Source organism: Janibacter sp. DB-40 (assembly GCF_029510815.1).
Lineage (GTDB): Bacteria > Actinomycetota > Actinomycetes > Actinomycetales > Dermatophilaceae > Janibacter.
Genome location: NZ_CP120360.1, coordinates 675,805 through 789,574, shown reverse-complemented (window position 1 = coordinate 789,574; position 113,770 = coordinate 675,805). Strand labels below are relative to the sequence as shown.

Annotated in this window: 102 protein-coding genes, 1 tRNA gene, 2 pseudogenes and 1 riboswitch (2 of these 106 running past the window's edge); of the genes and pseudogenes, 40 read left to right on the top strand and 65 right to left on the bottom strand. The window is 71.7% G+C overall.

The features are described from left to right. A protein-coding gene (locus PVE36_RS03870) for a choice-of-anchor B family protein (protein WP_277454696.1) crosses the window boundary here: on the top strand, positions 1-191 show its 3' end. Its footprint begins 1,159 nt before the window's first position; 191 of the gene's 1,350 nt are visible here — the last part of the coding sequence; its start codon lies beyond the left edge, outside the window; the stop codon is at positions 189-191. A 153-nt stretch (positions 192-344) separates the two neighbouring features. Here PVE36_RS03870 and PVE36_RS03865 read toward each other — a convergent pair whose 3' ends face one another. The 8 genes from PVE36_RS03865 to PVE36_RS03830 form a co-directional block, all read right to left on the bottom strand. Next, the gene (locus tag PVE36_RS03865; RefSeq protein WP_277454694.1) at positions 345-1,139 is read right to left on the bottom strand and encodes a hypothetical protein; all 795 of its coding nucleotides are present in this window, start codon (positions 1,137-1,139) and stop codon (positions 345-347) included. Positions 1,140-1,375: 236 nt separating this feature from the next. Continuing rightward, a complete protein-coding gene (locus tag PVE36_RS03860) occupies positions 1,376-2,731 on the bottom strand; it encodes a pitrilysin family protein (protein WP_277454692.1) in 1,356 nt (451 codons plus the stop codon). After that, positions 2,728-4,023 carry a pitrilysin family protein gene (locus PVE36_RS03855; protein WP_277454690.1) on the bottom strand — a complete coding sequence of 432 codons (1,296 nt, stop codon included), beginning with the start codon at positions 4,021-4,023 and terminating at the stop codon, positions 2,728-2,730. The genes PVE36_RS03860 and PVE36_RS03855 overlap by 4 nt, the downstream gene beginning before the upstream one ends. A 10-nt stretch (positions 4,024-4,033) precedes the next feature. Then, on the bottom strand, positions 4,034-5,416 hold the full coding sequence (locus PVE36_RS03850; RefSeq protein ID WP_277454688.1) for an NAD(P)/FAD-dependent oxidoreductase: 1,383 nt from the start codon (positions 5,414-5,416) through the stop codon (positions 4,034-4,036). 206 nt (positions 5,417-5,622) lie between these two features. Then, positions 5,623-7,110 (bottom strand): hypothetical protein, encoded by a 1,488-nt coding sequence (locus tag PVE36_RS03845; RefSeq protein ID WP_277454687.1) that lies wholly within the window; start codon positions 7,108-7,110, stop codon positions 5,623-5,625. A gap of 75 nt (positions 7,111-7,185) precedes the next feature. Beyond that, entirely contained in the window at positions 7,186-7,917 is a 732-nt protein-coding gene (locus tag PVE36_RS03840) for a haloacid dehalogenase type II (protein ID WP_277454686.1), read from the bottom strand. 109 nt (positions 7,918-8,026) lie between these two features. Next, positions 8,027-8,103 (bottom strand) — tRNA-Met (locus PVE36_RS03835). 44 nt (positions 8,104-8,147) lie between these two features. Further along, a complete protein-coding gene (locus PVE36_RS03830) occupies positions 8,148-11,156 on the bottom strand; it encodes a UPF0182 family protein (RefSeq protein ID WP_277454684.1) in 3,009 nt (1,002 codons plus the stop codon). Between the two features lie 45 nt (positions 11,157-11,201). Between PVE36_RS03830 and PVE36_RS03825 the strand changes: the two genes are divergently transcribed. After that, the gene (locus PVE36_RS03825; protein ID WP_277455753.1) at positions 11,202-11,753 is read left to right on the top strand and encodes a PPA1309 family protein; all 552 of its coding nucleotides are present in this window, start codon (positions 11,202-11,204) and stop codon (positions 11,751-11,753) included. Between the two features lie 90 nt (positions 11,754-11,843). On the opposite strand, the pseudogene PVE36_RS03820 reads toward PVE36_RS03825, so the two are convergent. After that, a pseudogene (locus tag PVE36_RS03820) lies at positions 11,844-12,461 on the bottom strand (PDZ domain-containing protein); the annotation flags it as partial. A 636-nt stretch (positions 12,462-13,097) separates the two neighbouring features. On the opposite strand from PVE36_RS03820, the pseudogene PVE36_RS03815 reads away from it, so the two are divergent. The 4 genes and pseudogenes from PVE36_RS03815 to PVE36_RS03800 all read left to right on the top strand — a co-directional run bounded on the left by PVE36_RS03815 (position 13,098) and on the right by PVE36_RS03800 (position 17,356). Continuing rightward, a pseudogene (locus PVE36_RS03815) lies at positions 13,098-14,377 on the top strand (zinc-dependent metalloprotease). After that, a complete protein-coding gene (locus PVE36_RS03810) occupies positions 14,374-14,925 on the top strand; it encodes an NUDIX domain-containing protein (protein ID WP_277454683.1) in 552 nt (183 codons plus the stop codon). Before PVE36_RS03815 ends, PVE36_RS03810 begins: the two are co-directional and overlap by 4 nt. A gap of 230 nt (positions 14,926-15,155) precedes the next feature. Continuing rightward, entirely contained in the window at positions 15,156-16,049 is an 894-nt protein-coding gene (locus PVE36_RS03805; protein WP_277454682.1) for a hypothetical protein, read from the top strand. Beyond that, positions 16,046-17,356 carry an AarF/ABC1/UbiB kinase family protein gene (locus PVE36_RS03800; RefSeq protein ID WP_277454681.1) on the top strand — a complete coding sequence of 437 codons (1,311 nt, stop codon included), beginning with the start codon at positions 16,046-16,048 and terminating at the stop codon, positions 17,354-17,356. Before PVE36_RS03805 ends, PVE36_RS03800 begins: the two co-directional genes overlap by 4 nt. Before the next feature lie 89 nt (positions 17,357-17,445). Here PVE36_RS03800 and PVE36_RS03795 read toward each other — a convergent pair whose 3' ends face one another. Continuing rightward, positions 17,446-18,033, bottom strand: a complete 588-nt coding sequence (locus tag PVE36_RS03795) for an HhH-GPD-type base excision DNA repair protein (RefSeq protein WP_277454680.1) — start codon at positions 18,031-18,033, stop codon at positions 17,446-17,448. 156 nt (positions 18,034-18,189) lie between these two features. Further along, positions 18,190-18,876: a GntR family transcriptional regulator gene (locus PVE36_RS03790; RefSeq protein WP_277454679.1), complete on the bottom strand. Its 687-nt coding sequence runs from the start codon at positions 18,874-18,876 to the stop codon at positions 18,190-18,192. Between the two features lie 155 nt (positions 18,877-19,031). Between PVE36_RS03790 and PVE36_RS03785 the strand changes: the two genes are divergently transcribed. The 5 genes from PVE36_RS03785 to PVE36_RS03765 are packed head-to-tail and all read left to right on the top strand — an operon-like array spanning position 19,032 to position 23,325. Beyond that, a complete protein-coding gene (locus PVE36_RS03785; protein ID WP_277454678.1) occupies positions 19,032-20,276 on the top strand; it encodes an NRAMP family divalent metal transporter in 1,245 nt (414 codons plus the stop codon). A 10-nt stretch (positions 20,277-20,286) separates the two neighbouring features. Beyond that, positions 20,287-21,066, top strand: a complete 780-nt coding sequence (locus PVE36_RS03780) for a 5-oxoprolinase subunit PxpA (RefSeq protein WP_277454677.1) — start codon at positions 20,287-20,289, stop codon at positions 21,064-21,066. After that, on the top strand, positions 21,063-21,674 hold the full coding sequence (locus tag PVE36_RS03775) for an allophanate hydrolase subunit 1 (RefSeq protein ID WP_277454675.1): 612 nt from the start codon (positions 21,063-21,065) through the stop codon (positions 21,672-21,674). Before PVE36_RS03780 ends, PVE36_RS03775 begins: the two co-directional genes overlap by 4 nt. Next, positions 21,671-22,543, top strand: coding sequence for a biotin-dependent carboxyltransferase family protein (locus PVE36_RS03770; protein ID WP_277454672.1), 873 nt, complete (start codon positions 21,671-21,673; stop codon positions 22,541-22,543). The genes PVE36_RS03775 and PVE36_RS03770 overlap by 4 nt, the downstream gene beginning before the upstream one ends. Next, the gene (locus PVE36_RS03765) at positions 22,540-23,325 is read left to right on the top strand and encodes a putative hydro-lyase (RefSeq protein ID WP_277454671.1); all 786 of its coding nucleotides are present in this window, start codon (positions 22,540-22,542) and stop codon (positions 23,323-23,325) included. The genes PVE36_RS03770 and PVE36_RS03765 overlap by 4 nt, the downstream gene beginning before the upstream one ends. Positions 23,326-23,392: 67 nt before the next feature. On the opposite strand, the gene PVE36_RS03760 is transcribed toward PVE36_RS03765, so the two are convergent. The 5 genes from PVE36_RS03760 to nudC all read right to left on the bottom strand — a co-directional run bounded on the left by PVE36_RS03760 (position 23,393) and on the right by nudC (position 27,445). Then, positions 23,393-23,521: a hypothetical protein gene (locus tag PVE36_RS03760; RefSeq protein WP_277454670.1), complete on the bottom strand. Its 129-nt coding sequence runs from the start codon at positions 23,519-23,521 to the stop codon at positions 23,393-23,395. 26 nt (positions 23,522-23,547) lie between these two features. Next, complete coding sequence (locus PVE36_RS03755) at positions 23,548-23,802, bottom strand: WhiB family transcriptional regulator (protein ID WP_277454669.1); 255 nt, start codon at positions 23,800-23,802, stop codon at positions 23,548-23,550. Between the two features lie 129 nt (positions 23,803-23,931). Further along, a complete protein-coding gene (locus PVE36_RS03750; RefSeq protein ID WP_277454667.1) occupies positions 23,932-24,102 on the bottom strand; it encodes a hypothetical protein in 171 nt (56 codons plus the stop codon). Between the two features lie 191 nt (positions 24,103-24,293). Continuing rightward, entirely contained in the window at positions 24,294-26,438 is a 2,145-nt protein-coding gene (locus PVE36_RS03745) for an ATP-dependent DNA helicase UvrD2 (protein ID WP_277455752.1), read from the bottom strand. A 77-nt stretch (positions 26,439-26,515) separates the two neighbouring features. Next, positions 26,516-27,445 carry an NAD(+) diphosphatase gene (gene nudC / locus PVE36_RS03740; protein ID WP_277454666.1) on the bottom strand — a complete coding sequence of 310 codons (930 nt, stop codon included), beginning with the start codon at positions 27,443-27,445 and terminating at the stop codon, positions 26,516-26,518. An 87-nt stretch (positions 27,446-27,532) separates the two neighbouring features. On the opposite strand from nudC, the gene PVE36_RS03735 reads away from it, so the two are divergent. Next, complete coding sequence (locus PVE36_RS03735) at positions 27,533-29,194, top strand: phosphotransferase (RefSeq protein ID WP_277454665.1); 1,662 nt, start codon at positions 27,533-27,535, stop codon at positions 29,192-29,194. Positions 29,195-29,262: 68 nt separating this feature from the next. Here the strand turns inward: PVE36_RS03735 and PVE36_RS03730 are convergent, their stop codons facing one another. From PVE36_RS03730 to PVE36_RS03720, 3 genes are all read right to left on the bottom strand, one after another. Continuing rightward, positions 29,263-30,942 carry a 3'-5' exonuclease gene (locus tag PVE36_RS03730; RefSeq protein ID WP_277454664.1) on the bottom strand — a complete coding sequence of 560 codons (1,680 nt, stop codon included), beginning with the start codon at positions 30,940-30,942 and terminating at the stop codon, positions 29,263-29,265. Positions 30,943-31,008: 66 nt separating this feature from the next. Continuing rightward, positions 31,009-32,535, bottom strand: coding sequence for an ATP-dependent helicase (locus PVE36_RS03725; protein ID WP_277454663.1), 1,527 nt, complete (start codon positions 32,533-32,535; stop codon positions 31,009-31,011). Beyond that, positions 32,532-35,687: an ATP-dependent DNA helicase gene (locus PVE36_RS03720; protein ID WP_277454661.1), complete on the bottom strand. Its 3,156-nt coding sequence runs from the start codon at positions 35,685-35,687 to the stop codon at positions 32,532-32,534. The genes PVE36_RS03725 and PVE36_RS03720 overlap by 4 nt, the downstream gene beginning before the upstream one ends. Positions 35,688-35,846: 159 nt before the next feature. Between PVE36_RS03720 and PVE36_RS03715 the strand changes: the two genes are divergently transcribed. From PVE36_RS03715 to PVE36_RS03705, 3 genes are all read left to right on the top strand, one after another. Further along, positions 35,847-36,503, top strand: a complete 657-nt coding sequence (locus PVE36_RS03715) for a TetR/AcrR family transcriptional regulator (protein WP_277454660.1) — start codon at positions 35,847-35,849, stop codon at positions 36,501-36,503. Positions 36,504-36,546: 43 nt separating this feature from the next. Further along, complete coding sequence (locus PVE36_RS03710) at positions 36,547-36,765, top strand: DUF3107 domain-containing protein (protein ID WP_277239619.1); 219 nt, start codon at positions 36,547-36,549, stop codon at positions 36,763-36,765. A gap of 158 nt (positions 36,766-36,923) precedes the next feature. Beyond that, on the top strand, positions 36,924-37,190 hold the full coding sequence (locus tag PVE36_RS03705; protein WP_277454657.1) for a GlsB/YeaQ/YmgE family stress response membrane protein: 267 nt from the start codon (positions 36,924-36,926) through the stop codon (positions 37,188-37,190). 191 nt (positions 37,191-37,381) lie between these two features. On the opposite strand, the gene PVE36_RS03700 is transcribed toward PVE36_RS03705, so the two are convergent. Continuing rightward, positions 37,382-38,083: a ferritin-like fold-containing protein gene (locus tag PVE36_RS03700; protein ID WP_277454655.1), complete on the bottom strand. Its 702-nt coding sequence runs from the start codon at positions 38,081-38,083 to the stop codon at positions 37,382-37,384. A gap of 212 nt (positions 38,084-38,295) precedes the next feature. Here PVE36_RS03700 and PVE36_RS03695 point away from each other — a divergent pair, with 212 nt between their 5' ends. Further along, positions 38,296-39,846 (top strand): DEAD/DEAH box helicase, encoded by a 1,551-nt coding sequence (locus tag PVE36_RS03695; protein ID WP_277454654.1) that lies wholly within the window; start codon positions 38,296-38,298, stop codon positions 39,844-39,846. A gap of 241 nt (positions 39,847-40,087) precedes the next feature. Here the strand turns inward: PVE36_RS03695 and PVE36_RS03690 are convergent, their stop codons facing one another. The 3 genes from PVE36_RS03690 to PVE36_RS03680 form a co-directional block, all read right to left on the bottom strand. Beyond that, positions 40,088-40,861 (bottom strand): ParA family protein, encoded by a 774-nt coding sequence (locus tag PVE36_RS03690; protein WP_277454652.1) that lies wholly within the window; start codon positions 40,859-40,861, stop codon positions 40,088-40,090. A gap of 94 nt (positions 40,862-40,955) precedes the next feature. Continuing rightward, positions 40,956-42,269, bottom strand: a complete 1,314-nt coding sequence (locus tag PVE36_RS03685; protein ID WP_277454651.1) for a DUF2252 domain-containing protein — start codon at positions 42,267-42,269, stop codon at positions 40,956-40,958. Between the two features lie 37 nt (positions 42,270-42,306). After that, positions 42,307-43,155, bottom strand: a complete 849-nt coding sequence (locus PVE36_RS03680; protein WP_277454650.1) for a PHP domain-containing protein — start codon at positions 43,153-43,155, stop codon at positions 42,307-42,309. 508 nt (positions 43,156-43,663) lie between these two features. Between PVE36_RS03680 and PVE36_RS03675 the strand changes: the two genes are divergently transcribed. Then, complete coding sequence (locus PVE36_RS03675; RefSeq protein WP_277454648.1) at positions 43,664-45,166, top strand: aminopeptidase P family protein; 1,503 nt, start codon at positions 43,664-43,666, stop codon at positions 45,164-45,166. A 196-nt stretch (positions 45,167-45,362) separates the two neighbouring features. Then, positions 45,363-46,418 (top strand): MaoC family dehydratase, encoded by a 1,056-nt coding sequence (locus PVE36_RS03670; protein ID WP_277454647.1) that lies wholly within the window; start codon positions 45,363-45,365, stop codon positions 46,416-46,418. Between the two features lie 115 nt (positions 46,419-46,533). On the opposite strand, the gene PVE36_RS03665 is transcribed toward PVE36_RS03670, so the two are convergent. The 7 genes from PVE36_RS03665 to PVE36_RS03635 all read right to left on the bottom strand — a co-directional run bounded on the left by PVE36_RS03665 (position 46,534) and on the right by PVE36_RS03635 (position 53,591). Then, positions 46,534-47,460 carry a type IV toxin-antitoxin system AbiEi family antitoxin domain-containing protein gene (locus tag PVE36_RS03665; RefSeq protein WP_277454646.1) on the bottom strand — a complete coding sequence of 309 codons (927 nt, stop codon included), beginning with the start codon at positions 47,458-47,460 and terminating at the stop codon, positions 46,534-46,536. A 149-nt stretch (positions 47,461-47,609) separates the two neighbouring features. Then, a complete protein-coding gene (locus PVE36_RS03660) occupies positions 47,610-48,350 on the bottom strand; it encodes a PIG-L deacetylase family protein (RefSeq protein ID WP_277454644.1) in 741 nt (246 codons plus the stop codon). An 88-nt stretch (positions 48,351-48,438) separates the two neighbouring features. Next, positions 48,439-49,023, bottom strand: a complete 585-nt coding sequence (locus PVE36_RS03655) for a general stress protein (protein ID WP_277454642.1) — start codon at positions 49,021-49,023, stop codon at positions 48,439-48,441. A gap of 79 nt (positions 49,024-49,102) precedes the next feature. Then, positions 49,103-50,302: an acyl-CoA dehydrogenase family protein gene (locus PVE36_RS03650; protein ID WP_277454641.1), complete on the bottom strand. Its 1,200-nt coding sequence runs from the start codon at positions 50,300-50,302 to the stop codon at positions 49,103-49,105. 158 nt (positions 50,303-50,460) lie between these two features. Further along, positions 50,461-51,348 (bottom strand): peptidoglycan-binding protein, encoded by an 888-nt coding sequence (locus tag PVE36_RS03645; protein WP_277454640.1) that lies wholly within the window; start codon positions 51,346-51,348, stop codon positions 50,461-50,463. A gap of 291 nt (positions 51,349-51,639) precedes the next feature. Further along, complete coding sequence (locus PVE36_RS03640) at positions 51,640-52,506, bottom strand: CoA ester lyase (RefSeq protein WP_277454638.1); 867 nt, start codon at positions 52,504-52,506, stop codon at positions 51,640-51,642. A gap of 2 nt (positions 52,507-52,508) precedes the next feature. Further along, the gene (locus tag PVE36_RS03635) at positions 52,509-53,591 is read right to left on the bottom strand and encodes a CoA ester lyase (RefSeq protein ID WP_277454637.1); all 1,083 of its coding nucleotides are present in this window, start codon (positions 53,589-53,591) and stop codon (positions 52,509-52,511) included. 133 nt (positions 53,592-53,724) lie between these two features. On the opposite strand from PVE36_RS03635, the gene PVE36_RS03630 reads away from it, so the two are divergent. From PVE36_RS03630 to PVE36_RS03615, 4 genes are all read left to right on the top strand, one after another. Then, positions 53,725-54,252 (top strand): hypothetical protein, encoded by a 528-nt coding sequence (locus PVE36_RS03630; RefSeq protein WP_277454636.1) that lies wholly within the window; start codon positions 53,725-53,727, stop codon positions 54,250-54,252. A 124-nt stretch (positions 54,253-54,376) separates the two neighbouring features. After that, positions 54,377-55,651: a CBS domain-containing protein gene (locus PVE36_RS03625; RefSeq protein ID WP_277454634.1), complete on the top strand. Its 1,275-nt coding sequence runs from the start codon at positions 54,377-54,379 to the stop codon at positions 55,649-55,651. Then, complete coding sequence (locus PVE36_RS03620) at positions 55,644-56,219, top strand: DUF1003 domain-containing protein (RefSeq protein WP_277454632.1); 576 nt, start codon at positions 55,644-55,646, stop codon at positions 56,217-56,219. The genes PVE36_RS03625 and PVE36_RS03620 overlap by 8 nt, the downstream gene beginning before the upstream one ends. Before the next feature lie 46 nt (positions 56,220-56,265). Continuing rightward, positions 56,266-57,408 (top strand): Mrp/NBP35 family ATP-binding protein, encoded by a 1,143-nt coding sequence (locus PVE36_RS03615; protein ID WP_277239536.1) that lies wholly within the window; start codon positions 56,266-56,268, stop codon positions 57,406-57,408. Between the two features lie 180 nt (positions 57,409-57,588). Here the strand turns inward: PVE36_RS03615 and PVE36_RS03610 are convergent, their stop codons facing one another. Genes PVE36_RS03610 through sigE form a run of 3 tightly spaced genes read right to left on the bottom strand, consistent with a single transcriptional unit; the run spans position 57,589 to position 60,115 of the window. Beyond that, complete coding sequence (locus PVE36_RS03610; protein ID WP_277454628.1) at positions 57,589-57,984, bottom strand: hypothetical protein; 396 nt, start codon at positions 57,982-57,984, stop codon at positions 57,589-57,591. Positions 57,985-57,987: 3 nt separating this feature from the next. Beyond that, the gene (locus PVE36_RS03605) at positions 57,988-59,460 is read right to left on the bottom strand and encodes a trypsin-like peptidase domain-containing protein (protein WP_277454627.1); all 1,473 of its coding nucleotides are present in this window, start codon (positions 59,458-59,460) and stop codon (positions 57,988-57,990) included. A gap of 22 nt (positions 59,461-59,482) precedes the next feature. Then, complete coding sequence (sigE, locus tag PVE36_RS03600) at positions 59,483-60,115, bottom strand: RNA polymerase sigma factor SigE (protein ID WP_277454625.1); 633 nt, start codon at positions 60,113-60,115, stop codon at positions 59,483-59,485. A 90-nt stretch (positions 60,116-60,205) separates the two neighbouring features. On the opposite strand from sigE, the gene PVE36_RS03595 reads away from it, so the two are divergent. Continuing rightward, the gene (locus PVE36_RS03595; RefSeq protein WP_277454623.1) at positions 60,206-60,838 is read left to right on the top strand and encodes an O-methyltransferase; all 633 of its coding nucleotides are present in this window, start codon (positions 60,206-60,208) and stop codon (positions 60,836-60,838) included. A gap of 43 nt (positions 60,839-60,881) precedes the next feature. Here PVE36_RS03595 and PVE36_RS03590 read toward each other — a convergent pair whose 3' ends face one another. The 5 genes from PVE36_RS03590 to dapE all read right to left on the bottom strand — a co-directional run bounded on the left by PVE36_RS03590 (position 60,882) and on the right by dapE (position 63,809). After that, the gene (locus tag PVE36_RS03590; protein ID WP_277454622.1) at positions 60,882-61,238 is read right to left on the bottom strand and encodes a hypothetical protein; all 357 of its coding nucleotides are present in this window, start codon (positions 61,236-61,238) and stop codon (positions 60,882-60,884) included. A 150-nt stretch (positions 61,239-61,388) separates the two neighbouring features. Continuing rightward, positions 61,389-61,565 carry a DUF3117 domain-containing protein gene (locus PVE36_RS03585; protein ID WP_185990436.1) on the bottom strand — a complete coding sequence of 59 codons (177 nt, stop codon included), beginning with the start codon at positions 61,563-61,565 and terminating at the stop codon, positions 61,389-61,391. A gap of 108 nt (positions 61,566-61,673) precedes the next feature. Further along, positions 61,674-61,955, bottom strand: a complete 282-nt coding sequence (locus tag PVE36_RS03580) for a DivIVA domain-containing protein (protein WP_277454621.1) — start codon at positions 61,953-61,955, stop codon at positions 61,674-61,676. Beyond that, positions 61,952-62,671, bottom strand: coding sequence for a TIGR00730 family Rossman fold protein (locus PVE36_RS03575; protein WP_277454619.1), 720 nt, complete (start codon positions 62,669-62,671; stop codon positions 61,952-61,954). Before PVE36_RS03575 ends, PVE36_RS03580 begins: the two co-directional genes overlap by 4 nt. 61 nt (positions 62,672-62,732) lie before the next feature. Next, complete coding sequence (dapE, locus tag PVE36_RS03570) at positions 62,733-63,809, bottom strand: succinyl-diaminopimelate desuccinylase (protein ID WP_277454618.1); 1,077 nt, start codon at positions 63,807-63,809, stop codon at positions 62,733-62,735. A gap of 71 nt (positions 63,810-63,880) precedes the next feature. On the opposite strand from dapE, the gene dapD reads away from it, so the two are divergent. Then, a complete protein-coding gene (gene dapD, locus PVE36_RS03565; RefSeq protein ID WP_277454617.1) occupies positions 63,881-64,813 on the top strand; it encodes a 2,3,4,5-tetrahydropyridine-2,6-dicarboxylate N-succinyltransferase in 933 nt (310 codons plus the stop codon). Between the two features lie 2 nt (positions 64,814-64,815). Continuing rightward, complete coding sequence (locus tag PVE36_RS03560; protein ID WP_277454616.1) at positions 64,816-65,688, top strand: hypothetical protein; 873 nt, start codon at positions 64,816-64,818, stop codon at positions 65,686-65,688. 101 nt (positions 65,689-65,789) lie between these two features. Here the strand turns inward: PVE36_RS03560 and PVE36_RS03555 are convergent, their stop codons facing one another. The 3 genes from PVE36_RS03555 to fdxA all read right to left on the bottom strand — a co-directional run bounded on the left by PVE36_RS03555 (position 65,790) and on the right by fdxA (position 68,778). After that, complete coding sequence (locus tag PVE36_RS03555; protein ID WP_277454615.1) at positions 65,790-67,073, bottom strand: citrate synthase; 1,284 nt, start codon at positions 67,071-67,073, stop codon at positions 65,790-65,792. Between the two features lie 141 nt (positions 67,074-67,214). Next, positions 67,215-68,372, bottom strand: a complete 1,158-nt coding sequence (gene dapC, locus PVE36_RS03550; RefSeq protein ID WP_277454614.1) for a succinyldiaminopimelate transaminase — start codon at positions 68,370-68,372, stop codon at positions 67,215-67,217. A gap of 79 nt (positions 68,373-68,451) precedes the next feature. Next, a complete protein-coding gene (gene fdxA / locus PVE36_RS03545; protein ID WP_277454613.1) occupies positions 68,452-68,778 on the bottom strand; it encodes a ferredoxin in 327 nt (108 codons plus the stop codon). 22 nt (positions 68,779-68,800) lie between these two features. Here fdxA and PVE36_RS03540 point away from each other — a divergent pair, with 22 nt between their 5' ends. Continuing rightward, complete coding sequence (locus PVE36_RS03540; RefSeq protein ID WP_277454612.1) at positions 68,801-69,829, top strand: GNAT family N-acetyltransferase; 1,029 nt, start codon at positions 68,801-68,803, stop codon at positions 69,827-69,829. Between the two features lie 55 nt (positions 69,830-69,884). On the opposite strand, the gene PVE36_RS03535 is transcribed toward PVE36_RS03540, so the two are convergent. Continuing rightward, positions 69,885-70,457, bottom strand: coding sequence for a hypothetical protein (locus PVE36_RS03535; protein WP_277454611.1), 573 nt, complete (start codon positions 70,455-70,457; stop codon positions 69,885-69,887). A 63-nt stretch (positions 70,458-70,520) separates the two neighbouring features. On the opposite strand from PVE36_RS03535, the gene PVE36_RS03530 reads away from it, so the two are divergent. From PVE36_RS03530 to PVE36_RS03515, 4 genes are read left to right on the top strand one after another with little or no spacing between them, the layout of a single operon-like run. After that, positions 70,521-73,121: an AMP-binding protein gene (locus PVE36_RS03530; protein ID WP_277454610.1), complete on the top strand. Its 2,601-nt coding sequence runs from the start codon at positions 70,521-70,523 to the stop codon at positions 73,119-73,121. Further along, the gene (locus PVE36_RS03525) at positions 73,103-74,125 is read left to right on the top strand and encodes an extracellular solute-binding protein (RefSeq protein ID WP_277454609.1); all 1,023 of its coding nucleotides are present in this window, start codon (positions 73,103-73,105) and stop codon (positions 74,123-74,125) included. Before PVE36_RS03530 ends, PVE36_RS03525 begins: the two co-directional genes overlap by 19 nt. After that, a complete protein-coding gene (locus PVE36_RS03520) occupies positions 74,109-75,638 on the top strand; it encodes an ABC transporter permease subunit (RefSeq protein ID WP_277454607.1) in 1,530 nt (509 codons plus the stop codon). Before PVE36_RS03525 ends, PVE36_RS03520 begins: the two co-directional genes overlap by 17 nt. Then, positions 75,635-76,678 (top strand): ABC transporter ATP-binding protein, encoded by a 1,044-nt coding sequence (locus tag PVE36_RS03515; protein WP_277454606.1) that lies wholly within the window; start codon positions 75,635-75,637, stop codon positions 76,676-76,678. The genes PVE36_RS03520 and PVE36_RS03515 overlap by 4 nt, the downstream gene beginning before the upstream one ends. Before the next feature lie 42 nt (positions 76,679-76,720). Here PVE36_RS03515 and PVE36_RS03510 read toward each other — a convergent pair whose 3' ends face one another. The 5 genes from PVE36_RS03510 to typA are packed head-to-tail and all read right to left on the bottom strand — an operon-like array spanning position 76,721 to position 83,474. Beyond that, entirely contained in the window at positions 76,721-78,448 is a 1,728-nt protein-coding gene (locus PVE36_RS03510; RefSeq protein WP_277454605.1) for a VanW family protein, read from the bottom strand. Between the two features lie 4 nt (positions 78,449-78,452). Continuing rightward, positions 78,453-78,941, bottom strand: a complete 489-nt coding sequence (locus PVE36_RS03505; protein WP_277454604.1) for a flavin reductase family protein — start codon at positions 78,939-78,941, stop codon at positions 78,453-78,455. Then, the gene (mshB, locus tag PVE36_RS03500) at positions 78,938-79,810 is read right to left on the bottom strand and encodes an N-acetyl-1-D-myo-inositol-2-amino-2-deoxy-alpha-D-glucopyranoside deacetylase (protein WP_277454602.1); all 873 of its coding nucleotides are present in this window, start codon (positions 79,808-79,810) and stop codon (positions 78,938-78,940) included. The genes PVE36_RS03505 and mshB overlap by 4 nt, the downstream gene beginning before the upstream one ends. Further along, a complete protein-coding gene (locus PVE36_RS03495) occupies positions 79,807-81,564 on the bottom strand; it encodes an ABC transporter substrate-binding protein (RefSeq protein ID WP_277454601.1) in 1,758 nt (585 codons plus the stop codon). The genes mshB and PVE36_RS03495 overlap by 4 nt, the downstream gene beginning before the upstream one ends. 14 nt (positions 81,565-81,578) lie before the next feature. After that, positions 81,579-83,474, bottom strand: coding sequence for a translational GTPase TypA (gene typA, locus PVE36_RS03490; protein ID WP_277454600.1), 1,896 nt, complete (start codon positions 83,472-83,474; stop codon positions 81,579-81,581). A gap of 251 nt (positions 83,475-83,725) precedes the next feature. Between typA and PVE36_RS03485 the strand changes: the two genes are divergently transcribed. From PVE36_RS03485 to PVE36_RS03465, 5 genes are all read left to right on the top strand, one after another. Beyond that, positions 83,726-85,384, top strand: a complete 1,659-nt coding sequence (locus tag PVE36_RS03485; protein WP_277454599.1) for an ABC transporter substrate-binding protein — start codon at positions 83,726-83,728, stop codon at positions 85,382-85,384. 108 nt (positions 85,385-85,492) lie between these two features. Continuing rightward, positions 85,493-86,497: an ABC transporter permease gene (locus PVE36_RS03480; protein ID WP_277454598.1), complete on the top strand. Its 1,005-nt coding sequence runs from the start codon at positions 85,493-85,495 to the stop codon at positions 86,495-86,497. Further along, positions 86,497-87,495 (top strand): ABC transporter permease, encoded by a 999-nt coding sequence (locus tag PVE36_RS03475; RefSeq protein ID WP_277454596.1) that lies wholly within the window; start codon positions 86,497-86,499, stop codon positions 87,493-87,495. The genes PVE36_RS03480 and PVE36_RS03475 overlap by 1 nt, the downstream gene beginning before the upstream one ends. Positions 87,496-87,500: 5 nt before the next feature. Continuing rightward, on the top strand, positions 87,501-88,535 hold the full coding sequence (locus tag PVE36_RS03470; RefSeq protein ID WP_277454594.1) for an ABC transporter ATP-binding protein: 1,035 nt from the start codon (positions 87,501-87,503) through the stop codon (positions 88,533-88,535). Continuing rightward, positions 88,532-89,692, top strand: coding sequence for an ABC transporter ATP-binding protein (locus PVE36_RS03465; protein ID WP_277454593.1), 1,161 nt, complete (start codon positions 88,532-88,534; stop codon positions 89,690-89,692). Before PVE36_RS03470 ends, PVE36_RS03465 begins: the two co-directional genes overlap by 4 nt. A 269-nt stretch (positions 89,693-89,961) precedes the next feature. On the opposite strand, the gene PVE36_RS03460 is transcribed toward PVE36_RS03465, so the two are convergent. The 6 genes from PVE36_RS03460 to malQ form a co-directional block, all read right to left on the bottom strand. Next, complete coding sequence (locus tag PVE36_RS03460) at positions 89,962-91,119, bottom strand: dipeptide ABC transporter ATP-binding protein (RefSeq protein WP_277454592.1); 1,158 nt, start codon at positions 91,117-91,119, stop codon at positions 89,962-89,964. Next, on the bottom strand, positions 91,112-92,113 hold the full coding sequence (locus tag PVE36_RS03455) for an ABC transporter ATP-binding protein (RefSeq protein ID WP_277454591.1): 1,002 nt from the start codon (positions 92,111-92,113) through the stop codon (positions 91,112-91,114). The genes PVE36_RS03460 and PVE36_RS03455 overlap by 8 nt, the downstream gene beginning before the upstream one ends. Before the next feature lie 19 nt (positions 92,114-92,132). Next, the gene (locus PVE36_RS03450; RefSeq protein WP_277454590.1) at positions 92,133-93,146 is read right to left on the bottom strand and encodes an ABC transporter permease; all 1,014 of its coding nucleotides are present in this window, start codon (positions 93,144-93,146) and stop codon (positions 92,133-92,135) included. Then, positions 93,139-94,065: an ABC transporter permease gene (locus tag PVE36_RS03445; RefSeq protein ID WP_277454588.1), complete on the bottom strand. Its 927-nt coding sequence runs from the start codon at positions 94,063-94,065 to the stop codon at positions 93,139-93,141. The genes PVE36_RS03450 and PVE36_RS03445 overlap by 8 nt, the downstream gene beginning before the upstream one ends. A 173-nt stretch (positions 94,066-94,238) precedes the next feature. Continuing rightward, on the bottom strand, positions 94,239-95,888 hold the full coding sequence (locus PVE36_RS03440) for an ABC transporter substrate-binding protein (protein ID WP_277454587.1): 1,650 nt from the start codon (positions 95,886-95,888) through the stop codon (positions 94,239-94,241). Between the two features lie 211 nt (positions 95,889-96,099). After that, a complete protein-coding gene (gene malQ / locus PVE36_RS03435) occupies positions 96,100-98,202 on the bottom strand; it encodes a 4-alpha-glucanotransferase (protein WP_277454584.1) in 2,103 nt (700 codons plus the stop codon). 29 nt (positions 98,203-98,231) lie between these two features. On the opposite strand from malQ, the gene PVE36_RS03430 reads away from it, so the two are divergent. Then, positions 98,232-99,215 carry a pirin family protein gene (locus tag PVE36_RS03430; RefSeq protein WP_346780611.1) on the top strand — a complete coding sequence of 328 codons (984 nt, stop codon included), beginning with the start codon at positions 98,232-98,234 and terminating at the stop codon, positions 99,213-99,215. A gap of 1 nt (position 99,216) precedes the next feature. Then, positions 99,217-99,912, top strand: a complete 696-nt coding sequence (locus tag PVE36_RS03425) for an alpha/beta hydrolase (protein WP_277454583.1) — start codon at positions 99,217-99,219, stop codon at positions 99,910-99,912. A 304-nt stretch (positions 99,913-100,216) separates the two neighbouring features. Here PVE36_RS03425 and PVE36_RS03420 read toward each other — a convergent pair whose 3' ends face one another. After that, positions 100,217-101,128, bottom strand: coding sequence for a universal stress protein (locus PVE36_RS03420; RefSeq protein WP_277454582.1), 912 nt, complete (start codon positions 101,126-101,128; stop codon positions 100,217-100,219). Positions 101,129-101,155: 27 nt separating this feature from the next. Continuing rightward, complete coding sequence (locus PVE36_RS03415; RefSeq protein ID WP_277239461.1) at positions 101,156-101,605, bottom strand: deaminase; 450 nt, start codon at positions 101,603-101,605, stop codon at positions 101,156-101,158. A 72-nt stretch (positions 101,606-101,677) separates the two neighbouring features. Here PVE36_RS03415 and PVE36_RS03410 point away from each other — a divergent pair, with 72 nt between their 5' ends. Then, positions 101,678-102,892 (top strand): MFS transporter, encoded by a 1,215-nt coding sequence (locus PVE36_RS03410; RefSeq protein WP_277454577.1) that lies wholly within the window; start codon positions 101,678-101,680, stop codon positions 102,890-102,892. A gap of 1 nt (position 102,893) precedes the next feature. On the opposite strand, the gene PVE36_RS03405 is transcribed toward PVE36_RS03410, so the two are convergent. From PVE36_RS03405 to thiC, 4 genes are all read right to left on the bottom strand, one after another. Further along, a complete protein-coding gene (locus PVE36_RS03405; RefSeq protein ID WP_277454575.1) occupies positions 102,894-103,544 on the bottom strand; it encodes a thiamine phosphate synthase in 651 nt (216 codons plus the stop codon). Further along, complete coding sequence (locus PVE36_RS03400) at positions 103,535-104,356, bottom strand: hydroxyethylthiazole kinase (RefSeq protein ID WP_277454574.1); 822 nt, start codon at positions 104,354-104,356, stop codon at positions 103,535-103,537. The genes PVE36_RS03405 and PVE36_RS03400 overlap by 10 nt, the downstream gene beginning before the upstream one ends. Further along, positions 104,353-105,714, bottom strand: coding sequence for an MFS transporter (locus PVE36_RS03395; protein ID WP_277454572.1), 1,362 nt, complete (start codon positions 105,712-105,714; stop codon positions 104,353-104,355). Before PVE36_RS03395 ends, PVE36_RS03400 begins: the two co-directional genes overlap by 4 nt. Continuing rightward, positions 105,711-107,471, bottom strand: coding sequence for a phosphomethylpyrimidine synthase ThiC (gene thiC / locus PVE36_RS03390; protein WP_277454571.1), 1,761 nt, complete (start codon positions 107,469-107,471; stop codon positions 105,711-105,713). The genes PVE36_RS03395 and thiC overlap by 4 nt, the downstream gene beginning before the upstream one ends. Continuing rightward, positions 107,466-107,575, bottom strand: a riboswitch (TPP riboswitch). (Overlaps the previous gene by 6 nt.) A 30-nt stretch (positions 107,576-107,605) precedes the next feature. Here thiC and thiD point away from each other — a divergent pair. Continuing rightward, the gene (gene thiD / locus PVE36_RS03385; RefSeq protein ID WP_277454570.1) at positions 107,606-108,451 is read left to right on the top strand and encodes a bifunctional hydroxymethylpyrimidine kinase/phosphomethylpyrimidine kinase; all 846 of its coding nucleotides are present in this window, start codon (positions 107,606-107,608) and stop codon (positions 108,449-108,451) included. Here the strand turns inward: thiD and PVE36_RS03380 are convergent. From PVE36_RS03380 to PVE36_RS03370, 3 genes are read right to left on the bottom strand one after another with little or no spacing between them, the layout of a single operon-like run. Continuing rightward, the gene (locus PVE36_RS03380; RefSeq protein ID WP_277454569.1) at positions 108,441-108,797 is read right to left on the bottom strand and encodes a DUF488 family protein; all 357 of its coding nucleotides are present in this window, start codon (positions 108,795-108,797) and stop codon (positions 108,441-108,443) included. The two genes, thiD and PVE36_RS03380, sit on opposite strands and share 11 nt — an antisense overlap. Then, a complete protein-coding gene (locus PVE36_RS03375; RefSeq protein WP_277454568.1) occupies positions 108,794-109,834 on the bottom strand; it encodes a tellurite resistance/C4-dicarboxylate transporter family protein in 1,041 nt (346 codons plus the stop codon). Before PVE36_RS03375 ends, PVE36_RS03380 begins: the two co-directional genes overlap by 4 nt. Further along, positions 109,834-110,361, bottom strand: a complete 528-nt coding sequence (locus tag PVE36_RS03370) for a DinB family protein (protein ID WP_277454567.1) — start codon at positions 110,359-110,361, stop codon at positions 109,834-109,836. Before PVE36_RS03370 ends, PVE36_RS03375 begins: the two co-directional genes overlap by 1 nt. A gap of 957 nt (positions 110,362-111,318) precedes the next feature. On the opposite strand from PVE36_RS03370, the gene PVE36_RS03365 reads away from it, so the two are divergent. Continuing rightward, entirely contained in the window at positions 111,319-111,753 is a 435-nt protein-coding gene (locus PVE36_RS03365) for a hypothetical protein (protein WP_277454566.1), read from the top strand. A gap of 84 nt (positions 111,754-111,837) precedes the next feature. Here PVE36_RS03365 and PVE36_RS03360 read toward each other — a convergent pair whose 3' ends face one another. From PVE36_RS03360 to PVE36_RS03350, 3 genes are all read right to left on the bottom strand, one after another. Then, entirely contained in the window at positions 111,838-112,290 is a 453-nt protein-coding gene (locus PVE36_RS03360; protein ID WP_277454565.1) for an SRPBCC family protein, read from the bottom strand. A 105-nt stretch (positions 112,291-112,395) separates the two neighbouring features. Then, entirely contained in the window at positions 112,396-113,337 is a 942-nt protein-coding gene (locus PVE36_RS03355; RefSeq protein ID WP_277455750.1) for an NADP-dependent oxidoreductase, read from the bottom strand. 37 nt (positions 113,338-113,374) lie between these two features. Further along, positions 113,375-113,770 carry the 3' portion of a protein-L-isoaspartate O-methyltransferase gene (locus PVE36_RS03350; RefSeq protein WP_277454564.1) on the bottom strand. 177 nt of this gene lie beyond the right edge of the window, so the window shows 396 of its 573 coding nt (coding positions 178-573); its start codon lies off the right edge, out of view; the stop codon is at positions 113,375-113,377.

Below are 113,770 nucleotides of genomic sequence, written 5' to 3'. Positions count from 1 at the left end.
CCGAGCAGGGCCGCCTCACCGAGCGTGGCTTCTTCGACGTCTACCCCAATGACGACGAGACGAAGTTCGCCGGCACGTGGGGCAACTACCCCTACTTCGAGTCCGGGAAGGTCGTCGTCACCGGTGTCGAGGAGGGCCTGTTCGTCCTCGAGCCGCGGGTGAAGTCGTCCGGGGAGTTCGGGAAGAAGTAGATCCCTCGGGTGGGGTGTGCTCTCCGGCGGCGCACCCCACCCGTTCCGCCGGCCATCGAAGGTTGTGTGTTGAACCGTTAGCCGGGGGTGCCGGCACGGCCTCCTGGGCGGTGCCGGCTCCCGGGCCTACCGGTTCAACACACAATCAACCGGCTACAGCGCGTATCTGGCCGGGTCCTCCAGGTGCCGACCCGACCGGATCACCCTGAGCAACGTCTGCGACGCCCTCCCCCACCCACCGAAGGTCATCCAGTGGGTCAGCCGCGTGGTGAAGTACCCGAGCTCGAGCGCGTGCAGGTCCCGAGTGCGGTCCTTGGCGTAGGTGTCCTCCCCCGTGTGGTGCGCCCGGCTGTCACTGAGGATCCAGCGCCGTCCGGCCAGGTTGTCGACCCTACCGAGACCGGGGATCTCGACCTGCGGCGTCACCGTCACGTTGTGCAGCTGCAGGAAGAGCCTGACCTTGCTCTCCGTGCCGGACTCGGCCAGGCCCGAGACCCGGGCCAGCACACGGGCAACGCCCCGCGGGGCCGCACGCGCCAGAGCAGCCACGTCCTCAGCGCTGATGAAGCCCTGGTGCAGCGCGGAGTCGGCCAGGATCCCGACGTCGAGTGGGGCGAGGCAGGCGCCGGCGTGCTCGAGCAGCAGACGTGGTGACGCAACGGCCGCCTCCTCGGGCCAGCTCCCGTGCCACCCGTGTCCGACCCATCCCGGCCCGACCGGCCGCCGGCGACCGTAGACGTGCAGGCCCGAGGCCGGCGGAACCCACAGTCCGTGCTCCCGGGCCGCCATGACGCAGGTCGGTCGCAGCCCGTCGGCCAAGGCATCTCGGACCTCGGGAGACGTGTCGGGCGTAACGTAGTACCTGCCCACGCGCTCGACCTCCCCCTTCGCCACCGCTGCCGACAGCTCACGTGCGGTCCCCTGCCAGTCGCTCCTCGTGTAGATCACGAGACCAGCCCAGCGGGCGCCGTGCCTGCGGCCCCGCCGTCGCCGCCTGCCTGTGGAACACCGGCTCACGCCGACACGGTTGTGTGTTGCAGCCGGCGTGGTTGTGTGTTGAACCGGTAGCCACGGCTGCCGGGGATGCCCCCAGGGCGCTGCCGGCTTCCGGGACTACCAGTTCAACACACAACCATCAGCCCGGGACGACGGCGACCAGCCCTGTCCGGGCCGAGCCGACCGGATCAGTTCGGGACGACGGTCACCGGGCCGAGGCCGAGGTCCTCGACCTGGTCCCGGTACAGCGAGGCGTCACCCACGACGACGACCGTCCACTCGTGGGTGACCTGCTCGCGCCAGGCGCGGCTGAGGTCGTCAGCGGTCAGCCGCCGCATCGCCGCGATGGTGTCGCTGGTGAAGGTCAGCGGCAGCTCGTCGCCCGCGAGGCCCGCGGTCTCGTCGGCGATCGCGTCCGCGGTGTCGTAGCGCCCCGGGGCGGTGAGGCTCATGAAGTCCACCCCCGCGCGGGTCTCCTCCTCGGTGAAGCCGGGGGCGTCGGTGAGGATCCCCTTGAGCAGGCGCAGCGAGTCCACGGTCGAGTCGGCCCGCACGGACCCGGCGACGGTGAAGGCCGAGCCCACCTGGCGTGGCCGGAACCCGGAGCGGATGCCGTAGGTGTAGCCCTTCTCCTCGCGCAGCACCTGGTCGATGCGGGCGTTCGGGGCGCCGCCCATCACGTAGGCCAGCACGGGGAAGGGGGCCCACCCGGACTCGACCCGCCGGTCCGGGCCCGGGGCGCCGATGAGGATCTCCGACTGCACCGATCCGGGCCGGTCGACGAGGACGACGCGGGCGGCGTCGGTGGCACGGGGAGCCGGCTCCCGGTCGACCGGGCGCACACGACCGGACGTCATCCAGGCGCCGAGCGTCGAGCCCAGCAGGCCCTCGACGTCGACCCCGGTCAGGTCACCGGCCACGACGACCGTCGCCCCCTCGGGGTGGACGTGCTCGGCGTGGAAGTCGACGACGTCCTGGCGGGTCACGGCGGCGACCGTCTCGGCGGTGCCACCCCCGGGCCGCGAGGCGCGGATGGCGGGGTCGTAGTACGTCCGCGCCCACTCCTTGAAGGCGCGACGGCCGGCCGAGGCCCGCTCCTGCTCGATCTCGGCCAGGCGGGTGCGCTGGATGCGCGAGACCTCCGACGCGTCGAAGGCCGGCTCGGAGATGCACTCGGTGAGCAGCTCCAGCGCCTCACCGAGGAAGCGCTGCGGCACGTCGAGGTCGACGCCGAGCGCGGCCTCGCTCATGCCGGCACCGATCGCGATGCCCCGCCGCTCGAGCAGCTCGGACAGCTCACGCTGGCTGTGCGTGCGCGTGCCCTCGTCGAGCAGCCGCGCCATGATCCAGGCGACGCCCTCCTTGGCCTCGGGCTCGTGGCGCAGCGCGACTGGCACGGTCAGGCGCACCGAGATGACGTACTGCCCCGGTACGTCGTGCACGAGGGCACCGATGCCGTTGGGCAGGGTGAGCTCCCGCGGCTGGGGGAAGGACCACTCCCCCGGCGCGGCGACGTCCGGACGCGGGACCGTGGGCGTGCTCATGCTGCCTCCTCCTGCTGCTCGGCGGCTCGGTAGACGACGGCGGCGCGGTGCTGCGGGCGCAGCCAGGTGTCGGCGGCGGCGCGCACGTCCTCGGGCGTGATCGCGGCGAGCCGGTCGAGGAAGGTGTTGATGTAGCCGGGGTCGTCGTGCAGGCACGTGTAGTGGCTGATCAGGTCGGCGCGCTCGTCCTTCGCGGCCAGCGACGACAGCCACGCGCGCTCCGCCTGCGCCCGCACCGCCTCCATCTGCTCGGCCGTGGGACCCGCGTCGGCGAAGGCGGTCAGCTCGGCGCAGACCTGCTCCTCCAGCTCGTCGGCGTCGACGCCGTCCGCGACGTCGACGATCACCAGGCCCAGCGAGACCCCGTCGACGAAGCCCATCGCCCCGACGTCGATCGCGTTGGCGCGCTGCTCGTCGCGCACGAGCCGCTGCTCCAGCGGCGAGAAGCTCAGCCCGCCGAGGCAGTCGAGAGCCATCGAGGAGGCGAGGAACTCGTCACCGGTGTCGCCCCCTTCGGCAGGGAGTCGGAAGGCGAGGTGGATGCGGTCGTTGGGCACCTCGTCGACGATCTCCTCACGCGCCGGCTCCGTCAGCGGGCGAAGGGGGGCGACCGGCCCCCTTCGCGGCTCGGCGTGGTGGTCGAGGTGACCGAAGTAGCGCTCGACCAGCTCCAGCCCCCGCTCCGCGGTGACGTCACCGACGATCGTCAGGACGGTGTTGTCCGGTGCGTAGTGGCGGCGGAAGAAGTCGTGCACGTCCTCCACCGTCGCCGCGTCGAGGTCCTCCATCGAGCCGATCGTCGGGTGGTGGTACGGGTGCCCCTCGGGGAAGACGGTCGCGTAGATCCGCGTCATCGCCTGGCCGTAGGGCTGGTTGTCGTAGCGCTGGCGCTTCTCCTCCTTGACGACGTCGCGCTGGTTGTCGAGGTTGTCCTGCGTCACGGCCGCCAGGAGGTTGGCGTGCCGGTCGGCCTCCAGCCACAGCGCGAGCTCGAGGGCGCCGGAGGGGATCGTCTCGAAGTACGTCGTGCGGTCGAACCACGTCGTCGCGTTGAGCCGGCCACCGACGCCCATGAGCGCCTGGAAGTGCTCACCGTTGGCGACGTGCTCGCTGCCCTGGAACATCAGGTGCTCGAAGAGGTGGGCGAAGCCGGTCGCCCCCTGCTCCTCGTGGCGGGAGCCGACGCCCACCCACATGTTGAGCGTGACGGTGGGCGTGGTGGCGTCGGGCTGCACGATGACGCGCAACCCGTTGGCAAGGGTGTGGTCCTCGAAGGGAAAGTCCAGAGGCATGCCCTCGAGCCTACGACGCGTGGTGCTCGAGCTCGTCGTCGCCGTCGGCTCCCGGGTCCGCGAGGTTGGGGTAGGCGCTCGGCCCGAGGTCCTGCATCGCGGTGCGCGCGAAGACCTGCTGGAAGGTCGAGACCCGCTCGTTGCGGCTGTCCCCGACGAAGGTGATGATCCAGTTGAGCAGCGTGGAGATGCGGTTCTTGAAGCCCACCATCGCCATGAGGTGGACGGCCAGCCACGCGAGCCACGCGAGGAAGCCGGTGAAGTTGATCCGGCCGATGCTCGCCACGGCCGAGTACTTCGAGATCGTGGCCATGGAGCCCTTGTCCCGGTAGCGGAAGGGGGCCTGCGGCTCCTTGCCCGCCAGCCGGCCGAGGATCTCCTTGGCCGCGTAGCGGCCGCCCTGGATCGCCAGCTGGGCGACGCCCGGGTAGCCCTTGAGGTTGATCATGTCGCCGACGACGAAGATCTCGGGGTGGCCCGGGACGGTCAGGTTGTCCTCGACGTGCACGCGCCCGGCGCGGTCGACCTCGACATCGGTCTGCTCCGCGAGCATCGCGCCCAGCGGGGAGCCGGCGACGCCGGCCGCCCACACCTTGGTCATCGTCTCGATGGTGCGGTGGCTGCCGTCGCCGTCCTTGACCTCGATGCCGTACTGGTTGACGTCGGTCACCATCGCCTCGAGCTGGACCTCGACGCCCTGCTTCTCCAGGCTGCGGCGGGCCTTGTCGCTGAGCCGGTCGCCGAAGGTGGGCAGGACCTTCGGCGCGCCGTCCAGCAGGACGACCCGCGCCTCACCCGGGTCGATGTGGCGGAACTCGTCGGCCAGCGTGCGCTGGGCCAGCTCGGCGATCTGGCCGGCCATCTCCACGCCGGTCGGCCCGGCGCCGACGACGACGAAGGTCAGCAGGCGGCGGCGCTGCTCGGCGTCGGTGGAGGTCTCGGCCAGCTCGAAGGACCCGAAGATGCGGCCGCGCAGCTCGAGGGCGTCGTCGATGCTCTTCATCCCCGGCGCGAAGCGGGCGAAGTGGTTGTTGCCGAAGTAGGACTGACCCGCGCCGGCAGCGACGATCAGGCTGTCGTAGTGGGTGATCGTGTGCTGGTTGAGCGACTCGGACCGCACGGTCCGGGCCTCGACGTCGATCTGCTTGACGTCACCGAGGATCACCCGCACGTTGCGCTGGTGACCGAGGATGTCGCGGGTCGTCGGGGCGATGTCGCCCTCGGACAGGATGCCCGTGGCCACCTGGTACAGCAGCGGCTGGAAGAGGTGGTGGCTCGTCCTGGAGATCAGGGTGACGTCGACGTCCTCGTTGCCCAGCTCCTTGGCGGCGAAGAGGCCACCGAAGCCGGACCCGATGATGACGACATGGTGCTTGCCGGAGTTAGCGCTCACCCACCCATTGTCGCGCAGGTCCTGACGAAGGGGGAAATCCTCCCGGAGTTCGTCGAGTCACACGACCGACGGCGATGAGTCACCGACGGTCGAGGTGCGGGGCCGCCCGCGAGTCCCGACGGTCGAGGTGCGAGGCCGCCCGCGGCCGAGCCTCGAGACCCCCGCCTCGCGACCGACCCGGGCGACCCCCTTCGCCCCACGGTGAGCTACTGGTACGAGACGAACCACGGCCGGGGCTCGACGCCGTACGTCTGCTCCGGCGTGAACGTCGGGGTGTCCTCGTCGTAGAAGTTCTTCCACCCCATCCACACGTCCTCGGGCAGGTCCTGCTGCAGCCGGCGCCAGGTGCCCATCTTCAGGCCGGGCGAGCCGTGGCCGTCGGCGTGGATGATCGTGGCGAGCTCGTCGTGGGAGGTGTCCAGCTGCTCGCGGTCGGCGATCATGTGCGAGCTGAACTGGTGCAGCATGAAGGTCTTCTGCGGCAGCGAGTGCTCGCGCGTCAGCCGGGCCAGCCAGTCGGCGGTCGTGTTGACCTCGTCGATGGCCACCGATCCGATCTGGTCCATGTGCCGCTGGCCCGGCTCGAGCCGCCACTCCGGGTCGAGCGCGAGGCCGACGTGCGGTTCCTTCAGCAGGTCCTCGTACCGCTTCGCCTGGGTGAGGAAGTCGGTGTGGCCCGGCTGCAGGTCGAGGACGACGTACACCCCGGCGTCGCCGGCGGCCTCGACCCAGGGACGGAGGCTGTCGGGATCGACCTCGCGGGAGTGGTCCCCGTCGGCCCCCGGCTCGGAGTCGGCGACGGTCGCGATGATCTCGAAGGCCGGCAGGACGGGGACCTCGCTGTGGTCGTCGTAGTCCCCTGCGAGGCCCTTCGCCCGCTCGATGCTCGCCTCGATGCCCTGCTCCCCGAGCGGCCCCAGCTCCGAGGTGCCCGGCGTTCCGTACAGGCCCACCAGACGACGCCCGGGGAAGAGGGTCTGGCCGCCTCCGGGCAGCTGGGGCACCGACGTGGCGGTCTCGACCCGGGCGGCGAGCTGCTCGCTGGTCCCGAAGGACCCACCGACGGCCACCCAGGAGGTCTCCTTGGCCGCGGTGGTCGCCCGGACGGTCGCCCGGGTGGCTCGTGGGTCCCCACCCGGCACCTCGATCGCCTGACCGCCCGCGGCCCGGACGTTGGCCGTGACCACGGCGGCCGACCGGTCATGGTCCGCCGTCGGGTCGAGCACGGCCGTCACCGGGGCGTGCGCGTCGTCCGTGTCGAGCGAAGGGAGGGACATCGCCTCGGTCGTCGCGTCCGGGTCGACCTCGATGACGGTGTGGTCGTCGGTGAGGGACTCGGGGGTGTCGCTGCCCTCGGCGACGACGAGGGTGCCGGCCCCCAGACGCTCGATCTCCGCCGCGACGTCGTCGTGGCCGGCCACCAGGAGCGGCAGGCGCGCCTCGCGGCTGTTGTCGGCCAGCTGGTCGACGGTGTCGTCAGTGGCGAGGAAGACGACGTCGGAGGTCGCGAAGGCGGCTCTGCTCGAGGCGACCGAGGCCGCGGCCGCGCCGGCGGCTGTCACGACCGGCTCGGCCACCGCATCGGCGAAGTCCACTGCGGCTTGCTCGCTCGAGCACGCCGTGAGCCCGGCCAGCGCGAGGACGCTCGCCGCGGCCGTCGCGGCCCTCGGCCTCCCTGATCGACGAGATCGCATCCCACGAGTATCAGGGGACGTCGCGGGTGGCGACATCAGGTGCGCTCGGCGTGGCGGATGTGACCTGTGGGTACGTCACGCAAGCTGCTCGGCGAGCTCGGTCAGCGACCGTGCACGCAGGTCCGGGGACCTGAAGTACCCGGGGTAGACGCCACCGTCACGGTTGATCCACGCGGTGGCGAGACCCGCGCGCGCGGCGCCGTCGATGTCCCACGGGTGCACCGCGACCAGCATGGCGTCCATCGGGTCCACCTCGCACCGCTCGAGGGCGTAGGCGTAGGCGCCCCCGTTCGGCTTCCAGGTGCCCGCCTGCTCGACGGACAGGAGGGCGTCGAAATGGGTGCGGATCCGGGCCCGGTCGAACAGCGCCTCGGCGACGGACGCGGACCCGTTGCTCAGCGTCACCAGTCGGATCCCGAGGTCCCTCAGGGCCAGCACGCCGCCCGGGACGTCCGCGTGGACCGGGAGCTCGGTGAACCCGGCCATGACGTGCTCGACCGCATCGTCCGTCCCGCGGTTGAGCCGGAGCCCGTGGAGATGACCGCGCAGTGACTCCGCCGCGATGTGCGCGAAGGGCTCGCTGGCACCGACAGCCGTCAGGGCGAAGCCGTCACGGAGCACTCCCGCAAACCAGACCTTCGCCAGGTGGGCCGGTGCGCCGACGTCCTCGAACTGCTGCCCCATCGACGACATGTCCGACAGCGTCTCGTTGACGTCGAAGATCAGCAGGGCCGGCCGTCGAGGACCGTCCGGGCTCACGGGGTGGTCCGCACTTCCAGGACCGTGGTCGGCGAGGGAGTTCGTCATGGACCACACGGTAGACCCGGCCGAGTCGCCCCCGCTCGACCTGCGGCGTGGAGGCGCTCCCCGCACATGCTTCAGGCCCGGGATTCGCACTGAATCCCGGGCCTGAACCTGGTAGCGGGGGCAGGATTTGAACCTGCGACCTCCGGGTTATGAGCCCGGCGAGCTACCGAACTGCTCCACCCCGCGTCGTTGCAGTGACAACTCTACGTGACCGCACGGGGAGGACCAAATCAGTTGCCCTCCAGGTCCGCCGAGCCCCCTTCGGGCTGTGCGACTGCGGCCTGCTCGAGGTAGCGCTTGAGCTCCTTCTGCGCCTCGTCGTAGGCGGCGAAGTCGCCGTTGCGCAGCGCCTCCTGACCGTCTGCGTACGCCTGCTCCATGCCGGCGATGGCCTCGCGCAGGGCCTCGGGGTCATTCGCTGCGGGAGGTGCCGGCTCGTCACCGCCGCCGTCACCGCCGTCGGTGCCGTCACCCCCTTCGCCGCCGTCGGAGCCCTCCTCGGGATCGGCCGGCGTGGAGTCGCCGCCCTCGACCCCGGCGTCGCCCTCGAAGAGCTGGTCCAGCGCGGAGTCGAGCGTCGGGCCCCAGGCGACCTTGCCGCCGAAGGTCGCCACCACGACCCGCAGCTGCGGGTAGGACGTCCCCGAGGAGGACGAGAGGTAGATCGGCTCGACGTGGAGGAAGCCCTCCCCGACCGGCAGCGCCAGCTGGTTGCCGAAGTGCACCTGCGAGCCACCGCGGTTCGCATTGTTCAGGTAGTCCTGCAGGGTCTGGCTGCCGTCGCCGGAGGTGGCGTTGGAGGAGACGATGTCGTTCTGCACCTGGCCGACACCCGGCACGGTGGTGTTGCGGGGCACCGAGAGCAGACTCAGCTTCCCGTAGCCCTGGGCCGGATCACCGTCGGTCGCACCGGCATCGGCGTCGACGGCCAGGTACCCGGCCATGACGTTGCGCGGACCACGCGGGATGTAGGTCGACGTCAGCTTCCACGAGGGCCGATTCTGCTCGGGCATCGCCAGCGACAGGTAGTACGGCGGCTGCGCCACGCCCTCGTCGCCGCGCGAGGGGTCGTCCGGGACCCGCCAGCGGTCCTGGCCGGCGCGGAAGTCGCTCGCGGAGGTGATGTGGTAGTCGGCGAGGACGGCCCGCTGCATGAGGAAGAGGTCCTCCGGGTAGCGCAGGTGCGTCATGAGCTCGCCGCTGATGTCGTCGCGGTCCTGCATCAGGTCGGGGAAGGCCTTGTCCCAGGCGTCGACGATCGGGTCGTCCTCCTCCCACTTGTAGAGGTCGACGCTGCCGTCGAAGGCATCGACGGTGGCCTTGACCGAGTTGCGCATGTAGTTGACCCGGTCGCCGACCAGCGCGCTCGCCTGCTGCGTCTCCCGGGAGGAGACCTGTCCGGTCTGCACACCGGACATCGAGAAGGCGGTGCTGTACGGGTACTGCCGCGAGGTCGTGTAGGCATCCACGATCCACTTGATGCGGCCGTCGACGATCGCCGGGTAGACGTCGTCGTCGAGGGTGAGCCACGGCGCCACGCGCTCCACACGCTGCCTGGGGGTGCGGTGCTCCATCAGCCGGGAGTTGGGCCCGACCGCATCGGAGAGCATGAACTTCAGGTCGCGGTGGGTCAGCGCGTACGCCGCCTGACGAAGGGGGGACCCGATCTCCACTCCTCCGTCACCCTGGTACGTGTAGCGGGAGTCCTCACCACCGGTGGGGCGGTCGACCTCGCGCGGCTCCTGGTCGTCGTTGCGGCCGACGATCGAGAAGTGGTCCATCTGCTCGCCGAAGTAGATGCGCGGCTCGTACTCGCCGATCGCCGAGGCCGGGTTGATCCACTCGGGGTTGCCGGCCTGCACCTGCGTGCCGCGGGCCATGACGAGGCCGTAGCCGTGCGTGTAGACGGTGTGGTCGTTGACCCAGTCGCGCCGGTCGGCGGGGACGTTGTCGAGCTCGAGCTCACGCGCGCCGACGACGACGTCCGCGGTCTCCCCGTCGATCTCGTAGCGGTCGACGTCCAGCTCGTCCTGGAAGGTGTAGTACTGCTGCTGTGCCTGCAGCTCCTGGTAGGTCTGGCTGACGACCGAGGGGTCCAGCAGCCGGATGCCGGGGATGGACTCCGCGTCCTGACGCAGCTGCCCGGACGTGACGTCAGAGACGGCGTCGTAGGTCGTCTCCTCGGTCTCGGCGACACCGTGCGCCTCCCGCGTGGCGTTGATGTTGCGCTGCAGGTAGGGCTCCTCGAGCGTGTTGCGCGAGGGCGAGACCTGGTAGGTCTCCACCAGGGCCGGGTAGATCGCCCCGACGACGATCGAGAGGACGACGAGGGTGCCGACCGCGATCATCGGCAGCCGCCAGGACCGGGAGCGGACCGAGGCGAGGAAGAGCACGGCGCACAGCACCGCCGCGACCGCGAGGATGTACTTGGTCGGGATGATCGCGTGGTCCGCGGTGTACCCGACTCCGGTGAGCACCTCGCCCTCACGGGTGGTCAGTCCGTGCGCGTCGAGCAGGTAGCTCCAGGCACGCAGCAAGGCGAGGACCGCCGCGATGATGGCGAGGTGGAGGAAGGCCGCACGCGTGGAGCGACCGCGACCGGGCGGGACGATGCCGCCGTAGATGTAGTGCGCGAAGACCGCGCTGAGCAGGCTCGCGAGCATCGCGACGGTGAGGAAGCCCACGAGGAAGCTCCACCACGGCAGCCCGAAGAGGTAGTAGCTGATGTCCCGCCCGAACTGCGGGTCGGTCACGCCGGTCGCCTCGCCGTTGCGCCACAGCAGCCAGACCTGCCACTGCCCCGCGGCGGTGAGACCGCCGAGCAGGCCGAGCACGGTGGGCAGTGCCCACGCGGTCACCTTGCGGAAGGGCTCGATCGCCTGGCGGTACTGCGCCAGCGCCTGCTCCCCCGCGGACATGGGCACGGTCAGCGGACGCGTGCGGTGGGCGAGCCACAGGCTCACGCCGACGGGCACGCCGGTGACCAGGCCCCCGATGATGAAGAGGAGTGCCTGCGTGCTCAGGCGCGACCACCACTCGTCGGAGAAGCCGAGGGCGCTGAACCACAGCGACTCGGTCCACAACCCCGCGACGATGCTGATGATGACGAGCAGCACGGCGATCGCGACGGCCGCCTTCGCCACCCTGCCCGGGCCACGCCTCGGTGGGGTCCCGTCGTGGTCACGGGGCGGCACCGCGCCCCCCTGGTCACCGCCGTGCGGCCAACTCGCGCTGCTCATGGTGCGCCTACCGTACCCAGACGACCTGACAGGACGTAGGGCAGCATGGTCCCCGTGCCCGACTCGTCATCAGACAACATCCCCACGACCGAACCCCTGACCGTCGCCGCGCTCGAGACCGAGCGCCACGTCGCGATCTCCGGATGGGACCAGAACCCCCGGGTCTTCGCGCTCGTCGACACCGCCACCCTCGTCGAGGCCGAGCCCCAGCTCGCCCTCGACGGTGCGGCCGACCGCGCTCCCGGGGCACTCACGGCCATCGAGCAGGAGGACCTGCCGCGGACCTCCTCGCTGGAGTCGCTGCTCGGCCGGATGGCCTGGCCGGAGACCGTGCACGGCGCGGCCCTGGCCGTCGAGCGCGTCGTCCTCCCCCCGGGTGCCGAGCGTGACCTGCCGGAGGACCCGGACGAGGCCGTGGACGCCCTCGCTGACCACCCGCAGCGCCAGGACGTGCGCCTGCTCGTGGCCGTCCACCGGGACGGTCGGGCCGTGTGCCTGCTGCGCCAGCGCGCCAACGACCGCGACGACCGCGTCGCCACCGGCGAGGACATCGCCCCCGGCCTCGTCCACGCGCTGCGCGCGACCTTCGAGGACTGAGCGGGGCGGACTACGCCACGTCCTCGCACGACGGCAGGTCCGCGGTCTCCCCTTCGCGATGCCCTCGACCGCGGTGACCGCGTCGTCGTAGGTGTCCACGGCCACCACGCCCAAGCCGTCGGGGACGTTGCCGACGACGGCGGAGCAGTTGTCCTCCGGCGCGAGGAACCACCGAGCGTCGGCCTGCTGGGCGCCGATCATCTTCTGCCGGATGCCGCCAATCGGCCCGATCCGGCCCGAGTCGTCGATCGTGCCCGTGCCCGCGACGGACTTCCCTCCCGTCATCGCGCCGGGGGTGAGCCGGTCGCGCACGGCGAGCGCGAACATCATCCCGGCGCTCGGGCCGCCCACGTGGCCGGCGTCGATCCGCACCTCGTAGGGGTAGTCGTACTTCGGCTCGAGGACGACGCCGACGCCGGCGCGGTCGTTGCCGATGTCGGCCGTCTCGAGGGTGACGGTCCGCGTGCTGCCGTCGCGCCGGACCACGAGGGTGACCTCCTCGCCGACCTCGCGGTCGGCGATCGCGGTGACGAGCTCCTCGAGGCTCCCGGGGCGCTCGCCGTCGACGGAGACGATGACGTCCTCGAGCTGCAGGGCGCCGTCGGCGGGCTTGTTCTTGGCGATCCGGGCGACGACGTTCTCCTGGCCGACCTCCTCGCCGAGGCTGCGCAGGGCGACGGCGATGGAGGTGTGCTGCGAGCCCTCCATGAGGGCGGCGTTGAGCTCCTCGACCTCCTCGGCGCTGCGGTCCTCGCCGAAGACCGTGTCCTCCGGCACGACCCGCGAGTTGGGGTCGAGGTGCCCTTGGACCCACTCCCAGACGCTGATGTGGCGCTCGGGGCCACCGAGGATGCGCACGGTCGTGAAGTAGAGATCGCCCTCGGTCGGGTAGGTCTTCGCGCCCTCCACGCGGACGAGCCGGGTGCCGTCGTCGAGGTCACCGAGGGTGTCCGTCACCGGCCCGGGGCTCTCCACCGCGTAGCTCACCTTGATGAAGCTGCCGAGGAGCGCGACGATGAGGAAGATCACCGACACGACGAGTATGTAGCGGGCGATCCGCTCACTACGTGGTGGCTGGGCCGGCTCGTCCAGCACATGACCTCCTAGGGTCCGGGAACCATCCGGCGCCGCTCGTGGTTGGGTCTAAAGGACAGCACATCCTCTCAGGAAGAGAGCACACACGTGAGCAACGACCCCAGCACCCCCTCCGGCGACGACGGGCTGCCTGAGGACCTTGCCCGGATCTTCCGCGACCTCACCGGCGGACACGACCTCCCCCCGGAGGTCGTCGACCAGCTCAAGGCCCTCGGCATCACCGATGCCGACCCGGCGCAGGTCGCGGCCATGACCTCGCAGATCAAGGCGATGTTCGCCCCCGGCGCCCAGGCGAAGGGGGTCGACGTCACCGCGGCGACGTCGGCCGCCCGAGAGGCGATCTCCGAGTCGGACCACACCATGGGCGACCGCGAGCTCGGCCTGGTCGAGCAGGCCACCCGCCTCGCGGCGCTCTGGCTCGACCAGGTGACCTCCCTCGAGGCGCCCGCGCTCACCGGTGAGGCCCTCTCCCGCGAGGAGTGGGTCGAGGCGACCATGCCGGTGTGGGCCTCCTCGTCGACCCGATCGCCGACGGCCTCGCCGGCGCGATCCGCGACTCCTTCACCTCGCGGATGAACGACCCGGCAGCTCCCGACCTGCAGTCACTGGGCCTGCCGCCGGGCATGGACATGTCCATGCTCAGCCAGCAGATGGCCCCCTTCGTCGACCGGATGGCCTCCACCCTGATCACGGGGCAGACCGCCCAGGCCGTCGGGGCCCTGGCCTCCGACACCCTCACCGCGACCGAGGCCGGCGTGCCCCTCGTCAGCGACCGGGTGGCGCTGCTGCCGGGCAACGTCGCCGAGTTCGCCGATGGGCTCGACGTCGACCTCGACGAGGTGTGGCTGCACCTGGCGACGCGCGAGTCGGCGCGGATGCGCCTCTTCACGGCCGTGCCGTGGCTGGGCCCGCAGATCCTGGCGGCCGTGCAGGCCTACGCGCGCGGCATCGCCATCGACACCGACGCGATCGACGCCGCGGTGCGCGAGATCGACCCCTCCGACCCGGGCGCGATCCAGGAGGCGCTGACCGGGGGCTTCCTCAACCCGACACCCTCCCCCGCGCAGCGCAGCGCCCTCGCCCAGCTCGAGACGTGGCTGGCCCTGATCGAGGGCTGGGTCGAGCACGTGTCGGTCCAGGCGACGAGGAACCAGCTGCCGGCCACCTCCGCGATGACCGAGACGATCCGGCGGCGCCGGGCCACGGGCGGTCCGGCGGAGAAGACCTTCGCCGGCCTGGTCGGTCTGGAGCTGCGCCCGCGCCGCCTGCGCGACGCGGCCAGCCTGTTCGCCGCGCTCGAGGAGCGCGTCGGGGCCGAGGGCCGCGACGCCGTGTGGGCGCACCCGGACGTCGCGCCGAGCGCCGCCGACCTGGACGACGTGCTCGGCTTCGTCGAGCGCGCCGCAGCCGGGGAGTCCTCCGGGAGCGAGGACCTCGACGCCGCGCTCGAGTCGATCCTCAGCGAGGCGGACGCGGACCGGGACACCGACGCACCCGAGGAGGGCACCGACGGCGAGGACGGCCGATGAGCCACGCGGCGCTCGCCGACGACCTGCGCGGACTGCTGACGACCTGGCCCTCACCGACGGCCGAGCAGGAGGCGCTGCGGCTCGAGTACCTGGCCCACCTCGACGCGCACGAGGCCGCGACCGACAGGTCCGGTCCCCCGGCGCACTTCACCGCCTCCTGCCTCGTCGTCGACCCGGGCGGCGAGCACGTCCTGCTGACCCTGCACCCCAAGGTCGGCCGCTGGCTGCAGTTCGGCGGGCACCTGGAGGAGCACGACACCTCCGTCGCCGCCGGTGCCCTGCGCGAGGCCCTCGAGGAGTCGGGCCTGACGGCGGCGACGCTGCAGTTGCGCCCGGGCCCGGCCCAGCTGGACCGGCACGCGCTCGGCTCGGGCTTCACCCGGTGCACCGAGCACCTCGACCTGCGCTGGATCGCCGTCGCCGCCGAGGGGGCCGAGCCGGTCGCCTCCGACGAGTCCGATGACGTCGCGTGGTGGCCGGTCGACGCGCTGCCGGAGGACATGGACCCCTCGCTGCGCTCGCTCGTGGAGCTCGCCAGCCGGTCCTGATCCGACGCCTACGTTCCTGCTCCACCAGACGGGCAGTGCCCACGAGGTGGAGCAGCGGCGTAGCAGTGGGCGAGGATGCTCCGATGTGGCTCGGGGAGCACGTTCTCGGTGGCGGCGAGAGTGGTTCAACGGCACCTCACCCGGGGCCTGTGGACAACCGGCCGGGCCTCCTCGCGAACTGCGCCACAGTGGTCGTCCACCACCGACCCCGGCCACCGAGCGAGACGACGATGCACCTTCCCGGCCCCGGCACCACGCCGCACCTGCGACCACTGCGCCGACCGGACGGCAGCGTGCAGATCGGGCTGGGTGCGCGCTCGGTCCGGCTCCAGGGACTCACCGACGCCGAGTGCCGCTGGCTCGCCGGCCTCGACCCCTCCCGCGCGCTGACCGAGGCCGTCACCACGGCGGCCCTCGAGGGCCTCGATCCCGCTCGCGCCACGAGCGTCCTCGACCAGCTCGTCACCGGCGGCCTCCTGCACCCGGACGCCACCGGCGAGGAACCGCGGGTCGCCGTCGTCGGGTCCGGGGCGCTGCCGGTGCTGCTCGTCGACGGCCTGCGCCAGAGCGAGCGCGTGCTCACCGCCCGGGTGCGTCCCGGCGGTGAGGACGGTGCCACGGACCTGGCCGTGGTCGTCAGCGCGACACCACCGGCCGCCGAGTCGGTGCGGCCATGGCTGGTGGCGGGCGTCCCGGTGCTGCCGCTGTGGTGCCAGCACGAGCAGGCGAGCATCGGTCCCCTTCTCCGGCCCGGGCACGGTCCCTGCCTGCACTGCCTCGACCTCACCCGGGCCGAGGTCGACCCGGCCTGGCCGTGGCTGAGCGCCCAGCTGGACCGCCCCGGCATCACCGGGCCCGCTCCCGTCGACGGCGTCCCCGCGCTGCGCCTCCTCGCCGCCGGGCTGACGACCTCGCTCGTCCTCGACCACGTCGGCGGGCGCCTGGCCGCACCCGAGTGGTCCTTCGAGGTGGCCACCCCGGGACCGACCCTCGAGCGGCACCTGTGGCCGGTCCACCCGGGGTGCCGCCGGTGCACCGCCGCACCGCTGCGGGTGGTCCCGACACCCGGGGACGAAGGGGGGTCCAGCCCGGACACAGGGAGGGACGACACAATGGCCGGGTGAGCGAGATCCCCCGAGGAGCCGCCGGTCGCGCCGCGCGGCTCGCATCCCTGCCGCTCGGCCATGCCGGGCGCAGTGCCCGAGGGCTGGGCAGACGCCTCAGCGGGACCCCCGCCGAGGTGGTCAACGAGGACATCCAGCGACGCACGGCCGAGCAGCTCTTCGCCGTGCTCGGCTCCCTCAAGGGCGGCGCGATGAAGGTCGGTCAGGCCCTCTCCGTCCTCGAGGCCGCGTTGCCCGAGGAGTACGTCGAGCCCTACCGCGAGATGCTCGTGCGGTTGCAGGACGCGGCGCCGCCGATGTCCACCGCGGAGGTCCACTCCGTCCTCACCCGCGACCTCGGCCCCGACTGGCGCGAGGAGCTGGAGATCGAGGACCAGCCGGTCGCGGCCGCCTCGATCGGCCAGGTGCACCGCGGCGTCACCGCCGACGGCCGGGTCGTCGCCGTGAAGGTCCAGTACCCCGGTGCCGACAGGGCGCTGCGCAGCGACCTGCAGCAGATCGCCCGGCTGGCACGCGTGGCCACGACGTGGATGCCCGCGATGGACATCAAGCCGGTGACCGACGAGCTGCTCGCCGCCGCGGACGAGGAGCTCGACTACGGGCTCGAGGCCGCCAACCAGCGCGCCTTCGCGCAGGCCTACCGCGACGACCCTGACGTCGCCGTCCCCGACGTGGTCCTGCAGAGCCGTCACGTCCTCATCAGCGAGTGGCTCGAGGGCGCGCCGCTGAGCCAGATCATCCGCGAGGCCGACCAGGACGTGCGCGACCGGGTCGGCCAGCTCTACCTGGACTTCCTGCTCTCCGGGCCGGAGCGCGTGGGTCTGCTCCACTCCGACCCGCACCCGGGCAACTTCCGCCTCACCCCCGACGGCCGGCTCGGCGTCATCGACTACGGGGCCGTCACCCGTCTGCCCGAGGGCTTCCCCCCGCTCATCGGCATCCTCGTGCGCAAGGCCCTGGCGGGCGACGCGGAAGGGGTCATCGAGGGGCTGCGCGAGGAGGGCTTCATCCGCCCCGGAATCGAGGTCGACGCGCAGGACGTGCTCGCCTACCTGCTGCCCCTCATCGAGCCGTTGAGCACGCCCACGCACTCCTTCACCCGTGAGTGGCTGCGCTCCGCGACCAAGGGCCTCACCGACCTGCGGACGCCGGAGTTCTCCACCGGGCTGCGGCTGAACCTGCCCCGCGAGTACGCGATGATCCACCGGGTCTTCGTCGGCTCTACCGGCGTGCTCTCCCAGCTCGGCGCGACCATCGCGGCCCGTGGCTCGATGCAGCGCTACCTGCCGGGATTCGCAGGAGCCTAAGCAGTTGCGGGACACGCCGCGCAGGAGCCTAAGCAGTTGCGGGGTTCCTGCAGGAGCCTAAGCAGTTGCGGGACACGCCGCGCAGGAGCCTAGGCAGTTGCGTTCTTCGCGGCCTTGGCCTGGGCCTTCGCGGCCTTCTTGAAGTCCCGGACCTCCTGCAGCGAGCCCTCGTCGGTGACGTCGGCGACCGAGCGGCGTGAGCCGTCCTCGGCGTAGGGGCCGATCGCCTCGCGCCAGCCGTCGGGACGCACGCCGAGCTGCTTGCCGAGCAGGGCGGCGAAGATGCGCGCCTTCTGGTCGCCGAAGCCCGGGAGCGCCTTGAGCCGGGTCAGCAGCTCCTTCGTGTCCGCGGCCGTGGTCCAGATGGCGGCGGTGTCCCCGTCGTACTCGTCGCGCACGACCGTGGCGAGCGCCTGGATGCGCCCGGCCATCGAGCGCCCGTAGCGGTGCACGGCCGGCGGAGTGGCGCACAGGTCCGCGAAGGCCTCGGGCTCGGCCGCGGCGATCTCCGCGGGGTCGAGCGTGCCGAAGCGTTCCTTGACCTTGGCAGGCCCCTGGAAGGCCCGCTCCATGGGGAACTGCTGGTCGAGGAGCATCCCGACGACCAGGGCGAAGGGGTCGGACGACAGCACCTCGTCGGCGGCCTCGTCCTGGGCGATGCGCAGCTGGGGAGACATACCCTCAGCCTGCCACGCCCCCTTCGCTCCCGGAGGATGTATTGGCGCGCCTCCGAGCGCGCGCGAGTACATCGAACGAGCGAAGGGGGCAGCCGAGTCGATGTATCCACGCGCCTCCGAGCGCGCGCGAATACATCGACTCGGGCGAAGGGGGCGTCAGCCACCCATCGCGTCGAGCAGCTGGCGCTCGGCGGCGTCCAGGTACTCCAGGAGAGACTCCTCGGCCTCGGCGAAGCGCCCCTCCTCGAGCAGGGAGAGCAGGTGCTGGTTCCGCGGCAGGTACGGCTGGTGGAAGGCGTGCGGGTCGGCCATGGCGTGGAAGACCAGGCGCAGCTCGGCCAGCAGGTGCGTCATCGTCTCGTCCATGCGAGCGCTGTCGGTCAGCTGCCCCAGCCGCTGGTGGAAGTGGATGTTGGCCGTGCCCACCCCCGACCAGTCGGCCTCGCGGGCCGAGCTCACCCCTTCGTCCACGGCCGCACGCAGCGGCCCGAGATCCACCGGGTCCCGAGCCGCCAGGCGCACCGCCGCGGACTCGAGGATGCGGCGGAAGCGGTAGAGCTCGCGCACGTCCGCGGGCGTGGGTGAGCGGACGAAGACCCCGCGGTTGAAGACGTGCTCGAGCAGGCGCTCGTGGCCGAGCATGCGGAAGGCCTCCCGCAGGGTGTTGCGCGAGACCCCCAGGGCCGCGCAGATCCCCTCCTCGGACAGCCGGGTCCCCGGCACCAGCTCGCCCTCCATGATCCGGTGGCGCAACGCATCGGCCACCCGGGTCGCGGTGCTCTCGCGACCCACGAGATCGCGCTCCGCGGTCAGGCTCTCCAGCCAGCCGTCGGTGGTGGTCATCAGCTCCCCCTTCGTGGATCGAAACCAGCCTAATATGCCGTGCGCTATTGCAGGATTGTTGAACAAAGCGCTACGTTCGTGTGATCGGCGCCACCCGAAGCACGGCCCACGAGGCACACCGACATCCCGCGGCGCCCCGATCAGGAGAGGGACCTATGGCAGATCCCACGCACGAGCCGACACCGACCGCCGCCGACGACGCGAGGCGAGCGAAGGTCAGGAAGGGCGCACTGCTCGGCGCCATGTTCCTCATGGCCACCAGCGCCGTCGGGCCGGGATTCATCACCCAGACCACGGTCTTCACCGCCCAGCTGGGCGCGGCCTTCGCCTTCGCGATCGTCATCTCGGTCCTCGTCGACATCGCCGTGCAGCTCAACGTCTGGCGCGTGATCGGGGTCTCCGGCATGCGCGCGCAGGACCTGGCCAACAGGGTCGTCCCCGGCTTCGGCTACGTGCTCGCGGGCCTCGTCGTCTTCGGCGGCCTCGTCTTCAACATCGGCAACATCGGCGGCACGGGCCTGGGCGCCAACGCGATGCTCGGCGCCGACGCGAAGATCGGTGGCGCCATCTCGGCGCTCATCGCCATCGCGATCTTCATCAGCAAGCGCGCCGGCGTCGCCATGGACCGCATCGTCGTCGTCCTCGGCCTCCTGCTCATCGGCATGGTCGCCTACGCGGCGGTCGCCACGAACCCGCCCTACGGCGAGGCCCTGCGCCAGACCGTGCTGCCGGACGAGATCAACTTCCTGATCATCACCACCCTCATCGGCGGCACCGTCGGCGGGTACATCACCTACGCCGGCGCCCACCGCATCGTCGACTCGGGCATCACCGGCCCCGAGAGCATCAAGCAGATCACCAACGGCTCCGTGATCGGCATCATCGTCACCGGCGTCGTGCGGTGGCTGCTCTTTCTCGCCATCCTCGGCGTCGTCCTCGGCGGTGTGCAGCTCTCCGGCGTCGCGAATCCGCCCGCCACCGCCTTCGAGGCCGCCCTGGGCGAGGTCGGGCTGCGCGTCTTCGGCGTGATCCTGTGGGCCGCCAGCATCACGAGCGTCATCGGCGCCTCGTACACCTCGGTGTCCTTCCTGACCACCTTCCACGACCGGATCCACCAGCACCGCCAGTGGGTCGTCGTCGCGTTCATCATCGTCTCCGGCGCGATCTACGTGTCCCTGGGCCAGCCCCCGGCCACCCTGCTGATCCTCGCCGGCGCGCTCAACGGCCTGATCCTCCCGGTCGGCTTCGGCATCATCATCTGGATCGCGCTGAGGCGTGCCGACCTGCTGGGTGGGTACACCTACCCCAAGTGGCTGGCCTACCTCGGCCTCGCCATCTGGCTCCTGACCCTCTACCTCGGCTGGCAGTCCCTCGGCGGCATCGCCGAGCTGTGGCAGTAAGGAGGACCCCATGACCCTGCAGATCGATCTCAACGCCGACCTCGGCGAGGGCTTCGGCCAGTGGACGCTGGGCGACGACGACGCCCTGCTCGACGTGGTCACCAGCGTCAACGTCGCGTGCGGCTTCCACGCCGGTGACCCCAGCGTCCTGCGCCGCGTCTGCGACATGGCCGCAGAGCGCGGGGTGTCCATCGGCGCCCAGGTCGGCTACCGCGACCTGGCCGGCTTCGGTCGGCGCTTCATCGACATGGACCCCGACGAGCTGACCCAGGACGTGCTCTACCAGATCGGTGCGCTCGAGGCCTTCGCCCGGGTCGCCGGGACGCGCGTGCGCTACATCAAGCCCCACGGCGCGCTGTACAACGCGATCGTCCACCACGAGGAGCAGGCGTCCGCGGTCGTCACCGCGGTCACGCAGTACGACGCGTCCCTGCCCGTCCTCGGGCTCCCTGGCTCGGCGTGGCTGCGGCAGGCCGAGGAGGCGGGTCTGCGCACCGTCAAGGAGGCCTTCGCCGACCGCAACTACACGCCCGAGGGAACGCTGGTCTCCCGCCGCGAGCCCAATGCGGTGCTCCACGACCCGGAGCTCATCGCGCAGCGCTGCGTCGACATCGCCACGACCGGCCGCATCAGGGCCATCGACGGGACCGAGGTGGCCGCCCCCGCGGCGTCGCTGTGCGTCCACGGCGACACCGAGGGCGCGGTCGACGTCGCCCGACGGGTGCGTCTGGCGCTCGACGAGGGCGACATCAGCATCCGGCCCTTCGCCGAGGAGGGGCCGCCACGGTGAGACTCCTCCCCTGCGGCGACGTCGGCCTGCTCGTGGAGCTGGCCGACCTCGACGAGGTGCTCGCAATGTACGCCGAGCTCGACCGGGCCCGACCCGAGGGCGTCGTCGACATGGTCCCGGCGGCCCGCACCCTGCTCCTGACGCTCGACCCCGCCGTCGCCACCCCCGCGGCGGTGGCGGAGGTCGTGCGCGGTGTCACCCCGAGCCCCGGCGCCCGTCCGGACGCGGGGGAGATCGAGGTACCGGTGACCTACGACGGTCCGGACCTGGGCGAGGTCGCCTCGCTCACCGGGATGAGCGAGCGCGAGGTCATCGCCGCCCACACCGACCAGGAGTGGACGGTGGCCTTCTGCGGCTTCGCCCCCGGCTTCGGCTACATGACCCGCTCCGACGAGCGGCTCGCCGTCCCGCGCCGCAGCGACCCGCGCACCAAGGTCCCGCCGGGGTCCGTGGCGCTCGCCGGAGGGTTCAGCAGCGTCTACCCCCGCGAGTCCCCCGGTGGCTGGCAGCTGATCGGCCGCACGGACCTCGTCGCGTGGGACCTCGACCGCGACCCGCCCGCCCTCTTCTCCCCGGGCGTCCGGGTGCGATTCGTGGAGGCCCGATGAGCCGGCTGGAGATCCTCGCCACCGGAGCCCTCGCCACCATCCAGGACGAAGGGAGGCCCGGCCTCGCCGGGCTCGGCGTCGGCGTGAGCGGCGCGGCCGACCTGCGCAGCCTGCGGCTGGCCAACCGACTCCTCGGCAACGAGCCGGGCGCCGCCGCGATCGAGGTGACCTTCGGCGGGCTCGCCCTGCGTGCCCGCGCCGACGTCGACATCGCCCTCACGGGGGCCCCGGCCCCGGTGACGGTCGACGGCGTGCCCGTCGGGCTCAACGCCCCCGTGCACGTCCCGGCCGGCGGCGAGGTGCGGCTGTCGCCCCCTTCGCGCGGCGTGCGGACCTACCTCGCCGTGCGCGGTGGGATCGACGTGCCGGCCGACCTCGGCTCCCGGGCGAGCGACATCATGTCCGGCATCGGCCCGCCCGTCCTCGCGCCCGGCACCGTGCTGGGGGTCGGGTCCCGGGCGCTCGAGTGGCCCGGGGTCGACGTGGCCGCGGTGCGCACGCCGATCGGCGACGACCTCGACCTGCGCGTCGTGCCCGGCCCCCGCCACGAGTGGTTCGTCGACGACGCGCTCGAGATGCTCTGCTCCGCCCCCTACGCGGTCAGCGCCGAGAGCAACCGGGTCGGCATGCGACTGACCGGACCGGTGCTCGAGCGCTCCCGTGAGGAGGAGCTGCCGAGCGAGGGCGTCGTCCGCGGGTCGCTGCAGGTGCCGCCGACCGGTCAACCGACGCTCTTCCTCGCCGACCATCCGGTGACCGGCGGCTACCCCGTCATCGGTTTCCTGCTCTCCGCGGATGTCGACCTCGCCGCGCAGGCCCGACCCGGGCAGCACCTGAGACTTCGACTGACGGAGGTGGGACAGCCATGAGCAGGACCCCCGAGATGCTGATGCCGCACGAGGCACGTGCCCGGTTCCGCGAGGGACTGCGGACCCCCACGTCCGGGTGGAGCGCCGGTTGGACGCAGGCGAACCTCATCGCCGTCCCGCGCGACCTGGCCTACGACGTGCTCCTCTTCGCCCAGCGCAACCCCGCCGCCTGCCCGGTCCTCGACGTCACCGAGCCGGGCGAGGTCTCCTGCGGGATCTTCGACGGGGACCTGCGCACCGACCTGCCCGGGTACCGCGTCTACGAGCACGGCCGGCACCTCGCCGACCGGGCCGACGTCGCGGACGTGTGGCGCGAGGACCTCGTGGCTTTCCTGATCGGGTGCAGCTTCACCTTCGAGGCGGCCCTGGTCGAGGCGGGAGTCCCGTTGCGGCACATGGACAACGGCACCAATGTCGCGATGTACCGGACCAACCGGGAGTGCCGCCCGGCCGGGTCCCTCCACGGGCCGCTCGTGGTGTCGATGCGTCCGGTGCCCGCCTCCCTCGTCGCGACGGCGGTGCGGGTCACCTCCCGGTACCCGGCGGTGCACGGCGCCCCCGTGCACGTGGGCGACCCTGCGGCACTGGGGATCACGGACCTCTCGCGCCCGGACTTCGGCGACCCGGTCGAGGTCCGCGACGGGGAGCTGCCCGTCTTCTGGGCCTGCGGCGTCACCCCGCAGGCGGCGATCATGGCCTCCGCTCCCCCCTTCGCCATCGGCCACGCGCCCGGGATGATGGCGATCACCGATGCCCGCGACTCCGGTCTGGTCATCCCCTGACACAGCAGTAGGCCCCACCCGGCTCGGGGTGGGGCCTACCTGTGGGCGCCCGCTCGGGCGACGGCGCTCATCGGACACCGAGGTGAGCGGGACGGGGGAACTCACGCTCCGCACGCTGCAGGTGGTCCTGCACCGCGGGGTCGTACTCGAGGGGCTGGTCGAGGCGACGCAGCCGGGGCAGCTTCACGAACTTCATTGGTCTTCCTCCTCTCGGGATCTCGCTCAGGCGGGGATCGGGTGCTTGCGGGGACGGCCGCGGGGCCGCTTGCGGGGGATGACCCGGCCGGAGTCGAAGAGCTCGCCACCCCAGACACCCCACGGCTCGCGACGCTCGAGGGCGCCTTCGAGGCACATGGTGCGGAAGGGGCAGTCGCCGCAGAGCTCCTTGGCGTACTCGACGCCGGCGGGCGTCTCGGCGAACCAGAGCTCGGGCTCCTCCGACTGGCACGGGGCCTGTTGTCTCGGTCGTTCGGTCATGGTCGTCACGTCGGGGTCTCCTGGGTGAACGCGTGGCGGTGGTACTGGTCGAGAGGGACACGACAAAGGCCGCGGATCCCGGGTGTGTGGGATGCCGCGGCCTGTGGAGAGGACCGATGGAGTCGTCGTCTAGACGGGAGGTCCAAGGAGGCGCGGATCCGACACGAAGGCAGCCTTCGGCCCGGTGACGCGGATGCGGTCACGGGCGGAGAGGACGCCGGCGAAGCCACCGAAGACGTCATCGGTGGCGCACACGGGGGCAGCGTCGATCGCCGTGGTGATCATCGTGATGCTCTCCATGACTCCTGCCCTCCTCTCGTGCGGTGCGCTCCTCGGGAGCGCTGGGCGCTCGCGACTGACAGAAATCAACTTAGAGCACATCGTGGGGGCGCGCCACCGAATTAATGACGGATCGACAGTTTCTCGCGAAGGTGTCCGGCCGACGGGCCGGATCACCGTGCGCCCGGCGCGAGGCGAAGGGGGCCGCTCCCCTACTCCTCGGGCTCGCCGACGGCGGCCTCGGCGACCTCGTCGGGGTCGGCGCCGCCGATGACGGCCAGCACCTGGTCGGCGTAGAGCGTCAGCTTGCGCGGGCCGACCCCACTGATCGCGGCGAGCTCGCGCTGGCCGGCGGGCGCGGCCTCGGCGATGGCCTCCAGCGTGGCATCGGTGAATACGACGAAGGCGGGCACGGACGCGGCCTTGGCGACGGTCAGGCGCCAGGTGCGCAGCCGCTCGAAGGTCGCCTCGTCGTAGGTCGGCGGGCAGTCCGGGCACCGACCGGAGGCGCGCTCCCTGGCGGTGGACAGCTCGGTGCCGCAGCCCTTGCACACCCGGGGGCGCGAGGGCGTGGGCTTGCGGGACCCGCGCGCGCCGGAGGCGCGCTTGGGCGCCGAGCGGGCCCCCTCACCGAGGATCCCGGACGCCTGGTCGAGGAACCGCGAGACCCGCCGCGTCCCCTTCGCCCCGGGGGTACGCGCCCGGGACCACGACAGGTGCAGCACCTCGCGGGCACGGGTGACGCCGACGTACATCAGGCGCCGCTCCTCCTCGATCTCCTCCGGCCCCTCGGCCATCATGATCGGCAGCAGCCCGTCGGAGCAGCCGGTGAGGAAGACGACATCCCACTCCAGACCCTTCGCCGCGTGCAGCGAGGCCAGGGTGACGCCCTCGACGGCCGGCGCGTGCTGCGCGGCGATCCGCTCGTCGAGGTCGCGCACGAGGTCGGGCAGCCGGGCGTCGGGCGAGGTCGCCTCGAGCCGCGCGGACAGGTCGACGAGCGCCTTGAGCGACTCCCAGCGGGCGCGGACCGCGCCGCTGCTCGCGGGCGCGTCCTCGTGCCAGCCCATGCCGCCGAGCACGTCGGAGACGAGGTGCGGCAGCGGCTTGCTCCCGTCGTCGGTGCGAGCGGCCCCGCGCAGCAGCAGGACCGCCTCGCGCACCTCCTTGCGGGAGAAGAAGCGCTCGCCGCCCTTGACGAGGTAGGGCACGTCGGCGTCGGTGAGCGCGGCCTCGAGCGCCTCCGACTGGCCGTTGGTGCGGAAGAGGACGGCGATCTCGCGCAGCGGGCGGCCGTCGGCGACGAGCTTCTTGATCCGGTCGGCGACCCACCCCGCCTCGGCCGGGTCGTCGTCGAGGACGGTCAGCTCGGGCTGGGGGCCGGCGTCGCGCTGCGCGACGAGCTCGACCGCGCCTCCCCGACGCTGGCCGGAGGGGCCGGTGAGCAGCTTGTTGGCGAGCGCGAGGACCTGCGGCGTCGAGCGGTAGTTGCGCACGAGGCGCACGGTCGCCGCCCCGGGGTGGGTCTCGGTGAAGCGCAGCAGGTGCTGCGGCGTCGCGCCGGTGAAGGAGTAGATCGTCTGGGCGGGGTCGCCGACGACGCAGATGTCGCCCCGGTCACCGAGCCACAGGTCGAGCAGTCGCTGCTGCAGTGCGTTGACGTCCTGGTACTCGTCGACGACGAAGTGCCGGTACTGGTTGCGCACCGTCTGCGCGATGTCGCCACGCTCCTCGAGGATCCCCACGGTCAGCAGGAGCACGTCCTCGAAGTCGATGACCCCCCGCTCGCCCTTGACGTCCTCGTACGCGGAGATCAACCGCGCCATGGCGGTCAGGTCCATGCCCGGGGGCTCGCGCCGGGCCCGGCGGGCCGCGGCCGGGTAGGTCTCGGGGGTGAGCAGCGAGACCTTGGACCACTCGATCTCCGCGGCGACGTCGCGCAGCTCGGAGCGGCCCAGCCGCATCCCGACCCGGCCGGCGGCCTCACCGACAGCGGGCGCCTTGTGGCCGAGGATCTCCGGGGCGGCCCCGCCGATCGCCTGGGGCCAGAAGTAGTGCAGCTGCCGCAGTGCGGCGGAGTGGAAGGTGCGTGCCTGCACGCCGGCGACGCCGAGCTCGCGCAGCCGGGTGCGCATCTCCCCCGCGGCGCGGGCGGTGAAGGTCACCGCGAGCACGCGCTGTGGCTGGTAGGCGCCGGCCCGCACGCCGTAGGCGATGCGGTGGGTGATGGCCCGGGTCTTGCCCGTGCCCGCACCGGCGAGCACGGCCATCGGTCCGCTCGGGTTGACGGCGACCTCGCGCTGCTCGGGGTCGAGCGCGTCGAGGATGTCGTCCGCGGAGTGCAGGACGGGCTGGATGGTCACCGCAGCACTCTCTCAAAAGGCGGCGACATCCCCCAGCCGCCCTCGGGATCCGCCCGGGCCGGCCCCCTTCGTCAGCGGGGGCGCAGCCCGTCGAGCCGCTCACCCAGCCAGCGCTCGACCAGGCGGGCGGCGATGGAGAGGCGACCGGCGGCCTTCACCCGGCCCGCGGCCACCTCCGTGCGGAACTCCTCCCGGGTGAACCACCGGGCCTCGGCGATCTCGTCCGGCTGGCAGACGAGGTCGCTCGTCGTGGCCCGCGCCGTGCACCCGAGCATGAGGGAGGCGGGGAAGGGCCAGGGCTGGTCGGCGACGAACTCGATGTCGTCCACCTCCACCGAGGTCTCCTCGAAGACCTCCCGGGCGACCGCCCCGGCGATGGTCTCCCCCGGCTCGACGAAGCCGGCGAGCACCGAGAACCTCCCCTCCGGCCAGCCGATGTTGCGCGCGAGCAGCAACCGGTCGGAGGCGTCGGTGACGGCCATGATGACCGCGGGGTCGGTGCGCGGGTAGTGCTCGGAGCCGTCGTGGGGGCAGCGGCGCACCCACCCGGCCTCGACGACCTCGGTCTCCTGCCCGCACCGCGGGCAGTACCCGTGGCGGGCGTGCCAGTTGCTCAGGCCGAGCGCGGTGGCGAAGAGCACCGTCTCCTGCGCCGGCAGGTCGGTCGCGACATCGCGCAGGGTGACGAAGGGGGCCGCGTCCAGCCGTTCCTCGCGGTCCACCGGCGGGCCCGGGGTCTGCGGGTGGCACGCCGCGAGGTGGGCCACGCCGTCGAGACGGCCGAGGTAGAGCAGGAGCGAGTCGGCGTCGGCGGGCTCCGGCGGCCGACGCAGCAGGACATCGTCGGGGCGAAGGGAGGCGCGCCCCCCACGCAGCTCGACCACGCTCGTCGCGGGGTCGGCGAGCAGCCGGTCGAGCAGCTCCGGGTCGGCTCGTGACGCGGCGTCGCGGTCGATAGCCGAGTGGGACATCGGCAGGTCGCTCAGGGGGTCGTGGTCCACGTCGCCACCCTACGGAGGTCAGGAGCGGCCCGCCCCGACGGGCGTTGCTCCCGCGATCCGGGGCCCGGGCCTCGTACGGTGGGGAGCGTGACCTCTCGTGGACCGTTGACCCTCGCCGCGCTGGCCAGCGCTGCCGTGCCCGGCCTCGACCCCGACACCGTTCAGGGGGTGGTGGCCTCCGGCCCCGCCGACGCCGTCGAGGTTGCCTTCATCCAGGACCGCGAGCACCGGCGCTGGGTGATCCGCTGCCCGCGCACCCCCGCCGCCTCCGCGCAGCTGGAGCGCTCCGCCGCGCTGCTGGCGGTGCTCGCCCGCCGCCTGACCATGCCGGTGCCGGCGGTCAAGGGCTGGGCCGCACTGCCCGAAGGGGGCCGCGCCGCCGTCCACTCCTACCTCACCGGACGCCCGGTCAGCCTCGAGGGCATCGAGCCGCGGTCCGCGCTGGCCCGGGGTCTGGGTCGGGCCCTGGCGCACCTGCACAACCTCGACGCCCGCATGTACGAGGAGGCCGGGGTCCCGGTCTACGACGCCTCGGGGTACCGCTCGCGCCGGCTGGCCGAGCTGGACCGGGCGGCCGCCACCGGCCGGGTACCCACGGGTCTGCTCGCTCGCTGGGAGCGGGTGCTCGACGACGAGTCGCTCTGGACGTTCACGGCCACCCCGACGCACGGTGACCTCGCCGACGGCACGATCCTCGCGACCCCGGACGACGGCGACGGTCCGGACATCAAGGCCTTCCTGGGTTGGGAGTCCGCCCAGGTGGCCGACCCGGCCGACGACATCGCCCCGTTGCTCGCCGCGATGGACCCGGAGGCCTTCGACACGGTGATGGAGGCCTACGCCCACACCCGCGTCGAGCGGCCCGACCGCAACCTGCACCGCCGCGCCGAGGTCGTCGGCGAGATGCAGCTCGTGCGCACGATGATGTCTCTCGTCGCGGCGGGCGACCACGAGGGCGCCGAGAGGTCCGCCACCCGGCTGCGGCGCCTGGACGAGCGGATCGCCCGGGAGGAGGACGAGGCCGCCCGGTTGCACGGCCCGTCGACGAAGGGGGCCCGCGGCCCCTGGAGCGGGGGCACCGCTGCCAACGGGGACACCGCCACGGACACCGGCCACGGCACATCAGCCGGCACCACCACGAACACCGACCACGGCACATCAGCCGGCACCGACGAGGGCACGGCCACGACCCAGCCGGTTGCCACCGGCGCCAGCGAGGACATGGACAGGACCCAGCCGGTCGCCACCGGCACGAGGGGGACCTCCGCGGAGCCGAGCGGGACCGAGGACGACGATGCCGTGCAGGTCGAGCACCCGGCGAAGGTCACCCCAGTGGCGCGGGACGGGGACGACGCGGCCGACGCCGACGCCGACGACACGGCCGCGGCGGAGACTGCCGGGCCGCGCACGAGTGACCCGGACACCGCGGAGTCGGCGACGGCAGGCGCGCGGCCGGCGACGGCAGGCGCGCGGCCGGGAACGGCAGAGACGACCGGCCGGGAGACAACCAGCCCCGACACCGCTGGTCCTGCCCGGCGCGAGCCGGAGGACACCCCGGATTCCGACGAGCCCGACACCAATCCGGGCCTGCGGGTGGTCCCGGACCCCGAGACCCCGGACCCCGAGACCCCTGCCACCGAGACCCCGGCGCCCGCGACGGGCCGGGCCCGGCGCGACGAGCACCAGACGGCCGAGATCGTCCCGATCAACGACGACGACGACGATGACGTGGTCCCGCCCCGGCGCTGACGCCGGCCCGACGACGGCGTCCCCGCCCGCCGGCTCGCATCCCCACCACCGTGGTGGCGCCGCCTGCCTCAGTCCGGGCTGACCACCGTCCCGAGGAGCCGGACGACCTCGTCCTCGTCGAGCATCGTCGGACGGGTCGTCACCCCCGTCGCCGCGTGGAAGAAGGCCCCGTGCACGCGGCCGGGATCGATCCCGCGCCAGCGGGCGTAGGCGATCCGGTAGGCCGAGAGCTGGACGGCGCGGACGGCCCGCTCCTGCCCCGTGGGGGGCCGGCCCGTCTTCCAGTCGACGACCGTCACGCCCCCGTCCTCGTCGGCGAAGACGGCGTCGACCCGACCGCGGATCGCGTGGCCGCCGATGATCGTCTCGAGGGAGAGCTCGACGTCGAGCGGCACGCGCTCGGCCCACTCGCTGGCGAGGAAGTTCGCCTGCATGTGCGCCAGGTCGGCATCGCCGAGGTCCTCGTCGGCACTGCCGGGCATCTCGAGGATGTCCACCAGCCCCGCCCGGGCGTAGTGCTCCTCGACCCAGGCGTGGAAGGCGGTGCCCCGCCGACCCGCGACCTGCGGCGGCCCGGGCATCGGGCGACGCAGGTCGCGCGCGAAACCCTCGGCGTCCCGGGCGAGAGCGACCAGCTGGGAGGTCGACAGGTGCGCCGGCAGCTCGACCGAGGCACCCGCGCCGCGGGCGGCCCTGCGCTCCGTCCGCTCCGCCAGGAGCATGCGTATAGTCTCGTCGAGCTCGTCGGCGCCGGCCGCTGGCAGGAGCGAGGGGTCAGACCCGTGCTCCATCGCCTGACGGGCGGCCGCGAGTGCCGGGCGATCGACGTGCTCGTCGGTGACGGGCCAGGTGACCTGCCGGGCGACGGCCAGCGCGGGGTTGCCCTCGTCCTTGGTCTCGGGCATCTCGGCCCAGTCGACCCGGTCGGCGACGTCCATCGCCCGCACCTCCTCGAGGAAGCGTGAGGGCAGTCGCGGGGTCTGTCCCGTCGGCCCCCACACCCACGAGCTGAGCAGCAGCCGGCTGCGGGCGCGGGTGCACGCCACGTACGCCAGCCGCCGCTCCTCGAGCAGGCTGTGCTCGCCGTTGCGGGCGACGAAGTCCTTGACCTCCCGCTGCAGCGCGTCCCGCTCCCCGAGGGAGAGATCCAGCTGCGGGAGCCCCTGCGTGTCACCGCGCAGCGGGTAGGGCACCCCGTCCAGCCCGGTGAGCCAGCCGGCGTCGTTGACCTGGCCCAGGCGCCACACGCCGTCCTTGAGGCTCGCCCGGGAGTTGTGCGCCGGGAGGACGCCCTCGCCCAGACCCGGGACGGCGACGATGTCCCACTCCAGGCCCTTGGCTGCGTGGCAGGTGAGCACCTGGACCGCGTCCTTCGTCGGCTCGACGACGGGCGCCTCGAGCCCGCGCTCCTGCTCGACGGCGGCCTCGATCCAGTCGATGAACCCGCCCAGGGTCGGACGGTCCGCACTCGAGGCGAACTGCGCCGCGACATCGGCGAACGCGTCGAGGTGCGCCCGCGCCGCCGCCGGGCTCCACCCCGGTCGGGAGAGCACCTCGATGTCGACACCCAGCTCGCGCTCGGCCTCGGCGACGAGGTCGGGCAGCGGTGAGCCGGTGGCCCGGCGCAGGCGCCGCACCATGTCAGCGATATGGTGCAGCCGGGCCAGGGCCGTCTCGGAGATGCTCTGGCCAGCGCCGCCGCTCCACCCGGGCTCGGGCAGCTGCTCGAGGGCGTCGACGATGGTCACCTCGTCGTCGGGACCGGGTGGGCCACCCCTTCGCCCTCCGCCGCGGCGACGGACTGGCGGCCGAGCTCACGGGCCCACGCCCCGAGCCCGTCCAGGTCGGCCGGGCCGAGCATGCCGGGCGGTCCCGTGAGCAGCCGCATCAGGCGGTCGCCGCGGGCCGGGTCCTGCACGACGGTGAGCAGCGCGACGACGTCGGCGACCTCCGCGGTGAGCAGCAGCCCCCGAGACCGACGACCTCGTAGGGGATGTCGCGCCGGGCCAGCGCCTCGACGACGAGGGCGAACTGGCTGCGCTTGCGGCAGAGCACCGCCGCCGTGTGCCGCCCGTCCTGCCGCCGGTCCGCGATCCAGTCGGCGACGTCCTGGGCCTCCTGCGCGGCGGTCTCCACCCGCAGCAGCTGCACCTGACCGCGCTGGGCGCCGGGACGGGGACGAAGGGGTCGACCGGCACCGCGCTGACCTCCCGGAGGGGGCCGGCCACCCGGTTGGCGACCTCGAGGATCACCTCGTCGTTGCGCCAGCTCGTGGACAGCGGCCGTCGCGGCGCCTCCTGCCCGTCGGTGGCGAAGGAGGTGCGGAACTCCTTCAGCGTCGTCGCGCTGGCCCCGCGCCAGGCGTAGATCGACTGGTTCGGGTCGCCGACCGCCGTGACCGCGGCGGGACGCCGTCCCAGCGGGGCGAAGAGGGCGCGCATGAGTGCCAGCTGGGCCTCGGAGGTGTCCTGGAACTCGTCGAGCAGCACGACCTTGAAGCGGGCGCGCTCGGCAGCACCGATGTCGGGGAACCGCTGTGCCAGCTGGGCGGCGAGCGACATCTGGTCGGCGAAGTCCATGACCGAGCGCTCGTGCTTGACCTGCTGGTACCGCTCGACGATCGGCAGGATGAGCCGCTGCTCGGTCAGGGGGGTGATGACCCTGGAGCGGAACTCCTTGGTGAAGGCCTTGCCGGAGGTCTCGACCGCGTCGAGGTGCCGCAGTGTGCCGGCGGCGAAGTCCTCGACGTCAGCGGGGGTGCGCAGGTGCTCGGCCAGCTCGCCGGAGAGCGAGACGACGGCATTGGTCACGGTCGACTCGACCTTGTCGATGTCCGCCATCGGACCGTCCCAGGCCATGACGACCTCGTGCGCGAGCTGCCAGGTCGCGGCCTCGGAGAGCATCCGCGAGTCCTTCTCGTAGCCGAGACGCAGGGCGCCCTCGCGCACCAGTCGCCCGGCGTAGGCGTGGTAGGTCGAGATCGTCGGGGCACCGCCGAGGCCCTCGGCCTCCTCCGGCTGGGGCGGTGTCCACACGCCGCTGCGCTCGAGGCTGGCCAGGCGGCGGGCGACCCGCTCGGCGAGCTCACCGGCGGCCTTGCGGGTGAAGGTCAGACCCAGGACCTCCTCCGGCGCGACGAGGTCGTTGGCCACGAGCCACACCACGCGGGCGGTCATCGTCTCGGTCTTGCCCGAGCCGGCGCCCGCGACGACGAGCAGCGGCTCGAGCGGCGCCTCGATGATCGCCTCCTGCTCCGGCGTCGGCGGGAACTCCTGGCCGAGCTCCCGAGCGAGGTCGCGGGCGCTGATGGTGGGGGCGCTGATCGTGGGGGCGCTCGTCACAGTCGCCCTCCTTCCTCGTGGGCGGGGCAGGACGAGCGCACGGGGCACACCCGGCACGTGGCGTCCTCGGGCCGGGCGACGAAGCTCGCGGCGGCCATGCCCTCCGCGGTCTCCTCGATGAGCTCGTGCACCCAGCGGGGATCGTCGCCGTGGGCGAGGGGGTCCTGCTGCTGGACGGCCTTGCCCGAGGTGTAGGCCTTGCCGAGCTGGACGAGCGCCGCTCCGGCCGAGCTGCTCCCGTGGTCGGCGAAGCCACCCTCCTCGATCGCGACCTGGTAGGCCCCCAGCTGGGGGTGCCCCTCGACCTCGGGGCCGGTGGGCGCGCTCGAGCCGGTCTTGTAGTCGATGACGCGCAGGCGTCCCTCCTCGTCGGCCTCGAGGCGGTCGACGCTGCCGCGCAGCACCGCCCGCCCGAGGTGGACGCGGAAGTCGGCCTCGGTCGCCACCGGTCGCCAGCCCTCGCTCGCGGCGCGGGCGTGGTAGGCCGCGAGCCAGTGCACCATCTGCTTGGCCCGGGCGAACTTCTGATCGGTGACCCACCCGGGCGGCATGCCCAGACTCGCCCAGCGCTGGTCGAGCTCGGTGAGGAAGGCCTCCTCCCCCGCGTCCCCGAGCTCGTGCGCGATGTCGTGGATGAGGGTGCCGACCTCCATCGACGTGGAGCGCACCCCTTCGCCACCGGCGGAGGTGAGCAGCCAGCGCAGCGCGCAGTCACCGAAGGACTGGACCTTCGACGGGCTCACCGAGACGCTCGCCCCGTCGGCACGGACGGGCCGGTCGTCGCTGAGGTCGCGCAGGGCCCACCACGCGGCGGGATCGGCGCCGGGGACACCGGCGGCCCGCAGCTCGGCCAGCCGCGCGACGGCGTGCGCGACGACCGCGTCGTCCTCGTCGGCCAGGCGCTGGCGCAGCGTCGCCACGACGCCGGTGAGGTCGAGCGGGGCGGGGACGTCGCTCGGCTCGCGCCGGCTCCCGTCGTCGGGCCGCGGGTCGACGAGGTCGAGGTAGACCGAGGGCTGCTCGTCCTCCGCCGCGACGGCGGTGACCAGCACGCGCTGCCGGGCCCGGGTCAGCGCGACGTGGAACAGGCGGGTCTCGTCGTGCCGGACGGTCGCGGCCGCCCCGGCGCCGGTGCCGTCGCGCCCGGTGACGACGTCGACGAGCCGCTCGGACCCCAGCAGCGAGCCGCGCTGGCGCAGGTCCGGCCACACTCCCTCCTGCACGCCGGCGAGGACGACGGTGTGCCACTCCTCGCCGGCGGCCGACTGCGGCGTCATCAGGGCGACCGCGTCCGGGTCGGGGCTCTGCGCGGCGAGCGAGTCGGCGGCGACGGCCTGGCTCGCGACGGCGTCGAGGAAGGAGTCCGGGCCGGAGGCCGGCAGGGCGTCCTGGTGCGCGGCCGCGGCGTCGAAGAGCGCGACCACCGCGTCGAGCGCGGCGTCGGCGCGTGCACCGGCACCCCCGCCGGACAGCGCCGTGGCCTGCCACCGCTCGGCGACGCCCGAGGCCTGCCACATCTCCCAGAGCACCGCCTCGGCGCTGACCCCGGGGGCCCAACCGCTCCCGTCGTCGTCGAGCGGCGCCACGGTGCGACCGGCGGCGAGCACCTGCGCGACCCGGTGCAGCGGGGCCACCTCGTCGCCGACGTGGGCCAGTCGGTCGGGGTCGAGGACGAGCCGGGACAGCAGCTCGTCGCTGCTGCGGGTACCGCCGGCGGCGAGCTCCTCGCGCCGCAGGGCCCGGCGCAGCCGCCGTACGGCGACGGCATCGGCTCCCACGAGCGGGCTGGCGAGCAGGTCGACGACGGTCGTGACGTCGGGCGCCTCCAGCCGGCCACGGGCGAGGTCGACGACGAGGCCCAGCAGCTGCAGGAGCGGGCGGGCCGCCGGCTCCTCGCGCAGCGGGACCCGCCGGGCGTCGGCGTCGACGGGGACACCACGGGCGGCGAGGACCCGGCGCAGGGTCGACTGCCTGGCGGCCCCACGCACGATGACCGCCATGTCACGCCACGGGACGCCGTCCCGCAGGTGGGCGGCCCGCAGCTCGTGGGCGATGAAGGCGGCCTCCTGCGCGCCGGAGTGGAGCACGTGGGCGGCGACGGTCCCCGGCCGGTCGGTCGGGGTGGACCACCGCTGGACTCCGCCCCCGAGGGCAGCGATCTTGGGCGTCACCCGGGCCGCTGCGGCGTGGACCGACTCCGGCAGACGGTGCCCCCGCCCCAGGAGGAGGACCGGGCCCGTGCGCCCGGGCCACTCCCCGACGAGGTGGTGCGGGTCCGCCCCCCGGAAACCCTGGACGGTCGCATCGGGGTCGCCGACGAGGACCAGGTCGACCCCGCCGCCGGTGAGCGTGCGCAGGAGCCGGGCGGCGGGCGCGGTGAGCTCCTGGGCGTCGTCGACGACGACGGTGCGGATGCCGGCGCGCACGCGGTCGCGGGCCTCGCCGTCCACCTCCAGCAGCTCGGCGGCCGCCGTCAGCACCCACGCGGGGTCGAAGGCGCCCGGACGCGACAGCGCGGTCACCTCGTCGTACTCACGGGCCACCTGCGCGGCCGCGACCCACTCGGGCCGCTCGTGGGCGGCGCCGAGCGCGGCAAGCCCGTCAGGGTCCACCCCGTGCTCGATGGCGCGCATGAGCAGGTCACGCAGCTCCTCGCGGAAGCCGCGGGTGCGCAGTGCGAGCTCGAGGTCGCCGGGCCAGTCCGGTCGGGTCCCGCCCTCCTCGTGACCGGCGAGCAGCTCACCGAGGACCACGTCCTGCTCGGCGCCGGAGAGCAGCCGGGGGGCGGGCTGGCCGAGCAGGGCCGCCTGCTGGCGCAGCACCGCGAAACCGAGCGACGGCATCGTGCGGGCCAACGGCTCGGTGGTCGCCCCGGTGAGGCCGGCGGTCACCGCGTCACGGGCCGCTGCGGCACCCAGCCGGGTCGCGGAGACGAGGAGGACCTCCTCGGGGGCGCACTCCCCCTTCGCGATCCGGTCGAGCACCGAGGCGACGGCGACGCTCGTCTTGCCCGTCCCCGGGCCGCCGAGCACACGCACCAGGTCGCCGCGGGCGGCGACGGCCGCTGCCTGGTCCTCGTCGGGGCGCACCACGGTCCCCGCCTCGCCGGTGACGGGAGCACGGAGCTGCACGGTCGGGATCTGCACTGCCACGGGACCATCCCATCACCGGTCACCGACAGCCGTGCGCGGGGAGGGCCGGGGCCCGCCGTCCGCACTGCGAATGCGTGTGCCGCATCGTCCGTACCGCTAGGTAGGATCGTGTGACCCACAGCACCCAGTGGGTCGTCCACGCCCCGGAGGAACCGCATCATGAGCCCGACCGCGCCCGGCGCCCGAGTCCAGCGGATGCCGCGTGCCCAGCGCCGCGCCCAGCTGCTCGACGCTGCACTCAACGTCTTCGTGTCCAAGGGCTACCACTCGGCGGCGATGGAGGACATCGCCGACGAGGCGGGCGTCTCCAAGCCGGTGCTCTACCAGCACTTCCCGGGCAAGCTCGACCTCTACCTCGCGCTGCTCGACACCCAGTGCGACCACCTCGAGGCCCTCGTCCTGGAGGCCCTGGAGTCCAGCAACGAGCACGAGGAGCGGGTCTACGCGACGGTGCGCGCCTTCTTCGCCTTCGTCGCGGACGAGGGCGGCGCCTTCCGCCTGATCTACGAGTCCGACCTGACCAACGACCCCAAGGTGCGTCACCGCCTCGACGCGCTCGAGGCCCAGCTCGGCGACGCGATCGCCCAACGGATCATGCAGGACACGACCCTGCCGCAGGAGCTCGCCGAGATGCTCGGGCTGGCGATGTCCGGCGCCGCGCAGGTGATGGCCCGAACGTGGCTCGCCCACGGCGACCAGTTCTCCCAGGAGGTCGCCGCGCAGGCAGCCGGTCACCTGGCGTGGCGGGGCATCGGCTCCTTCCCGGTCAACCGCATGGGCACCGACCCCGCCCCGGAGACCGAGTCGGGCAAGTGACACGATGGCACGCACAGCCAGCCCCACAACCCAAGGAGTGACCGTGGAGGTCAAGATCGGCGTGCAGAACGTCGCCCGCGAGCTCGTCCTGGACGCGAGCGGCACCGAGGACGAGATCGAGACCGCGGTGAAGAGCGCTCTCGACGGTGGTGCCCTCGTGCTCACCGACGACAAGGGCCGTCGCGTCATGGTCCCGGCCGGTGCGCTCGGCTACGTCGAGGTCGGCGAGCCCAGCCGTGGACGGGTCGGCTTCGGGGCCTGAGTCCCGCACCACGAGCGGCTTGCCGGGCCGTTCGACGCCTTCCTGAACGTCGCAACTTGCGTCACTCCAGCCACTCGGACACTGTTGATCGGGAACGGACCCACACGGGTCCCGAGCGCGTCCACCCATCCGTGGGGGCGCAGAAGGAGTGATCAACTGTGTGGACCATCATCGTCACGATCATCGTCGGCGCCATCATCGGTGCGCTGGCACGCCTAGTCCTTCCCGGCAAGCAGAGCATCTCGACCCTCGTCACGGTGATCCTCGGCATCCTCGGATCCCTCATCGGGTCGTGGGCCTACACCGCGCTCTCCGGTAACGAGACGACGAGCGGGATCGACTGGATCGCCTTCATCCTCGGCGTGCTCGTCGCCGCGGTCCTCATCGTCATCTACGGGATGGTCGTCGGCCGCAAGCAGGTCTGAGCCACCCGCGCACGACGAAGGGCGCCATCCTGAGGAGCTTGCTCTGCAAGCGTCTCGAAGGGCGCTGTCCTGAGGAGCTTGCTCTGCAAGCGTCTCGAAGGGGGCCCGCTGACTCAGCGGGCCCCCTTCCGCATGTCGTGGCGGCGAACCGCACCTCGAGGAGGTGCGCCCGGGGGAACGTGCGGTCGAGATCAGGCGGACAGGCCCAGGCGCCCCATGCGCAGCTGGTGGCGGTCGGTCAGCCGCTGCATCAGCTCGCCGACCTCGTGCAGCGTGGCACCGGGCCGGTCGTGGCTCAGGCCGAGCACCAACTCGCTGAGCGCCTCCCGCTCCGCGGCGACCACCTGCCCCTGGGTGAGCGCCTCGCCGACGAGCCGCCGGCCCCACAGGGCGAGCGGCCCGCCGCGCCGCGGCTCCTCGGCGATGCCGCTCCGCACCGCCGTGACGATCGTCTCGACGTCCCGGTGGCTGGTGCTCGCCTGCTCGATGATCGCGCGCGATTCCTCCTCGACGTACCGCGAGATCTCGAGGAAGAAGTCGGTGGCGATCCCGTCCCCGATGTAGGCCTTGACCAGGCCTTCGAGGAGGTTCCGGGGACGGGTGCGGGCGTGGTAGGCGTCGAAGGCGGGCCGGAAGGGCGCCATCGCGGCGTTGGGGTCACCACCGAGCTCGACGATCCGGTCGGTGAGCAGCTCGTGGTTGTGGAATTCCGAGACCGCCATCCCGGCCAGGGCACGCTTGAGGGCGAGATCATCAGCCATCTCCGAGTCCGCGGCCATCCGGGTGAAGCCCGAGATCGCGCCGTAGGCGATCACGCCGAGCAGCTCGATCGTGCCCTCCCGCTCGCGCTCCCCGAGACCCCCGGCGGACGAAGGAGTTACCTGCTCGCTCATGCCCGCAGCCTAGTGCGCGCCCCGCGCGTGCGACTGGCCCGCCGTTCGGCGGGTAGCATGGTGGTGACCAGCGGTGCCCGGTCGGCATCCTTTCCGGCTGGACGAGACGTCCGGCGCGGTCGCCCCACGCGTGGCAGACCGCTTGACTGACCTCCGATCGGCCCGTGCCACCCACGGCGCACGCAGCGCCGTCCACGCTGATCGAGAGACACATGACCGACACCAGCACGTCCGAATTCACCGAATCCGTCGACGAGGCGGTTCAGGCCACGCCCGACGTCGAGGGCACCGCCCCGCAGGCGACCCAGCAGACCTTCGCGGACTTCGACGTCCGTCCCGAGATCGTCGAAGCGCTGGCCGACGGCGGGATCATCCACCCCTTCCCCATCCAGGCGATGACGCTGCCGGTCGCCCTGGACCGGCACGACATCATCGGCCAGGCCAAGACCGGTACCGGCAAGACGCTCGGCTTCGGTGTCCCGATGCTCAACCGCATCGAGACCGACACCGACGACCCCCGACCGCAGGCCCTCGCCGTCGCCCCCACCCGTGAGCTGGCCGGCCAGGTCGCCGCCGACCTCGAGCGCGCCGGCAAGCGTCTGGGCATCAAGGTGCTCACCGTCTACGGCGGTCGCGCCTACGAGCCACAGATCGACGCGCTCAAGGCGGGCGTGCACGTCGTCGTCGGCACCCCCGGGCGCCTCATCGACCTCGCCCAGCAGAAGCACCTCGACCTGTCCGCCACGAAGACCGTCGTCCTCGACGAGGCCGACGAGATGCTCGACCTGGGCTTCCTGCCCGACGTCGAGAAGATCATGGCGATGACCAACCCGTCGCGGCACACGATGCTCTTCTCCGCGACGATGCCCGGAGCGATCGTCGCCCTGGCCCGTCGATACATGACCCAGCCGACGCACATCCGCGCGATGAGCGAGGACGGCGACGCCAAGGACAGCCACACCGTCAAGGCGACCGAGCAGTTCGTCTACCGCGCCCACGCGATGGACAAGGTCGAGATGATCGCCCGCATCCTGCAGGCCAAGGACCGCGGCCTGACGATCATCTTCTCCCGCACCAAGCGCACCGCCGCCAAGGTCGCCGACGAACTGGCCGACCGGGGCTTCGCCGCGGCGTCGATCCACGGTGACCTCGGCCAGGGTGCGCGCGAGCAGGCGCTGCGGGCCTTCCGCAACGGCAAGGTCGACGTGCTCGTCGCCACCGACGTCGCCGCCCGCGGCATCGACGTCGACAACGTCACGCACGTCATCAACTACCAGTGCCCGGACGACGAGAAGACCTACGTCCACCGCATCGGGCGCACCGGCCGCGCCGGCCACACCGGCATCGCCGTGACCTTCGTCGACTGGGACGACGAGACCAAGTGGTCGATGGTCAACCGCCAGCTCGACCTGGGCATCCCGGAGGCTCTGGAGACCTACTCCAGCAGCCCGCACCTCTTCACCGACCTCAACATCCCCGAGGGCACCAAGGGCCGCCTGCCCCGCTCCCAGCGCACCCGCGCCGGCCTCGACGCCGAGGAGCTCGAGGACGTCGGCGAGACCGGCAAGTCCGGTGGGCGTCGTCAGGGCGGCGGCCGCTCCGGTGGCGGCCGTTCCGGCGGCCGTGACGGTGGTGGTCGTTCCGGCGGCCAGAGCGAGGCGAAGGGTGACTCCGGCAGCTCCGAGGGCCGCCCGCGTCGCCGCCGCAACCGTCGTCGCACCCGCGGCGGCCAGTCGCAGGCGGGCCAGTCCAACAACGGCTGACGCCTCACCCGCCTCCCGAATCTCGGGTCACCCGATGAACCCCGGGTTCGCAAGAGTTCGAAACTCCTGTGAACCCGGGGTTTGTCTTGTCGAGCACGAGCGCCAGGCACTCCCCCTTCGCCCAGGTGGCGTCACCCCGGGGCGACCACGCACCCTCCCAAGCCACCGTCAGGTGGTCAACTGGTGCGCCAAGTGCCATCCGGAGACGCACCACGTGACCACCTGATCACGCGGACCGGGCTCAGATGGTCTCGAGGATCCGCTCGGTGACCTCGCGGTAGGCGGACGCGCCCTTGCTGGAGCGGGCGGTGTCGAGGATGGATCGCCCGGCCGCCGGCGCCTCGGCGAAGCGGACGGTGCGCGGGATGGGCGGCGAGAGCACCGGCAGCTGGTAGCGACCGCCGAGGTCGTCGAGCACCTCGCGGGCGTGGTTGGAGCGACCGTCGTACATGGTCGGCAGGATGCCGATGGTCTTCAGCTTCTTGTTCAGCAGCTTCTTGACGTCGCGCACGGTGTCGAGGAGCTGGCCGACCCCGCGGTGACTGAGCATCTCGGCCTGCATCGGGATGATCAGGCCGGTCGCCGCGGTCAGCGCCGCCAGCGTCAGCACCCCCAGGCTCGGGCTGCAGTCCAGGAGGATGACGTCGTAGTCGGTGCGCACCTCCTCCAGGACCGATTGGAGGACGAACTCTCGCCCGGGCCGCGTCAGCAGCTGCGCCTCGGCCCCGGCGAGGTCGATCGTCGACGGCAGCAGGTCGACACCCTCACTGGCCTCGAGGATCGCGTCGGCGACCTCCGCCTGGCCCAGCAGCACCTCGTGGATGGACACCTCGACGACATCTGGGTCGATCCCGAGGCTGAAGGTCAGGCTCGCCTGGGGGTCGAGGTCGACGAGCAGCACCCGCCGTCCCTCCTCGGCCATCGCCGCACCGATCGATGCCACGGACGTCGTCTTGGCGACACCGCCCTTCTGGTTCGCGACGGCGATGATCGCTGACTTCTTGGCTCGTGCCACCGGTGATACCCCTCCTCGAGGTGCGGGACTGCGAGATCATCCTCGCAGGTCGGGTATGCCTGCACGCGAAGGTCCACCGCGTGACCCAGCACACTCAGACCGAGGCGACCTGCCCGATACGCCCCTCGCGGAAGGCCTCGACGAAGAGCGCGTGGTCCTCCCGCACCCGCTGCGCGTACTCGACCCCGAAGTCGACGATCTCCCGGACGAACTCCTCCTCCCGCCCCTGCAGCACCTCGACGATCGCCTCCTCCGTCTGGAAGTCGACGACCGTGTGGTCGCTGTCGGCGTCGGAGACGCAGTGGATCTTGGCCGTCGCCCGGCCGAGCGCGTCGACGACCGACTCCATGTCGGCCGGCTCGTTCAGGTCGTCCCAGGACAGGTCGAGCTCGTACGGCGAGACCTCGTCGACGAGGTAGCCGACGCCGTCGATCGTCGTGTACCCGAGCAGCGGGTCGGCGTGCACCTGCAGCGCCCGCTGGCTGATGACCGTCCGCTCACCCTCGTGGGTGAACAGCTCCGCCATCGTCGGTACCTCGACGACGCCCTCGAGCGCGGGCCGGTTGGCCTGCTTCATCGACAGGACGATGTCGTTCTCGTGCGCCTCGTTGAACCCCTCGATGAGGATGCTGTACGCGGGCAGACCCGCGCTGCCGATGCCGAAGCCCGAGCGCCCCACGACGTCCTTGACCTGGTAGAAGGTCTCCCGCTCCACCCGCTTCGCCTCGGGGATCGTCTCCAGGTACCGCCGGTAGGCCTCGAGCACCACGTCGCGCTCGGCCTCGTCCAGGCGACGGACCCCCTTCGCATCGGTGAACAGGCGCCCGTCACCCCTGATCTCGGTCATCGAGTCGAGCATCGCCGCCCGGCTCTGCCGCCGGGCGGCCTGCAGGGTCTCGTGCAGCGCCCCCGTCGTGTTGCCCAGCCGCAGCGCGAACTCCTCGTCACCGGCCCCCTCGACGAAGCCGTGGACCCGCTCGAGGTAGGCCCGCAGGTAGCCGGCGGCCAGGTCGCGCACGGTGTGCTCCGGCAGCGCCTTCTGCCACGCCATGACCGCGAAGCCGGCGACGAAACGGCGCAGGTCCCACGAGAAGGGCCCCACGTAGGCCTCGTCGAAGTCGTTGACGTCGAAGACGAGCTCGCCGTGGGAGTTGATGTAGGTCCCGAAGTTCTCCGGGTGCAGGTCGCCGTGGATCCACACCCGGCCGGTGCGCTCGTCGGCCCACGGCTGCTCGGAGGCGGCGAGGTCGCGGTGGAAGAGGCACGCGGTCCCGCGGTAGAAGGCGAAGGGGTTGTCGGCCATCTTGCGGTACTTCACCCGGAAGGCGGCCGGGTCGGCCCGCATCAGGTCGGCGAAGGCGGTCTCGAGCGTCTCGATGACGTACTGCTGGCGGCGGCTGTCGCTCATGGGGCGACGGTAGTCCCCCCGCACGGGGACGGGCGGCTCAGCGCAGGAGCGGTGTGGCACCGGAGGCGATGGCCTCGATGCGTGCGAGCGACTCCGGCGACGTGGTGTTCTCCCCCAACCGGTTGGTCTTGCCGTCCCCGTGGAAGTCGCTGCTGCCGGTGACGACGAGGTCGAGGTCGGCGGCGAGGTCGCGCGCGAGCGTGCGGCCCGCGTCGTCGAGGTCGCGGTGGTCCGCCTCGATGCCCACGAGCCCGGCCTCGGCGAGCATCGCCACGTCGTCGCCGTCGACCGCGCGCTGACGTCGCACGGCGAAGGGGTGGGCGAGGACGGGCACCCCGCCGGCCGCCCTGACCAGGCGCACCGCGTCGGCGGTCGCGGTGGCGTAGTGGGGCTCGTAGAAGGCCGAGCCGTTGTGCAGCCAGCGGGCGAACACCTCGCTGCGGTCGTGCGCGAGTCCCTTCGCGACGAGCGCATCGGCCAGGTGCGGTCGGCCGAGCGAGACCGGCCCCTCGGGCACCTGCGCCAGGACGTCCTCCCAGGTCACGGGGAAGCCGTCGGCGGCCATGTGCTCGACGATCCGCTGCAGCCGCGGCACCCGGTCCTCGCGGGTGCGGCGCATCTCCTCGGCCAGCTCCGCCTCGTCGGGGTCGAAGAGGTAGGCCAGCAGGTGCACCGAGCGCCGGTTGTGGCGCGTGGACAGCTCGGCCCCGCGCACGAGGGTGATGCCGTGGCGCTGCGCCGCGGCGGCGGCCTCGGCCCAGCCCACGGTCGTGTCGTGGTCGGTGAGCGCGATCGTGCTCAACCCGGCCTCGGCGGCCTGGGCGATGAGCTCCGCGGGCGCGTCCGTCCCGTCGCTGCGGGCGGAGTGGGTGTGCAGGTCGATCACATCGCCACCATATGGCCTCCCGGCATGGCCGAGGTGCAGAACGCGATCCATCGCGACGGTCTGCGTTCGAGCCCGGTCGACGTCGAGAGGGTCCGCGAGCGCTACCTCGAGATGGAGTACCGGGTCGCGTGCACCGTCGCCGAGCAGGGGGGCCGCGTCGTCGGCTTCCAGTCGCTGAAGCGGGCGTGGCCCGGCAACCCCTACGACGTGCCCGAGGGGTGGGGGATCATCGGCACGCACATCCACCCCGACGCCGGCCGGAGCGGACTTGGGCCGCCGCCTCTTCGCCGCATCCCTGGCTGCGGCACGCGACGCTGGCGCACATCGATGCAAGCATCGGCGCCGACAATGCGGCCGCCCTGGCGAACTACTCGGCCATGGGATTCACGCCGTACCGGCAGCTGGGCGAGACCATCCCGCACCGGTTCGACGTCGGGTGAGCACGCCCCCTTCGCCCCCGCCCGGTGGTGCCCACGCGACGCGCACCACATGGTGAGACGATGGCGCCATGAGCGAGGAGCAGCAGCAGGCAGACAACCGCAAGCGACCGACGACGGACGAGTTCCGTGCCTTCGTGGCCCAGGACTGGGCGCCGCGGTCGAGCGAGCGTCCCCCGCTGACCGAGGCCGCGAGGCGCGCCGCCGAGCGCCGCGCCACCGTCTCCGCGGCCCACGAGGGCGAGCGCCTGGTCGTCCCGGCGGGTGGGTTGAAGGTGCGCGCCAACGACACCGACTACGTCTTCCGGCCGCACACCGCCTTCGCCCACCTCACCGGCCTGGGCGCCGACCGGGAGCCGGACGCCGTCCTGGTCATGGAGCCGCTCGGCGGCCCCGACGAGCAGGCCGGCCACGAGGCCTCGCTGTACTTCCGCCCCCTGGCGCCGCGCGACTCCGAGGAGTTCTTCGGGGACGCCCGCTACGGGGAGTTCTGGGTCGGCGCCCGCCCGTCGATCGAGGACGTCGAGTCCGAGCTGGGCCTCACGGGCCGCCACGTCGACCAGCTCGAGGACGCCATCGGCAAGGACGCCGGGCAGATCATCGTGCGGATGGTCCGCGACGCCGACCTCGCCCTGACCGCCCGCCTGGACACCGTGCGGGTGCAGGGCGGCGCGAGCGAGGAGAGTCTGGTCGAGGCCGACGAGGCCCTCGCCCACGACCTGTCCCACCTGCGGATGGTCAAGGACGACTGGGAGGTCGAGCAGATGCAGGAGGCCGTCGACGCCACCCGCGTCGGCTTCGAGGCGGTCATCCGCGAGCTGCCGAGCCTGCCCGAGCGCGGCCGCGGTGAGCGCTGGGTCGAGGGGACCTTCGGCCTGCACGCCCGCCACCAGGGCAACGGCGTGGGCTACGACTCGATCTGCGCCTCCGGTGACCACGCCAACACGCTGCACTGGATCAAGAACACCGGCGACATCTCCGAGGGCGACCTCATCCTGCTCGACGCCGGCGTCGAGCTCGACTCGCTCTTCACCGCCGACATCACCCGCACGCTGCCGGTGAGCGGGACCTTCAGCGAGACCCAGCGCGAGATCCACGAGGCGGTCGTCGCCGCGCAGGCCGCCGGGATCGCCGCGGTGCGGCCGGGCGCGAAGTTCTCCGACGTCCACGCCGCCGCCATCCGCGTCATCGCCGAACACCTGCACGCGTGGGGGCTGCTGCCCGATGGCGTCTCCGTCGAGGACACCCTCGACAAGGAGCACGGCCAGTACCACCGCCGCTGGATGGTGCACGGCACGAGCCACCACCTCGGCCTCGACGTCCACGACTGCGCCCTCGCCACGCGCGAGGAGTACATGGACGCCGAGCTCGCACCGGGCATGGTCCTCACCGTCGAGCCGGGCCTGTACTTCAAGGCGGACGACCTGAAGGTCCCCGAGCGCTTCCGTGGCATCGGCGTGCGCCTCGAGGACGACGTCGTCGTCACGCAGGACGGCTGTCGCAACCTCTCCGGCGAGTGGCCGCACTCCGCCGACGAGATCGAGGCGTGGATCGCGCAGGTCCAGGCCCGCTGAGCGTCGTGCCGCGAGGCCCTGAGCTGGCCGGGACACCTGGGGCCGGCCGCGTCACGACCCGGCCACCACCGGCGAGCGCGGCCGGAGCGACGTGTCCCGGCCGTGTGGCCGGGTCAACACGACTCGGCCACACCCCCTTCGCCGACCGTGCGAGAAGATGGCGGGGATCCCCCTTCGCCCGACGAAAGGCCCCCGCATGTCCACCAAGACGGTCCCCGGCAACTACTTCGAGGACTTCTCGATCGGTCAGGAGATCCGGCACGCGACGCCGCGCACGGTGACCGACGGCGACATCGCCCTCTACACCGGCTTGTACGGACCGCGCTTCGCCGCGACGAGCGCCTCGACCTTCGCCGAGGCGATGGGCTTCGCGCGGATGCCCGTCGACAGCCTGCTGGCCTTCCACCTCGTCTTCGGCAAGTCCGTCCCGGACATCTCGCTCAACGCCGTCGCCAACCTCGGGTACGCGGGCGGCCGCTTCGGGGCCCCGCTGCACGTCGGTGACACCGTGACGACGACCTCGACGGTCATCGGTCTGAAGGAGAACTCCAACGGCCGGACCGGCGTCGTCCACGTCAACTCCGTCGGCGTCAACCAGCGCGGCGAGATGGTCGTCGATTACGTCCGCTGGGTCATGGTCCACAAGAAGGACCCGGCCTCCCCCGCCCCCGAGACCGTCGTGCCCGACCTGCCCGGTGCGGTCGCGGCCGAGGACCTGCACGTCCCCTTCGACCTCACCGGTCGCGAGTACGACGTGGACCTGGCCGGCAGCCCCTTCCTCTGGGAGGACTACGAGGTCGGCGAGCGCATCGACCACATCGACGGCATGACCATCGAGGAGTCGGACCACATGCTCGCCACGCGGCTGTACCAGAACACCGCGAAGGTCCACTTCAACCAGCACGCCCAGTCGCAGTCGAGGATCGGCCGCCGGCTCATCTACGGCGGCCACATCATCAGCCTCGCCCGGGCCCTGTCCTTCAACGGCCTGGCGAACGGCCAGATGATCGCCGCGATCAACGCCGGCGCCCACGCCAACCCGACCTTCGCCGGCGACACCGTCTACGCGTGGTCCGAGGTCCTCGAGAGCATCGAGCTGCCCGGCCGCACCGACGTCGGAGCGCTGCGCCTGCGCACGGTCGCGACCAAGGACACCCCGTGCGCGGACTTCCCGTACAAGGGCGAGGACGGCAAGTACCTGCCGGAGGTCGTGCTCGACCTCGACTACACGGTGCTGATGCCGCGCCGCTGAGCCGAGCCCTCCCGGGACGCCTGACCTGGTCGTTCCGGGACGCAGAAATCGAGTCAGGACGTAGGAATTACTACGTCCTGACTCGATTTCTGTGTCTTGAGCGTCCGATTCTTCGTCATGCTCGGCGAGCCACCCTCGCCAGAGCACCGTCGATCCTCGCCCGCACGCGCTCCGGGTGGTCCAGGTCGGCCCAGACGAGCCGGATGACGACACACCCGAGGGCGGTGAGGCGCTCCTCGCGTGCCTTCTCCCGCGCCAGGGCACCACGCCCGTCGGCACCCTCGTACTTGACCATGCCGTCGAACTCCACGACGACCGCTCCCCCCACCATGAAGTCGACCCGGCCGACGAAGCTCCCGTGGTCGTCGCTCACACTCACCTGGCTGCGCACGTCGTAGCCGAGCCCGTGCAGGAGCAGCCGCGTCCGGCTCTCGCCGACGGACTCGCACAAGGGATCCGCCTGCTCCACCAGCGCCGTCACCCGCGCCCGGTCCAGTGGACCGCGTGCCAGCCGCTCACCGGCCGCCTGCACCGTCGGCAGGCGGCACCTGCGCTGGTGCAGGGCGTCGTCCAGTGCCACCACGCCTGCCTCGACACCGTGCCGCAGCGTGACCTGCACGACCGCGGTCGCGATGTCCACCGTCGCGTGACCACCGACGTGGACCGGTTCGGTCGTGGCATCCACGGGATGCGTCCGGACACCGCTGACCGTCCGGGTGCGCGGCACCGGGGCCATCTGGTCGACCACGCGAGTCGGCACGCCCCACAGCGCGATGCCGTGGAGCGCGAGCGCGCTCTGGTGGCTCGCCGTGTGACCCGGTCGGCCCAGCAGGACCGCGCGGACGCGCAGGGCGAGCTGCTCCGCCGGACGCGCCGATCGCCATCGGTCCTCGAGCACGTAGGCGTTGCGCCGCACCCGAACCGCCTCCCCTGCGCGCACGAGCTCCCGCACGTCGTGCTCACCCAGGAGGCAGGAGCGCACGTCCTCCCAGGTGAAGACGTCGCCGTTCTGCTCAGCCCGTCGTCGGAGTCGATCATCCACCGTCCGATCGTGCCGGACCCGCGAGATCGGCCGCCCACGATATCCACAGGACCTCCCCCCTTCGCCTCGGACGCAGAAATCGAGTCAGGACGCAGGAATTACTACGTCCCGACTCGATTTCTGTGCCCAGCGGAGCCCGCGCAGGGGGATCAGCGCGGGTAGTACTCCAGGAGCAGGGCGTGCGTGACCATGGGATCGCGCACCCGCTCGGCCCCCATCCCGAGGATGTTTCCCAGCAGCTCCGCCGGCGACGGGAAGTCCTCCGGGAGCGCGGCGTTGTAGAGCCGGTGCTCCTCGAGGGACTCGATCGCGTCGTCCAGGTGCCCGGTGACGTCGACGTAGTGGCTGGGGTTCGGCGTGGAGACGACACCGAGGGCACTCGCGTTCCACGGCTCGAGCCCCTCGTCGACGAGCTCGGGGAAGATCCACCGGTTGCCGGCGTCCGCGACGGCGTCGAGGGTGGCCAGGCCGACGGCGCGGTGGTCGGCCTGGTTGAGCATGCCCGGGCCCCACGTCAGCGTGTGGTTCTGGGTCAGAACGAGGTCGGGCCTCGCCCGGCGAATGGCCGCGGCGATGTCGCGACGCAGCCGCAGCCCGTACTCGATCGTCCCGTCGGCATGGTCACCGAACTCCACGGACTCGACCCCGACGACCGCGGCGCTGGCCCGCTCCTCGTCGGCCCGGGCGGGCGCGGCATCGACCGGGTCCATCGTGTCGATCCCGGCCTCACCCCGGGTGAGCAGGAAGTAGCGCACGGTCTTGCCCGCGCCGGTCCACGCGGCGACGGCTGCGGACATGCCGTACTCGATGTCGTCTGGATGGGCGACGACGCACAGCACGGAGTCGAAGGATGACTCGTCGATGGCGGCCAGGTCGGACAGGGTGGTCACCCCTCGACGCTATCCAGCCGAGCGCGTTCCGGCCAGCCCTCGAGCCGGCCGATGGCGAAGGGGGGGTCCTCCCCCCTTCGTCAGGTGGTCAGGTGGGCTGCCCGCCCCGGCCACGGTCCATGCGCTCCTGCTCGGCGCGGGCCTGCTCCTGCCGCTGGCGCACCTGCTCCTGGGCGGCGCGCATCGGGTCGAGCTCGGCGAGCAGCTCACGGGCGGTCTGCATGTGCTTGTGCTCGGTGAGCACCTCGTAGCGGGAGGCGACGACCTGGCTGATCGAGGTGAAGTCACGCTGCCCACCGGTGGAGCGGTAACCCAGCCACGCCCACACGAGGCCGAAGACGGCACCGATGAGGACCGTGGACACCAGCCGCTGGACGAGGTTGTCCCCGCCCTCGAACATCGCGAAGACGAGCCCGACGAAGACACCGATCCACAGACCGGACAGCAGGCCGCCGAGCAGCACCTTGCTCGTGGTGAGGCGTCCGCGCACCCGCTCGACCTGCTTGAGATCGGTGCCGACGATCATGACGTCCTCGACCGGGAACTCCTTGTCGGCGAGGAAGTCGACGGCACGCTGCGCCTCGGCATAGGTGTCATAGGTGACCAGGGACATCGGGAAGCGCAGCCCGAGGTGATCTTCCATCCGGGCGGTCATGTGCGGCTGCGTACTCATGGCCCCATTGTCCCACCAAACTCCCGACCCCCAAGCCCGCGGTGATCCGGTGCACACGCGAGGGCGGGAGTGGGGTCGGTCAGCGCTTGGCCGGGTAGTCCTTCAAAATGCTCTTGCCGATGATCATCTTCTGGATCTCGGCGGTGCCCTCACCGATGAGCAGCATCGGGGCCTCGCGGTAGAGGCGCTCGATCTCGTACTCCTTGGTGTAGCCGAAGCCACCGTGGATGCGGAAGGACTGCTCGACGACGTCGGCGCAGTACTCGGCGGCCATGTACTTCGCGATGCCGGCCTCGAGGTCGTTGCGCTCGCCCTTGTCCTTCAGCCGGGCGGCCTTGACCATCAGCTGGTGGCCGGCCTCGACCTTGGCGGCCATGTCGGCGATGCGGAAGAGGATGCCCTGGTGGTCGACGATCTTCTTGCCGAAGGTCTCGCGCTGCTGGGCGTAGTCGATCCCGAGCTCGAAGGCGCGCATCATCAGGCCGCACGCACGCGAGGCGACGTTGACCCGGCCGACCTCGACGCCGTCCATCATCTGGTAGAAGCCCTTGCCCGGCTCGCCACCGAGCAGCTGGGCGGTGCTCGTGCGGTGGTTGTCGAAGATCAGCTCGGTCGTGTCGACGCCCTTGTAGCCCATCTTCTCGATCTTGCCGGGGACGGTGACGCCCTGCGCGGTCTCACCGAAGCCCTCGGTCTTGTCGATGAGGAAGGTCGACATGTTCTTGTGCGCGGTGTCGGCACCGAGGTCGGTGCGGCACAGCACCGCGACGAGGTTGGCGGAGCCGCCGTTGGTCAGCCACATCTTCTGGCCGTTGATGGTCCACTCGTCCCCAGCGCCCTGGACCGCCTTGGTCTTGATGCCGGCGACGTCGGACCCGAGCGCGGGCTCGGACATGGAGAAGGCGCCGCGGATCTCACCGGTTGCCATCTTCGGCAGGTAGCGCTGCTTCTGCTCGTCGGTACCGTGCTTGAGGATCATGTACGCGACGATGAAGTGGGTGTTGATGATGCCCGAGACCGGCATCCAGCCTCGCGCGATCTCCTCGACGCACAGCGCGTAGGTCAGCAGGGACTCGCCGAGACCGCCGAACTCCTCGGGGATCATCAGGCCGAAGATCCCCATCTCCTTCATCTGGTCGACGATCTTCTGCGGGTACTCGTCCGCGTGCTCCAGCTCCTGGGCCACCGGGATGATCTGCTCGTCGACGAACTCCTTCACGAGCCCGAGCAGGTCCTGCTGCTCCTCGGTCAGTCCATCGGTCGTCTGCAGTCGGGACATGCGCGTTCAAACCTCATTGCGGTCGTGGGCAGGGGATCCGCGCCAGTATCCCAGCCGGGCGCCCACTCCGCTACGGCGTCCACGGGTGTCGTGGGCCACTCCGGACAGGGGCGAAGGGGGGCGCCCCCTGCGCGCCCCCCTTCGCCTCGTCCGTGCCGTCAGTACACCCAGACCCGCCGACCGATCGGGGCGAGGCCGGAGCCCCAGACGTAGTTCATCGCGGCGTTCGACACCCGCGTGCAGCCGTGGGAGGCCGGATAGCCCGGGACGGACCCGTAGCCGTGGATCGCGATCCCGCCGTTGAAGTACTTCGGTCGCCACAGCGCGCCGAGCGGGCCGTAGTCCATCCGGTTGACCTGGCGGAAGATCCGGTACCGCCCTCGCGGGGTGCGCCAGCCGGCCTTGCCGGTGCTGGTGTTGAAGACCCATCGGGTGCGCCCCGAGACGACGAAGATGATGACCTGCTTGGCCAGGTCGACCTCCATGACGGTGCCGCTGGTCGTGCGCCCACGCGGTCGGCTGAGGCGGTCGATGACGGCCCAGGTGTTGGGCCCGCAGACACCGTCGCGCGCGAGTCCGTGGACCTTCTGCACGGCCATGACGGCCTGCGCGGTGGTGTGGCCGTAGATGCCGTCGTTGCCCGTGTGCCAGTACCCGTTCGCCCGCATCGTGCGTTGCAGGCGGGTCACGGCCGACCCCCGGCTGCCGCTGCGCAGCAACGGGTGCGAGCCGGACGCCTCGGGCGCGGTCTCCCCACCGCCGCCGCCGGATCCCGCGAGGCGGTCGACGACCGCCCAGGTGTTGGGCCCGCAGATGCCGTCCACGACGAGCCGGTGGTCGCGCTGGAGGGCGATGACCGCCCCCCGCGTGGACGGCCCGTAGATGCCGTCGACGCCCATGTGCTCGTAGCCGGCGTCGAGCAGCTTGCGTTGCAGCTCACGGACGGCGGTCCCCCGACTGCCCAACCGCAGGAGCGGATGGGTGGCGGCGTGGGCGGGTGCGGCGACACCGACGCCTGCGAGGCCGGCTGCCAGCGCGGCAGCCATGCTTCCTCGCATGAGCAGACGCCGGTCGAACGCCCCCGTGGACGTACCGGCCACGTGGCGAGGCTGGTGAGTGTTCATCTGTCTGACCCCCTGTGGTCGAGGACGAGCGTCCCTGCCCGCCCCTCACTGACCCAGACGTCCGGGGCGCCTCGGGCGGTTGCGTGCCAGGAGGTCACAAAACGATGACGTGCGCCGTCCCCCGGGGCACGTGCGAGCAGCACGAAGGGGGGCGACCCGGCCGTGTCGGCCGGGTCGCCCCCTTCGTCTCGCTCCTCGTCAGGAGCCGGTCGATCAGGACCGCGCGAGGATCGCCTCGTGGGTGGAGAGCACCCGGCGGGCGATGTCCACGTGGAGGTTCTCGATCATCTTGCCGTTGTGGGTGACGACGCCGGTGCCGGCGCCCTCCTCCCAGGCGGCGAGGATGCCCTTGGCCTCCTCGACGGCCTCCTCGCTCGGCGCGAAGGTGGTGTTGCACACCTCGACCTGGCCGGGGTGGATGAGGGTCTTGCCGTCGAAGCCCATGTCGCGGCCCTGCTCGCACTCGGCCGTGAAGCCCTCGAGGTCCTTGACCGCGTTGTAGACGCCGTCGAGGACGGCGATGCCCGCCTCGCGTGCCGCGAGCAGCGCCCACGACAGCGAGGTGAGCAGCGGCGCCCGGCCGGGGACGTGGTCGGCCTGCAGCTCCTTGACGAGGTCGTTGGTGCCCATGACGAAGGCGACGAGCCGGTCGGAGGCCTGCGCGATCTCGCGGATGTTGAAGATCGCGGCGGGCGTCTCGATCATCGCCCACAGCTTCGTGTGGTCGGGGGCACCGGCGGCCTCCATCGCCGCGACGAGCGCACGCACCTCGTCGGCGGTGTTGACCTTGGGCACGACGATGCCGGCGGGCCCGGCCGCGGACGCGGCGGCGATGTCCTCCTCGTGCCACTGCGTGCCGATGCCGTTGACGCGGATCGTCAGCTCGCGGTCCCCGTACTCACCGGACTGCACTGCGGCACAGGCGGCCTCGCGGGCGGCGGGCTTGTCGTCCGGGCCGACCGCGTCCTCGAGGTCGAGGATCAGGGCGTCGACGGGCAGGGTCTTCGCCTTCTCCAGCGCGCGGGCGTTGGAGCTGGGCATGTAGAGGACGGAGCGGCGGGGGGTGTAGGTCTCGCTCATGATCAGGCCTCCTTCCCGGCGTCGGCGTACGTCTTCGCCAGCTCGGGGTCGTTCGCGGAGAGGCGCTCGGCGAGCTCGAGGACGACCATGCACTGCTTGTAGGAGGCGTCGTCCTCCATCTTGCCGTCGATCATCACGGCGCCGCGCCCGTCGGGCATGGCCTCCTTGACGCGGCGGGCGTGGGCGACGTCCTCCGCGGTGGGGCTGAAGACCTTCTTGGCGATCTCGATCTGCACCGGGTGCAGGCTCCACGCGCCGACGCAGCCGAGGAGGAAGGCGTTGCGGAACTGGTCCTCGCAGGCGACGGTGTCCTTGATGTCGCCGAAGGGCCCGTAGAACGGGAAGATGCCGTGCATCGCGCAGGCGTCGACCATCCGGGCGATCGTGTAGTGCCACAGGTCCTGCTGGAAGACGGCGCGCTCGCCCGCGTAGTCCGGGACTCCATCGGCGCCCTTCGCCGGGTCCTGGCGCACCAGGTAGCCGGGGTGGCCGCCACCGACGCGCGTGGTCTTCATCCGGCGGTCCGCGGCGAGGTCGGCCGGGCCGAGGGAGATGCCCTGCATGCGCGGGGACGCACCGGCGATCTCCTCGACGTTGGCCACGCCGCGTGCGGTCTCGAGGATCGCGTGGACGAGGATCGGGCGCTGCACGCCCCCCTTCGCCTCGAGCTGGGCGAGGATCCGGTCGATGTAGTGGATGTCCTCCGGGCCCTGGACCTTGGGGACCATGACGACGTCGAGCTTGTCGCCGACCTCGGTGACGAGGCGGGTCAGGTCGTCGAGGACCCACGGGCTGTCGAGGGAGTTGATCCGCGTCCACAGCTGGGTGTGCTCGCCGAAGTCGACCTCCCGGGCGATCCGCACCAGGCCCTCGCGCGCGGCCTCCTTCTTGTCGGCCACGACGGCGTCCTCGAGGTTGCCGAGGAGCACGTCGGAGACACCGACCATGTCCGGGACCTTCTTGGCCATCTTCTCGTTGCTCGGGTCGAAGAAGTGGATCATCCGGCTCGGCCGGGCGGGCACCTCACGAACGGGCGTGGGGGCGCCCACGGCGAGGGGGGCGAAGAAGTCCTTGGCACTGCGCATGGGGTGGCTCGAGTCCTCTCGAAACGGCGAAGGGGTATCGCTGCGAAACCTAGCAGCGGGCCCCGGCCGCGGCTCATGATCCAGAACACACGCACTCCCGATCGCTGCGCGGGCTGCGCCCTACGCTGAGGGCATGAGCGAGGTCAACCTCTCCGCCCTCACCACCGAGGCGCTGAGCAAGTCCACGGTGCTGTGGCTGCGAGCCGGCGGTCGCGACCGCGCCACGTGGTTCGCCACCGGGGACGACGAGCTCGCCGACCACGTCCTCCTCGCCTCGGGCGGACCGGAGGTCGACCTCGGTCCCCTGCCCGACGAGGTCGAGCTGATCCTGCGCAGCAAGGGGCACGGCGGACGCCTGCTCACCCTGCGCGCCGAGGCCCGCGCGATCGACCCCGGCAACCCGCTGTGGGAGTCGGCGGCCCACTCCCTGCTCGGCGAGCGCCTCAACGCCCCGCAGGACCTCCTCGAGCAGTGGCGCACCCGGACGACGCTGTGGTCGCTCGCACCGTACGGCGCGCCGCTGCAGGCCCCGGGCATGCCGGGGCCGGACTCCACCGCCCGGGTGGACGCCCCGATCACCACGGGCGAAGGGGGCACCCGCCCGCGCCGTCCGTGGCACCTGGGCGGCCGGTCCCGCTCTCGCAGATCCGCAGGAGCTTAGGCTCCTGCGGGCGTCCGGTCGCAACTGCTTAGGCAGTTGCGAAGGCGTGCGGATGTCGGCCCGCGCCGGGACTCGCCCGCCGACCTGGTGGCGGCTGGCCGGCAGCCCATTAGTCTGGGGAACCGTGAGCGCTCCCTCCCGGTTCTTCGTCGCCCGTCTGGCGAGCCTCAACGTCTTCGACCCCCTCGGTGACCAGGTGGGGCGGGTGCGTGACGTCGTCATCACCTTCTCCGCCTCCCGCCGCCCACGGGCCATCGGCCTGGTCGTCGAGGTCCCCGGCCGGCGACGCGTCTTCGTCCCGATGACGCGGGTGACCTCTGTCGAGGGCGGTCAGGTCATCACGACCGGCCTGGTCAACATGCGCCGGTTCGAGAAGCGCGCAACGGAGACGCTCGTGCTCGCCGAGCTGCTCGAGCGCCCCGTGACCGTGCGCACCGACGACGGCCCCGTCGAGGCGACGGTCGAGGACGTGGGCGTCGAGCAGCTGCCCAACCGCACGTGGTCGGTGACCAAGGTCTTCGTGCGTGGCGGGCGCAAGTCCCGGCGCGGCCTGCTCGTGCGCCGGCGCGGGGAGACCTTCACCGTGCCCGTCGAGGACGTGACCGGACTGTCGGAGCGGGCCAGCGCAGCCGAGCACTCCGCGGTCAAGCTGCTCGAGTCGGTCGAGGACCTCAAGGTCGCCGACCTCGCCGAGGTCGTCTCCGACCTCGCGCCCGAGCGCCGCGACGCGGTCGTCGCCGCCCTCGGGGACGACCGGCTGGCCGACATCCTCCAGGAGCTCGGCGAGGACGACCAGATCGCGATCATCGGCACCCTCACCCAGACGCGCGCCGCCGACGTCCTCGAGGCCATGGACCCGGACGACGCGGCCGACCTGCTCTCCGTGCTGCCGGCCGAGCGCACCGAGACGCTGCTGCAGCTGATGAAGCCCGACGACGCGGAGCCGCTGCGCCGCCTGCTCAGCTACGACGAGAACACCGCCGGTGGTCTCATGACGACCGACCCGGTGATCCTCGCGCCCGAGGACACCGTCGCCGAGGCCCTCGCCGTCGTGCGCCGCGAGGAGATCACCGCCGGGCTGGCCGCCACCGTCTACGTCTGCCGCCCGCCGCTGGAGACACCGACGGGCAAGTACCTCGGGATGATCCACATCCAGCGGCTGCTGCGCGAGCCCCCGCACGAGAGCATCGGGCGCTACCTCGACAAGGCGATCGACCCCCTTCGCCCGGAGGAGCCCCTCGGCCAGGTGACCCGGACGCTGGCGACCTACAACCTGATCTCCGCCCCCGTCGTCGACGAGCAGGAGCACCTGCTCGGTGCGGTGACCGTCGACGACGTGCTCGACCACATCCTCCCCGAGGACTGGCGCGAGGAGCGGCACGAGGTGAGCGATGAGTGAGCGCGAACGCCGCACGGCCCGCGTCGACACCCCCCAGGAGGTCCGGCGCCAGCTGATCCGGCGCCCGTCCGGCATGTCGAGCGAGACCTTCGGCGTGCTGTCGGAGAAGTTCGCGCGCTTCATGGGCACACCGCGGTTCCTCATCTGGATGACGGTCTTCGTCACCGTGTGGCTCGCGTGGAACACCTTCGCGCCGCAGTCCGCGCAGTTCGACCCGCGGGCGCTGAACTACACGCTGCTCACTCTGATCCTGTCGCTGCAGGCCTCCTACGCCGCCCCGCTGATCCTCCTCGCGCAGAACCGGCAGGACGACCGCGACCGCGTCGGCCTGGAGCAGGACCGCGTGCAGGCCGAGCGCGCGCTCGCCGACACCGAGTACCTCACCCGCGAGGTGGCGGCCCTGCGCATCGCCCTGCGCGACGCGGCCACCCGTGACTTCATCCGCGGCGAGCTGCGCGACCTCCTCGAGGAGATGGAGACCAAGGGCCTCGAGGTGCGCCGGCGCCAGAACGACGCCGCCGCGGACGAGGTGGACGAGACGACCGAGGGCCCCAGCCCGCGCTGGTGAGCGGACCCACGTCGGAGGGCCCGAAATACGGACCTACGATGGATGCATGGCCCCCCACCCCACGATCACCGACGAGCAGCTGCGTGACGCGCTGAGCACCGTCATCGACCCCGAGATCCGCCGGCCCATCACCGAGCTGGGCATGGTTGAGTCCGCGGCCGTCGACGCCGACGGCCTGGCCACGGTCACCATCCTGCTCACCATCTCGGGGTGCCCCCTCAAGGACACCCTGACCAACGACACCACCAACGCGATGAAGTCCATCGAGGGCGTCACCGACGTGAAGGTCACCCTCGGCGTCATGAACGACGAGCAGCGTGCCGAGCTGAAGAACCACCTGCGCGGTGGCCAGGCGGAGAAGGAGATCCCCTTCGCCAAGCCGGGCTCGCTCACCCGCGTCTACGCCATCGCCTCAGGCAAGGGCGGCGTCGGCAAGTCCTCGATCACCGCCAACCTCGCCGCGTCGCTCGCGGCCGAGGGGCTGAAGGTCGGGGTCGTCGACGCCGACATCTACGGCTTCTCCATCCCCCGCATGCTCGGCGTGACCCACGCGCCGACGCAGGTCGACGACATGATCCTGCCGCCGATCGCCTCCGAGGTGAAGGTGATCTCGATCGGCATGTTCGTCCCCGGCAACCAGCCGGTGGTCTGGCGCGGCCCGATGCTCCACCGGGCGCTGCAGCAGTTCCTCGGCGACGTCTTCTGGGGCGACCTCGACGTGCTCCTGCTCGACCTGCCCCCGGGCACCGGTGACATCGCCATCTCCGTCGCCCAGCTGATCCCCAACAGCGAGCTGCTCGTCGTGACCACGCCGCAGCAGGCCGCGGCCGAGGTCGCCGAGCGCGCCGGCTCGATCGCGATGCAGACGCACCAGCGCCTCGTCGGCGTGATCGAGAACATGTCCTGGCTCGAGCTGCCCGACGGCAGCCGGCAGGAGCTCTTCGGCTCCGGCGGTGGCCAGTCCGTCGCCGACTCGCTCACCCGCACCGTCGGTGCCGAGGTCCCGCTGCTCGGCCAGATCCCCCTCGACGTCACGCTGCGTGAGGGCTCCGACCACGGCGAGCCCACCGTCCTGTCCAACCCCGACGGTCCCGCCGCCGTGGCCCTGCGCGGCATCGCCCGCGGCATCGCCTCGCGCTCGCGCGGACTGGCCGGCCGCAGCCTGAGCCTCACCCCCACCGGGAACTGAGGGGCTTCCTCCCTGCGCCCTCCTCCACGCGGCCGGAGCGTGGCCTTGGGCGCCCTCCGCGCGGACGCAGGGGGCGGCCCTTGGCGCCCGGTCCGGCGGCCTCGGTCGTGATCGCACCGTTGCACATGAGCCGGACCGGGGCCTGAGCCGGGCCAACCCCTACGTCCGCGCTGCGTGCGCTCAGGTGGCCTCGGGGTCCCAGTGCGGCCCGGTCCCGGTCCGCGGCGCTGAGCCCGTCGTGTCGGACGAGGCGTCCGAGGAGGCGGCGGTCCGGGGCGCGGGGGTCGTCGTGCTCGGCTTGTCCTCGAGGCTGAAGGCGTCCTCGAGGGGCTCCATGAGCGCCTGCTTGACGATGCGCCGCGGGTCGTACTGGCGCGGGTCGTACTGGCGCCAGTCGAGGTCCTCGTACTCCGGACCCATCTGGTCCTTCAGCTGCGTCTTGGCGTCGTTGGCCATGCGGCGCAGCTGCACGACGAATCGCGCGAGCTTCGCTGCGTACTCCGGCATGCGCTGGGGGCCGAGGATGATGAAGGCCAGGACGATGAGGAGGATGAACTCCCAGCCGTTGACTGGCATCGCCTAGTTCTCCTCCGCCGCTTCGAGCGTCATCGTGAGCTCGCGCTCGTCACCGTCCCGCAGGACCTTGAGGGTGACCTTATCGCCCACGGCCTGGGCGCGGATGCGCACCACGAGCTGGTCGAGATCGGTGACCCGCCGGCCGTCCATCTCGATGATGACGTCGCCGGGCTCGATCCCCGCCTTGTCCGCCGGGCCGCCCGGGACGACCGAGGGCTGGTCCCCCGGCATGTCACCCTCCTCGATGACCTTGGCGCCCTCGCCCTGCCACCGCCGGTCGAGGGAGACACCGATGATCGGGTGCTGCGCCTCACCGCTGCTGATGAGCTGGTCGGCGGTCCGCACGACGACGTCGGAGGGGATGGCGAAGCCGAGGCCGATCGAGCCGGAGGCCGACATCTGACCGGGAAGCTGCGCGATGGCGGTGTTGACGCCGATGACGTTGCCGTCGCTGTTGAGCAGCGGTCCACCGGAGTTGCCGGGATTGATCGCCGTGTCGGTCTGGATCGCGGAGATGTAGGACTCGTCACCGCTCTCGCCGGCGGCCACCGGTCGCTCCAGCGCGGAGACGATGCCGGCGGTGACCGTGGAGCCGAGGCCGAGCGGGGACCCGACGGCGACGACCTCGTCGCCGACGACGACCTCGTCGGAGCTGCCGATCGCGATGGGCTCCAGGCCCTGGGGCTCGACCTTGAGCACGGCCAGGTCGTAGGCGGAGTCCCGGCCCACGACCTCGGCGCTGCGGCGGCTGCCGTCGCTGAGCTCGATGCGCACCCGGCCGGAGCCACCGGCCGCCTCGACCACGTGGTTGTTGGTGACGATGTGGCCCCGGTCGTCGTAGACCCAGCCGGAGCCCGTCCCGGACCCGCCGGAGCCGTTGACGCGGATCGTCACGACGCTCGGGACCGCGTCGGCGGCGATGGCGGCGACCGACCCCTCGGGACGCTCGGCCTGCTCCCCGTCGCGCTGGACGATGGTGGGCCCGCCGCCGCTGCCGTCGTCGCGCAGGTCGGTGACCAACCCGCCACCGATCCCGCCGATGGCACCCGCGATCAGGGCAGCGGCCAGGGCGAGTGCCCCCGCACCGAACCAGCCCGGTCCTCGGCGCCGGGTGGACGAAGGGGGTGTCCCCGGTGAGCCCGGGTACGGGTACCCGGGCGAGGGGCCCTGCTGGGCGTACCCGTGGTACTGGTGTGCGTTGCCGGGGGCATACGGGTCCTGCTGCCCGTAGGGGTCCTGCTGTCCGTAGGACTCGCGGCCTTGGGCCGCGTGGTCGCCCGCGCTCCCACCGGGGAGCTGCTGGGTCTCCTCCCACCACCCCTGCCGGTCACCGGTCGCGCCGCCCTCGCCGTGGGCCTGCGACGCGCCCTGCTCCTGCGAGCCGAGCGAGTCGTAGGGCAGGTACGGGCTCGTCGGTATCGGCCCCGCGCTGTCGTCCCGTGGGGTCGGCTCGTCACCCTGGTGCGGAGAGCTCATGCAGATGATTGTGCCTTGTCGGTCACAGGGTCCCGGTCACCGGGCGCGCGAGGGGGAAGCCCGAACCGCTACGCCGGCGCGACTCCGTGCGCGGCGCGCGGGTCGTGGTCGGTTCGCGGTGGCTGAGGCTCTCGCGGAGCATGGCCCGACCCCGGTGGATGCGCGAGCGGACGGTCCCGAGCTTGATGTCGAGCGTCTCGGCGACCTCCTCGTAGGTCAGGCCCTCGACGTCGCACAGCACGACGGCGGCCCGGAACTGCGGCGGCAGCGCATCCAGCGCGCGCTGGATGTCGGCGTCGAGGTGGTCCCGCAGGACGATCTGCTCGGGGGTGGCGGTGCCGCTGTGCAGCAGGGCGGCGAAGTCATCGGTGAGCGAGTCCAGGCGCAGCCGCTGCTTGCGCCGGGCCCTGTCGAGGAAGAGGTTGGTCGTGATCCGGTGCAGCCACCCCTCGAAGGTCCCCGGCACGAACCCGTCGAGGGAACGGAAGACCCTGATGAAGACGTCGTGCGTGAGGTCCTCGGCCTCGTGCGTGTCGCCCGTGAGGCGGTAGGCGAGGCGGTAGACCCTCTCCCCGTGGTCCTCGACCACCTCGCTCCACGTGGGCTGGACCCACTCGTCCCCAGCGCGATCGGCGGTCTCGGCATCGAAGGTCACCCACCCATCGTCATGGGCGAACCTGACAGAAGCCTGTGATGCGCCTGCGCGGACGGTGGGCCGTGCGCAACCGGACTAGGGTGGACTCCCATGACCGCCGCGCAGCTGACCAGCCTTGCCTACGCCGAGCAGTTCGTCCCCGAGGACGACGTCGTCGAGGCGGCCCGCCATGCCGGCACGGAGCTCGGGGCGCCGCCCATCGGCACCGGAGGCGGCTCCGCCCTGCGCCTGCTCGCCGCCGCCTCCCAGGCGCGGCACGTCGTCGAAATCGGGACCGGAGCCGGGACCTCGGGGCTCTGGCTGCTCGCCGGCATGCCCTCCGACGGCGTGCTCACGACGATCGAGCTCGAGCCGGAGAACGCCGCACGCGCCAAGAAGTCCTTCGCCGCCGCCGGCATCGTCGGCCACCGCACGCGGGTCATCGGCGGCCGCGCCCTGGACGTGCTGCCGCGGATGAACGACAACGCCTACGACCTCGTCCACATCGACGCGGACAAGGAGGGCTACCCCGACTACGTCGAGCACGCCATCCGGCTGCTCCGCCCCGGCGGCGTCATGGCCATCGACAACATGCTCTGGCACGACAAGGTCGCCGACCCCGCGGTCCGCGACCAGACCACGACCCTGCTGCGCAACCTCGGCAAGCAGCTGCGGGAGGACGAGCGACTCGTCGCCAGCCTGCTGCCCGTCGGCGACGGGATGCTCGCCGCCGTGAAGCGCTGAGGAACTCCCCCGACCAGCGCTCGACCCTGCGAAAGCGCGCGCGTCAGGCGGTTCCGGGGCCGGGGCCGCGACGGAACTGGGCGGGCCCCTCGGCGATGGCCACGACCTCGAAGGGCTCGATCTCGATCGGGGCCGAACCGATGATCTTGCTGCCGGCGGAGTCGGCAGCCGTGGTGGCGAAGTCGGCGCAGAACTCGTCCCGGTCCTTCGCGGCCTGGAAGATGTAGGTCCCCTCGAACCACTCACCCTCACGCATGCGCCACGTCTTGAAGGCCAGTCCGTCGAGGAACATGAAGTTGGCCATCGAGGTCCCAACGACGTACTCGCGCAGCTCCTCGGCCACGCCGTGCGGGGCCTCGGTCAGTGACCAGCGGACGGTGAGTCCGTATCCAGCGTTCATCGTTGTCCCCTCGGCTCGGTGAGCCAGCTCAGCAGTATCCGGCCAACGTAGCCAGTCGCGCCGGTGCTGGGCAGCCCCGTGTCATCATCCGAACGACCCCGGGCACGAAAGAACCCCCGGACCAACCGGTCCGAGGGCCCCTTGCAGCAACTACTTCTTCAGGCCGTCACAGTTGTCGATGGCCTCGCCGAGCTCGAGCACCTCGTCGGGCTTCATCTCGACGACGAGGCGACCGCCACCCTCCAAGGGCATGCGCAGGACGATGCCGCGGCCCTCCTTGACGACCTCGAGCGGACCATCCCCGGTACGTGGCTTCATTGCCGCCATGTGTGCGTTCCCTTCGAATTCATACGTGGTCGGCACAACGCCGACCACCCGACGCCCTCGCGTCGAGGCTGGCTCCCATTATCCACCCCGCCGCCGCGGTAGGCCTAATCAGGGTCGACGGGTGTCCCGGCCCTCGTTCTCCAGCTCGGCGATGCGCTGCTGGAGGCGATCGATGACGTCGTCGACCTGGTCCATCCGGTAGCCGCGCAGTGCGGTGTCGAAGGTGACCTCGGCGACGTCGCCGGACCGGACGGTCCCGGCGGGCAGCCCGTGGTGCGGCGTCGACGTGACCGGGTCGGCCATGGGGTCGGGGGTGAACCGCCCGACGACGACCGCGGCGGTCGCGACGACCACGAGCACGGCGACGACGATGAGCAGGACCCAGATCATTCCGGGTTCGTCCGGTCAGGGGCGATCCGACCGGAGCCGTCCTTGAGGTGGCGCACGGCCGCCTCGCAGTCGTCGGTGACGATGAGCCGGTCGATGTCGCCCTCGCTGATCATGCCGCCGCTCTCCACCGAGTGGCGCAGCCAGTCGAGGAGACCAGACCAGTACTCGACGCCGATGAGCACGATGGGAAAACTCGTGACCTTGCCCGTCTGCGCGAGGGTGACCGCCTCGAAGACCTCGTCGAGGGTGCCGTACCCACCCGGCAGCACGAGGAAGCCCTCGCTGTACTTGACGAACATCGTCTTGCGGGCAAAGAAGTAGCGGAAGTTGATGCCGAGGTCGACGTACGGGTTCAGTCCCGCCTCGAAGGGCAGCTCGATGCCCAGACCGACGGACGTGGCGCCGCCCTCGCGGGCGCCGCGGTTGGCCGCCTCCATCGCCCCGGGGCCACCACCGGTGATCACCGAGAACCCTGCCTCCGCTGCGAGACGGCCCAGCTCGACCCCCTTCGCGTACCACGGGGAGTCGACGGGAGTGCGGGCGCTGCCGAAGATGCTCACCGCCGGACCGAGCTCCGCGAGGGCACCGAACCCCTCGACGAACTCCGCCTGGATGCGCAGGACGCGCCACGGGTCGGTGTGCAGCCAGTCGGCACGGCTGCGGTCGTCGAGCAGCCGCTGGTCGGTCGTGGTCCTCGGCACCTGCCGGCCCCGCATGACGACGGGACCTTGGTGGTACCAGCTTTCGCTCCTGCCCTGAGGTGTCACGGGCGCGAGACTACGCGAGCCACCGGAGCACGGCCTCCTCGGACGCGACGATCTGCTCGACCGGGCAGCGCTCCTCGTCGTGGTGCGCGAGGTTGGGGTCACCGGGCCCGAAGTTGACCGCCGGGATGCCCATCGCGGAGAAGCGCGCGACGTCCGTCCAGCCCTCCTTGGGGCCGACGGGCACGTCGAGCGCGGCGACGAAGGACCGTGCCGCGGGCAGGTCCAGCCCGGGGCGGGCGCCCTCGGCCAGGTCGCGCACGTGCAGCTCACGCCCGGGCAGGACCGTCTGGACGTACGCGAGGGCGGCCTCCGCGTCCTTGTCGGGGGCGAAGCGGTAGTTGATGAGGACGCTGCAGCTGTCGGGGATGACGTTGCCGGCGATGCCACCGGTGATCCCCACCGCCTGGAGTGCCTCGTGGTAGTCGAGCCCGTCGACGTGGACGGTCTGCTCCTCGTGCGCGGCGAGGGCGGCGAGGACCTCGTGCGCGTCGTGGATGGCGTTGTGACCGTTCCAGGGTCGGGCGGAGTGGGCCGCGATGCCCTTGAGCTGCACCTCGACGCGCATCGTGCCCTTGCACCCACCCTCGACGGCCGCGTTCGTCGGCTCGAGGAGCACGGCGAAGTCCGCCTCGAGCAGCTCCGGGTCGGACCGGGACAGCAGCGCGAGGCCGTTGTAGACCTCGTCGATCTCCTCGGCCTCGTAGAACAGGAAGGTGATGTCGCGGCTCGGCTCGGGAAGCAGCGCGGCCTTGAGCTGGACGGCGACGCCGCCCTTCATGTCGACGGTGCCGCGCCCCCACAGCACCTCCTGCCCACCGATGTCCTCCCGGCGGACCGGGAGGTTGGCCGGGTCGCTGGTGAGCGGGACGGTGTCGATGTGCCCCGCCAGCACGATCCGCTCGTCGCGACCGAGGTCGGTGCGCGCGACGAGGGTGTTGCCGCGCCGCGTCACGCTCAGGTGCGTCAGCGGGGCGAGAGCCTCCTCGATCGCATCGGCGATGGCCCCCTCGTCGCGGCTGACGGACTCGATGTCGCACAGCTGCTGGGTCAGGGTCACGACGTCCGCGGTGAGGTCCAGGCTCGGCATGCCGCCACCCTAGGCCGTCCTCCGATACGAGGCTTATCGCTGGGCGGAGGTGGGTCTCGTACGATTCAGCCATGACGACGACGCGCGCAGCCTGGGCCCATGGCGTGGCCACCGTGACCACCGACGGAACCGTGCTCGACACCTGGTACCCGGAGCCCGTGCTGGGCGCGGTCCCGGAGGGCGCGACGGCGCCCGAGGAGCTGCTCGCCCTCACCGGCGAGGACACCGCGCGGGGTGTGCGGACCGATGTCGTCACGGTGGGCATCGACCTCGACGCCGCGCCGCAGGGCGCCTCCGACGGGTACCTGCGCCTGCACCTGCTCTCCCACCGTCTGGTCCAGCCCAACTCGATCAACCTCGACGGCCTCTTCGGCCAGCTGGCCAATGTCGTGTGGACGAACCACGGCCCCTGCGCCGTGGAGGGATTCGAGGCGACCCGCGCCCGGCTGCGCGCCCGCGGCCCGGTGCAGGTCACGAGCATCGACAAGTTCCCGCGCCTCACCGACTACGTCACCCCCACGGGTGTGCGCATCGGCGACGCCGACCGCGTGCGCCTCGGCGCCCACCTCGCCTCCGGCACGACCGTGATGCACGAGGGCTTCGTGAACTTCAACGCCGGGACGCTGGGCACCTCCATGGTCGAGGGCCGGATCAGCCAGGGCGTGGTCGTCGGCAACGGCACCGACATCGGTGGCGGCGCCTCGACCATGGGCACCCTCTCCGGAGGCGGGACCGAGCGGGTCTCCATCGGCGAGCGCTGCCTCATCGGCGCCCAGGCCGGCATCGGTATCGCCCTCGGCGACGACTGCATCGTCGAGGCCGGGCTCTACGTCACGGCGGGGACCAAGGTGGCCCTGCCTGACGGGTCGACCGTCAAGGCCGGTGCCCTCTCCGGCCGCAGCTCCCTGCTCTTCCTGCGCAACTCGCTCACGGGCGCCGTCGAGGCACGGGACCGCACCGGCCAGGGCATCGCGCTCAACGACGCGCTGCACGCCAACGACTGACCGTGCCCCGCTCCCGCCCGGCCACCGACGGGAGGCGCGGTCGCCGCTGGGTACCGGCGGTCGCGACCCTGTGCGTCGTCGGCCTCGTGTGCACCGCCGGCGTCTGGTACGCACGCGACCGCATCGGCCTCTTCCTCGGGGAGAAGTGCGAGGCGACGGCGCTCGAGGAGACCGTCAGCTTCGCCCCCGACCAGATGAACCACGCGAGCACGATCGTGCTGCTCGGGGTCGAGCGGGGGCTGCCCGCGCGCGCCGGCTCGATCGCCGTCGCCACGGCCATCCAGGAGTCGAAGCTGCGCAACCTCACCTACGGTGACCGCGACTCCGTCGGCCTCTTCCAGCAGCGCCCGAGCCAGGGCTGGGGCACCGTCGACGAGCTGCAGGACCCGGTCTACGCGACCAACGCCTTCTACGACGAGCTGACCCGGATCGACGGCTGGGAGGGCATGCGCATCACCGAGATCGCCCAGGAGGTGCAGCGCAGCGCCTACCCGGAGGCCTACGCCGACCACGAGCACGAAGGGCGGACCATCGCCTCGGTCCTCACCGGCCACTCCCCGACCGGCTTGGTCTGCCGCCTCGACGAGCCGACCACGGCCGGACGCCCGGACACCTTCGTCGCCGCGGTCACCGAGCAGACCGGTCAGCAGGCCACGGCCGAGGGGTACGTCATCTCGGTCCGGGCGAGCGACGAGCGGCGCGCCTGGGCGGTCGGCGCCTGGGCCGTGGCCCAGGCAAAGGCCCGCAACGTCCGCTCCGTCCAGGTCGGCGACCGCCGGTGGACCCGGGACATGGGCGACTCCGCCATGTCATGGGGCGACGCGGACAGCGCACTACCCGCCTCCGAGGTGCGCGTGACCCTCCACGGGGGCTGAACCCGCTCGACCCCGGGGAGATGCGGCGGTGTCCCCGCGGGCCACGCAGCGGCCCCCTCCACCCGTGAGGGGCGAAGGGGGCCGGTGCGGCTGCGCGTGGGTCAGCGGTTGTCGAGTGCCACGTAGTCGCGCTCGGTGGGGCCGGTGTAGATCTGGCGCGGACGGCCGATCTTGGTGGCCGGGTCCTCGATCATCTCGCGCCACTGGGCGATCCAGCCCGGGAGGCGGCCGATCGCGAAGAGGACGGTGAACATCTTCGGGTGGAAGCCCATGGCCGTGTAGATCAGGCCGGTGTAGAAGTCGACGTTGGGGTAGAGGTTGCGCTCGACGAAGTAGTCGTCGGCGAGGGCGACCTCCTCGAGCTTCATGGCGATCTCGAGCTGCTCGTCGCCGCCCATCTTCTCCAGGATGGTGTGGGCGGTGTCCTTGACGATGGCCGCACGCGGGTCGTAGCTCTTGTAGACCCGGTGACCGAAGCCCATGAGGCGGACGCCGTCCTCCTTGTTCTTCACCCGCTTCATGAAGGTCTCGGCACCGTCGTCGGAGGCCTGGATCTGCTCGAGCATCTCCAGGACCGCCTGGTTGGCACCGCCGTGGAGCGGGCCGGACAGGGCGTGGATGCCCGCGGAGACGGAGTTGAACATGTTGGCGTGCGCGGAGCCGACGAGACGCACCGTGGAGGTGGAGCAGTTCTGCTCGTGGTCGGCGTGGAGGATGAACAGCTGGTCGAGCGCCTTGACGATCTCGGGGTCGAGCTCGTAGGGCTCGGCCGGGAAGCCGAAGGTCATCCGCAGGAAGTTCTCGGTCAGGCTCAGCGAGTTGTCCGGGTACAGGAACGGCTGGCCGACGCTCTTCTTGTGCGCGTAGGCGGCGATCGTCGGCAGCTTCGCCAGGAGGCGGATGGTCGAGATCTCGACCTGCTCCGGGTCGAAGGGGTCGAGGCTGTCCTGGTAGAAGGTACCCAGCGCGGAGACCGCCGAGGAGAGCACCGGCATCGGGTGCGCGTCGCGGGGGAAGCCGTTGAAGAAGGCCTTGAGGTCCTCGTGCAGCATCGTGTGCCGGCTGATGCGCTCCTCGAACTCGCCCAGCTGGGAGGCCGTCGGCAGCTCGCCGTAGATGAGCAGGTAGGCGACCTCGACGAAGGTCGACTGGCCCGCCAGCTGCTCGATCGGGTACCCGCGGTAGCGCAGGATGCCGTTGCCGCCGTCGATGTAGGTGATGTCGGACGTGCAGGCGGCGGTGTTGACGAAGCCCGTGTCCAACGTGACGTTGCCGGTCTCCTTCAGCAGTGTGGAGACGTCGTATCCGTCGTTGCCCTCGCTGGCCTTGACGAGCGGGAAAGTCAGGTCCTTGCCTGCGGCGGAGAAGGTGGCGTCATCGGTCATGAGGTATCAGCCCTTCGTTCGTGCCGTGCCGCGGAGGCGGTGGCCCCGGGCATGCGATTCTTCCCCGAAACTACCTCAGCCGTGGGCCCGGTCACCACGCGGGTACGAGGTGTGGGACGGGGGTGGTGGGAGGCGTCGCCCCTACCGCTGCGCGGACAGGCGTGCGGCCGCGGTGGCGATGTGCTCGTCGGTGGCGGTGAGCGCGATGCGTACGTGCTGCTGGCCCGACGGGCCGTAGAACTCACCCGGCGCGGCGAGGATCCCGCGCTCGGCGAGCCGGTCGAGCGTCACCCGGCAGGGCTCGTCCGCGCTGGCCCACAGGTACAGCCCGGCGTCGGAGTCGTCGATCCGCAGGCCGAAGTCCTCGACGGCCGGACGCAGGACCTCGCGCCGGGCCCGGTACCGCTCCCGCTGGGCCGCGACGTGCTCGTCCTCGGAGACCGCGGCGAGCAGGGCGCGCTGGACCGGCCACGGCACGATCATCCCGACGTGCTTGCGCACCTCGAGCAGGCGCCCCACCAGCGTCGGGTCGCCGGCGACGAAGGCCGCCCGGTACCCGGCGAGGTTGGACTGCTTGGACGTGGAGTAGACGGCGAGCAGCCCCTCGTGGGAGCCGCCGTTGACGCGCGGGTCGAGGATCGACGGTGTCGTCGGCAGCTCGGCGTAGGACTGGCCGCGCTCCTCCTCGGAGCGCCAGTCCAGCTCGGCATAGCACTCGTCGGAGGCGACGACGACGCCCCGCTCGCGTGCCCAGGCGACGACCTTGGCCAGGTGCTCGACGCCCAGGACCTTGCCGGTGGGGTTGCTCGGGCTGTTGAGCCACAGCAGCCTCGGCGCGCTCGACGGCGTCGTCGGGCCGAAGGCGGTGGTGGCGTCCGCGGCGAAGGACGTGGCCCCGGCGACGCGGGCGCCCACGTCGTAGGTCGGGTAGGCCACGGTCGGGAAGCCGACGACGTCACCGGCACCGAGACCGAGCAGGGTCGGCAGCCAGGCCACCAGCTCCTTGGAACCGATCGTCGGCAGGACACCGTCCGGATCGAGATCGGGCACCCCACGGCGTCGGGCGAACCACGCGGCGACGCCCTCGCGCAGGTCGGGCGTCCCCCACGTCTGCGGGTAGCCGGGAGCGTTCGCGGCCGCGACCAGCGCGTCCTGCACGACCTGCGGGGCGGGGTCGACGGGGGTCCCGACCGAGAGGTCGACGATCCCCTCACCCAGGGCGGGGTCGCCGGACGAAAAGGATCTCGCCCGCTCCTTGGCAGGCGCGAGCGAGTCCCAGGGAAAGTCGGGTAGGTCCACTACTGGATCACTCGAGCTGTCGGTCGCGACTCCACGGGCTGCTGCGGGCCTCGTTCCTCGGATCCTCGCAGCCCTGTCGTCACTCCGAGTGCTCCTGCGGGGGGAGGGCGGCGATGATCGGGTGGTCCTTGTCGATCATGCCCATCTTGGCGGCACCGCCGGGGCTGCCGAGGTCGTCGAAGAACTCGACATTGGCCTTGTAGTACTCGGCCCACTCCTCGGGGGTGTCGTCCTCGTAGTAGATCGCCTCCACGGGGCACACCGGCTCGCAGGCGCCGCAGTCGACGCACTCGTCGGGATGGATGTACAGGCTGCGCTTGCCCTCGTAGATGCAGTCGACGGGGCATTCCTCGATGCAGGCCTTGTCCTTGAGGTCCACACAGGGCTGCGCGATCACGTACGTCATGCGACCCATACTATGTGCCCCCATGAGCGAACTGTTCCGGGGTCTCACCACAGGGTCCAGGGCAGTCGTGCGCACCCGGATCGAGCCGCCACCGGCCGACGGACCGCAGCTGACCGACACCGTCGGCGAGATCGCCGCGCTCGACGAGGAGAGCGTGCGGATGACCACCCGCACCGGCGAGGTCACCCTGCGCCGCGACCTCGTCGTCGCCACCCGCGCCATCCCACCGCGGCCGACCCGTCGCGGTGCGCCCCACCGGGCCATCGCGATCGAGGACCTCCACCTCGTGATGACCAAGGGGCAGCCCGGCAGCACCCGGGCCTGGCTCGGCGAGGAGCGCGCAGGCTGGCTGCTGCGCGCCGGCCACGGCTGGACCGGCCGCTCCAACTCCGCCCTCCCCGTCGGCGACCCCGGGCTGCCGCTCCCCGACGCGGTCGACGCCGTCACCGCCTGGTACACCGAGCGCGACCTCACCCCGCTCGTCATGCTCCCCCGCCCCCGTGGCGCCACCACCGGCGACGACCCGCTCGGCCGGCTGCTGCTCGAGCGCGGCTGGACCGAGGGCCAGCCCGTCGACGTCCTCACCGGCCGCACCGACACGCTCCTGACCGGGTCCGCCCCGGCTCCGCAGGGCCTGACCCTGCACTCGGGCGAGCACGTGGACGAGACCTGGCTGGCCGGCTCCCCGCCGCGCGTGCAGCAGCACCTCGACGCCGCCCGCGAGATCCTCGCCCTGCCGCCGCGGCAGGTCTTCCTCACCGCGCAGGACGACGAAGGGGGGACCGCCGGCGTCGTCCGCGTCGCCCTCGCCGATGGCTGGGCGGGGATCTTCGGCCTGCACGTGGCGCCCGGGCACCGCCGCCGCGGCGTCGGGAGGTGGCTCACGCTCGCGGCCGCGCGCTCGGCCCGCGACGCCGGGGCCTCGCTGACCTATCTGCAGGTCGAGCCGTCCAACGAGGCCGCCCAGCAGCTCTACCGGGGCCTGGGCATGCAGCAGCACCACGACTACGTCTACCTCGCCCAACGCGCCTCTCCCTCCGCAAAAGCCTAGGCTCCTGCAACCCACCGGGGCCTCCCCCTTCGCAAGTGCCCGGGCTCCTGCGACGTCAGGGCCACCTGCCCGCGGCGAGCTGCTCGAGGGCCGCGGCGGACTCGGCGACGTCGTGGGTCACGATCACCGGCTGCTCCGGACCGGCGCGGGCGAGTGCCGCGAGGTACCGGGGCAGTGGCGGCTGGACCATCAGGGAGGTCACCGGCGCCTGCGGCTCGGCGCCTGCCTTGGAGACCGCCTCCCGCGTGACCCAGCGCGCCACGTCGTCACCCCGGTCGACGGACTCGACGTCGACCCCGACCGCGACGTCCGCCGTCCCGACGAGGACGAGCGGACCGGCGTGCGCGACGCTCACCCGCGCTCCTGCGACACGGGGCGCGCCGTGGGCTGCACCGCAGTCGGTGCACGTGCGCTCGACCGTGACCGATCGCGGGTCGACCCCCGTGGCCGCCGCGACGGCGACCCGCAGCAGCAGCGCCCCGACGACGAACCGACCGCGGTCCGCCGCACGATCCATCCGCTCCAGGCGCTCGACCTCGAGATCGTCGAGGAGGGGGAACAGCCGCGCGTCCGCAGAGCGCAGGTCGGCCCACCACAGGTCCACGACCTGACCATCTGGCACGGCCATGTTTCCTCCGGGTGGTGGGGCGCGGTACTGTTTCGCCGTCAGAACCAAGGATAGGCAAACCTCATGTCATTGCTCGCGGAGCTGCACGAGATGCCGGTCCCGGCTCCCACGAGCGGCAGCCGGTGGGCGGTTCCCTTCCTGCACCCCACGCGCACCTCGACCGCGCTGATCACGCCCGAGCGCACGCTCGCCCACGACGAGCTGGCCGTGCGCGTCGCCGCCGTGGTCGAGCGACTGCCGGACGTGGCCACCGGCCGCCGGCTGGTCCACCTGCCGCTGACCGAGCACCTGGACGACGTCGTCGGGTACCTTGCCGTCCTCGCGGCCGGCCACGTCGCGCTGGTGACCGGGCCGCAGGCCCTGCAGGCCACGTCCGTCACGGACCGGTTCGGCCCCGACGTGCGCCTCGCCGGCGCCGACGTCGAGGTGCTCTCCCCCGACGCACAGCACCTCCTCCACCCCGACCTGGCGCTGCTGCTGTCCACCTCGGGCAGCACCGGGAGCCCCAAGCTCGTGCGCCTGACCCACGACAACCTCGCCGCCAATGCCCACGGCATCGCGACCGCCCTCGAGCTGGACGCCGACGACCGGGCGATCACCTCCCTTCCCCTGCACTACTGCTACGGCCTGTCGGTGCTCCACAGCGTCCTGCTCGTCGGCGGCAGTGTCGTGCTCACCGACCACTCGGTCACGGACGAGCGCTTCTGGCGGCTGCAGGCCGAGCACCGCGCCACCCTCTTCGCCGGGGTCCCGCACACCTTCGACCTCGTCGGGTCCCGGCTGCGCGGCCACCTGCCGGGCCTGCGGCTCGTCACCCAGGCCGGCGGCGCGATGGACCCCGACCGCGTCACCGAGATCGCCGAGACCGGGCGGGCGAAGGGGTGGCAGCTGGCCGTCATGTACGGGCAGACGGAGGCGACCGCACGGATGGCGGTCCTCCACGGCCGCGACGTCCTCGCCCACCCCGACTCCGTCGGAGCGCCGATCGCGGACTCCTCCTTCCGGATCGACCACGACGTCCCCGGCGGGACCGACGAGGTCGGCGAGCTCGTCTTCACCGGCCCCGGGGTGATGCTCGGCTACGCAGAGCACCCCGACGAGCTCGCGCTCGGCCGGATGGTGACCGAGTTGCGCACCGGCGACCTGGGCCGGATCGGTGACGACGGGCTCGTGCGCATCGTCGGCCGGCGCGACCAGGTCGCGAAGGTCATGGGCCTGCGCATCGACCTCGGGCAGGTCTGCGCGGCGATCACGGCGAGCGGCCACGACGTCGTCGTCACCGCCGATGCCCAGCGACTCCTCGTCACGCTCGTGGCGGACCCCGGCGCACCCGGCACGCGGGAGAGTGCACGCGAGGTGCGGGACCTCGCCGCGGACGCCTCGGGCCTGCAGCCCGGCTCCGTCGTCGTCGCCCCGATCGCCGGGCTGCCGCGGCTGGCCAACGGCAAGACCGACCGGGCCGGCTGCCGTCGCCACGCCCTCGACCACGCCGAGCGGGCGGACGACACGGCCGACGGCGACCGTCTGGGCGCCACCGTCGACATCGTCGCCTCCGCCCTCGGCCGTGACGACATCGACGCGGACCGCTCCTTCACCGAGCTCGGCGGCGACTCCTACAGCCTGGTGCAGACATCGGTCCGGCTGGAGAAGGTCCTCGGGCCACTCCCCGCCGACTGGCACCGGGTACCGCTGACCGAGCTCGCCCGCACCACCAGCGGACGGACCGGTGCCATCAGCTGGCTGGAGACCCCCGTGGTGCTGCGCGCCGCCGCGGTGCTGGCCATCTGCGCCTCGCACATCGGGCTGGTCAGCTGGCCGGGTGGGGCCCACACCCTCCTCGTCGTCGCCGGCTGGGCCATGGCCCGCTTCACCCTCGTCTCGTCCGACCCGGCGGAGCACCGCCGACGAGGAACCCGTGCCGTCGTCGCGCTCGTCGTCCCCTCCGTGCTCGTCGCCCTCGCGGTGCGCCTGGCCGGAGGAGGCTACGACTGGGCCAACGTCTTCCTCGTCAACTGGCTCGTCGGCACCGTCGTCAGCGACGGCCCACGGGTACAGCTGTGGTTCATCGAGGCGCTGCTCGCGTGCATCGTGCTCGTCCTGGCCCTGATGGCGGTGCCCGCGATCAGGCGCACCTACCTGCGCTCCCCGTGGGCCTGGAGCATGGGGCTCGCCGGGCTCGCGCTCGTCCCGCGCTACCTCCTCATCCCCGACCCCACCGGGTCGATCAGCGGCCTTCCCGGCAGCGTCCTGTGGCTCTTCGCCGTCGGCATGGCGCTCGGGGTGGCCAGGACCCGACGACAGCGCCTGGCCGCTCTCGCCCTCACCGCGGTCGGCATGGTCGGCTTCTTCTTCGACCCCACGCGCGGGGCCACCGTGCTCGCCGCGGTCGTCGTGCTCGCCCTCGTCCCGCGGATCCCGATGCCACGGCTGCTGGCACCGCTCACCGGCCTGCTCGCCACCGCGTCGCTGCACATCTACCTCGTCCAGTTCCGGATCTACCCGTACATCGACAACGGCCTCCTCGCGCTCGTGCTGTGCCTCGCCGCCGGCGTGGCGACCTGGGCCCTGCTGCACCCCCCGACGCGCGCCCTGACCGAGGCCATCGCCCCCACCACGCCCCGCAACCGACACCCCGAGGACACCCCATGCGTCGCCGCACCCTGATCACCTCCGCCCTGACCTCGACGGTCCTGGCACTGTCCGCGTGCGGGGGTGCCGGCGAGAGCTACTCGCCAGACCCGGACGCGCTGCAGATCTACTCCAGCCAGCACGACAACCTCACCAAGGCGTGGGCCGAGGGCTTCGAGGAGCAGAGCGGCATCGAGACCCAGATCCGCCCCGGCGAGGACGCCTCGATGGGGCACATGATCGTCGAGGAGGGCGCCGAGTCCCCCGCCGACGTCTTCCTCACCGAGAACAGCCCGGCGATGACCCTCGTCGAGCAGAACGACCTGCTCGCACCCGTCGACGACTCGACGCTGCAGCTCGTCCCGGAGGACCGCCGCCCCTCCAGCGGCGACTGGACCAGCGTCGCGGCACGCTCGACCGTCCTCGTCTACAACCCGGACGAGATCGCCGAGTCGGAGCTGCCCGAGTCGCTGATGGACCTGCAGAAGCCCGAGTACCAGGGCATGTGGGGTGCCGGTGCCACCGGCGCCGACTTCCAGGCCATCGTCGCCGGCATGCTCGCCGACCGGGGCGAGGAGAAGACCGCCGCCTGGCTCGAGGGCCTGGAGGAGAACGCAGAGATCTACAAGCACAACGTCGCCACGATGAACGCCGTGAACGCCGGCGAGGTGCCGATGGGCGTCATCTACCACTACTACTGGTACCGCGACCAGGCCGAGACCCAGGAGGGCTCGGGCAACACCAAGCTGCACTACTTCAAGAACGGCGACCCCGGCGCCTTCGTCAGCCTCTCCGCCGCCGGCGTGCTCAAGAACGCCGAGCACCCCAAGAAGGCGCAGGAGTTCATCGCCTACATCCTCTCGGACGAGGGTCAGAAGGTCCTCGAGACGAGCGGCTCCAAGGAGTACGCCGTCGCCAAGGGCGCGACCTCCGACCCCGACCTGCCGACGCTGGAGTCCCTCGAGGCCCCGGCCATCGACCCCGTCGACCTCGAGTCCGAGAAGGTCACGCAGATGATGACGGATGCCGGGATCCTCTAAGCAGCTCGTGACGGCCGCGGCGATCCTCGTCGCGGCCGTCACGCTGCTCCCGATCGCAGTCGTGGCCGCGGACGGGATGGCCGCCTCGCCCCGCGCGGCGCTGGACTACCTGCTGCGGCCCCACGTCGGCGAGCTGCTGGGCAACACGGTCGTGCTCGTGCTCGTCACCGTGCCCGCGTGCCTCGGCCTGGGCGTGGGCGCGGCCTGGCTCGTCGAGCGCACCGACCTGGCCTTCGCCGGGGTGTGGCGGGTGGCGCTCGGCGCTCCGCTCGCGGTCCCCGCCTTCGTCGCCAGCTATGCGTGGATCTCCATCTGGCCGGGGCTCGACGGCCTCGGGGGTGCGGCGCTGGTGACGACCGCCGCGTACTTCCCCTTCGTCTACCTCCCCGTCGCCGCCATCCTGCGCGACCTGGACGCCGCACCCGTCGAGGACGCCCGCGCCCTGGGGGCCACCCCCTTCGCCGCCTGGTGGCGCACGGTCCTGCCCCGGCTGCGCCCGGCCGCGAGCGGCGGCGCACTCCTGGTCGCGCTGCACCTCCTCGCGGAGTTCGGCGTGCTCGAGATGATGCGCTACCAGACCTTCACGACCGCGATCCTCGTGCAGTACGAGGTCAGCTTCAACAGCCACCGGGGCAGCCTGCTCGCGCTCGTCCTCACCCTCCTGTGCCTCACCGTGCTCACCTTCGAGCACCTCCTGCGCGGCACCGCCCGCACCTCCCGGGTCGGCCGGGGCGTGCACCGTCGCGCCGACCCCGTCCGTCTCGGCCGGTGGTCCCCGATCGCCACCGCCGCCCTCGGGCTCGTGGTGGTCATCGCCCTCGTGGTCCCGGTGACCACCGTCGGACGGTGGCTGCTCGCCCACCTCACGACGCCCGGCACCGATGCCTTCCCCCGCCCCTCGCTGCTGCTGACCACCGGCTCGTCGGTCTCGCTCGCCCTCGCCGCGGCCGCGCTCGCGACCGCCATGGCCTTCCCGGGAGCGTGGCTGCTGAGCCGCCGCCGCACCGGGTGGACGATGCTGCTCGAGCGCGCCACCTACGTCGCCAGCTCCCTGCCCGGCGCCGTCATCGGCCTGGCGATGATCACCATCACCGTCAGCTACCTGCCGGGCATCTACCAGAGCCCCTTCATCCTCGTGCTCGGCTACACGATCCTCTTCATCCCCCGCGCGATGATCTCCCTGCGCGCCGGGCTGGCCGCGGCGCCGCCGGAGCTGGGCGAGGCCGCCCGCTCCCTGGGCACCGGACCCGTGGGCGCCTTCCGCCGTGTCGTGCTGCCGCTGATGCTGCCGTCCGTGCTCACCGGCGCGGCCCTGGTCGCCATCGCGGCCGCCACCGAGCTGACCGCCACCCTGCTCCTCGCCCCGACGGGGACCTCGACGCTGGCCACCGCCTTCTGGGCCGCCAGCGACGAGTTCGACTACGTGGGTGCGGCCCCCTACGCGGCGATGATGATCCTGTTGTCCGCGCCCTTGACCGTCCTGATGCTCCGACAGAGTGGGATCGAGCAATGAGTACAGTCCAGATCGACGGCGTCCGCGTCGGGTACGGCGGCGTGCCCGTCCTGCGGGACATCGACCTCACCGTGCCGAGCGGCACCACGACGGCCGTCCTCGGGGCCTCCGGTGGCGGCAAGACCACCCTGCTGCGGGTCATCACCGGCTTCCTCGCCCCCGAGGCGGGCACCGTCCGCGTCGGCGAGCAGCTCGTGGCCGGCAACGGCCGCGCGGTGCCCCCGGAGCGGCGCGGGGTCGGCTACGTGCGCCAGGACGGCGGCCTCTTCCCGCACCTGGACGTCGGCGGCAACATCACCTTCGGCATGCCCCGGGCGGCCCGCCGCCGGCGCGAGCGCGTCGGCGAGCTGCTCGAGCTCGTCGGCCTCCCCGGCGACGTCGCGACCAAGCGCCCGGACCAGCTCTCCGGTGGCCAGCAGCAACGCGTGGCACTCGCGCGTGCGCTGGCACTCTCCCCCCGCGTCGTCCTGCTCGACGAGCCCTTCTCCTCCCTGGACACGGCGCTGCGCGCCAGCACCAGGGAGGCCGTGGCCCGGGCGCTCGCGGAGGCCGGGGCCACCACGATCCTCGTCACGCACGACCAGCAGGAGGCGCTCTCCTTCGCCGACCAGGTCGCGATCATGCGCGACGGTCGCTTCAGCCAGGTCGGCACGCCCCGGGAGATCTACGAGTCCCCCGTGGACGTGCGGGACGCCGCCTTCCTCGGTGACGTCGTGCGCCTGCCGGGCCGACCCGCGGACGGCGGGATCAGCTGCGCCCTCGGTGTCGTGCACACCCCGGCGGGGGCCACCCCCTTCGCCTCCTCGGCGGTCGTCGACGTCGTCGTCCGCCCGGAGGACCTCACCCTCACCGATGCCCCGGCCTGCGCCCACGGCACCGTGCTGGACACGCGCTACCACGGTGCCCACGCGCTCGTGCGGGTCGCGCTCGTCGACGGCACCGAGGTCACCGTCCGGGTCACCGGGCGACGCACGCCCGAGGTCGGTGAGGTCGTGCCGGTCCACGTCGACGGACCGGTGCTGGCCTACGAGTACTCCTGAGACCACCGTGCCCCCCGGCGGGCACACCCGTCGAGGGGTCCGTCAGCCCGTGCAGACGATGTGGTCGGCGGCGTCGTAGACGGTCGTGAAGGACGAGGACTTCACGGTGCTGCCGTTCTGGATGAACGACCGGGTGATGTCGACGGTGAAGCCGGGGTTGGGCGACTGCGGCACGCACTTCTCGCTGTCGTCGGTGATCCGCTCCGGCTCGACGACATTGCGCCGGGGGCTCTTGTCGGCCCTGATCTCGTCATACTTCTTGCGGCCGGAGAAGCTCACGGTGACCTCGTTGCCGCTGACCGAGGCGTTGATGAGGATGCCGGCGCCGGTGTCGTTGGTGAAGCGGTTGTCGAGGTTCGGCCAGGAGATCGTCGCCTCGCGCCCCTCGGGGTAGCGCGAGATGTAGAAGGAGTGCGGGTGGAACTCCTCGATCCTCGCCCCGGAGAAGAAGACGGCGTTGAACAGCGTCGTCGACAGCTGGGAGATGCCGCCGCCGTAGTCCTTGGCCAACCGGCCGTTGTAGATGACGCCGGCCTGCTTGTAGCCCTTGGCCGCGGTGCGCTCGCCCAGCCGCTCGTTGAGGGAGAAGGTCTCCCCCGGCGCGACGTACGCGCCGTCGAGGGTGCGCGCCGCCAGCCTGATGTTGGCCGTGCGGACCGGGTTGTCCGGCAGGTACGTCGTGAAGCTGGAGATGGTCTCCTTCGGCAGGGTGCTCCTGGCCTTCTCCGTGGTCAGCTCCGGCTGGGTCGTCGTCACCGACGCCGTGGCGACCCGCTCGTCGCCGTTCTTGCCCATCGCCTCGACGACCTCGGCGCCCAGGCCCTCGGTCTCCAGCGTCAGACCGGTGCGTGAGGGCGAGACGTCGAAGCCCGAGCCGGACCGCGTGACCACCGCGTCCCGGGCGTCGGGGAACTTCCCCGAGTCCCTCGCTGCGGTGGCGGCGGCCTCACGCGCCTTGGCCTCGTCGACCTTCGTGGCGAGCGTGCCCTCCTCCTTGGTCACCGAGACGGCCGTGGCCAGCTGCTCGGGGGTGACCTCGAAGGAGACGTTCCCACCGTCCGGTCGGGAGGCCTTCACCGTCACCGGGCCCGCGACGAGCGGCCTGAGCTCGTCCTCGACGAAGGCGTCGATCTCCTCCGGCAGCAGCTCCGGCTCGGGCCGGGTGATCGGTGCCTCGTACTGGTGCTGGTCCGGCCAACCGTCGGCGATGGCCTCGGTCAGCTCGTCGCGCTGCACGCTCAGACCCAGCTTCGACTTCTTGGTCTGCACGGTCGCGCCCTCGAGCGCCACGCTGCCCTCGACGGGCTCGGTGTCCATGCCCTTGGTCGCCTCGTCGACGGCCGCGGAGAGCTGCTCCTCGTCGATGTCGACCTCGACGTCGCGGTGGATGTCCCCGGTGGCCTGCGCCCACAGGTCCATCGGGTTGAGGCTGAAGCCGGTCAGGCCCTCGAGGGAGGCCTCGTAGTCGTGGGAGAGCCCGGCGTCGGCGGGGTCGATGGTCCGCTCCTTGCCGTCGACCATGATGACGACCGGCTCGGCAGCCTCCTCCGCAAGGCCCTCGCGCAGCGCCGTGCGGGCCTGCGCCTGGGTCATGCCGCTGACGGAGACGCCCCCGACCGTGGTGTCACCGGGCACGCGGTCACTGAAGTACACCGCCGCCGCGGCGTAGAGCGCCACGACGACGAGGAGCACGAAGCCGACGGCGGCCCAGAGGCGCCGGCCGCCCCGGCCGTGCTCATCCCCGTCCGTGCGGGTCTCGTCGTGGGTCATGCGGTCACCTCGTGCTCGTGTAGCGGCTGCGGTAGTAGATCAGGGGGTCGTCCCGACGGGCGTCGGCACGACTGGCCACGACCTCGCCGACGACGATCGTGTGGTCGCCCGCCACGTGCCTGGAATGGGTCCGGCACTCGAGCGTGGCCAACGCGTCATCGACGAGTGCCACACCGAGCTCCCCCCGGTGGTGCGGGATCTGCGACAGCTGACCATACAACGGCCGACCGCCGGTGCTGAGCCAGCTCGCCGCCGGGCGCCCGGACTCGGGCAGCAGGGAGACCCCCCAGACACCCGAGGAGTCCACGGCCTCCAGCCAGCCGGAGTCGTTGCGGACCGAGACCAGGACGAGCGGCGGCTCGAGCGAGACCGAGGTGATGGAGTTGGCGGTCATCGCGTGGTCGTGGCCGTCCTCGAGCGTCGTGACGATCGCGATCCCGGTGGCGAAGTGCCCCATCGCGAAGCGCAGACTCGTGTCCTCCAGGCCGCTCATCGCTGCACCAACGTCCCGCGCGGCCCGCCGTCGCCCGCCAGGGGCTGCCCCGTGCCCGGGTCCAGGCGGGCATAGCCCTCCCGACCGGACAGGAGGGCGGCGATGTCGTTGGACAGGGCGAAGGTCCGCTCGGGCCCGAGCGTGACCTGCGTGCGGTGGTGCCGCAGGGCGGCGATCTGCTGGTCGACGGCGTCGGGGTCGACGACGGCGTGCGTGACCACCTCGTCGTCGACGACCGAAGGGGGGAACTCCCCCGTCGGCAGGCTCCAGCCGAGGTCGCGCAGACCGGTCACGGTGGTCAGGACCTGCCGGTCCTCCTCGGCCCAGGACCGCGGGGTGAACGTCCCGAAGAGATCGGGCCGGCCCCCTTCGGGCAGGGCCGCGACCGCCCACCGGGTCACCTCGTGGGTGCGGATGTGGTCGGGGTGGTCGTAGCCGCCGTGGGCGTCGTAGGTGACGACGACGTCGGGAGCGATCTCGGTGATCACCTCGGACACGGCCTCGACGGCCACCTCGTCGTCCGCGCGCACCCATGCGCGCGGGTGCTCCGCACCGGCGGTGCCGGCCATGCCGGAGTCGCGCCAGCGGGAGGTCCGCCCGCTCGTCAGCTCCTCACCGAGCACGCGGTGACGGGCACCGATCGCGGCCATCGCGGCCCGCAGCTCGTCACGTCGGTACTCGCCGAGGGTGTCCTCGTGGTCGGCGTCGAGGTGGGCCAGCTCGGGCGGGATGACCTCGCCCTGCTCCCCGAGGGTGCAGGTGAGCACGTGCACCTCGTCACCGGCGGCGACGTGGTGGGCGATCGCGACCCCGGTGGCCAACGACTCGTCGTCCGGGTGCGCGTGGACGAACAGCAGGCGGGCGCTCACTGCGTCACCCCCACCAGTCCCAGCTCCGGGATCCCGCCGTAGACGGGGTTCGCGACGAAGGAGGTGACCTCCGACCCGGCGACGTGCGTCAGTCGGCTCTGGCTCAGCGGCAGGTAGGCCACGTCCTCGAGCAGCTCGGTGTCGATCGTCGCCCACTCCTCGGCACGGTCGGGGTCGTCGCGGGTGCCGGTCGCCTCGTCCATGGCCTCGTTGATCTCCTTGTCGGCGTACTGCCCGTAGTCACGCCCGACCGACTTCTTCGACAGGTTCACCCGGTCGTCGAAGAGCGGGGGCAGCACGGTCGCCGCCGACGGGTGGTCCGGCCCCCAGTTGGCCCAGACGAGGTCGTGCTCCTCGACGGTCGAGCGCGAGGAGATCGTCGTGAAGTACTCCTCCTCGTCGACCGGCTCGAGCGTGACGTCGAAGCCCGCCGCCCTCCAGCCCGGCAGGAGCTCTTCGAGCGCGGCAGCCAGGTCCTCGGTGTCGCGGTGGACCAGGGTCAGCTCGATCGGGGTCTCGACGTCGGCCTTCGAGACCAGCTTCTTCGCCGCCTCGGTGCTGCCCTGGGGGCCGTGGTCGAGGACGGTCTCGTGGGCCGAGGGGAGAGCGGTCCCCAGGAGGGACCACGTCGCCCTGCCAGTGCCCATGCTCGCAGCGTAGGCCTCGCGATCGGTCGCCGCGGCGAGCGCCCGGCGGACGTCGGACGACTGCAGGGCCTTGCTCTCGGCGTTCACGGCCAGGTAGTCGACGAGCTGGCCGTCGGTGTCCACGGACTGCACCAGCGGCCCCGCCTCGCGGATCGCCTCGTCGAGGGCCGGGGGCATCGGGTCGAGGGCGAGAGTGCGTCCGCCGTCCTTCCCCTCGATGATCGTGCTCAGCGCCTCCTTGGGCGCCACGCCCTCCTTGTGCACGATCGAGGCGGGGCCGGGCCGGCGAAGGGGGTCCGACGTCGGCTTCCACTCCGGGTTGCGCACCCAGGTGCCGCCCTTGGACGGGGTCCACCCGTCCTGCAGCATGTACGGCCCGGACGAGTACGCGCGGTAGGTCGCCCCCTTCTCCGCCTGGTCCGCCTTGACCGGGGCGAACTCGGGGAGGGAGACGATCTCGTCGAAGTTGCCGACCGGCTGCGAGAGGTGGAAGACGACGGTCGAGGGGTCCGGGCACTCCACGGCCTCGTCGATCAGCGTCCGCGCCTTCTTCGACTGCCCCTCCTTGCCGGTGGGCCCGGGGTAGGTGGAGGACCCGTCGGACTCCTTGGGGATGTCGAGGTAGGTCAGGGCGTAGCCGCTGGAGGAGACCTCGGGGTCGAAGGAGCGGGCCACCCCGTGGCGCACGTCCTCGCAGGTGATCGTCGAGCCGTCCTGCCAGGTCACCCCGTCCCGCAGGGAGAAGGTCCACCTGCTGGCGTCATCGTTCGGCTCACCGGTTCCCCTGGCGAGGTCCCCGGAGATGGTGCGCTGCGCGGACAGGGCAGAGTCGGGCTGGTAGGCGGTGAGCGTGCGCATCCACGTGCGTGAGGCGAAGCCGGCCGCGCGGCGGTCGGTGATGCGCTGCGGGTCCCACGCCCGGACCGGCCCGGCCGCCAGGACGGTGAGCCGGTCGTCCGGCCCGGTGACGCTCCCGGAGGCCGTGGACGTGTCGGAGCTGCTGCTGGAGTCGGCGAGGCCGCTCACGAGGTCGCTGGAGCACCCCACCGCCCCCGCCAGAGCGAGGGAGGTGAGGACAGCGAGGGTGCCACGCGTGGAGCGCCGCATCGGCGCCGACCTCCTCAGGAGTTGCGGGCCCGGGCCGCGCTGCGGGCGCGCATCGTGTGATCGAGCTCGACCTTGCGGATGCGCACGGCGTCCGGGGTGACCTCGACGCACTCGTCCTCGCGGCAGAACTCCAGCGACTGCTCGAGGCTGAGGCGGCGGGCAGGGACGACCTTCTCGAAGTTGTCCGCCGACGACGCGCGCACGTTCGTCAGCTTCTTCTCCTTGGTGATGTTGACGTCCATGTCGTCGGCGCGGGAGTTCTCGCCGATGATCATGCCCTCGTAGACCTCGGTGCCCGGCTCGGTGAAGAGCGTGCCGCGCTCCTGCAGGTTGACCATCGCGTAGGAGGTGACCGGGCCGGACCGGTCGGCGACGAGGGAGCCGGAGACGCGCGTGGTGATCGTGCCGAACCACGGCTCGTAGCCCTCGAAGACGTGGTGGGCGATGCCGGTGCCGCGGGTCTCGGTGAGGAACTCCGTGCGGAAGCCGATGAGGCCGCGCGAGGGCACGAGGAACTCCATGCGGATCCAGCCGGTGCCGTGGTTGGTCATCTGCTCCATGCGGCCCTTGCGGGCGGCCAGGATCTGGGTGATCGCGCCGAGGTACTCCTCGGGGGTGTCGATCGTCAGGCGCTCGACCGGCTCGTGGACCTTGCCGTCGACCTCGCGGGTGACCACCTGCGGCTTGCCGATGGTCAGCTCGAAGCCCTCGCGCCGCATCTGCTCGACGAGGATCGCGAGCGCGAGCTCACCGCGGCCCTGGACCTCCCAGGTGTCGGGGCGCTCGGTGGGCAGGACGCGCAGCGACACGTTGCCGACGAGCTCCTTGTCCAGCCGGTCCTTGACCATGCGCGCGGTGACCTTGGTGCCCTTCGTCGGTCCACGACCGACGAGCGGGGAGGTGTTGGTGCCGAGGGTCATCGAGATGGCCGGCTCGTCGACGGTGATGACCGGCAGCGGGATCGGGTTCTCGGCGTCGGCGATGGTGTCGCCGATCATGATCTCGGGGATGCCGGCGATGGCGATGATGTCGCCCGGGCGGGCGGTGCCGGTCTCCATCGGCACCCGCTCCAGGCCCTCGGTGATGAGCAGCTCGGTGATCTTGACCTTCTGCTGGCTGCCGTCGTGGCGGCACCAGGTCACCTGCTGGCCCTTGCGCAGCTCGCCGTTGAAGACGCGCAGCAGCGCGAGCCGACCGAGGAAGTTGCTCGAGTCGAGGTTGGTGACGTGCGCCTGGAGGGGGGCGTCGTCCTCGAAGGACGGGGCCGGGATGGTCTCCATGATCGTGCGGAACAGCGGCTCCAGGTCGCCGTTGTCGGGCAGCGTGCCGTCGTCCGGTCGCGTCATGCTGGCCGCGCCGGCCTTGCCCGAGGTGTAGACGATCGGGAACTCGATCTGGTCCTCGTCGGCGTCGAGGTCCATGAACAGCTCGTAGGCCTCGTCGACGACGTCGGCGATCCGGCTGTCGGGACGGTCGACCTTGTTGATCGCCAGGATGACCGGCAGCTTCGCCGCGAGCGCCTTGCGCAGGACGAAGCGGGTCTGCGGCAGCGGCCCCTCGGAGGCGTCGACGAGCAGGACGACCCCGTCGACCATGGACAGTCCGCGCTCGACCTCGCCACCGAAGTCGGCGTGACCGGGGGTGTCGATGATGTTGATCGTCACGCCGTCGGGTGCCCCGTGGGCGGCCGCGGAGGGACCGTTGTAGTGGATCGCCGTGTTCTTGGCGAGGATGGTGATGCCCTTCTCCCGCTCCAGGTCACCACTGTCCATGGCCCGCTCGTCGACGTGGTCGTGCTCGCCGAAGGCTCCCCCCTGCCAGAGCATCTTGTCGACGAGGGTGGTCTTGCCGTGGTCGACGTGGGCGACGATGGCGACATTGCGGATGTCGCGGCGGAAAGTCAGGGGCATGGGTGGGATTCTCTCAGGACGCGCACCCATGCCCCAAATGGCGCGGCCGGACCGGCCCGGCAGGTGAGGGTTTTCCCCCTTCGTCGCGGGCTGGTCCGCACACGCGGTATCACTCCGGTAAAGGTGACCCGCTGACGGCGCACCAGCCGACCATTGCCGCTAGATTGCCGGGTCAACCCGTGTGTGCGTCACGTCACACGGGGGTTCTCCGGGCAGTCCTGCCCGGGGCCGGCACGACAAGCGAGGATCACATGTCGATGAGGAAATCAGCTCCGCTGGCTGCGGCCGCCGCGGTGGCCCTGACCCTGAGCGCCTGCGCCGAGAGCGAGCGCGACGGTTCCGGTGGCAGCGGCGGAGAGGGCGGCGGCACCTTCACCTTCGGCGCCGCGGGCGCCCCCGAGGTGTTCGACCCCTTCTACGCCACCGACGGCGAGACCTTCCGCATCACCCGCCAGATCTTCGAGGGCCTCGTCGAGGTCAAGCCCGGCAGTGCCGAGCTCGGTCCCGGCCTGGCCACCGAGTGGGAGCCCAGCGAGGACGGCAAGGACTGGACCTTCACCCTGCGCGAAGGGGTGCAGTTCAGCGACGGTGAGCCGCTGAACGCCGAGGCCGTCTGCGCCAACTTCGAGCGGATGGCCAACCAGAACGAGGCCGCCCAGTCCGGCCCGGCCGAGTACTGGGCCTACAGCACGGGCGGTTTCGGCGAGGACTCCCTCTACGACGGCTGCGAGGTCGAGGACGAGCAGACCGTGGTCATCTCGGTCAAGCGCGCCACCTCGAAGTTCCCCGCGCTGCTCTCCCTCTCCTCCTTCGCGATGCAGTCGCCCAAGGCCCTCGAGGAGGGCAACGCGAACAACGTGAAGACGCAGGGGCAGGGCTTTGTCTACCCCGAGAACTCGAAGAACCCCGTCGGCAGCGGCCCGTACCTCTTCGAGGAGTACGACGAGGCCAACAAGACCGTGACCCTCGTCCGCAACGACGACTACTGGGGCGAGAAGGCGAAGACCGAGAAGATCGTCTTCAAGATCATCCCCGACGAGTCGACCCGTCGCCAGGAGCTCGAGGCCGGCAGCATCGATGGCTACGACCTGCCCAACCCCGTGGACTGGCAGGGCTTGGAGGAGGCCGGCAACAAGGTCGAGATCCGCGACCCCTTCAACATCCTCTACCTGGGCCTGAACCCGGAGTCGAACCCGAAGCTGAAGGACGTCAAGGTCCGTCAGGCGATCAACTACGCGATCGACCGGGAGAGCCTCGTCAGCTCCCAGCTGCCCGAGGGTGCGAGCGCGGCGTCGCAGTTCATGCCCGAGGCGGTCAAGGGGTACAACAGTGACCTCGAGCCCTACCCGCACGACGTGGACAAGGCGAAGGAGCTGCTGAAGGAGGCCGGCGCGGAGAACCTCACGCTGCAGTTCGCCTACCCGAGCCAGGTGTCCCGGCCGTACATGCCCAACCCGCAGAAGATCCACGAGGCCATCGCCAACAACCTCGAGGCGGCCGGCATCACCGTCAAGGCGACGACGAAGCCGTGGAACGGCGGGTACCTCGACAACGTCGACGCCGGTCAGTACGACGCCTGGCTGCTCGGCTGGACGGGTGACTACGACTCGGCCGACAACTTCGTCGGCACCTTCTTCGGCAACGCGTCGGCCAACGACTTCGGCACCGTCGAGGCCGGGTACGGCGAGCAGCTCGCCGAGGAGCTGGCCGAGGCCGACGGCACGGTCGACGAGGAGGAGCGCGCCGCCAAGTACGAGGAGCTGAACAAGAAGATCGCCGAGGAGTACGTCCCCGGCGCTCCGATCTCGCACTCCCCGCCGGCCATCGTGGTCAGCGAGGACGTCGAGGGGCTCGTCACGAGCCCGCTGACGGCCGAGCACTTCGACACCGTCACCGTCGGCGGCGAGTGAGCGGCCCCAGCTAGACACGCCCTCCACCCATCACCGGCGGTTCGGGGCCGTCGTGACCGATCACGGTCACGACGGCCCCGAGCCCCGCCGACAGCGAGGTCACTCCCTGTGCTGAAGTTCATCGTCCGACGGCTGATGCAGCTGGTGCTCGTCGTCTTCGTCCTGTCGATCCTGCTCTTCGCCTGGCTCCGCGCCCTGCCCGGCGGGGTCGTCTCCGCGATGCTCGGCGAGCGCGCCACACCGCAGTCGCGTGCGGCACTCACCGAGGCACTCGGCCTCAACGACCCCATCCCGGTGCAGTACCTGCACTTCCTCCAGCGGGCCGTCCAGGGTGACTTCGGCGTCTCCACGGGGGTCCAGACCGGCCGGCCGGCGCTGGAGATCTTCCTCGAGCGCTTCCCCGCGACGATCGAGCTGAGCGTCGTCGCCCTCGTGCTCGCGATCTCCCTCGCCATCCCCCTGGGCTACCTCTCGGCCCGACGCAGCGGCGGCGTCATCGACAACGCCTCGATCCTCGGGTCGCTCGTCGGGGTGGCCGTCCCCGTCTTCTTCCTCGCCTTCCTGCTGAAGTACTGGTTCGCCGTGGAGCTCGGCTGGCTGCCCGTCTCCGGCCGGCAGAGCATCGGCAACGCGACCTCGGTGACCGGCTTCTTCGTCCTCGACGGGATCCTCACCCGGGAGTGGGACGCCGTCTGGGACTCCTTCAAGCACCTGATCCTTCCCGGGATCGCCCTCGCCTCCATCCCCTTCGCAATGATCTTCCGGATCACCCGGGCGTCGGTCCTGGACGTCCTGGACGAGGACTTCGTCCGCACCGCGCAGGCGAAGGGGTTGAGTCACCGCGTCGTGCGCGGTCGCCACGTCATGCGCAACGCCCTCCTGCCGGTGGTCACCGCGGTCGGTCTGCAGATGGGACTGCTGCTGTCCGGCGCGGTGCTCACCGAGACCGTCTTCAACTTCGGTGGCGTCGGCAGTGCCCTCGAGGAGGCCTTCCGTGAGCGGGACTACCCCGTGCTCCAGATCATCGTGCTCGTGGCCGCCATCGCCTACGTCCTGGTGAACCTGCTCGTGGACATCCTCTACGCGCTCATCGACCCCCGAGTGAGGCCCTGATGACTTCGTCCGACAACGGCCCCCGACGGGGCCCCGGCGCGCGACGCAAGCAACGCATCGACGACCTCGCCGCGAGCGGTACGACCACGGCGACCGTCGACGAGGCGGGCGCCATCGACGAGGGCGCCGGCGTGTCGCTCATCGCCTCGGCGTGGCACCGGCTGCGCCGCAACCCGATCTTCCTGCTCGGTCTGGGCATCACCGTGGTGTTCGTCGTGCTCGCGACCATCTCGCCGCTGCTGGCCCCGCACGACCCGGCCGAGTGGATCCTCAAGGACCAGATCAGCCAGCAGACCAATCCCGTCCCCGACCCGCAGCCGGGCCACCCCCTCGGTGGGGACCCGAAGGGACGCGACCTGCTCTCGCGGCTGCTCATCGGCAGCCGCCAGACCCTGATGGTCGGCGTCCTGGCCACCCTGGGCGGGCTCACCGGCGGCGTCCTCCTGGGCACCATCGCCGGTGCCTTCGGCGGGTGGGTCGACTCGGTGGTCATGCGGGTCGTCGACGTGATGCTCTCGATCCCCTCGCTGCTGCTCGCGATGTCCATCGCCGTCATCGCCGCCGAGCCCAGCCAGTGGACGGTGATCATCGCCGTCGGCGCCGTGCAGGTCCCGATCTTCGCCCGCCTGCTGCGCGGCTCCATGCTCGCCGAGCGCAGCAAGGACCACGTCCTGGCGGCGCGGGCGCTGGGTGTCCGCCGTCGGGCGATCGTGCTGCGGCACATGCTGCCCAACTCCCTCGGCCCGGTCATCGTGCAGTCGACGCTCGTGCTCGCGACCGCGATCATCGATGCGGCCGCCCTGTCCTTCCTCGGCCTCGGCAACCCCGACGACTCCCAGCCCGAGTGGGGCCAGATGCTCGGCCAGGCCCAGCAGTACATCTACGACAACCCCCACCTGGCGTTCTACCCGGCGGCGTGCATCATCGTCGTCGCACTCGGCTTCACCCTCATGGGTGAGTCGCTGCGCGAGGCACTCGACCCCAAGAGCCGACGGTGACCACCATGACGACGACCCACTCCCAAGAGCCCCTGCTGTCCGTGCGGGACCTCACGGTCTCCTTCGGACGCAGGAACCAGGAATCCTTCGCCGCCGTCGACGGGCTCAGCTTCGACGTGCGGCCGGGCCAGACCGTCGGCCTCGTCGGCGAGTCGGGCTGCGGCAAGTCGGTCACCTCCCTGGCGATCATGGGCCTGCTGCCCCCGCACGGCAACGAGGTCACCGGCACGGTCTCCTACGACGGCCAGGACCTGCTCGCGATGCCGGAGAAGGAGCTGCGGGCGAAGCGGGGCCGGGAGATCAGCATGATCTTCCAGGACCCCCTGTCCTCGCTGAACCCCGTCGTGCCGATCGGCCGTCAGGTCAGCGAGGTCCTCGAGCGGCACCGGGGCCTGTCGCGCCGGGCTGCCAAGCCGCGCGCCCGGGACATGCTCGACAAGGTCGGCATCCCCGACCCGGACCGTCGTCTCACCGACTACCCGCACCAGCTGTCCGGCGGCATGCGGCAACGCGCCCTCATCGCGATGGCGCTCGCCTGCGAGCCCCGCCTGCTCATCGCCGACGAGCCGACGACGGCACTCGATGTGACGATCCAGGCGCAGATCCTGGCGCTGCTGCGTGACCTCGTGGAGGACACCGGGACGGCGCTGATCATGATCACCCACGACCTCGGGGTCGTCGCCGGCCTCTGCGACGAGATCAACGTCCTCTACGGCGGACGCCTCGTCGAGCGCGCCGAGCGCCATGCGCTCTTCGCCGAGCCCCGCCACCCGTACACCGGGGGCCTGCTCGCCAGCGTCCCCAGCCTCGACGGCGACCGGGGTGCACGCCTCAACCCCGTCCCGGGGTCGGTCGCGGACAACCTGCCGTGGACCAGCTCGTGCGCCTTCGCCCCCCGGTGCGCCAACGCGATCGACCGTTGCCTGGAGGTCACCCCCGACCTCGCGGTCACCGACGACCACCGGGCGCTGCGCTGCTTCAACCCGCTGGCCGGCACCCCTTCGCCCGCCGAGGGCGCCACGACCGAGGAGGTCCGATGAGCACCGACGCCACGACGAGAGCCGCCGGTCCCGAGCACGAGGACGGCGACGTGCTCGTCGACGTGCACGATCTCAAGGTCCACTTCCCCATCACGAAGGGAGTGATCTTCGACCGCGTCGTCGGGCACGTCTACGCGGTCGACGGCGTCGACCTGCAGATCCGACGGGGTGAGACCTACGGTCTCGTCGGCGAGTCCGGTTGCGGCAAGTCGACCCTGGGGCGGGCGATCCTGCACCTCGAGCCGGCGACCGAGGGAACCGTCACCTTCGACGGGGAGGCGATCAGCACGCTCAAGGGCGAGGAGCTGCGGCGTCGACGGCGGGACCTGCAGATGATCTTCCAGGACCCGATGGGCAGCCTGGACCCACGACAGAGCGTCGAGGCGCTGCTCGTCGAGGGGATGCGCGCCCACGGCATCGTCAAGGACGCCAAGGACGCCGGCCCCCGCCTGCGCCAGCTGCTGAAGGACGTGGGCCTGCCCACGGCCGCCCTGAAGAAGTACCCGCACGAGTTCTCCGGTGGTCAGCGCCAGCGCGTCGGCATCGCGCGGGCCCTGAGCGTCGAGCCGGAGCTGATCGTGGCCGACGAGCCGGTCTCGGCCCTGGACGTCTCCGTGCAGGCGCAGGTGATCAACCTGCTGTCCGACCTGCAGGAGCGCTACGGGTTGACCTACCTCGTGATCGCCCACGACCTCGCCGTCGTCCGCCACATCTCCGACCGGGTCGGGGTGATGTACCTCGGCGGGATCGTCGAGGAGGCCGACGCCGACGACCTCTACACCACTCCCCTGCACCCCTACACGCGTGCGCTGCTGTCCGCCATCCCGGTGCCGGACCCGGTCGTCGAGGACTCCCGTGAGCAGATCCTGCTCACCGGCGACCTCCCGTCACCGGCCAACCCCCCGTCGGGGTGCCGCTTCCACACGCGGTGCCCGTGGCGCCAGGAGTCGCTGTGCGACACCGAGCGGCCGCAGCTGCGGGTCGTCGACATCGACGGTGCGGGCAGCGGTCACAAGGTCGCCTGCCACTGGGCCGAGGACATCGCCGCCGGCCGCATCCAGGCGCACGAGGTCACCCCCGAGGCCGATGAGACCGGCGCCGAGCTCGCCGCGAGGCAGGAGGCGGAGCGACTCACCGAGGACCTCCCCTTCGCCTGACCCGACCCGACTCTCCCTCTGCGCACGTGCGCTGCCTTCGCAAAAGCCTAAGCAGTTGCGAAGGGAGGGGCCCGAACTGTCGCAAGAGCCTAAGCAGTTGCGAAGGGATGGGCCGAACTGTCGCAGGAGCCTAAGCAGTTGCGAAGGGATGGGCCGAACCGTCGCAGGAGCCTGAGCAGTTGCGAAGGGTTGGGTGTGCGCCGGGGGCGGGAACGACAGCGCCCCCACCCGATGACCGAGTGGGGGCGCCGTGGTGTGGGCGGAGCTCGTCAGTGACCTGAGCCTGCGCTGGAGGTCTCGACGTGCGGCCCCGCGGTCGGGCCGCCGGTCTGTCCCTCGGCCAGGACGTCGCTCGTGTCGACGTCCCCCTGCCCGGCGAACAAGCTTCGCTGGTCCTTGCCGGTGAGGTCCTCGGTCTCGACGATGACCTTCGGCTCGGCGAAGTGGCACCGGGAGTCGTGCTCGCCGACGCCGTCCGGGCGCGGGATGAGCTCCGGCGGCGGCTCGACCTTGCAGATGTCCTGCGCCTTCCAGCAGCGGGTGTGAAAACGGCACCCGGCCGGCGGGTTGGCCGGCGAGGGGACGTCGCCCTGCAGCACGATCTGGTCGCGCTTGCCCCGCAACGTGGGGTCGGGCACGGGCACTGCGGACAGCAGCGCCTGCGTGTACGGGTGCGTCGGCCGGGAGTAGATGTCGTCCTCGTCCCCGATCTCGACCATCTTGCCGAGGTACATCACGGCGACCCGGTCGGAGATGTGCCGCACGACCGACAGGTCGTGGGCGATGAAGACGTAGGACAGGCCCAGCTCGTCCTGCAGCTTCTCCATCAGGTTGATCACCTGTGCCTGGACGGAGACGTCCAGGGCCGAGACCGGCTCGTCACAGATCAGGACCTTCGGGTTCAGCGCGATGCCGCGGGCGATGCCGATGCGCTGGCGCTGACCGCCGGAGAACTGGTGCGGGTAGCGGTTGACGTGCTCGGGGTTGAGACCGACGAGCTCGAGGAGCTCCTGCACGCGTGCACGCCGCTTGTCCTTCGGCACGACGTCGGTGTGGATCTCGAAGGGCTCGGCGACGATCTCACCGACGGTGCGCCGTGGGTTGAGGGAGGTGTAGGGGTCCTGGAAGACGATCTGGATGTCGCGCCGCAGGCGCCGCATCTCCGCCCCCGACTGCTTGAACATGTCCGTGCCGTCGAACTCGATCGAGCCCTCGGTCGGCTCCTCCAGCCGCATCAGCAGCCGACCCAGCGTGGACTTGCCACAGCCGGACTCGCCCACGACACCGAGTGTCTCGCCGCGTCGCAGCTCGAAGTCGACTCCGTCGACCGCGCGGACGTGGCCGACCGTGCGGCGCAGGACGCCGCCCTTGATCGGGTAGTGCTTCTTCAGGCCCGTGGCCTTGAGGATGACGTCATGATCAGGCATTCAGCACCTCCTGGCTGAAGTGGCACGCCGACTGGCGGCGCGGGCCCACGTCGAGCAGCTCGGGACGGTCGACCCGGCAGATGTCCTGGGCCATGACGCAGCGCGGGTGGAAGGCGCAGCCCGGAGGGATCCGGGTGAGGTTCGGCGGCAGGCCGCCGATCGCCGACAGCTGCTGACCCTTCTGGTCCAGTCGGGGGATCGACTCCAGCAGACCCTTGGTGTAGGGGTGGGCCGGCTGGGCGTAGATGTCCTCGACCTCGGCCCGCTCGACGATGCGTCCGGCGTACATGACCGCAATCCGGTCGGCGACGTCGGCGACGACGCCGAGGTCGTGGGTGATGAGGATCATGCCCATGTTGTGCTCGTGCTGCAGGTCCTGGAGCAGCTCCATGATCTGCGCCTGGACGGTCACGTCCAGGGCGGTGGTCGGCTCGTCGGCGATGAGCACCTTCGGGTCCAGGGCGATCGCCATGGCGATCATGATCCGCTGGCGCATCCCACCGGAGAACTGGTGCGGGTAGGCCTTGACGCGCTGCTTGGCGCCGGGGATGTTGACCCGCTCCATCAGGCGCACGGCCTGGTCGTAGGCGTCGGAGCGGTTCATGCCCCGGTGCTGGCGGAACATCTCGCCGATCTGCCAGCCCACGGGGAAGACCGGGTTGAGCGAGCTCAGGGCGTCCTGGAAGATCATCGAGACATCGGGTCCCCGCCCCTTCCGTCGCTTCTCGTCCTCCATGGTCAGCAGATCCTCACCCTTGTAGAGGATGCGGCCCTTGGTGATGCGCGCCGGGGGGATGTCGAGGATGCCCATGATCGCTTGGGCGGTCACGGACTTGCCGGAGCCGGACTCGCCGAGGATCGCCAGGGTCTCCCCCTCGTCGAGGGAGAAGTCCACGCCGTTGATCGCCTGGGCCACGCCTTCGTCGGTGTGGAACTCGACGTGCAGGTCGTCGACCTCGAGCAGGCGCTCGCCGGTCGTCGTCGGGGTACTCATGTGGTCACTCACCTTGCTCTCAGCGACTCTTCGGGTCGAAGGCGTCACGCACGGAGTCACCGAGCATGATGAAGGCCAGGACCGCGAGGCTGAGGAAGAGGGCGGGGAAGAAGAGGATGTAGGGCTCGGTCCGCAGTGCGATCTGGGCGTCGGTGATCATCACGCCCCAGGACACGGTCGGCGGACGCAGGCCGATACCCAGGTACGACAGGGTCGCCTCGACGCTGATGTAGGCACCGAGGTTGATCGTGCTCACCGCGATGACGGGGGCCATCGCGTTGGGCAGGATGTGCCGCCGGGTGATCCGCATCGGCGAGGCTCCGAGGGCCCGGGCCGCCTGGACGTAGTCGTTGGGCTTGACCTGCAGCACCGAGGAGCGCATGAGGCGCATGATGCTCGGCCAGCCGAAGATCACCAGCACGAGGACGACCTGGAAGATCACGCCGAAGTACCCCTGGATCGGGACGCCGAAGATCGTGTCCTCCTCACGCATGGCGGCCAGGAAGATGATGCCGGCCAGCAGCAGCGGGATGGCGAAGAAGATGTCCGCCACGCGGCTGACGAGGGCGTCGGCCCAGCCGGAGACGTACCCGGCGAGCAGACCCATGATGCTGCCCAGTACCAGTGCGCCCGACGCCGCGAAGACACCCACGAGGATCGAGGCCCGTGCGCCGTAGACGACGCGGCTGTAGATGTCGTAACCCTGACGGTCGGTACCGAACCAGTGCTCCGTGCTGGGCGACTGCATCGCCCGGCTGAGCACGCCGTAGTGCGGGTCCTGGTTGGTGAAGAGCGAGGGCCAGGCGGCCATCAGCAGGAATATCAGGACCAGGACGCTGGAGACCCAGAACAACGGATTGCGCTTGAGCGAGCGGAAGGCGTCCGCGCTCAGCGACCGTGCGACGACCTGGTCGTCGTCGACGACCGGCCGACCGTCGGCACTGACCCCTGAGCTGCTCACGGGTTCTGCGCCGGGTGTCTCCCGCTCGGGCTGGGGCGTCTCGGGTGCGGTGCGGGTCTTCTTGTCAGTCATGGCTGATCCTCGGGTCCAGTACGCCGTACAGGAGGTCGACGATGAGGTTCACGATGAGGTAGATGATCACCAGCGCGGTCACCGCGCCGACGACGGCCATGCCGTCGCGGTTGTGGATCCCCTCGAAGATGTACCCACCGACGCCGTGGATGTTGAAGATGCCCTCCGTGACGATGGCACCGCCCAGGAGCGCTCCGAAGTCGTAACCCATGAAGGTGATGACGGGGATCATCGAGTTGCGCAGGGTGTGCACGCCGATGATGCGTCCCTGCTTCAGTCCCTTGGCCTTGGCGGTGCGCACGTAGTCGGACTTGAAGTTCTCACCGATGTTGCTGCGCATGAGTCGGGCGATGTAGGCCATGGACAGCGAGCCGAGGACGAAGCCCGGCAGGAGCAGGCTGTAGAAGGAGTACTCGGCCCCCACGAGGGCCGGGACGACCCCGAGATTCAGCCCGAGGATGTACTGCAGGGTGAAGCCGGTGACGAAGATGGGCACCGAGATCACGAAGAGGGTGCTCACCAGGACGAGATTGTCCAGGAAGCCACCCTTGCGCAGGCCGGCCAGCACACCCGCGAGGATGCCGATGACACCCTCGATGACCAGGGCCATAAGTCCCAGCTGGGCGGTGACGGTGAAGCGGTCCTTCAGGTCCTCCGACACCGGGATGCCGTACTGGTTCTCGCCCAGGTCGCCCTGGGCCACCTTGGCCATGTACTTGCCGTACTGGACGGGCAGGGGGTCGTTGAGGTTGTACTTCTCGTTGAACTCGGCAATGTACGCGGGCGGGCACGGCCGCTCACCACACTTGCCTGCCGTGGGATCACCAGGCATGGCAAAGACCATGGCGTAGATCAGGAACGTGGCGCCGATGATGACGGGGATCATCTGCAGCAGTCGGCGGACGATGTATTTACCCACGTTCACCTCCTAGGGGTGTTGGTGGCGCTGTGACGCCGGCAGAGGATAACTCTTCCAGATGCTCGGGGACGCGCCCACGGGTCGAGGGCGTCCCGAGCGCGGACACACCAACCGGCCGGCCACCTTCAGGGGTGACCGGCCGGTGGTGGACTAGCTCAGACCGAGCGGTCCGATCACTTGGTGGTGACCTTGGCCAGGTCCGGGTTGCCGAACGGGGTGGCCTTGACGTTCTCCACGTCGTCGGACCAACCCATCATGGACTGGCCGTACCACAGCGGGATGGCTGGCATGTCCTCGAGCATGACGCGCTCCGCCTCCTGGTACATCTCGTTGGCCTCGGCCGGGTCGTCCGACGCCGCAGCCTTGGTCAGCAGCTCCTCGAACTCGGGGTTGGCGTACTGGTAGTAGTTCGAGGCCGCGCCCTTGCTGAAGATCGGGGCGAGGTAGTTCTCGATGGACGGGTAGTCCATGACCCAACCCATGCGCCACAGGCCCTCGAGCTCGTTGTTGCCGAGCTTGGTCAGCATGGTGGCGAAGTCGACGGTCGGGGAGGCGACGCAGTTGACGCCGAGGGTGTTCTTGATCGAGTTGCAGACCGCCTCGGTCCACTCCTTGTGGCCACCGTCACCGTTGTAGGTGAGGGTCAGCTTGCCGTCGTAGCCGCCGGCCTTCTCGAAGAGGTCCTTGGCTTTCTCCTCGTCGTACACGCAGTACTCACCGCACTGGTCTTCCTTGAACCCGTCGACGACGGGGGAGACGACGCCGGTGGACGGCTCGTAGGCGTTGTTGAAGATCTGCTTGACGATCGTCTCGCGGTCGATCGCCATCGACAGGGCGTGGCGCAGGTCCTTGTTCGCCAGCTTCTTGTCGATGTGGTAGTTCATGCCGATCCACTGCGAGGTGGAGTTCGGCTGGGTGAGGTAGTTGCCCTCACCGAGGTCGGACTTGAACTTGTCGCCGACCAGGGCGTTGGCCGGGATCGCGTCGATGATGTCGATCTCGTCCGCGAGGAGGGAGGTGTAGGCGGCCTCCTGCTCCTTGAAGATCCTGAAGGTGATCTTCTCGGTCTCGCCGGCGTACTCACCCGCGTAGTCCTCGAACTGGCTCAGGCTGATGGCCTGGTTCTTCTCCCAGGAGTCGAACTTGTACGGGCCGGCCGCGATCGGCTCCTCGCCGAAGGCCTCCGGGTCCTCGAAGAAGGCGTCCGGCTGCGGAGCGAAGGCGGTGTAGCCCAGACGCATCGGCAGGTTCGAGACCTTCTCGCTGGTCTTGATGGTGAAGGTGTGGTCGTCGACGACCTTCAGGCCGGACATCTCCTCGAGGGAGGGCTTGCCGTCACCGGCGCAGGGGTCATCGCCCTCGCCGCTGCACTGCGTCTCGTTGAAGCCCTGGATCGGGGCGTAGAAGTAGGACCCCTGCTGGGCGTTCGGACCGTAGGCCGTGTAGTTCCAGGCGTCGACGAAGTTGTGGGCCTTGACCTCGGTCCCGTCGTGGAACTTGTAGCCCTCCTTGAGCTTGACCGTGAAGTTCTGGTTGTCCTCGGTCTCGATGGACTCGGCGATGTCCATCTCCGGCTCGGCCGTCTCGGTGTTGTAGTGGATGAGCTTGGCGGTCATGACGTCCAGGACGTTCCCACCACAGGTCTCACCCGTGTTTCCTGCGATCAGCGGGTTCTCCGGGGTGCAGCCGGAGACGACGATCTCGCCGCCACCGTCGCCGCCGGAACCGCCGCTGCTGTCGTCGCTGCTGCCGCCGCACGCGGTCGCGAGAAGCGCGACCGCGGAGATGCTGGCAATAGCCATCGAGCGAGACTTCACTCGCATGGATGTCCTCCTACGTCATGCCGCCGAGTTGGCGGTCCGATCAGCGTCACCGTCGGCCGGTGGCGCCCCTGGGTGCAGCGCGGTCAGCGGCTGCTCGTGACATCAAAAACCACGGAATGGTCAAATTCCATGGACACGTGTGCGGTGAGACACAACTGTGACTCTTCGGAGACCACCCCGCCATCGGCCGCCGAAGATGCAGGGTTAACCCTCAGGGGCGGCTGCGCGACCCGCCCACGACGTCCTCGAGGAGAAGCGGGACGCGGTCCGGTCCGGCCAGCGGCAGCCGCCAGTTCGGGTACTCCTCGTCGGTCCCAGGCTGGTTGATCGCGCGGACGTCACCGACGAGGTCGGTCAGGGCGTACCCGCGGAGCCTGGCCGGGGTCAGGGCGAGCCACCGGTGCATGGCGGCCACGACCGCACCGGTGGGGGCGAAGGGGGTCTCGAGCAGCCCGCGCTCGGCCAGGGCCGAGCGCACGGCCGCGATGCTCCCTTCCTCCGCCTCGGTCTCCGCCTCGACCGGCCGGGTGAGCAGACCGAGCCGCTCGCGGATCGCCACGTGCTCGAGGTGGAGGTACCCGGCGGTCGGCGGGATGTCGTGCGTGGTCACGGTCGCCAGGCACAGCTCGCGGTAGTCCTCCGGCGGCCTGGGCCGGCCGTCCACCCACTCGAACCACATGACGCTCGTGCCGAGGATCCCCCGTTCGCTCAGGTGCTCGCGCACCCACGGCTCGACGACGCCCAGGTCCTCCCCGATGACGACCGCCCCGGCCCGCGCGGCCTCGAGCGCCAGGATGCCGATGAGCGCCTCGTGGTCGTAGCGCACGTAGGCACCCTCGCCCGGGTCGTGGTCCTCCGGCACCCACCACAGCCGGAAGAGTCCGATGATGTGGTCCACGCGCAGCCCGCCGGCGTCCCGCAGGACGGCGCGCAGCATGTCCCGGAAGGGGGCGTACCCCGTCTCGGCGAGCCGGTCCGGCCGCCACGGCGGCTGGGACCAGTTCTGGCCGAGCTGGTTGAACTGGTCAGGCGGGGCGCCGACCTCGATCCCCCGGGCGAGCACGTCCTGCAGCGCCCACGAGTCGGCCCCCTCGGGGTGGATGCCGACGGCGAGGTCGCCGACGATGCCGATCCCCATGCCGCTCGCGCGCAGCGCCTCGCGGGCGCCGGCGAGCTGGTGGCGCACGAGCCACTGCAGCCACATCGTGAAGGCGATCTCCTCCCCGTGGGCTCGCTGGTGCGCCTCGACGGCAGCGCCGCGCGGGTCGTGCAGCTCCCGGGGCCAGTCGCTCTCCCACTCCGTGCCGTGGACGGCGGCGATGCTGCACCACGTCGCGAAGTCGAGGAGTGCCTGCCCCTCCTGCTCGCGCAGCGCGGCGACGTGGGCGTCGTGGTGGGGGCCGAGGTGGCGGAACGCGGTGCGCAGCGCCCGGCGCTTGATCTCCCAGACGGCGTCCCGGTCGATCGTGTCGGCCTCGTTGAGCTCCTGCCCCCGGGTCACGAGCTCGGCGATCTCCGCGCGGGCGTCCGGCGGCAGCGCGTCGGCGTCGGGCAGGTTGCGCAGGTCGATGTAGACCGGGTTGACGAAGCGCCGCGAGGTCGGCAGGTACGGCGACGGCTCCATCGGCGCGACCGGCTCGGCCGCGTGCAGCGGGTTGACGAGCACGAAGTCGTGCCCGTGCTCGCGCGCGGCCCACTCCCCCAGGGTGACGAGGTCACCCACGTCGCCGATCCCCTGGCTGCCGCGGCTGCGCACCTGGTACAGCTGCGTCATCAGGCCGTCACGCGGCCCCGGCACGGTCTCCGGCAGGTCGAGCCGGGTCGGGACGGTGACGAGGACGGCCCGCTCGCTGCCGGGCAGCAACGGCGCCGACTCCGTCACGGCGACGAGCTCGTGCCACCCCAGCGGCAGGTCCGCCGGCAGCTCGAAGGCCGCCTCCCCGACCCGCTCGCCGTCGACCTCGCGCGGCTCCACGACGTGCTCGACCTGCTCCAGCAGGCGGCGCCCTCCCCCTTCGAGCTCCACGGAGACGGAGACGGCGGCGCCGTGGGAGACGTGGACGAGCACGCGGGTGGCCTCCCCGGCCCGCTGCACCACCGTCGGCGGCAGCGTCCGGCGCCACGGGAGGGTGCGGGTGCGCTCGAGGGATGCGGCGAGCGCCTCCTCGTCGTCGGTCTCCTCGCCCATCGCGGACAGCACGGCGCGAAGGGAGGAAGCCGGCACCGTGCGCCGCTCCCCGCGCCAGTCCCACCACCGGGTGGAGACCCCGCGCGCCTCGGCCAGGTCCTCCAGCAGGGTGCTCTCGTCGCTCACCCGGCCACCCTCCTGCAGCGTGAATGCCGGTGTCCACCCCCGCCCGCTCCCCCGAGCACGCGGGTAGCGTGGGGATGGTGGCCCACCTGCAGATCCTCATCCCGCGCGAGGTGCCGTTGGGCGGCCCCCGCGCCATGCACGTCCGTCGCACCGTCCCCTCCCGCGCACGCTCGCTCGTGGGAGCGTGGTGCTTCCTCGACCACTACGGGCCCGACGACGTCTCGGCCACCGGCGGGATGGCCGTCCCCCGGCACCCGCACACCGCCCTGGCGACCGTCTCGTGGCTCTTCACCGGCGAGATCGAGCACCGTGACTCCACCGGCGTGCACGCGACGATCAGGCCGGGCGAGCTGAATCTCATGACCGCCGGTCGCGGCGTGAGCCACTCGGAGTTCTCCACCCCGCAGACCTCGACCCTGCACGGCGTGCAGCTGTGGTTCGCGCTGCCCGGGTGGGCCGTGGGTGTCGAGCCGTCCTTCGTCCACCACGTGCCCGAGCCGATGTACGTCCCCGGCGGGATCATCCGGGTCTTCCTCGGCAGCCTGCTCGACGTCGAGTCACCGATCACGACACCGACACCGCTGCTCGGCGCGGAGCTGCTCCTCGACGCCGACGCCGAGACCGTCCTGGACGTCCCGGAGGGCCACGAGCACGCCGTCCTCCTCGACGACGGCGACGTCACCGTCGACGGGCAGGGCCTCGAGGCAGCCGAGCTCGGCTACCTCTCCCCCGGACGCACCCGCATCAGCCTGCGTTCTGCGACGGGTGCGCGCCTGCTCATCATCGGCGGCGAACCCCTCGGCGAGGAGATCGTCATGTGGTGGAACTTCGTCGGCCGCAGCCACGACGACATCGTCGCCGCCCGGGACCGGTGGATGAGCGAGATCGGCGCGGGCACCGAGCCGGCCGCCGGGCCGGAGCGTTTCGGCCCCTTCGAGGCGGGGCAGGCGGAACAGGTGAGCCCCCTTCCCGCCCCCGCCATGCCCGGCGGGCGACTGCGAGCGAGGGCCTGACATGCCGATCATCAGACCGACCGCACGGACCGTCTTCGTCCACGGCCGTGGCCGCAGCGGGCCCGAGGCCTGGCCGCTGCAGGCCGGGGCCGAGAACCCCGATGACGTCTTCCTGCGGCGCACCGGCCGGGCCGACCAGCCCGAGCGCGACGCCGACCGGGTCATCGAGGCCCTCGGCGGACGCGGCCACGTCGTCGGGCACTCCTACGGCACGGTGACCGCCGTGCTCGCCGCGCAACGACGCCCGGACCGGCTGCGCAGCCTCGTGCTCCTCGGTCCGGCCTGCTTCGACCTCGCCCGGGGCGGCCGCCGCGTCGAGCGGCACATCCGGGCCCTCGCTCCCGTCTTCGCGCTCGCCGACGACCCGGAGGTGGGGGGCCCGGAGTTCCTCGCACGCTTCGCAGCGGGCATGGGGTCACCGCCACCGGACCTCGACCCCGGCACGTGCGAGGAGGTCGCCGCGCGCATGCGCACGACCCCGGCGCCGTGGGAGATCTCGCTGCGCGCGGACACCCTCCGGCTCGTGCCGACGCTCGTGATCACCGGTGACCAGTGGCCGCTCTACACCGAGGTCGCCGAGGCGCTCGCAGCGAAGGGGGCGCAGCACCTCGTCCTGCGCGACACCGACCACCGCCCCCAGGACACCGAGGAGGGCGCGGAGGCGATCCGGCGCTTCCACGCCGAGCACGCGGGCTGAGTTCACGCCTTCGGTCCGGAGCTACCCGAGGCGTCCGCTGCTCGGCAGGTCCGCTCCCGAAGGCCCGAGGCGTCCGCTCCCGAGGGCGTCGAGGCGTCCGCTCCCGAAGGGAGGGGGCGGCCCTTGGCGCGAAGTCCGGACTCGTGGCGTACACAGAGGTGCCTCTCAGTGCCGGTCCGGACTTCGGCCTGAGCCGTGCCGCCCCCTCCCTTCGTGCGCTTCCATCACCACTCACCGGGCCCGCGTCGGTAGGAGCGTGGCCGGCGGCAGAGGCACCTCCCCTGACCACTCCGGAGGAAGCGGCCTAGTGCTTGTGCAGCACCCCGACCGGGACGGTCGCCCGGCCCAGGATCCGCTGGGACACCGAGCCGAGGAGCATCCCGCGGAAGCCTCCGCGGCCGCGGGAGCCGACGAGGAGCAGGTCGGCGCCATGGGCGACCTCGACGAGCGTGTCGGCGGCGCGGCCGTGGTGGACCTCGACGGAGACGTCGATCTCGGGGTGGGCCGCGCGCAGGTCGGCGATCGTCGCCTCGGCCATGTCGCGGTAGCGCTTGTCGACCGTCTCCCACTCGGGCGAGCCCGGCTCGGTGACGACGACGCCGTTCACGACCTCGACGTTCCACGAGGTGACGGTCGTGACCGTCTTGCCCCGCAGCGCGGCGACCTCGAGGGCGTACTGGAAGGCCAACCGGCTGTGCTCGCTGCCGTCGATGCCGACGACGACCCGGCCGTCGCCCCTGACGTCGCAGTCCTCCGGCACGAGCACGACGGGGCAGGGTGAGTGCGCGACGACGCTCAGCGAGGTCGTGCCCAGGACGATCCGCTCGGCCTTGGTCTTGCGGGCGGAGCCGACGACGAGCAACCGCGCGCCGTCGGCGGCGTTGAGCAGGCCACCTGCCGGGGCGCCCGTGGGCAGCGCGATCGTCACGGCGAGCGCGGGGTGGGTCGCGGTCACGCGCTCCCTGGCCTCGGTGGCCACGCGCACCGACTCCTGCTCGACCTTGTCGACGATGTCGGGGCTGGTCAGCAGCTCCCCGTACGCGGACAGCGGGGTGCCGAGGTCGACGGCGTGGACGAGATGGAGGGGTGCGCCCACGGCGACGGCCTCGGCAGCGGCCCAGTCGAGGACGGCCGGGTCACGGTGGCTGCCGTCGATGGCGGCGATGACGGCCCCGGCGGGCGTCGGGGCGTCCTGCATGCTCGCGTCGGTGCTCATGGCTGAAGCATCCCACCCCCGGGCGGCTCACGACCAGTGGGTCAGTCCGTGTCGGTCGTGCGAGCCGCCGGGCCACACGGCGCGGATGATGCCGGCGGCGGCGAGGGCCTTGCGGCACCCCGGGCAGGGCGGGTCCGTGATGTAGGCCGTCGCCCCCTTCGTGTCCCTCGTGGCGAAGAGGAGCGCGTTGACCTCGGCGTGGATGGCGATGCAGAAGCCGGGCGTCCCGGGCCGGTCGTAGTCACCCAGGCCGGGGATCACCTCGTAGTCGAGCTGCCCACGCGGGCAGGCGCCCTCGAGGCAGTCGGGCTCACCGGGGGCGGCACCGTTGTACCCGGTGGCGATGATGCGGTGCTCGATCGTCAGGACCGCACCGACGCGACGACGGGTGCACTTGGCGCGGGCCGCGACGGCGTCGGCGATCCCCAGGAAGTACTCGTCCCACGTCGGCACGCGGTGGTCTCTCTGCTCGAGCATGGCCAGATCCTAGGCGGAGCCCCACCGCGGACCGGTTGGGCGCCCACCACCCGCGGGTGGTAGACCCGACTGATGAGCACGCGCCCCGAGACCCGACCGGGTCCCCCCTTCCCCGCAGTGCTCGTCGTCATCGGGGTCGCGCTGATCTCGATCAACCTGCGCCCCGGCGCCACCTCCGTCGGCCCGCTCCTGCAGGAGCTGAGCGCCGCCCTGTCCCTCGGCCCGACGCTCGCCGGCCTGCTCACCGCGCTCCCCGGCTTCACCTTCGCGCTCGCCGGTGGCGTCGCCGTGGCCCTGGCCAAACGGGTCGGCCTGTCCAAGGGCATCACCCTCGGCGTCGCCGCCCTCGTCGTCACACTGCTCCTGCGGGTGCTCACCGACTCCGCCGTCGTCTTCATCGCGCTCACGGCCGTCGGTCTGGCCGGCATGGGCCTGGGCAACGTGCTCGTCCCGGCGTGGATCAAGGCCCACTCGCTCGACGGCGGCGTGCGGCTGATGACCGTCTACAGCATGGGCCTGACCATCGGTGGCTCGATGGGTCCGCTCCTCGCCGCTCCCCTGGCGCAGGTCGCCCCGGGGCAGTGGCGCGGGGCGCTCGGGGTGTGGGGGGTCGTGGCCCTGCTCGCCCTCGTGCCGTGGCTGGTGATCAGCGCCAAGGACCGCGTGCACCGACGGACCGGCAGCGTCGTCAACGGCCGCATGATCCACTCGCCGACCGCGATCGCGCTCACCGCGCTCTTCGCGGTCCAGTCGATGAATGCCTACGTCCAGTTCGGCTGGCTGCCGCAGATCTACCGCGACGCCGGGCTCTCGGCGACCTCCGCCGGGGCGTACACCTCGATCGTCGCCGGGCTCGGGATCCTCGGCGGGCTGCTCATGCCCACCGTCATCGACCGCGGCCGCCACCTGTCGGTCTGGATGGTCGCCTTCGGTGTGCTCGCCTCGAGCGGGTACCTCGGCCTGCTCCTGGCCCCGACGGCCCTGCCGTGGGTGTGGGCGGCGCTGCTCGGCGTGTCCGGCTTCGCCTTCCCGACCGCGATCGCCCTGATCACCGCCCGGTCACGGGACCCGCGCGTGACGGCGCAGCTGTCGGGCTTCGTCCAACCGGTGGGGTACCTCCTCGCCGGTCTCGGGCCGCTCGTCGTCGGCGTCCTCCGCGCCGTCACGGGCGGGTGGACCGTCGTGCTCCTGCTGCTCATGCTCAGCGGGGTGGGCATCACCGTGGCCGGGTTGCGCGTGGCCCGACCGGTCTTCGTCGACGACGAGATGGCGGCGAAGGTGGCCTGAGTCACCGTCCCCACGCCGCCAGACAGGCGCGGGTGGCCGCCGCCGGGTCGCCGGCCCCCATGATCTCGCGGACGAGCGCGACACCGGCGACGCCGGTCCCGGCGAGCGCGGGGACGTCCGCGACGGTCACGTCGCCGATGGCCAGCACCGGCAGACGCGTGGCCGCCACCCGGGCCGGGTAGCCCGCCAGCGTGACCGGCGGACGCCCGATGTCCTTCGTCGGGGTGGGCCGGAAGGGTCCGCAACCGAGGTAGTCCGGACGGTCCGCGCCCCGCCGCGACTCCGCCTGCCCGACGAGGTCGAGTGTCCCCGCTGTCAGGCCGATGATCGCATCGGGCCCCAGGAGCGCGCGTGCCTCGGCGACGGGGAGATCTGCCTGCCCGAGGTGGACGCCGTGGACCGCGACCCCCCTGCGGCGGGCGGCGTGGGCGACGTCGGCCCGGTCGTTGACGAGGACCCGGGTCGAGGGCGCCACCCGGGCGACGGCCTCGGCGACGGCCGTGACGAGGGTGAGGAGGTCGCCGGCCAGCAGGTGCTTGCAGCGCACCTGGACCACACCCGCGCCGGCCGCGGCAGCCGCGGCGGCGGCCGTCACGGTCGCCTGGCCGTCGCCGGAGGTGACGAGGGTGAGGCGCCAGTCGGTCACTCCCACGCCAGACCCACCCCATCGCCCACCTCGGCGGCACTCACCGCGTCGAGCGCGTCGAGGAGCGCCACCCTGAAGCTCCCGGGGCCCATGGCGCCCACCCGGTCGGCGGCCACGGTGAGCAGCGCGGTGGCGGCCACGGCGCAGGCGAAGGGGGTGACCCCCTTCGCCTCCGTGCCGCCGGCGGCGACCGCCAGCAACGCTGCGGTCAGCCCGCCGAGGAGGCAACCGGTCCCGGAGACCCGGGTGAGCATCGCCGATCCGCCCGTGACGCGGATCGTGCGCTCTCCGTCGGTGATGAGGTCGCGCTCGCCGGATACGGCGACGATGCACCGTCCATCGGCCAGGTGGCGGGCCGCGGTCGCCGCGTCGTCGGGGGTGGCGGTGCTGTCGGCGCCCCGTCCGCCCCGGCCCCCGCCGGACAGGGTGAGGATCTCGGAGGCGTTGCCCCGCACCACCGTCGGACCGAGCGCGCACAGGTCGTGGGCGATCGGGGTGCGCACCGGCGCGAGCCCGATCGCCGTGGGGTCGAGCACCCACGGGATGCCGCGCTCGTGCGCCGCCCGCGCCGTGGGGACGAAGCCGGCCATCCCGTCGGTGCTCAACGAGCCGAGGTTGATCAGCAGTGCATCCGCGACGGTGACGAGCGTGGGAGCCTCCGCGACGCTCTCGGTGAGCATCGGGCGCGCGCCCGCGGCGAGGAGGCCGTCCGCGACGAGGGCCCGGGTCACCGATCCGGTGGCTCCGTGCACCAGGGGCGAGCGGTCCCGCACCCGGGCGACCGCCGTAGTGACCTCGGCGCGCAGGTCGGCCGTCATGAGTGACCACCGGCGAACGCCGCCTCCGACGAGGCCTCGTCCCTCGCCCGGGCGAGGCTCTCGACGTCGCGGTCCAGCTCCGCCGGGGCCAGTCGCGGACCCAGGGCGCCACAGCCGGCGACGAGCAGGCCACCGACCACGAGGACCGCGGCGACCGACCCATCATGGCCCAGGGCGCCCTCGACCGTGGGCAGCCACCAGGGCCACAGGGCCGGGGCGACGATGGACAGGGAGTATGCGGTCCCGTACCCGGTCGAGCGCACGTGCGCGGGGAACCGCTCGCAGAGGTATGCGCCCACGGGACCGTAGCCGCACACCGTGATCACCTGCAGCAGAGCGATCCCCACGATGACGGGGATGACGCCGGCAGCGAGCGTGCCCCACCACAGCAGGGGTGCCGCGACGGCGGCGACGAGCCCCCACGCGATGAAGAACCGTCGTCGGCCGACGACGGTCGACAGATGGCCGGTCACCGACATCACGAGCGCCTGGGCGACGGCGGCGACGCCCATGACGACCGCGATCCGGCTGCCGGTCAGGCCGGCATCGGCCCCGAGCCGACCGGTGGCGAGGATGACGACCATGTTGGTCATGAGCCACAGACCGGTCATCAGGCCGAACATCTGCCAGAACGCCCCCGCGTAGTGGCCACCGAGGACGGCCCGCAGACCGAGCGCCGCGGGGGCGCCCTCCTCCGCCGCGCGCTCCCGCTGGCGCACGACGTGCGGGGCGTCCGCGACGCGTGAGGAGTAGTAGCCAAGCAGTGCGAGACCTGCTGCACCCCCGGCGGCGAAGACGAGGCGCCACCCCCACGCGGCGTAGGTCTCCGGTCCGAGGAGCGCGATGAGAGCGGCGGTGACGAAGGCGATCGTCGACTGCGCCCACGGGGCCATGGACATGATCAGACCGGAGACGAGGCCCCTGCGGCGGGGCACCGACCACTCCATCGCCAACGGGATGGCCGACGTGTACTCCCCGGCGAGGAACACCCCGCCGATGAACCGCAGGAGTACGACGGTGCTGATGGCGAGCACGCCGATGCTCTCGTGGGTCGGGACCACCGCGATGGCCAGGCTGCACGCCGCGGTTCCCGCGATGGCCACCTTGGTCGTGCGGGTGCGCCCGATCCGGTCGGAGAGCCGACCGAAGACCATGGACCCGATCGGGCGGCCCAGGAGGGTGGCGACGATGACCGACGCACCGGCGGTGACCCCGGCGTGCGGACCGGCGAGCGTCGCCAGGGCGGGGGCGAGCGCCACGACGGGCAGGAAGATGCTCAGCTGGTCGACGTAGTTGCCGATGACGCCCCCGCGCACGGCGGCCCGTCCGGCGGGCGGCAGTCCGGGCACGAGGGTCATCGCGCAGGCGTCTCGGTGTCGGGGCGGACGTAGACGCTGGCGCCGAGCTCGACGAACTGGCGCGACTTCGCCGCCATGCCCTCCTCGATCAGGGCACGCTGGTCGGCCGCCGAGCCGTACGCGTCCCGGATGTCCTGGCTGATCCGCATCGAGCAGAACTTCGGCCCGCACATGGAGCAGAAGTGCGCCGTCTTCGCCGGCTCCGCCGGCAGTGTCTCGTCGTGGTAGGCCATCGCGGTCTCGGGGTCGAGGGAGAGCGCGAACTGGTCGTGCCACCGGAACTCGAAGCGCGCCTTGCTCAACGCGTCGTCACGCATCCGGGCGCCGGGATGTCCCTTGGCCAGGTCGGCCGCGTGCGCCGCGATCTTGTACGTGATGACACCGGTCTTCACGTCGTCCCGGTTGGGCAGGCCCAGGTGCTCCTTCGGCGTGACGTAGCAGAGCATCGCCGTGCCGTACCGGGCGATCTCGGCGGCGCCGATGGCCGAGGTGATGTGGTCGTAGCCGGGCGCGATGTCGGTGACGAGCGGGCCGAGCGTGTAGAACGGGGCGCCGTGGCACCACTCCTGCTCGAGCTCGACGTTCTCCCGCACGAGGTGCATCGGGACGTGCCCGGGCCCCTCGACCATGACCTGGACGTCGTGCTCCCACGCCCGCTGCGTCAGCTCGCCGAGGGTGCGCAGCTCGGCCAGCTGGGCCTCGTCGTTGGCGTCGGCGATCGAGCCGGGCCGCAGACCGTCGCCGAGGGAGAAGGCCACGTCGTAGCGCGCGAAGATCTCGCACAGCTCGTCGAAGTGGGTGTAGAGGAAGGACTCCTCGTGGTGGGCCAGGCACCAACCGGCCATGATCGAGCCGCCGCGGGAGACGATCCCGGTGACGCGGTCGGCGGTCATCGGCACGAAGGGCAGGCGCACTCCCGCGTGGATGGTCATGTAGTCCACCCCCTGCTCGCACTGCTCGATGACGGTGTCTTTGAAAACGGACCAGCAGAGCTCCTCAGCTCGGCCGTCGACCTTCTCCAGCGCCTGGTAGATCGGCACGGTGCCGATGGGGACGGGACTGTTGCGGATGAGCCACTCGCGCGTGGTGTGGATGTCGTCGCCGGTGGACAGGTCCATCACGGTGTCGGCACCCCACCGCGTGGCCCACGTGAGCTTGTCGACCTCCTCGGCGATGGACGAGGTCACGGCGGAGTTGCCGATGTTGGCGTTGATCTTGGTCAGGAAGGCCCGACCGATGACCATCGGCTCGGACTCGGGGTGGTTGACGTTGGCCGGGATGATCGCCCGGCCCGCGGCCACCTCGTCCCGCACCATCTCCGGCGAGCAGCCCTCTCGCAGAGCGACGAACCGCATCTCCGCGGTGATCTCACCGCGTCGGGCGTAGTGCATCTGGGTGACCGTGCGCCCCGCCGTCGAGCGAAGGGGGGTCCGCTCCCGTCCCCGCCAGGCCAGTGAGGCCGCTCCGCGGCGCACGGCCGAGCGGCCGTCGTCGGCCAGGTCGCGGGGGCGGCCGGTGTAGGTCTCGACGTCACCGCGTGCCTCGATCCACCCCGTGCGCAGCTCGGGCAGCCCGACCTGCGGGTCGGAGCCGGGGCCGCGGGTGCGGTAGACGTGCACGTCCTCGTGCTCGCTCCCGTCGGGCGCGGGCGCCAGGGAGATCGCCGTGACGGGCACGCGGACGCTCGGGTCGTGGGGGTCGACGACCTCGACCCGACGGTGCTGGGGGTGGACTTCGGCCTCATGGGATGTGCGCATGCTGCGCCTCCTCTTCCTTCGCCGGCATGATCCGGACAGGTTCAGACGGTCCGGACGGCGACAGTCCGATCTCAGCTCGTGCCCGAGCTCCCGCGGGGGTGCCTCCACACTAACCACATCGTTACGGTGCTCGCATGACGGTCCCCCTCCCCCGCCCCCCGGTCGTCCTGTCCATCGCCGGCTCAGACCCCTCGGGGGGTGCCGGCATCCAGGCGGACCTGAAGACCGCGAGCGCGCTCGGTGCCTACGGCACCTGTGTCATCACCGCGCTGACAGCCCAATCCACCCGGGGGGTCACGCTCGTCCACGAGGTCCCGGTCGACGTCGTGCGCGCGCAGGTCGACACCCTCGTCGCCGACGTCGCGATCGACGTCGTCAAGGTGGGCATGCTCGCCTCGAGCGAGCTCGTCGAGGCGGTGCACGCGGCGCTCGCCTCGGGCCCGCTCGCGGACGTCCCGGTCGTCCTGGACCCGGTCATGGTCGCGACCTCGGGCTCACGGCTGCTCGCCGACGATGCCGTGGCCGCGGTGCGCGAGCTCGTCGCCCGAGCGGACGTGATCACACCGAACGTGCCGGAGGCGGCTGTGCTCCTGGAGGAGGAACCGGCGACCTCGCGCGAGGGTCTGATCACGCAGGCACAGCGACTTGCCGGCGCCGGGTCCCGCCGGGTGCTGCTCAAGGGAGGCCACCTGGAGGGGCCGGAGTCGGTCGACGTGTGGCTCGACGCCGCCGATGGTGACGTGGTCGAGCTGCGCTCCCCCCGGATCGCGACCACGGCCACCCACGGCACCGGCTGTACGTTGAGCACGGCGATCGCCGCCCTTCGCCCCCGTCACGACGGCTGGCTCCCCGCGGTCCGGGAGGCGAAGGACTGGCTCACCGACGCCCTTCGCCACGGGGAGGACCTGGCCGTCGGGGCCGGCGCGGGACCGGTGCACCACTTCCACGAGCAGCCGCGGTGGGGTGCGCTCAGCGGGTGAGCAGGTCCCGCAGGACGACGGCCTGGTTGTTCTCCTTGTCGGAGGCGCCGAAGAGCAGGGTCACGCGGCCGTGCTCGGCGACGAGGTCCTGCAGGGTCTGCCAGTCCTCGTTGCCCTCGAGCTCCTTCTCGTAGCGCTTCGCGAACTCCTCGAACTTCTCCGGGTCGTGGCCGAACCACTGACGCAGTTCGGTGGACGGCCCGACCTCCTTGAGCCAGTCGTCGAGGGCGGCGTCCTCCTTGCTCACGCCCCGGGGCCACACCCGGTCGACGAGCACCCGGTGGCCGTCGCCACTGGCGGGCTCGTCGCGGACGGAGCGGACATGGACCTGGTCACGAGTGGTCATGCCACCGACCGTACGCCCGCGTCCTGACGCCGGCGCCAGGACGACCGGGCCATCTGCACCGCCGCGTAGAGCCACGCCGACGCGCCCACCCACAGCCAGGCGGAGCCGATCGCCTCGACGATGGGAAGGGAGTCGGCGCGCCCGATGTACATCCCCGCCACCGCGTACATGCCCAGGGGGAAGACGATGCTCCACCACGTCGCCTCGTAGGTCAGCGGGATCCGGTGCAGCAGGTGGCGCCACACGCCGACGGCGAAGAGCACCGGGATCAACCACGTCGCCCAGGCCCAGCCGAGCACGGACAGGCCGCCGATGAGTCCGGAGGTGACGTCGATGATCGGCGTCGAGTCCATCTCGACGATCTTCGCGCCCGCGACCACGGTGATGGCCATGGCGCCCATCGAGACCCAGTACGGCGGGTTGAGGTCGGACGGGGAGAAGGGGTAGAGCAGGATCCGCAGGGCGACGAAGACCGCGCAGGCGGCGTACAGCACGATGCCCACCGACCAGGCCGACACGGCGAGCACGGCGATCTCGGACCGACCCGCCGGGACGTGCGGCTCGATGCTCGCCGCCGCGGTGGCGACCGACTGGCTCGCGACGACCCAGATGAACCACGTGCCGTTGACGTGCTGGAGCACGGGACGCTCCGCCCGTCCTAGGGCAGCGGCCCAGGGGACGCCGTAGCCGAGGAAGAGCCCGACGACTGCCGCGAAGGCGAGCATCGCGGCGCTGGCCTGCCAGTACTGGTCGACCAGGCGCACCGCCAGCACGTCGGTGCCGGCGACGACGGTGAAGAAGCCGAAGGCCACGACGGGGTCGTGCAGGTCGGCGACCACCCGGTTGCGGTACAGCACGCACCGCGTCCCCAGTGCCAGGAGGAGCAGGACCCATGCCACCAGGGCGATGACGAGCAGGACGCGGGAGGCGAGGACGAAGCCCTGCTGGTCCATCCCGACCGAGACGATGCCCGTCGCCATGACGAAGGCGAAGGACCCCGGGGGCAGCGTCGCGACGACCTCGCGGACGTGTCCCATCAGCCCTCGACGTCGTGCAGGTGGTGCTCCACGTCGTGGAGCAGGTAACGGCACATCTCGGTGACGGTGAAGGGCCTTCCGTCACCGCGTCGGCCGGTGCACTCCCACTCGTCGCCCTTCACGCGACCGAGGACCGCCACGGTGGACTCGGTCCCGGTCGCGATCTGCTGCGCGACCTCGTCCGGGTCGTTGGCCCAGAACTGTCCGCGGACCGCTGCCGCCTCACCGTCGTAGTCGCTGAGCACCGGGTCCTCCCCCGTGAGCATCGCGTCGACGCGCTCACCGAGCACCGCCACGAGGTCACGGGAGTGGCTGGCGTACTCCAGCGGGGACCACACGTGCTCGCTGGGCCGCCGCGCGACGTCCGGGCGGCCCAGCACCTCTGCCCAGCGCGGGACCGCGGCCCGCAGGCGCTCTCCCGTCAGGACGGGGTCGTGCAGCTCGTACCCGCACTCGGGGCACCCGGCCTCGAGCACGAAGGTCCAGTCCGTGGCGTCTGGCTCGGCAGGTGGTGGTGCGGCGTCCATGCTCCCCATGGTGCCAGCGGTGGGCACCCGGGTGGACGAGCAGTCGGCCACCTCGCCCATGACGTCTTTACTTGCCCCCCGGGCGCCACGACAATGGCCCCGTGGTCACCAACAGCGGGGGCGATCCCTTCGCCACGGTCGTGGACCTCGTCGCCACAGTGGTCGAGGCTCCGGGCACCTCCGATGCCCGAGTCGGGGCCCTGAGCGACCTGCTCATCGATCGGCTCGGCTCCAGCGCGGGCCTGATGGTCCACGGCGCCCCCCTCGGCTACGACGTGCGAGCCGTCGGCCGGTCGGCCTCCCCCTCGGCCCGGGCGCGCATGCGCGAGAACATGCGCATCGACGCGGGGCCGGACCCCCTGATCGACCGCTTCCGTGCCGGCGACCTCGAGCCGACGACCGCCGGCCGGGCCTACGGCGGCCAGGACCGGTGGCAGAGCTCGCCGAAGTGCCTCGGGAGCCTGGAGATCTGGGGGATCAACCAGGTGGCCGCGCTTCCCGTGCGGCCGGGCGCCGAGTTCGTCGTCTTCTTCATCGGCCGTCGCGGCGAGGACTACGACGAGGCGGACCTGGCGCTGCTGCGTGCCGTGCAGCCCGTCGTCGCCGGCCTCGTCCGGCTCTTCGAGCCCGAGCACCTGCCCCCGAAGCACCTGACCGAGCGCGAGACCCAGGTGCTGCGCCTGCTGGCTGCCGGGCACAAGGCGCACACCATCGCCCGACTCGCGGGCTGCTCGGAGCGGACGGTGCACCGGCTCCAACATCTACGGCAAGCTGCGCGTCGGAGACCGCTTGAGCGCCGTCACCCGCGCGCACCGGATGGGCCTCCTCGACAGGGAGGACGGTCTCACCGCGTCCCGCCATGGGTAGATGTACGCATGGCACACCCGCGCCGACCGGAGTGTGCTTGCTCCCAGACCGCCGGGAGGTCCGGCGGCACGGGGACATGGGGAGACGGTCATGGGACACCACATCATTCGCCGGTCGGTCGGGGTGATTGCAGGCGCGGCCGCGCTGACGCTGGGGACGGCGACGGTCGCCTCGGCGCACCACTGCTACAAGGTGGACTGGAACGACAAGGCAGCCGAGCAGCTGGCCAGGGGCGGCACGGCCTGGCTGCCCCTGACCGACCTGGGCGCGATGATCATCGCCGAGGAGATGGGGCAGCCGCAGTGCGCCGGGTACGCCTCGATCGCAGTCGACCACTGGATGGCGGAGACCGGTGCGACGTCGGAGCCACTCATCCACTCCAAGGCCACCGTCGGTGGCGGCGCCTACTACAACAAGGGCAAGGCCCCCAAGCCCTTCGGCTACCTGGGGGAGGCCGACTTCGTCATCCTCACGGACGGGCTGATGATGGCCATCGACTCCTGCATGGCGGACGCCGGGGCCTGAGTTCATCTCCGGGGGGGGAATCGGGCGGGCACTCACCACCGGGTGGGTGCCCGCCCTTCGTGAGCCCCGCAGCCCCGAGCCGGGTCAGGCCCGCTCGGTGCAGAGCTGCGCCAAGCGCTCGATCGAGGCCCGCAGACGCTCCGACGTCGTTCGGCGGGCCCGGGGGAGACGACGTTCGTCGGTCAGCTGCGACCAGTCGTAGGTGTGGGTCACCTCGGTGCGGCCGTCCTCGAGTGCACGCAGCTCCCATCGCCACAGGTGACCGAACGGCTGCGCACCCGGCTCCGCGGGTCGCCAGGCGATCAACCGACCCTCCTCGAACTCGACGACATGGTTCTCCCGAACCATGTCGTCCTTGATCAGGACCATCGAGAAGACGTCCCCGACGGCGCGGACCCGCTGACCGGGCGCGGCCCGGGCGAGGTTGTCGTTGCCGTCCCACGCCGGCTGGTTCGCGGGGTCGGCGATCTGCTCGAAGACCACGTCCGCGGGGGCCTCGACGACGGCGGTGGCGCTGGCGACCTTGCTCTCCTCCATGGGACCACTGTGGCACCGGCCGGGGGCCGTCGCATGTTCGCCGTCGGCCCCGGCCGGGGACGACTCACGCGGGTGAGCCTCCCCGGCCGGGGACGGCTCACGCGGTCAGGCGAGGACCGCGCCCTCGTCGCTGACGGCGACGACGAGCTTGCCACGGGCGCCGCCCTCGCGGCTGAGGGCGAATGCCTCCGGGACCTGCTCGAGCGGGAAGGTGCGGTCGATGTCGACACGCAGCCGCCCCTCGGCGACCTCGGCGAGCAGCCGCGCCAGACGCTCCCCGTCCGGGCGCACCCAGACCCAGCGGCCACCGTGCTCCTCGACGGTCGGGTCGGCGACCGAGGCGAGGCGACCCCCTTCGCGCAGCACCTCGAGGGAGACGTCGAGGACACCGCCGACGAGGTCCGCGACCGCGTCCACGCCGTCCGGCGCCACCTCGGCGAGCCGGTCTGCCAGCCCGTCACCGTGGGCGACCGGCGTCGCTCCGACGGCCGCGAGCTTGTCGTGGTTGGCCGGCGACGCGGTCCCGATCACCGTCGCACCCGAGGCGACCGCGAGCTGGCTGGCGAGGTGGCCGACTCCTCCGGAGGCGGCATGGACGAGGAGGGTGTCCCCCTTCGTCACCGCGAGGGTCTCCAGGACGCGCAGCGCGGTCAGTCCGGCCAGCGGGAGCGCCGCGGCCACGTCGTCGGTCACCCCGTCGGGCACGGCGGCCACATCGTCGACGCGGACGGTGACGTACTCGGCGAAGGTGCCGGCGGAGACGACCTGCTTGCGGGCGTAGGCGGCGACGCGGTCACCGGGCGCGAACTCCGGGGTGTCCGGCCCGACCTCGTCGACCACACCGGCGACGTCCCACCCGGGGACCACCGGGAAGTGGCTGTCCATGAGCGGGTCGAGGCCGCCCGACATCACCTTCCAGTCCACGGGGTTGACCGACGCCCGGGTCACCCGGATGCGGACCTCGCTCGGCCCGACCTTCGGGTCGGGGCGGTCGACCATCCGCAGCTCGTCATCGTTTCCGTATCGGTCATAGGTCAGTGCACGCATGTGGGCGTCAACGGTCGCGAGGCGCTCGTCCATTCCGTCAGGAGATCAACGGCACGAACCGGTACCGCCCGTGCCGCGTCACCCGGGGGCCCTCCGGGTGCGCCACGACCCGCAGCATCTCCCCTGCGACCGGGACGACCATCACCCCGTCGGTGGCGAGCTGGTCGACGAGCTGCTCGGGCAGCTCCCTCGCCTCCGCGGAGACGAGGATGCGGGCGAAGGGGGCGTGGCCGGGGGCGCCGAGCACGTCCGGGTCGGCGTGGTGCACCTGCGCCCACGGGCGGTCGAGCCCGAGGAGCGCCGCACGGGAGGTCTCGACGAGTCGTGGGATGCGCTCGACCCCGATGACCTGCCCGTCGGGGCCGACGAGGTCGGCCAGCAGTGCCGTCGTCCACCCGGACCCGCTGCCCACGTCGAGCACGAGCTGCCCGGG

Coding starts and splice junctions, on each gene's coding strand:
- PVE36_RS03505 (WP_277454604.1), bottom strand. CDS start 78,941: ATGAGCGGCCTGGAGGACACGAGTCTGCGCTTCGCGATGGGGCACTTC.
- PVE36_RS03355 (WP_277455750.1), bottom strand. CDS start 113,337: ATGCGTGCACTGACCTATGACCGATACGGAAACGATGACGAGCTGCGG.
- PVE36_RS03510 (WP_277454605.1), bottom strand. CDS start 78,448: ATGACCCACGACGAGACCCGCACGGACGGGGATGAGCACGGCCGGGGC.
- PVE36_RS03635 (WP_277454637.1), bottom strand. CDS start 53,591: ATGCGCAGTGCCAAGGACTTCTTCGCCCCCCTCGCCGTGGGCGCCCCC.
- PVE36_RS03695 (WP_277454654.1), top strand. CDS start 38,296: ATGACCGACACCAGCACGTCCGAATTCACCGAATCCGTCGACGAGGCG.
- PVE36_RS03460 (WP_277454592.1), bottom strand. CDS start 91,119: ATGCCTGATCATGACGTCATCCTCAAGGCCACGGGCCTGAAGAAGCAC.
- PVE36_RS03590 (WP_277454622.1), bottom strand. CDS start 61,238: ATGAACGCTGGATACGGACTCACCGTCCGCTGGTCACTGACCGAGGCC.
- PVE36_RS03825 (WP_277455753.1), top strand. CDS start 11,202: ATGGTCCCCGTGCCCGACTCGTCATCAGACAACATCCCCACGACCGAA.
- PVE36_RS03420 (WP_277454582.1), bottom strand. CDS start 101,128: ATGAGCACCGACGCGAGCATGCAGGACGCCCCGACGCCCGCCGGGGCC.
- PVE36_RS03765 (WP_277454671.1), top strand. CDS start 22,540: ATGAGCAGGACCCCCGAGATGCTGATGCCGCACGAGGCACGTGCCCGG.
- PVE36_RS03760 (WP_277454670.1), bottom strand. CDS start 23,521: ATGAAGTTCGTGAAGCTGCCCCGGCTGCGTCGCCTCGACCAGCCCCTC.
- PVE36_RS03515 (WP_277454606.1), top strand. CDS start 75,635: ATGAGTACAGTCCAGATCGACGGCGTCCGCGTCGGGTACGGCGGCGTG.
- PVE36_RS03580 (WP_277454621.1), bottom strand. CDS start 61,955: ATGATCTGGGTCCTGCTCATCGTCGTCGCCGTGCTCGTGGTCGTCGCG.
- PVE36_RS03770 (WP_277454672.1), top strand. CDS start 21,671: ATGAGCCGGCTGGAGATCCTCGCCACCGGAGCCCTCGCCACCATCCAG.
- PVE36_RS03860 (WP_277454692.1), bottom strand. CDS start 2,731: ATGAGCACGCCCACGGTCCCGCGTCCGGACGTCGCCGCGCCGGGGGAG.
- PVE36_RS03375 (WP_277454568.1), bottom strand. CDS start 109,834: ATGGGACACGTCCGCGAGGTCGTCGCGACGCTGCCCCCGGGGTCCTTC.
- PVE36_RS03670 (WP_277454647.1), top strand. CDS start 45,363: ATGTCCACCAAGACGGTCCCCGGCAACTACTTCGAGGACTTCTCGATC.
- PVE36_RS03840 (WP_277454686.1), bottom strand. CDS start 7,917: ATGACGAACTCCCTCGCCGACCACGGTCCTGGAAGTGCGGACCACCCC.
- PVE36_RS03470 (WP_277454594.1), top strand. CDS start 87,501: ATGACGACGACCCACTCCCAAGAGCCCCTGCTGTCCGTGCGGGACCTC.
- PVE36_RS03465 (WP_277454593.1), top strand. CDS start 88,532: ATGAGCACCGACGCCACGACGAGAGCCGCCGGTCCCGAGCACGAGGAC.
- PVE36_RS03620 (WP_277454632.1), top strand. CDS start 55,644: ATGAGTGAGCGCGAACGCCGCACGGCCCGCGTCGACACCCCCCAGGAG.
- PVE36_RS03700 (WP_277454655.1), bottom strand. CDS start 38,083: ATGAGCGAGCAGGTAACTCCTTCGTCCGCCGGGGGTCTCGGGGAGCGC.
- PVE36_RS03530 (WP_277454610.1), top strand. CDS start 70,521: ATGTCATTGCTCGCGGAGCTGCACGAGATGCCGGTCCCGGCTCCCACG.
- PVE36_RS03495 (WP_277454601.1), bottom strand. CDS start 81,564: ATGCGGCGCTCCACGCGTGGCACCCTCGCTGTCCTCACCTCCCTCGCT.
- PVE36_RS03575 (WP_277454619.1), bottom strand. CDS start 62,671: ATGCGGGGCCGGCAGGTGCCGAGGACCACGACCGACCAGCGGCTGCTC.
- PVE36_RS03795 (WP_277454680.1), bottom strand. CDS start 18,033: ATGTCTCCCCAGCTGCGCATCGCCCAGGACGAGGCCGCCGACGAGGTG.
- PVE36_RS03650 (WP_277454641.1), bottom strand. CDS start 50,302: ATGTCCCGACTGCAGACGACCGATGGACTGACCGAGGAGCAGCAGGAC.
- PVE36_RS03675 (WP_277454648.1), top strand. CDS start 43,664: ATGAGCGAGGAGCAGCAGCAGGCAGACAACCGCAAGCGACCGACGACG.
- PVE36_RS03450 (WP_277454590.1), bottom strand. CDS start 93,146: ATGACTGACAAGAAGACCCGCACCGCACCCGAGACGCCCCAGCCCGAG.
- PVE36_RS03555 (WP_277454615.1), bottom strand. CDS start 67,073: ATGACCGATGACGCCACCTTCTCCGCCGCAGGCAAGGACCTGACTTTC.
- PVE36_RS03645 (WP_277454640.1), bottom strand. CDS start 51,348: ATGGCTGCCGCGCTGGCAGCCGGCCTCGCAGGCGTCGGTGTCGCCGCA.
- PVE36_RS03540 (WP_277454612.1), top strand. CDS start 68,801: ATGAGCGAACTGTTCCGGGGTCTCACCACAGGGTCCAGGGCAGTCGTG.
- PVE36_RS03410 (WP_277454577.1), top strand. CDS start 101,678: ATGAGCACGCGCCCCGAGACCCGACCGGGTCCCCCCTTCCCCGCAGTG.
- PVE36_RS03475 (WP_277454596.1), top strand. CDS start 86,497: ATGACTTCGTCCGACAACGGCCCCCGACGGGGCCCCGGCGCGCGACGC.
- PVE36_RS03810 (WP_277454683.1), top strand. CDS start 14,374: ATGAGCCACGCGGCGCTCGCCGACGACCTGCGCGGACTGCTGACGACC.
- thiC (WP_277454571.1), bottom strand. CDS start 107,471: ATGCGCACATCCCATGAGGCCGAAGTCCACCCCCAGCACCGTCGGGTC.
- PVE36_RS03790 (WP_277454679.1), bottom strand. CDS start 18,876: ATGACCACCACCGACGGCTGGCTGGAGAGCCTGACCGCGGAGCGCGAT.
- PVE36_RS03685 (WP_277454651.1), bottom strand. CDS start 42,269: ATGAGCGACAGCCGCCGCCAGCAGTACGTCATCGAGACGCTCGAGACC.
- PVE36_RS03370 (WP_277454567.1), bottom strand. CDS start 110,361: ATGGACGCCGCACCACCACCTGCCGAGCCAGACGCCACGGACTGGACC.
- PVE36_RS03640 (WP_277454638.1), bottom strand. CDS start 52,506: ATGAGCGAGACCTACACCCCCCGCCGCTCCGTCCTCTACATGCCCAGC.
- PVE36_RS03520 (WP_277454607.1), top strand. CDS start 74,109: ATGCCGGGATCCTCTAAGCAGCTCGTGACGGCCGCGGCGATCCTCGTC.
- PVE36_RS03750 (WP_277454667.1), bottom strand. CDS start 24,102: ATGGAGAGCATCACGATGATCACCACGGCGATCGACGCTGCCCCCGTG.
- PVE36_RS03525 (WP_277454609.1), top strand. CDS start 73,103: ATGCGTCGCCGCACCCTGATCACCTCCGCCCTGACCTCGACGGTCCTG.
- PVE36_RS03655 (WP_277454642.1), bottom strand. CDS start 49,023: ATGAGTACGCAGCCGCACATGACCGCCCGGATGGAAGATCACCTCGGG.
- PVE36_RS03845 (WP_277454687.1), bottom strand. CDS start 7,110: ATGCGATCTCGTCGATCAGGGAGGCCGAGGGCCGCGACGGCCGCGGCG.
- fdxA (WP_277454613.1), bottom strand. CDS start 68,778: ATGACGTACGTGATCGCGCAGCCCTGTGTGGACCTCAAGGACAAGGCC.
- PVE36_RS03535 (WP_277454611.1), bottom strand. CDS start 70,457: ATGGCCGTGCCAGATGGTCAGGTCGTGGACCTGTGGTGGGCCGACCTG.
- PVE36_RS03785 (WP_277454678.1), top strand. CDS start 19,032: ATGGCAGATCCCACGCACGAGCCGACACCGACCGCCGCCGACGACGCG.
- PVE36_RS03595 (WP_277454623.1), top strand. CDS start 60,206: ATGACCGCCGCGCAGCTGACCAGCCTTGCCTACGCCGAGCAGTTCGTC.
- PVE36_RS03755 (WP_277454669.1), bottom strand. CDS start 23,802: ATGACCGAACGACCGAGACAACAGGCCCCGTGCCAGTCGGAGGAGCCC.
- PVE36_RS03440 (WP_277454587.1), bottom strand. CDS start 95,888: ATGCGAGTGAAGTCTCGCTCGATGGCTATTGCCAGCATCTCCGCGGTC.
- PVE36_RS03425 (WP_277454583.1), top strand. CDS start 99,217: ATGCCGATCATCAGACCGACCGCACGGACCGTCTTCGTCCACGGCCGT.
- PVE36_RS03360 (WP_277454565.1), bottom strand. CDS start 112,290: ATGGAGGAGAGCAAGGTCGCCAGCGCCACCGCCGTCGTCGAGGCCCCC.
- PVE36_RS03715 (WP_277454660.1), top strand. CDS start 35,847: ATGAGCCCGACCGCGCCCGGCGCCCGAGTCCAGCGGATGCCGCGTGCC.
- PVE36_RS03365 (WP_277454566.1), top strand. CDS start 111,319: ATGGGACACCACATCATTCGCCGGTCGGTCGGGGTGATTGCAGGCGCG.
- PVE36_RS03855 (WP_277454690.1), bottom strand. CDS start 4,023: ATGCCTCTGGACTTTCCCTTCGAGGACCACACCCTTGCCAACGGGTTG.
- PVE36_RS03830 (WP_277454684.1), bottom strand. CDS start 11,156: ATGAGCAGCGCGAGTTGGCCGCACGGCGGTGACCAGGGGGGCGCGGTG.
- PVE36_RS03805 (WP_277454682.1), top strand. CDS start 15,156: ATGCACCTTCCCGGCCCCGGCACCACGCCGCACCTGCGACCACTGCGC.
- thiD (WP_277454570.1), top strand. CDS start 107,606: ATGACGGTCCCCCTCCCCCGCCCCCCGGTCGTCCTGTCCATCGCCGGC.
- dapE (WP_277454618.1), bottom strand. CDS start 63,809: ATGCCGAGCCTGGACCTCACCGCGGACGTCGTGACCCTGACCCAGCAG.
- PVE36_RS03395 (WP_277454572.1), bottom strand. CDS start 105,714: ATGACCCTCGTGCCCGGACTGCCGCCCGCCGGACGGGCCGCCGTGCGC.
- dapD (WP_277454617.1), top strand. CDS start 63,881: ATGACGACGACGCGCGCAGCCTGGGCCCATGGCGTGGCCACCGTGACC.
- PVE36_RS03485 (WP_277454599.1), top strand. CDS start 83,726: ATGTCGATGAGGAAATCAGCTCCGCTGGCTGCGGCCGCCGCGGTGGCC.
- PVE36_RS03455 (WP_277454591.1), bottom strand. CDS start 92,113: ATGAGTACCCCGACGACGACCGGCGAGCGCCTGCTCGAGGTCGACGAC.
- PVE36_RS03605 (WP_277454627.1), bottom strand. CDS start 59,460: ATGAGCTCTCCGCACCAGGGTGACGAGCCGACCCCACGGGACGACAGC.
- PVE36_RS03415 (WP_277239461.1), bottom strand. CDS start 101,605: ATGCTCGAGCAGAGAGACCACCGCGTGCCGACGTGGGACGAGTACTTC.
- PVE36_RS03780 (WP_277454677.1), top strand. CDS start 20,287: ATGACCCTGCAGATCGATCTCAACGCCGACCTCGGCGAGGGCTTCGGC.
- PVE36_RS03615 (WP_277239536.1), top strand. CDS start 56,266: ATGGCCCCCCACCCCACGATCACCGACGAGCAGCTGCGTGACGCGCTG.
- PVE36_RS03630 (WP_277454636.1), top strand. CDS start 53,725: ATGAGCGAGGTCAACCTCTCCGCCCTCACCACCGAGGCGCTGAGCAAG.
- PVE36_RS03610 (WP_277454628.1), bottom strand. CDS start 57,984: ATGCCAGTCAACGGCTGGGAGTTCATCCTCCTCATCGTCCTGGCCTTC.
- PVE36_RS03380 (WP_277454569.1), bottom strand. CDS start 108,797: ATGACCACTCGTGACCAGGTCCATGTCCGCTCCGTCCGCGACGAGCCC.
- PVE36_RS03400 (WP_277454574.1), bottom strand. CDS start 104,356: ATGACGGCCGACCTGCGCGCCGAGGTCACTACGGCGGTCGCCCGGGTG.
- typA (WP_277454600.1), bottom strand. CDS start 83,474: ATGCCCCTGACTTTCCGCCGCGACATCCGCAATGTCGCCATCGTCGCC.
- PVE36_RS03585 (WP_185990436.1), bottom strand. CDS start 61,565: ATGGCGGCAATGAAGCCACGTACCGGGGATGGTCCGCTCGAGGTCGTC.